99 protein-coding genes and 2 pseudogenes (2 of these 101 only partly in view) are annotated in these 113813 nt (G+C 72.1%); 54 read left to right on the top strand and 47 right to left on the bottom strand.

The genetic code is table 11. The features are described 5' to 3' along the window. Positions 1–14084, bottom strand: partial view of a DUF6923 family protein gene (locus QSK10_RS14075; protein ID WP_285663230.1) — the 5' portion only. 1651 nt of this gene lie to the left of the window's left edge; the window shows 14084 of its 15735 coding nt (coding positions 1–14084); its start codon is at positions 14082–14084; its stop codon lies beyond the left edge, outside the window. A 351-nt stretch (positions 14085–14435) separates the two neighbouring features. Here QSK10_RS14075 and QSK10_RS14070 point away from each other — a divergent pair, with 351 nt between their 5' ends. Then, entirely contained in the window at positions 14436–18809 is a 4374-nt protein-coding gene (locus QSK10_RS14070; RefSeq protein ID WP_285663229.1) for a glycosyl hydrolase family 18 protein, read from the top strand. An 87-nt stretch (positions 18810–18896) separates the two neighbouring features. Here QSK10_RS14070 and QSK10_RS14065 read toward each other — a convergent pair whose 3' ends face one another. Beyond that, positions 18897–19073 carry a DUF397 domain-containing protein gene (locus QSK10_RS14065; protein ID WP_285663227.1) on the bottom strand — a complete coding sequence of 59 codons (177 nt, stop codon included), beginning with the start codon at positions 19071–19073 and terminating at the stop codon, positions 18897–18899. A gap of 1 nt (position 19074) precedes the next feature. Next, the gene (locus QSK10_RS14060; protein WP_285663226.1) at positions 19075–19866 is read right to left on the bottom strand and encodes a helix-turn-helix domain-containing protein; all 792 of its coding nucleotides are present in this window, start codon (positions 19864–19866) and stop codon (positions 19075–19077) included. Positions 19867–20335: 469 nt separating this feature from the next. Here QSK10_RS14060 and QSK10_RS14055 point away from each other — a divergent pair, with 469 nt between their 5' ends. Beyond that, complete coding sequence (locus QSK10_RS14055) at positions 20336–20518, top strand: hypothetical protein (RefSeq protein WP_285663225.1); 183 nt, start codon at positions 20336–20338, stop codon at positions 20516–20518. A 129-nt stretch (positions 20519–20647) separates the two neighbouring features. On the opposite strand, the gene QSK10_RS14050 is transcribed toward QSK10_RS14055, so the two are convergent. From QSK10_RS14050 to QSK10_RS14035, 4 genes are all read right to left on the bottom strand, one after another. After that, positions 20648–21406 carry a leucine-rich repeat domain-containing protein gene (locus QSK10_RS14050; RefSeq protein WP_285663224.1) on the bottom strand — a complete coding sequence of 253 codons (759 nt, stop codon included), beginning with the start codon at positions 21404–21406 and terminating at the stop codon, positions 20648–20650. A gap of 152 nt (positions 21407–21558) precedes the next feature. Continuing rightward, a complete protein-coding gene (locus QSK10_RS14045) occupies positions 21559–21735 on the bottom strand; it encodes a DUF397 domain-containing protein (RefSeq protein WP_285663223.1) in 177 nt (58 codons plus the stop codon). An 82-nt stretch (positions 21736–21817) separates the two neighbouring features. Continuing rightward, the gene (locus tag QSK10_RS14040; protein ID WP_285664454.1) at positions 21818–22507 is read right to left on the bottom strand and encodes a DUF3626 domain-containing protein; all 690 of its coding nucleotides are present in this window, start codon (positions 22505–22507) and stop codon (positions 21818–21820) included. A 196-nt stretch (positions 22508–22703) separates the two neighbouring features. After that, positions 22704–23855 (bottom strand): MFS transporter, encoded by a 1152-nt coding sequence (locus QSK10_RS14035; protein WP_285663222.1) that lies wholly within the window; start codon positions 23853–23855, stop codon positions 22704–22706. A gap of 77 nt (positions 23856–23932) precedes the next feature. On the opposite strand from QSK10_RS14035, the gene QSK10_RS14030 reads away from it, so the two are divergent. The 5 genes from QSK10_RS14030 to QSK10_RS14010 all read left to right on the top strand — a co-directional run bounded on the left by QSK10_RS14030 (position 23933) and on the right by QSK10_RS14010 (position 27273). Beyond that, on the top strand, positions 23933–24343 hold the full coding sequence (locus tag QSK10_RS14030; protein WP_285663221.1) for a MarR family winged helix-turn-helix transcriptional regulator: 411 nt from the start codon (positions 23933–23935) through the stop codon (positions 24341–24343). A 328-nt stretch (positions 24344–24671) separates the two neighbouring features. Continuing rightward, positions 24672–25478, top strand: a complete 807-nt coding sequence (locus QSK10_RS14025; RefSeq protein WP_285663219.1) for a CPBP family intramembrane glutamic endopeptidase — start codon at positions 24672–24674, stop codon at positions 25476–25478. Between the two features lie 67 nt (positions 25479–25545). Beyond that, positions 25546–25845, top strand: coding sequence for a hypothetical protein (locus QSK10_RS14020; protein WP_285663218.1), 300 nt, complete (start codon positions 25546–25548; stop codon positions 25843–25845). Between the two features lie 92 nt (positions 25846–25937). Further along, positions 25938–26486: a VOC family protein gene (locus QSK10_RS14015; protein ID WP_285663217.1), complete on the top strand. Its 549-nt coding sequence runs from the start codon at positions 25938–25940 to the stop codon at positions 26484–26486. Continuing rightward, a complete protein-coding gene (locus tag QSK10_RS14010) occupies positions 26464–27273 on the top strand; it encodes a MerR family transcriptional regulator (RefSeq protein WP_285663216.1) in 810 nt (269 codons plus the stop codon). Before QSK10_RS14015 ends, QSK10_RS14010 begins: the two co-directional genes overlap by 23 nt. Before the next feature lie 6 nt (positions 27274–27279). Here QSK10_RS14010 and QSK10_RS14005 read toward each other — a convergent pair whose 3' ends face one another. After that, the gene (locus QSK10_RS14005) at positions 27280–28941 is read right to left on the bottom strand and encodes a S1 family peptidase (RefSeq protein WP_285663215.1); all 1662 of its coding nucleotides are present in this window, start codon (positions 28939–28941) and stop codon (positions 27280–27282) included. Between the two features lie 113 nt (positions 28942–29054). On the opposite strand from QSK10_RS14005, the gene QSK10_RS14000 reads away from it, so the two are divergent. Then, positions 29055–30044, top strand: coding sequence for an aldo/keto reductase (locus tag QSK10_RS14000; RefSeq protein WP_285663214.1), 990 nt, complete (start codon positions 29055–29057; stop codon positions 30042–30044). A gap of 3 nt (positions 30045–30047) precedes the next feature. On the opposite strand, the gene QSK10_RS13995 is transcribed toward QSK10_RS14000, so the two are convergent. Further along, positions 30048–30740 (bottom strand): GNAT family N-acetyltransferase, encoded by a 693-nt coding sequence (locus tag QSK10_RS13995; protein WP_285663213.1) that lies wholly within the window; start codon positions 30738–30740, stop codon positions 30048–30050. Between the two features lie 295 nt (positions 30741–31035). Here QSK10_RS13995 and QSK10_RS13990 point away from each other — a divergent pair, with 295 nt between their 5' ends. From QSK10_RS13990 to QSK10_RS13970, 5 genes are all read left to right on the top strand, one after another. After that, positions 31036–31803, top strand: coding sequence for a M23 family metallopeptidase (locus tag QSK10_RS13990; protein WP_285663212.1), 768 nt, complete (start codon positions 31036–31038; stop codon positions 31801–31803). Between the two features lie 62 nt (positions 31804–31865). Then, positions 31866–33122 (top strand): MFS transporter, encoded by a 1257-nt coding sequence (locus QSK10_RS13985; protein WP_285663211.1) that lies wholly within the window; start codon positions 31866–31868, stop codon positions 33120–33122. A 19-nt stretch (positions 33123–33141) separates the two neighbouring features. Next, on the top strand, positions 33142–33639 hold the full coding sequence (locus QSK10_RS13980; RefSeq protein ID WP_285663210.1) for a GNAT family N-acetyltransferase: 498 nt from the start codon (positions 33142–33144) through the stop codon (positions 33637–33639). A 60-nt stretch (positions 33640–33699) separates the two neighbouring features. After that, entirely contained in the window at positions 33700–34176 is a 477-nt protein-coding gene (locus tag QSK10_RS13975) for a hypothetical protein (protein WP_285663209.1), read from the top strand. A 33-nt stretch (positions 34177–34209) separates the two neighbouring features. Further along, complete coding sequence (locus QSK10_RS13970; protein WP_285663208.1) at positions 34210–34677, top strand: HIT family protein; 468 nt, start codon at positions 34210–34212, stop codon at positions 34675–34677. Here the strand turns inward: QSK10_RS13970 and QSK10_RS13965 are convergent. Next, positions 34674–35315, bottom strand: a complete 642-nt coding sequence (locus QSK10_RS13965) for a response regulator (RefSeq protein ID WP_285663207.1) — start codon at positions 35313–35315, stop codon at positions 34674–34676. The genes QSK10_RS13970 and QSK10_RS13965 overlap by 4 nt on opposite strands. Then, positions 35312–36478, bottom strand: coding sequence for a sensor histidine kinase (locus QSK10_RS13960; RefSeq protein WP_285663206.1), 1167 nt, complete (start codon positions 36476–36478; stop codon positions 35312–35314). The genes QSK10_RS13965 and QSK10_RS13960 overlap by 4 nt, the downstream gene beginning before the upstream one ends. A 273-nt stretch (positions 36479–36751) precedes the next feature. On the opposite strand from QSK10_RS13960, the gene QSK10_RS13955 reads away from it, so the two are divergent. Next, on the top strand, positions 36752–37513 hold the full coding sequence (locus QSK10_RS13955) for an AAA family ATPase (RefSeq protein ID WP_285663205.1): 762 nt from the start codon (positions 36752–36754) through the stop codon (positions 37511–37513). A gap of 128 nt (positions 37514–37641) precedes the next feature. Next, positions 37642–38085 carry a GNAT family N-acetyltransferase gene (locus tag QSK10_RS13950; protein ID WP_285663204.1) on the top strand — a complete coding sequence of 148 codons (444 nt, stop codon included), beginning with the start codon at positions 37642–37644 and terminating at the stop codon, positions 38083–38085. On the opposite strand, the gene QSK10_RS13945 is transcribed toward QSK10_RS13950, so the two are convergent. Continuing rightward, on the bottom strand, positions 38082–39566 hold the full coding sequence (locus QSK10_RS13945; protein WP_285663203.1) for an FAD-binding oxidoreductase: 1485 nt from the start codon (positions 39564–39566) through the stop codon (positions 38082–38084). The two genes, QSK10_RS13950 and QSK10_RS13945, sit on opposite strands and share 4 nt — an antisense overlap. 171 nt (positions 39567–39737) lie before the next feature. On the opposite strand from QSK10_RS13945, the gene QSK10_RS13940 reads away from it, so the two are divergent. Genes QSK10_RS13940 through vanX form a run of 3 tightly spaced genes read left to right on the top strand, consistent with a single transcriptional unit; the run spans position 39738 to position 42383 of the window. After that, the gene (locus tag QSK10_RS13940) at positions 39738–40742 is read left to right on the top strand and encodes an NAD(P)-dependent oxidoreductase (RefSeq protein WP_285663202.1); all 1005 of its coding nucleotides are present in this window, start codon (positions 39738–39740) and stop codon (positions 40740–40742) included. Beyond that, positions 40735–41760: a D-alanine--D-alanine ligase family protein gene (locus tag QSK10_RS13935; RefSeq protein ID WP_285663201.1), complete on the top strand. Its 1026-nt coding sequence runs from the start codon at positions 40735–40737 to the stop codon at positions 41758–41760. Before QSK10_RS13940 ends, QSK10_RS13935 begins: the two co-directional genes overlap by 8 nt. After that, the gene (gene vanX, locus QSK10_RS13930; protein ID WP_285663200.1) at positions 41757–42383 is read left to right on the top strand and encodes a D-Ala-D-Ala dipeptidase VanX; all 627 of its coding nucleotides are present in this window, start codon (positions 41757–41759) and stop codon (positions 42381–42383) included. The genes QSK10_RS13935 and vanX overlap by 4 nt, the downstream gene beginning before the upstream one ends. On the opposite strand, the gene QSK10_RS13925 is transcribed toward vanX, so the two are convergent. Both QSK10_RS13925 and QSK10_RS13920 read right to left on the bottom strand, forming a co-directional pair. Next, positions 42341–43459, bottom strand: coding sequence for a sensor histidine kinase (locus tag QSK10_RS13925; protein ID WP_285663199.1), 1119 nt, complete (start codon positions 43457–43459; stop codon positions 42341–42343). The two genes, vanX and QSK10_RS13925, sit on opposite strands and share 43 nt — an antisense overlap. After that, complete coding sequence (locus QSK10_RS13920) at positions 43452–44135, bottom strand: response regulator transcription factor (RefSeq protein WP_285663198.1); 684 nt, start codon at positions 44133–44135, stop codon at positions 43452–43454. The genes QSK10_RS13925 and QSK10_RS13920 overlap by 8 nt, the downstream gene beginning before the upstream one ends. 88 nt (positions 44136–44223) lie before the next feature. Between QSK10_RS13920 and QSK10_RS13915 the strand changes: the two genes are divergently transcribed. Next, on the top strand, positions 44224–44805 hold the full coding sequence (locus QSK10_RS13915) for a M15 family metallopeptidase (protein WP_285663197.1): 582 nt from the start codon (positions 44224–44226) through the stop codon (positions 44803–44805). 46 nt (positions 44806–44851) lie between these two features. Here the strand turns inward: QSK10_RS13915 and QSK10_RS13910 are convergent, their stop codons facing one another. After that, a complete protein-coding gene (locus tag QSK10_RS13910; RefSeq protein WP_285663196.1) occupies positions 44852–45949 on the bottom strand; it encodes a PP2C family protein-serine/threonine phosphatase in 1098 nt (365 codons plus the stop codon). Between the two features lie 171 nt (positions 45950–46120). Beyond that, entirely contained in the window at positions 46121–47707 is a 1587-nt protein-coding gene (locus QSK10_RS13905; RefSeq protein WP_285663195.1) for a right-handed parallel beta-helix repeat-containing protein, read from the bottom strand. A 254-nt stretch (positions 47708–47961) separates the two neighbouring features. Here QSK10_RS13905 and QSK10_RS13900 point away from each other — a divergent pair, with 254 nt between their 5' ends. Then, complete coding sequence (locus QSK10_RS13900; RefSeq protein ID WP_285663194.1) at positions 47962–48195, top strand: hypothetical protein; 234 nt, start codon at positions 47962–47964, stop codon at positions 48193–48195. Positions 48196–48283: 88 nt separating this feature from the next. Beyond that, positions 48284–49021, top strand: a complete 738-nt coding sequence (locus tag QSK10_RS13895; RefSeq protein WP_285663193.1) for an aminoglycoside phosphotransferase family protein — start codon at positions 48284–48286, stop codon at positions 49019–49021. A 90-nt stretch (positions 49022–49111) separates the two neighbouring features. Here the strand turns inward: QSK10_RS13895 and QSK10_RS13890 are convergent, their stop codons facing one another. Together QSK10_RS13890 and QSK10_RS13885 are read right to left on the bottom strand one after the other, a co-directional pair. Next, positions 49112–49447, bottom strand: coding sequence for a hypothetical protein (locus QSK10_RS13890; protein WP_285663192.1), 336 nt, complete (start codon positions 49445–49447; stop codon positions 49112–49114). 246 nt (positions 49448–49693) lie between these two features. Next, complete coding sequence (locus tag QSK10_RS13885) at positions 49694–50713, bottom strand: aldo/keto reductase (protein ID WP_285663191.1); 1020 nt, start codon at positions 50711–50713, stop codon at positions 49694–49696. Between the two features lie 87 nt (positions 50714–50800). Between QSK10_RS13885 and QSK10_RS13880 the strand changes: the two genes are divergently transcribed. Then, positions 50801–51361: a TetR/AcrR family transcriptional regulator gene (locus QSK10_RS13880; RefSeq protein WP_285663190.1), complete on the top strand. Its 561-nt coding sequence runs from the start codon at positions 50801–50803 to the stop codon at positions 51359–51361. Positions 51362–51414: 53 nt separating this feature from the next. Here the strand turns inward: QSK10_RS13880 and QSK10_RS13875 are convergent, their stop codons facing one another. Then, positions 51415–52656, bottom strand: a complete 1242-nt coding sequence (locus tag QSK10_RS13875; RefSeq protein WP_285663189.1) for an aminoacyl--tRNA ligase-related protein — start codon at positions 52654–52656, stop codon at positions 51415–51417. Between the two features lie 205 nt (positions 52657–52861). Between QSK10_RS13875 and QSK10_RS13870 the strand changes: the two genes are divergently transcribed. Both QSK10_RS13870 and QSK10_RS13865 read left to right on the top strand, forming a co-directional pair. Next, the gene (locus QSK10_RS13870; RefSeq protein ID WP_285663188.1) at positions 52862–53575 is read left to right on the top strand and encodes a hypothetical protein; all 714 of its coding nucleotides are present in this window, start codon (positions 52862–52864) and stop codon (positions 53573–53575) included. A gap of 88 nt (positions 53576–53663) precedes the next feature. Beyond that, on the top strand, positions 53664–54203 hold the full coding sequence (locus QSK10_RS13865) for an EF-hand domain-containing protein (protein WP_285663187.1): 540 nt from the start codon (positions 53664–53666) through the stop codon (positions 54201–54203). Between the two features lie 43 nt (positions 54204–54246). Here the strand turns inward: QSK10_RS13865 and QSK10_RS13860 are convergent, their stop codons facing one another. The 3 genes from QSK10_RS13860 to QSK10_RS13850 are packed head-to-tail and all read right to left on the bottom strand — an operon-like array spanning position 54247 to position 57232. Beyond that, positions 54247–55875: an AMP-binding protein gene (locus tag QSK10_RS13860; protein WP_285663186.1), complete on the bottom strand. Its 1629-nt coding sequence runs from the start codon at positions 55873–55875 to the stop codon at positions 54247–54249. Beyond that, positions 55857–56924: a cytochrome P450 gene (locus QSK10_RS13855; protein WP_285663185.1), complete on the bottom strand. Its 1068-nt coding sequence runs from the start codon at positions 56922–56924 to the stop codon at positions 55857–55859. Before QSK10_RS13855 ends, QSK10_RS13860 begins: the two co-directional genes overlap by 19 nt. Before the next feature lie 47 nt (positions 56925–56971). After that, the gene (locus QSK10_RS13850; RefSeq protein WP_285663184.1) at positions 56972–57232 is read right to left on the bottom strand and encodes an acyl carrier protein; all 261 of its coding nucleotides are present in this window, start codon (positions 57230–57232) and stop codon (positions 56972–56974) included. Between the two features lie 99 nt (positions 57233–57331). Here QSK10_RS13850 and QSK10_RS13845 point away from each other — a divergent pair, with 99 nt between their 5' ends. Continuing rightward, positions 57332–58060: a glucose 1-dehydrogenase gene (locus QSK10_RS13845; protein WP_285663183.1), complete on the top strand. Its 729-nt coding sequence runs from the start codon at positions 57332–57334 to the stop codon at positions 58058–58060. On the opposite strand, the gene QSK10_RS13840 is transcribed toward QSK10_RS13845, so the two are convergent. From QSK10_RS13840 to QSK10_RS13830, 3 genes are all read right to left on the bottom strand, one after another. Further along, positions 58061–58453: an SHOCT domain-containing protein gene (locus QSK10_RS13840; protein WP_285663182.1), complete on the bottom strand. Its 393-nt coding sequence runs from the start codon at positions 58451–58453 to the stop codon at positions 58061–58063. A gap of 63 nt (positions 58454–58516) precedes the next feature. Beyond that, entirely contained in the window at positions 58517–58705 is a 189-nt protein-coding gene (locus QSK10_RS13835) for a hypothetical protein (protein ID WP_285663181.1), read from the bottom strand. Positions 58706–58893: 188 nt separating this feature from the next. Further along, on the bottom strand, positions 58894–59685 hold the full coding sequence (locus QSK10_RS13830; RefSeq protein WP_285663180.1) for an alpha/beta fold hydrolase: 792 nt from the start codon (positions 59683–59685) through the stop codon (positions 58894–58896). Between the two features lie 92 nt (positions 59686–59777). Between QSK10_RS13830 and QSK10_RS13825 the strand changes: the two genes are divergently transcribed. The 3 genes and pseudogenes from QSK10_RS13825 to QSK10_RS13815 form a co-directional block, all read left to right on the top strand. Then, the gene (locus tag QSK10_RS13825; protein WP_285663179.1) at positions 59778–60629 is read left to right on the top strand and encodes a helix-turn-helix transcriptional regulator; all 852 of its coding nucleotides are present in this window, start codon (positions 59778–59780) and stop codon (positions 60627–60629) included. Between the two features lie 94 nt (positions 60630–60723). Further along, positions 60724–61584, top strand: coding sequence for a haloalkane dehalogenase (locus tag QSK10_RS13820; RefSeq protein WP_285663178.1), 861 nt, complete (start codon positions 60724–60726; stop codon positions 61582–61584). A gap of 129 nt (positions 61585–61713) precedes the next feature. Then, positions 61714–61956 (top strand): annotated as a pseudogene (locus QSK10_RS13815) (helix-turn-helix domain-containing protein); the annotation flags it as partial. Between the two features lie 117 nt (positions 61957–62073). Here the strand turns inward: QSK10_RS13815 and QSK10_RS13810 are convergent. Beyond that, the gene (locus tag QSK10_RS13810; RefSeq protein WP_285663177.1) at positions 62074–62691 is read right to left on the bottom strand and encodes an ATP-dependent Clp protease proteolytic subunit; all 618 of its coding nucleotides are present in this window, start codon (positions 62689–62691) and stop codon (positions 62074–62076) included. 2 nt (positions 62692–62693) lie between these two features. Next, positions 62694–63296, bottom strand: a complete 603-nt coding sequence (locus QSK10_RS13805) for a ClpP family protease (RefSeq protein ID WP_285663176.1) — start codon at positions 63294–63296, stop codon at positions 62694–62696. A gap of 123 nt (positions 63297–63419) precedes the next feature. On the opposite strand from QSK10_RS13805, the gene QSK10_RS13800 reads away from it, so the two are divergent. Together QSK10_RS13800 and QSK10_RS13795 are read left to right on the top strand one after the other, a co-directional pair. Continuing rightward, a complete protein-coding gene (locus QSK10_RS13800; RefSeq protein ID WP_285663175.1) occupies positions 63420–64022 on the top strand; it encodes a hypothetical protein in 603 nt (200 codons plus the stop codon). 109 nt (positions 64023–64131) lie between these two features. Then, a complete protein-coding gene (locus QSK10_RS13795) occupies positions 64132–65277 on the top strand; it encodes a hypothetical protein (protein ID WP_285663174.1) in 1146 nt (381 codons plus the stop codon). On the opposite strand, the gene QSK10_RS13790 is transcribed toward QSK10_RS13795, so the two are convergent. Both QSK10_RS13790 and QSK10_RS13785 read right to left on the bottom strand, forming a co-directional pair. Then, positions 65274–65939 (bottom strand): response regulator, encoded by a 666-nt coding sequence (locus QSK10_RS13790; protein ID WP_285663173.1) that lies wholly within the window; start codon positions 65937–65939, stop codon positions 65274–65276. The genes QSK10_RS13795 and QSK10_RS13790 overlap by 4 nt on opposite strands. Next, entirely contained in the window at positions 65936–67054 is a 1119-nt protein-coding gene (locus QSK10_RS13785; protein WP_285663172.1) for a sensor histidine kinase, read from the bottom strand. Before QSK10_RS13785 ends, QSK10_RS13790 begins: the two co-directional genes overlap by 4 nt. A gap of 168 nt (positions 67055–67222) precedes the next feature. Here QSK10_RS13785 and QSK10_RS13780 point away from each other — a divergent pair, with 168 nt between their 5' ends. Continuing rightward, on the top strand, positions 67223–67453 hold the full coding sequence (locus tag QSK10_RS13780) for a hypothetical protein (protein WP_285663171.1): 231 nt from the start codon (positions 67223–67225) through the stop codon (positions 67451–67453). Beyond that, entirely contained in the window at positions 67450–68442 is a 993-nt protein-coding gene (locus QSK10_RS13775) for a hypothetical protein (protein ID WP_285663170.1), read from the top strand. The genes QSK10_RS13780 and QSK10_RS13775 overlap by 4 nt, the downstream gene beginning before the upstream one ends. Before the next feature lie 25 nt (positions 68443–68467). Here the strand turns inward: QSK10_RS13775 and QSK10_RS13770 are convergent, their stop codons facing one another. Further along, entirely contained in the window at positions 68468–68857 is a 390-nt protein-coding gene (locus QSK10_RS13770) for a MarR family winged helix-turn-helix transcriptional regulator (protein WP_285663169.1), read from the bottom strand. Between the two features lie 86 nt (positions 68858–68943). Between QSK10_RS13770 and QSK10_RS13765 the strand changes: the two genes are divergently transcribed. Beyond that, positions 68944–70383 carry an MFS transporter gene (locus tag QSK10_RS13765; RefSeq protein ID WP_285663168.1) on the top strand — a complete coding sequence of 480 codons (1440 nt, stop codon included), beginning with the start codon at positions 68944–68946 and terminating at the stop codon, positions 70381–70383. Between the two features lie 152 nt (positions 70384–70535). Beyond that, a complete protein-coding gene (locus tag QSK10_RS13760) occupies positions 70536–71426 on the top strand; it encodes a zinc-binding dehydrogenase (RefSeq protein WP_285663167.1) in 891 nt (296 codons plus the stop codon). Positions 71427–71623: 197 nt separating this feature from the next. Here QSK10_RS13760 and QSK10_RS13755 read toward each other — a convergent pair whose 3' ends face one another. Beyond that, positions 71624–72979, bottom strand: coding sequence for an FG-GAP repeat domain-containing protein (locus QSK10_RS13755; protein WP_285663166.1), 1356 nt, complete (start codon positions 72977–72979; stop codon positions 71624–71626). A gap of 233 nt (positions 72980–73212) precedes the next feature. Here QSK10_RS13755 and QSK10_RS13750 point away from each other — a divergent pair, with 233 nt between their 5' ends. The 6 genes and pseudogenes from QSK10_RS13750 (at position 73213) to QSK10_RS13730 (ending at position 81503) form a co-directional block, all read left to right on the top strand. Further along, the gene (locus tag QSK10_RS13750; RefSeq protein WP_285663165.1) at positions 73213–76068 is read left to right on the top strand and encodes an AfsR/SARP family transcriptional regulator; all 2856 of its coding nucleotides are present in this window, start codon (positions 73213–73215) and stop codon (positions 76066–76068) included. 282 nt (positions 76069–76350) lie between these two features. Beyond that, complete coding sequence (locus tag QSK10_RS13745; protein ID WP_285663164.1) at positions 76351–78726, top strand: AfsR/SARP family transcriptional regulator; 2376 nt, start codon at positions 76351–76353, stop codon at positions 78724–78726. Positions 78727–78744: 18 nt separating this feature from the next. Next, positions 78745–79101: pseudogene (locus QSK10_RS34270) on the top strand (tetratricopeptide repeat protein); the annotation flags it as partial. Between the two features lie 91 nt (positions 79102–79192). After that, positions 79193–79324: a hypothetical protein gene (locus QSK10_RS13740; protein ID WP_285663163.1), complete on the top strand. Its 132-nt coding sequence runs from the start codon at positions 79193–79195 to the stop codon at positions 79322–79324. Between the two features lie 59 nt (positions 79325–79383). Next, on the top strand, positions 79384–80832 hold the full coding sequence (locus QSK10_RS13735) for an aKG-HExxH-type peptide beta-hydroxylase (protein ID WP_285663162.1): 1449 nt from the start codon (positions 79384–79386) through the stop codon (positions 80830–80832). Next, positions 80829–81503: a class I SAM-dependent methyltransferase gene (locus QSK10_RS13730; RefSeq protein ID WP_285663161.1), complete on the top strand. Its 675-nt coding sequence runs from the start codon at positions 80829–80831 to the stop codon at positions 81501–81503. The genes QSK10_RS13735 and QSK10_RS13730 overlap by 4 nt, the downstream gene beginning before the upstream one ends. Before the next feature lie 40 nt (positions 81504–81543). Here the strand turns inward: QSK10_RS13730 and QSK10_RS13725 are convergent, their stop codons facing one another. From QSK10_RS13725 to QSK10_RS13710, 4 genes are all read right to left on the bottom strand, one after another. Beyond that, positions 81544–83385 (bottom strand): RICIN domain-containing protein, encoded by a 1842-nt coding sequence (locus QSK10_RS13725; protein ID WP_285663160.1) that lies wholly within the window; start codon positions 83383–83385, stop codon positions 81544–81546. Between the two features lie 343 nt (positions 83386–83728). Then, positions 83729–85231, bottom strand: coding sequence for an MFS transporter (locus QSK10_RS13720; RefSeq protein WP_285663159.1), 1503 nt, complete (start codon positions 85229–85231; stop codon positions 83729–83731). Positions 85232–85371: 140 nt separating this feature from the next. Then, the gene (locus tag QSK10_RS13715) at positions 85372–85773 is read right to left on the bottom strand and encodes a hypothetical protein (protein ID WP_285663158.1); all 402 of its coding nucleotides are present in this window, start codon (positions 85771–85773) and stop codon (positions 85372–85374) included. Further along, positions 85758–86576: an SDR family NAD(P)-dependent oxidoreductase gene (locus tag QSK10_RS13710; RefSeq protein ID WP_285663157.1), complete on the bottom strand. Its 819-nt coding sequence runs from the start codon at positions 86574–86576 to the stop codon at positions 85758–85760. Before QSK10_RS13710 ends, QSK10_RS13715 begins: the two co-directional genes overlap by 16 nt. A gap of 130 nt (positions 86577–86706) precedes the next feature. On the opposite strand from QSK10_RS13710, the gene QSK10_RS13705 reads away from it, so the two are divergent. After that, on the top strand, positions 86707–89373 hold the full coding sequence (locus QSK10_RS13705) for a helix-turn-helix transcriptional regulator (protein ID WP_285663156.1): 2667 nt from the start codon (positions 86707–86709) through the stop codon (positions 89371–89373). Positions 89374–89376: 3 nt separating this feature from the next. On the opposite strand, the gene QSK10_RS13700 is transcribed toward QSK10_RS13705, so the two are convergent. Next, positions 89377–90078 (bottom strand): alpha/beta fold hydrolase, encoded by a 702-nt coding sequence (locus tag QSK10_RS13700; protein WP_285663155.1) that lies wholly within the window; start codon positions 90076–90078, stop codon positions 89377–89379. 52 nt (positions 90079–90130) lie between these two features. Continuing rightward, positions 90131–90982 carry an alpha/beta fold hydrolase gene (locus QSK10_RS13695; RefSeq protein WP_285663154.1) on the bottom strand — a complete coding sequence of 284 codons (852 nt, stop codon included), beginning with the start codon at positions 90980–90982 and terminating at the stop codon, positions 90131–90133. A 166-nt stretch (positions 90983–91148) separates the two neighbouring features. Here QSK10_RS13695 and QSK10_RS13690 point away from each other — a divergent pair, with 166 nt between their 5' ends. Beyond that, complete coding sequence (locus tag QSK10_RS13690) at positions 91149–94322, top strand: AfsR/SARP family transcriptional regulator (protein ID WP_285663153.1); 3174 nt, start codon at positions 91149–91151, stop codon at positions 94320–94322. A gap of 1 nt (position 94323) precedes the next feature. On the opposite strand, the gene QSK10_RS13685 is transcribed toward QSK10_RS13690, so the two are convergent. Then, the gene (locus QSK10_RS13685; protein ID WP_285663152.1) at positions 94324–95043 is read right to left on the bottom strand and encodes a HEAT repeat domain-containing protein; all 720 of its coding nucleotides are present in this window, start codon (positions 95041–95043) and stop codon (positions 94324–94326) included. Positions 95044–95152: 109 nt separating this feature from the next. Between QSK10_RS13685 and QSK10_RS13680 the strand changes: the two genes are divergently transcribed. Further along, entirely contained in the window at positions 95153–96361 is a 1209-nt protein-coding gene (locus tag QSK10_RS13680; RefSeq protein ID WP_285663151.1) for an ROK family protein, read from the top strand. Here the strand turns inward: QSK10_RS13680 and QSK10_RS13675 are convergent. Continuing rightward, complete coding sequence (locus tag QSK10_RS13675; protein WP_285663150.1) at positions 96350–96922, bottom strand: DinB family protein; 573 nt, start codon at positions 96920–96922, stop codon at positions 96350–96352. The genes QSK10_RS13680 and QSK10_RS13675 overlap by 12 nt on opposite strands. A gap of 85 nt (positions 96923–97007) precedes the next feature. Between QSK10_RS13675 and QSK10_RS13670 the strand changes: the two genes are divergently transcribed. Then, on the top strand, positions 97008–97598 hold the full coding sequence (locus QSK10_RS13670) for a hypothetical protein (protein WP_285663149.1): 591 nt from the start codon (positions 97008–97010) through the stop codon (positions 97596–97598). Here the strand turns inward: QSK10_RS13670 and QSK10_RS13665 are convergent. After that, complete coding sequence (locus tag QSK10_RS13665; RefSeq protein WP_285663148.1) at positions 97595–98134, bottom strand: dihydrofolate reductase family protein; 540 nt, start codon at positions 98132–98134, stop codon at positions 97595–97597. The genes QSK10_RS13670 and QSK10_RS13665 overlap by 4 nt on opposite strands. 43 nt (positions 98135–98177) lie before the next feature. Then, positions 98178–98567 carry an SgcJ/EcaC family oxidoreductase gene (locus tag QSK10_RS13660; protein WP_285663147.1) on the bottom strand — a complete coding sequence of 130 codons (390 nt, stop codon included), beginning with the start codon at positions 98565–98567 and terminating at the stop codon, positions 98178–98180. 97 nt (positions 98568–98664) lie between these two features. Between QSK10_RS13660 and QSK10_RS13655 the strand changes: the two genes are divergently transcribed. Beyond that, the gene (locus QSK10_RS13655) at positions 98665–99357 is read left to right on the top strand and encodes a TetR/AcrR family transcriptional regulator (protein WP_285663146.1); all 693 of its coding nucleotides are present in this window, start codon (positions 98665–98667) and stop codon (positions 99355–99357) included. Positions 99358–99405: 48 nt separating this feature from the next. After that, a complete protein-coding gene (locus tag QSK10_RS13650) occupies positions 99406–99924 on the top strand; it encodes a DUF402 domain-containing protein (RefSeq protein ID WP_285663145.1) in 519 nt (172 codons plus the stop codon). 144 nt (positions 99925–100068) lie between these two features. Here QSK10_RS13650 and QSK10_RS13645 read toward each other — a convergent pair whose 3' ends face one another. Then, complete coding sequence (locus QSK10_RS13645; RefSeq protein ID WP_285663144.1) at positions 100069–100932, bottom strand: NAD(P)-dependent oxidoreductase; 864 nt, start codon at positions 100930–100932, stop codon at positions 100069–100071. 99 nt (positions 100933–101031) lie between these two features. Here QSK10_RS13645 and QSK10_RS13640 point away from each other — a divergent pair, with 99 nt between their 5' ends. The 3 genes from QSK10_RS13640 (at position 101032) to QSK10_RS13630 (ending at position 105660) form a co-directional block, all read left to right on the top strand. Then, a complete protein-coding gene (locus QSK10_RS13640; protein WP_285663143.1) occupies positions 101032–101403 on the top strand; it encodes a winged helix-turn-helix transcriptional regulator in 372 nt (123 codons plus the stop codon). 239 nt (positions 101404–101642) lie between these two features. Continuing rightward, positions 101643–102401 carry a barstar family protein gene (locus QSK10_RS13635; protein WP_285663142.1) on the top strand — a complete coding sequence of 253 codons (759 nt, stop codon included), beginning with the start codon at positions 101643–101645 and terminating at the stop codon, positions 102399–102401. 187 nt (positions 102402–102588) lie between these two features. After that, on the top strand, positions 102589–105660 hold the full coding sequence (locus QSK10_RS13630; protein ID WP_285663141.1) for an alpha-N-acetylglucosaminidase: 3072 nt from the start codon (positions 102589–102591) through the stop codon (positions 105658–105660). Positions 105661–105705: 45 nt separating this feature from the next. Here the strand turns inward: QSK10_RS13630 and QSK10_RS13625 are convergent, their stop codons facing one another. After that, on the bottom strand, positions 105706–106248 hold the full coding sequence (locus QSK10_RS13625; RefSeq protein ID WP_285663140.1) for a DUF3592 domain-containing protein: 543 nt from the start codon (positions 106246–106248) through the stop codon (positions 105706–105708). Between the two features lie 134 nt (positions 106249–106382). Beyond that, on the bottom strand, positions 106383–107606 hold the full coding sequence (locus QSK10_RS13620) for an MFS transporter (RefSeq protein WP_285663139.1): 1224 nt from the start codon (positions 107604–107606) through the stop codon (positions 106383–106385). Between the two features lie 73 nt (positions 107607–107679). Between QSK10_RS13620 and QSK10_RS13615 the strand changes: the two genes are divergently transcribed. Then, entirely contained in the window at positions 107680–108552 is an 873-nt protein-coding gene (locus QSK10_RS13615; protein WP_285663138.1) for a LysR family transcriptional regulator, read from the top strand. A 10-nt stretch (positions 108553–108562) separates the two neighbouring features. Here the strand turns inward: QSK10_RS13615 and QSK10_RS13610 are convergent, their stop codons facing one another. Continuing rightward, a complete protein-coding gene (locus QSK10_RS13610) occupies positions 108563–109786 on the bottom strand; it encodes an MFS transporter (protein ID WP_285663137.1) in 1224 nt (407 codons plus the stop codon). A gap of 72 nt (positions 109787–109858) precedes the next feature. Here QSK10_RS13610 and QSK10_RS13605 point away from each other — a divergent pair, with 72 nt between their 5' ends. Then, positions 109859–110296: a MarR family winged helix-turn-helix transcriptional regulator gene (locus QSK10_RS13605; protein WP_285663136.1), complete on the top strand. Its 438-nt coding sequence runs from the start codon at positions 109859–109861 to the stop codon at positions 110294–110296. 37 nt (positions 110297–110333) lie between these two features. On the opposite strand, the gene QSK10_RS13600 is transcribed toward QSK10_RS13605, so the two are convergent. Next, the gene (locus QSK10_RS13600) at positions 110334–111107 is read right to left on the bottom strand and encodes an alpha/beta hydrolase (RefSeq protein ID WP_285663135.1); all 774 of its coding nucleotides are present in this window, start codon (positions 111105–111107) and stop codon (positions 110334–110336) included. A gap of 153 nt (positions 111108–111260) precedes the next feature. Here QSK10_RS13600 and QSK10_RS13595 point away from each other — a divergent pair, with 153 nt between their 5' ends. Together QSK10_RS13595 and QSK10_RS13590 are read left to right on the top strand one after the other, a co-directional pair. Continuing rightward, positions 111261–112028 (top strand): phosphotransferase, encoded by a 768-nt coding sequence (locus QSK10_RS13595; RefSeq protein WP_285663134.1) that lies wholly within the window; start codon positions 111261–111263, stop codon positions 112026–112028. A gap of 21 nt (positions 112029–112049) precedes the next feature. Continuing rightward, the gene (locus tag QSK10_RS13590; protein ID WP_285663133.1) at positions 112050–112514 is read left to right on the top strand and encodes a GNAT family N-acetyltransferase; all 465 of its coding nucleotides are present in this window, start codon (positions 112050–112052) and stop codon (positions 112512–112514) included. A gap of 38 nt (positions 112515–112552) precedes the next feature. On the opposite strand, the gene QSK10_RS13585 is transcribed toward QSK10_RS13590, so the two are convergent. Beyond that, entirely contained in the window at positions 112553–113419 is an 867-nt protein-coding gene (locus tag QSK10_RS13585; RefSeq protein WP_285663132.1) for a GNAT family N-acetyltransferase, read from the bottom strand. Positions 113420–113535: 116 nt separating this feature from the next. Here QSK10_RS13585 and QSK10_RS13580 point away from each other — a divergent pair, with 116 nt between their 5' ends. Further along, positions 113536–113813, top strand: the 5' portion of a protein-coding gene (locus QSK10_RS13580) for a Type 1 glutamine amidotransferase-like domain-containing protein (protein ID WP_285663131.1). Its footprint extends 463 nt past the window's final position; 278 of the gene's 741 nt are visible here — the first part of the coding sequence; the start codon lies at positions 113536–113538; the stop codon falls past the right edge of the window.

Here is a 113813-nt window from a genome sequence, read left to right as displayed (position 1 = left end):
TTGGTGACGGTGACCTCGTACTCGAAGGTCTCCCCCGGCGCGACGCGGGTCTTGCCCACCGGCGCCTTGGTGATCGCCAGGTCGGCCGAGCGCGTGCCGGTCGGGATCGTGAAGGTCGCGGTGTTGTTGGCCGGAACCCCGTCCAGGGGCTCCTTCACCTCGTCCTTGCCGCCGGACAGTGTGGAGTTCTCCGGGGCGTCGGCGGCCACGATCAGCGGGATCACGTACTCCTTCGTCCCGCCCGGGGCCAGACTGGCCGGGACCGTGCACGTCACCGGGCCGGTGCCGGTGCAGCCCGCCGGGAGCGGCGCGCCCACCGAGGTCTTCTCCGGCAGCGTGATCACGTGGACGGCCGTGGCGCCGGTGTTCGACGGGCCGTTGTTGGTGATGGTCACCGTGACGGTCGTCGACGTGCCCGGGGTGACGCCCGTGGTCGGGGCGGTCACCGCGGTGGCCAGGTCGATCTTCTTGGGCGCCGGGCCGCCGTCGGGCAGGGTGCCGGTGTCGGGGTTGGAGGTGTTGTTGGACGTGTCGGGGTCGGTGGTGTCGGACGCGGCCGCCGCGACGTTGCGGATGTCGGAGCCGTCACCGGTGTAGGCGGCGTCCAGGCGGACCCGGACGGTGAACTTCTTCGAGTCCCCGGCGGCGAGGGTCGCCACCGTCGGGCACGTGACGTCCTGACCGGTGGCGGCGCAGCCCGAGACCCAGGCGAGGGCGGCCGGGAGCCGGTCGGTGACCTTAACGTTGACCGCGTCCGAGAGGCCCTTGTTGGTCACGGTGATCTCGTAGTCGAACTCCTCACCGGGCGCGACGCGGGTCTTGCCCACGGGCGTCTTGGTGACCGCCACGTCGGCGCTGGCCCCGGCCACCGGCACCGTGAACGGCGCGGAGTCGTTGCTCGCGTCGGTGTCGCCGGTGATGGCGACATCGGCCTTGCCGCCGGTGATGGTGGTGTTCGGGGTGGCGTCGGCGGCCACGATGATCGGCAGCTCGATGACCTTGGTCGTGCCCGCGACGAACCCGGCCGGGATCGTGCAGGTGACCGGGCCGGTGCCGGCGCACCCGGCGGGCAGGGTGCCCGGGGTGACCTTGGCCGGGAGCGTGATCGTCACCGTGGTCGCGGTGTCGGTGTCGGAGGGTCCATTGTGGGTGACGGTGACCTTGACCGTCCCGTTCCCGCCGGGCGTGACCGGCGTGGCCGGGCCCTCGGCGGCGATGCCGAGGTCCCATTCGCGCTTGGCCGGTCCACCGCCGGGCAGCTTGGCCGTGGCGGTGTTGTTGGACGCCTGCGGGTCGGCCGTGGTGGCCGAGACGGTCGCGGAGTTGGTCACGTCAGTGCCGGTGCCGTCACCGGCGTAGCCCGAGGCGAGCCGGACGCGGATCGTGTAGGTCTTGGTCGCGCCGACGGCCAGCGCGTCCTCCTTGGCGCAGGTGACCGTCTTGCCGCTGGCCGCACAGCCCGACACCCACGTGAGGGCACTGGGGAGGGTGTCGACGAGCTGGGCGCCGCGGGCGACGGAGGGCCCGTCGTTGGTCATGGTGAGCGTGTAGTCGAACTCCTTGCCCGGCACGACCTTGGTGTTGTCCGCGGTGGCCTTGGTGACCTTGAGGTCGGCCTTGGCGGCGGCGGTGTTGCCGCCGGGCAGCCCGGCGGTGGCGGTGTTGTTGGCGGTGACCGGGTCACTCGTGGACGCGGTCACCTTGCCGGTGTTCACGATCTCCGAGCCGTCACCAGTGTAGGCGGAGTCCAGGCGCACGGTCAGCGTGTACGTGACCGTCCCCAGTGGACCGAGAGTGGCCGTCTTCGGGCACGTCACCGTCCGGTCGGACACGGTGCATCCGCCCGGGCTGGAGGACACGAAGGCGAGTTCGGCCGGGAGTTCGTCGGTGACGACGACGTCCTTGGCGACCGAGGGCCCCTTGTTGGTAACGGTCAGGACGTAGTCGAAGGTCTCACCGGGGGCGACCTTGGTGTCGTTCGCGGTGGCCTTGGTGATGGCCAGGTCGGCCTTGGGCGTCGCCGGGCCGCCGTCGGGCAGGGTGCCGGTGTCGGGGCTGGACGTGTTGTTGTCCGGCTTCGGGTCGGGGCTGTCGGCGGCGACCTTGGCGACATTGCGGACGTCGGAGCCGTCACCGGTGTAGGCGGGATCCAGGCGCACGGTCAGCTTGTAGACCTTGACGCCCTTGGCCGCCAGGGTGGCGATCTTCGGGCATGTCACGTCCTGTCCGGCGGCGGTGCAGCCCGCCGGGGTCGAGGACACGAAGGTCAATGCGGCCGGGAGCTTGTCGGTGACCTGCACGCCGACGGCGTCGGAGGGCCCGTTGTTGGTGACGGTGACCTCGTAGTCGAAGGTGTCGCCGGGTGCGACCTTGGTGTTTCCGGCCGGGGCCTTGGTGATGGCCACGTCGGCCGAGCGCGGGCCGACCGGGATGTCGTAGGTGGCGCGGTTGTTGGTGTCGACGCCGTCGTCGGGGTTGGCCACGACGGCCTCCCCGCCGGTGAGCGTGGTGTCCGGCTCGGTGTCGGCCGCGACGGTGACGGGGATGACGAAGGTCTTGTCGGTGCCGACGGTCCAGCCGGCCGGGATGGTGCAGACGACCGGTCCGGTGCCGGTGCAGCCGGCGGGCAGCGTGCCCACGGTCGCCCCGTCCGGGATCGTCACGGTGATGGTCGAGGGCTTCGAGGTGTCGGACGGGCCGTTGTTGCGGCCGGTGACGGTGACCTGCCCGGAGCCGCCGGGCGGGAGCGTGCCGGGCCCGGTGACGGTGACGCTCAGGTCATTGGACGCCTTCGCGGTCGTCGACATCGTGAAGGTCTTCTCGTTGTTGTCGTCGATGCTGTCGTCGGCGCCGGTCACGACCGCCTTGCCACCGGCGAGGGTGGACGACAGGGGCGCGTTCGAGGCGATCTGGACGGGGATCGCGAAGGACTTGTCCTCGTCCACGGCCCAGCCCGCCGGAATCTTGCAGGTCACCGGCCCGGTGCCGGTGCAGCCCGCCGGGAGTGGGCCGGTCGCGGTCACGTACTGCGGCAGCGTGATCGTGATCGTGGACTCCGAGCGCGAGTCGGACGGGCCGACGTTGGTCGCCTCCACGGTCACCGTCGCCGTCGAGCCCGGCGGCAGGGCGCCGGACGGGCTCACCGTCGCGGCGGTGACGGCCAGGTCGGTGGACGCCGCCCCGGTGGTCTTCATCGTGAAGGTCTTCTCGTTGTTGCCCGCGACGGTGTCGTCGGCGCCGGACACAGTGGCCTTGCCACCGGTGAGGGTGGTGGCCAGCGGCGCCTCGGAGGAGATCTGCACGGGGATCGCGAAGGTCTTCTCCGCGCCCGCGACCCATCCGGCCGGGACCTTGCAGGTGACCGGTCCGGTGCCGGTGCAACCGTCGGGCAGGTCGCCCTCGACGGTGACGTCCTGCGGGAGCGTGATGGTCACCGTGGACTCCGAGCGGGTGCCGGAAGGACCGAGGTTCTTGGCGGTGACGTTGACGGTGGCCGTGGCGCCCGGCGGCAGTGCTCCGGCGGGGTTGACGGTGGCGGCGGTGACCGTCAGGTCGGTGGAGGCCTTCGCGGTGGTGGACATCGTGAAGGTCTTCTCGTTGTTGCCCGCGACGGTGTCATCGGCGCCGGACACAGTGGCCTTGCCACCGGTGAGAGTGGTGGCCAGGGGCGCGTCGGAGGCGATCTTCACCGGGATCGCGAAGGTCTTGTCGGTGCCGACGGCCCAGCCGGCCGGGATCTTGCAGGTGACGGGACCGGTGCCGGTGCAGCCGCTCGGGAGCGGGCCGGTGGCGGTCACGCGCTGTGGCAGCGTGATCGTGACGGTCGATTCCGAGCGGGAGTCGGACGGGCCGACGTTGCTCGCGGTCACGTTCACCGTGGCCGTCGCACCGGGCGGCAGCGCACCGGACGGGTCGACGGTCGCGGCCGTGACGGCCAGATCGGTCGAGGCCGCTCCGGTCGTCTCCATGGTGAACGGCTTCTCGTTATTGGTGTCCACGGTGTCATCGGCACCGGACACGACGGCCTTGCCACCGGCGAGGGTGGTGTTCAGCGGCGCGGCCGAGGCGATCTTGACGGGGATCGCGAAGGACTTGTCCTCGCCCGCGACCCATCCGGCCGGGACCTTGCACGTGACAGGGCCGGTGCCGGTGCAGCCGGCGGGCAGCGTGCCCGCCACCGAGACGTGCTCGGGCAGGGTGATCGTGATCGTCGATTCCGAGCGGGAGTCGGACGGGCCGACGTTGTTCGCCGTGACGTTGACCGTGGCGGTCGAGCCGGGCGCCAGGGCGCCGGACGGGTCCACGGTGGCGGCCGTGACGGCCAGGTCGGTGGAAGCCTTCGCGGTGGTGGACATCGTGAAGGTCTTCTCGTTATTGGTGTCCACGGTGTCGTCCGAGCCCGACACGACCGCCTTGCCACCGTTCAGCGTGGTGGCCAGGGGCGCACCTGAGGCGATCTTCACGGGGATCACGAAGGGCTTGAAGGAGCCCACGACCCACCCGGAGGGAACCTTGCAGGTCACCGGGCCTGTGCCCGTGCAGCCCGCCGGGAGCGGACCGGTCGCCGTGACGTGCTCGGGCAGCGTGATGGTCACCGTGGACTCCGACCGCGAGTCGGACGGGCCGACGTTGGTCGCGGTGACCGTCACCGTCGCCGCCGAGCCCGGGGCGAGCGGCCCGGCGGGGTCGACGGCCACGGCGGTGACCGCCAGGTCCGTCGACGCCTTGGCCGTGGTGGACATGGTGAACGGCTTCTCGTTATTGGTGTCCACCGTGTCATCGGCGCCGGACACGACGGCCTTGCCGCCGGTCAGTGTCGTGTCGAGTGGCGCGTCGGAGGCGATCTTGACGGGGATCACGAAGGTCTTCTCTCCGTCGGCGGCCCATCCGGCCGGGACCTTGCAGGTCACCGGTCCGGTGCCGGTGCATCCACTGGGGAGCGGGCCGGTCGCCGTGACGTGCTGCGGCAGGGTGATGGTCACGGTCGATTCCGAGCGCGAGTCGGACGGGCCGACGTTCTTGGCGGTGACGTTGACCGTGGCGGTCGAGCCGGGCGCCTGGGCGGCGGCGGGGTCGACCGTGGCGGCCGTGACCGCCAGGTCCGTGGACGCCTTCGCCGTGGTCGACATCGTGAACGGCTTCTCGTTATTGGTGTCCACGGTGTCATCGGCACCGGACACGACGGCCTTGCCGCCGTTCAGCGTGGTGTCGAGCGGCGCGTCCGAAGCAATACGAACCGGGATCGCGAAGGACTTGTCCTCCCCCGCGCCCCACCCGGCCGGAACCTTGCACGTGACGGGACCGGTGCCGGTGCAGCCTGCCGGGAGCGGGCCGGTCGCCGTGACGTGCTCGGGCAGCGTGATCGTGACCGTGGACTCAGACCGCGAGTCGGACGGGCCGACGTTGCGCGCGGTCACGTTCACCGTGGCCGTCGAGCCGGGCGCCAGCGCGCCGGACGGGCTCACCGTCGCGGCCGTGACCGCCAGGTCCGTCGACGCCTTGGCCGTGGTCGACATCGTGAACGGCTTCTCGTTATTGGTGTCCACCGTGTCATCGGCGCCCGCGACGACGCCCTTGCCGCCGTTCAGCGTGGTGTCCAGCGGCGCACCCGAGGCGATCTTCACCGGGATCACGAAGGGCTTGAAGGAGCCCACGGCCCAGCCCGCCGCCACCGTGCAGGTCACCGGACCGGTGCCGGTGCATCCGGCGGGCAGCGCGCCCGCCACCGAGACGTGCTCGGGGAGCGTGATGGTCACCGTCGCCGCCGAGCGCGAGGTGGACGGGCCGACGTTGTTCGCCGTGACCGTGACCTCGGCGGTCGAGCCGGGCGCGAGCGGACCGGCGGGATTGACGACCGCGGCCGTCACCGCCAGGTCCGTGGACGCCGTGGCCGTCGTCTTCATCGTGAACGGCTTCTCGTTGTTGGTGTCCACGGTGTCGTCCGAGCCCGCCACGACGGCCTTGCCGCCATTCAGGGTGGTGTCCAGTGGCGCGTCGGAGGCGATGACCACCGGGATCGCGAAGGACTTCTGCGCGTCCACGGCCCATCCGGCCGGGACCTTGCACACGACCGGCCCCGTGCCGGAGCAGCCCGAGGGCAGCGGACCGGTCGCCGTCACGTGCTCCGGAAGCGTGATCGTGACGGTGGATTCCGAACGCGAGTCGGACGGGCCGACGTTCTTCGCCGTGACGTTCACCGTCGCGGGCGAACCCGGCGCCAGAGCGCCGGACGGATCCACGGTCGCGGCCGTGACGGCCAGGTCCGTGGACGCCTTCGCGGTCGTCGACATCGTGAACGGCTTCTCGTTGTTGCCCGCGACGGTGTCGTCGGCACCGGCCACGACGGCCTTGCCCCCGTTCAGGGTGGTGTCGAGTGGGGCGTCGGCGGCGATGCGAACCGGGATCGCGAAGGTCTTCTCCGCGTCGGCGACCCACCCGGCCGCGACCGTGCAGGTCACCGGACCGGCGCCGGTGCACCCGGCGGGGAGTGTGCCCGCGACCGAGACGTGCTCGGGAAGCGTGATCGTGATCGTGGACTCAGATCGCGAGTCGGACGGGCCGACGTTCTTCGCCGTGACGTTCACCGTCGCCGTCGAGCCCGGAGCCAGGGCACCGGACGGGTCCACGGTGGCAGAGGTGACGGCCAGGTCGGTGGACGCCCTCGCCGTGGTCGACATGGTGAACGGCTTCTCGTTGTTGGCCGCGACGGTGTCGTCGGCGCCGGAGGCCACGGCCTTGCCACCGGTGAGGGTGGTGTCCAGCGCTGCGCCGGAGGCGATCTTGACCGGGATCGTGAAGGACTTCTCCGCGCCCACGGCCCAGCCCGCAGGAACCTTGCACGTCACCGGACCGGTGCCGGTGCAGCCCGCCGGGAGCGGGCCGGTCGCGGTCACGTCCTGCGGCAGGGTGATGGTCACGGTGGACTCCGAGCGGGAGTCGGACGGGCCGACGTTGCTCGCGGTGACCGTCACCGTCGCGGTCGAACCCGGTGGCAGAGCACCGGCGGGCTCGACCGTGGCGGCGGTGACCGCCAGGTCCGTGGACCCCTTCGCCGTCGTGGACATCGTGAAGTCGCGCGAGTTGTTGCCCGCGACCGTGTCGTCATCGCCCTTCACGACCGCCTTGCCACCGTTCAGGGTGGTGTCGAGCGGCGCGTCCGGGGCGATCTTGACGGGGATCGCGAAGGTCCGGTCGGTCCCGGCGGTCCAGCCGGCGGGAACCTTGCACACGACCGGGCCGGTGCCGGTGCAGCCGACGGGCAGCGCACCGGAGACCGTCACGTGCTGCGGCAGCGTGATCGTCACCGTGGAGGCCGAGCGGGAGTCGGACGGGCCGACGTTGTTGGCGGTGATGGTGACCGTGGCCGTCGAGCCCGGAGCCGAGGGACCGGCCGGGTCGACGGTGGCGGTGGTGACGGCCAGGTCGGTCGAGGCCGCCCCGGTCGTCTTCATCGTGAACGGCTTCTCGTTATTGGTGTCCACGGTGTCGTCGGCACCCGCGACGGCCGCCTTGCCACCGGCGAGGGTGGAGTCGAGCGGCGCATCCGAGGCGATCGTCACCGGGATCGCGAAGGTCTTCTCCGCCCCGGCGACCCACCCGGCCGCGACCGTGCAGACCACCGGGCCCGTGCCGGTACAACCGGCGGGGAGCGGGCCGGTCGCGGTCACGTGCTCCGGGAGCGTGATGGTCACCGTGGACTCCGAGCGGGAATCCGACGGTCCGACGTTCTTGGCCGTGACATCGACGGTCGCCGTCGAGCCGGGAGCCAGCGCACCCGTCGGGCTCACCGCGGCGGCCGTGACCGCCAGGTCCGTGGACGCCTTCGCCGTCGTCGACATGGTGAAGTCACGCGAGTTGTTGTCCGCGACGGTGTCATCCGAGCCCGCCACCACGGCCTTACCGCCGTTCAGCGTGGTGTCCAGCGGCGCGTCGGATGCGATGCGAACCGGGATCACGAAGGGCTTGTACGTGCCCACCGTCCAGCCCGCCGCCACCGTGCAGGTGATCGGGCCCGTGCCGGTGCACCCGGCGGGCAGGTCACCGGCGAGGGAGACCTTCTCCGGGAGCGTGATCGTCACCGTCGCCGCCGAGCGCGAGACCGAGGGGCCGACGTTGGTGGCCGTCACGGTCACCTCGGCCGTCGAGCCCGGGGCGAGCGGCCCGGCGGGGCTGACGGCCGTGGCCGTCACCGCCAGGTCGGTCGACGCCGTCCCGGTGGTCGACATGGTGAAGGTCTTCTCGTTGTTGCCCGCCACGGTGTCATCGGCACCGGAGACGACGGCCTTACCGCCGTTCAGGGTGGTGTTCAGCGGCGCGTCGGGAGCGATGGCGACCGGGATCGCGAAGGTCTTGTCCCCTCCGGCGGTCCAGCCCGCCGGGACCTTGCATACGACCGGGCCGGTACCCGTGCAGCCGCTCGGGAGCGGACCGGTCGCCGTGACGTGCTCGGGCAGCGTGATGGTGATCGTGGATTCCGAGCGCGAGTCGGACGGGCCGACGTTGCTCGCCGTGACGGTCACCGTCGCCGTCGAGCCTGGCGCCTGGGCGCCGGGCGGAGCCACGGTCGCGGCGGTGACCGCGAGGTCGGTGGCGGCTTTGGCCGTGGTGGACATCGTGAAGGTCTTCTCGTTGTTGCCCGCCACCGTGTCATCGGCACCCGCGACGACGGCCTTGCCACCGTTCAGCGTGGTGTCCAGGGGCGCGTCCGAGGCGATCTTGACCGGGATCGCGAAGGACTTGTCCGTGCCGACAGCCCAGCCGGCCGCGACGGTGCAGGTGATGGGTCCGGTGCCGGTGCACCCGGCGGGCAGCGCACCCGCCACCGACACGTGCTCGGGGAGGGTGACGGTCACCGTCGCGTCCGAGCGGGACGTGGACGGGCCGACGTTGCTCGCCGTGACGTTCACCGTCGCGGGCGAGCCGGGCGCCAGGGCACCGGACGGGGTCACGGTCGCCGCGGTGACCGCGAGGTCCGTGGCGGCGGTGCCCGTGGTGGACATCGTGAAGGTCTTCTCGTTATTGCCCGCCACCGTGTCATCGGCACCCGCGACCACGGCCTTGCCACCGTTCAATGTGGTGTTAAGCGGCGCATCCGAGGCGATCTTCACCGGAATGGCGAAGGCCTTCTCGGCGTCGGCGACCCACCCGGCCGGAACCTTGCATGTCACCGGACCGGTACCGGTGCAACCGGCCGGCAGCGCACCCGCCACCGAGACGTGCTCGGGCAGCGTGATGGTCACCGTGGATTCCGAGCGCGAGTCGGAGGGACCGACGTTCTTCGCCGTCACGTTCACCGTCGCCGTCGAGCCTGGCGCCGAGGGCCCGGCCGGGTCCACAGTGGCGGCTGTGACCGCCAGGTCCGTGGACGCCTTGGACGTCGTGGACATCGTGAAGGTCTTCTCGTTGTTCGCCCCGACGGTGTCGTCATCGCCCGCCACCACGGCCTTGCCGCCGGTGAGAGTGGTGTCCAGTGGAGCGCTGGAGGCGATCTTCACCGGGATCGCGAAGGACTTGTCCGTCCCGGCCGCCCACGGCGACGCCACCGTGCAGGTGATCGGACCCGTACCGGTGCATCCGGTGGGCAGCGCACCGCTCACCGACACGTTCGCCGGGAGCGTGATGGTCACCGTGGACGCCGAGTGCGTGTCGGAGGGCCCGAGGTTGCGCGCGGTGACGTTGACCGTGGCCGTCGAGCCGGGCGCGAGCGGACCGGCCGGGTCGGCGGCGGCCGCCGTGACGGCCAGGTCCGTGGACGCCTTGGCCGTGGTCGACATCGTGAACGGCTTCTCGTTGTTGGTGTCCACGGTGTCGTCGGCACCCGAGACCACGGCCTTGCCACCGGTCAGGGTGGTGTCCAGCGGCGCGTCGGCGGCGATCTTGACCGGGATCGCGAAGGTCTTGTCCGCGCCCGGGACCCACCCGGCCGGAACCTTGCAGGCCACCGGACCGGTGCCGGTGCAACCGGCGGGCAACGCGCCCGCCACCGACACGTGCTCGGGCAGGGTGATCGTGATCGTGGACTCCGAGCGCGTGTCGGACGGACCGAGGTTCTTCCCCGTCACGGTCACCGTCGCCGTCGAACCCGGTGCCAGGGCACCCGACGGGCTCACCGTCGCCGCCGTCACCGACAGGTCCGTGGCGGCCTTCGCCGTCGTCGACATCGTGAACGGCTTCTCGTTGTTGGTGTCCACGGTGTCGTCGGCACCCGAGACCACGGCCTTGCCACCGCTCAGGGTGGCGTTCAGCGGCGCGTCGGAATCGACCTTCACCGGGATCACGAACGACTTCTCCGCACCCGAGACCCAGCCGGACGCGACCGTGCAGGTCACCGGACCGGTCCCGGTGCAGCCCGCGGGCAGGGCACCGTTGACCGACACGTGCTCGGGCAGCGTGATCGTCACCGTCGACGCCGAGCGCGAGTCCGACGGGCCGAGGTTCTTCGCCGTCACGGTCACCGAAGCCGGCGAGCCCGGGGTCAGCGGCGTGGCCGGGTCGGCCGTGGCGGCGGTGACCGCCAGGTCCGTGGCCGCCTTCGCCGTGGTCGACATGGTGAAGTCACGGGAGTTATTGCCCGCCACGGTGTCACCGGTCAGCGCGATGACGGCCTTGCCGCCGGTCAGGGTCGCGTTCAGCGGCGCGTTGGAGGCGATGACCACCGGGATCGCGAAGGTCTTGTCGCTCCCCGCGGCCCAGCCCGAGGCCACCGTGCAGGTGACCGTCCCGTCGCCGTTCAGCACACACCCGGCCGGAAGCGCGCCGGACTGGGTGACGTTCTGCGGCAGCGTAATGGTGACGGTCGCGGCCCCGGCGGTGTTCGAGGGGCCGTTGTTGGTCGCCGTCACCGTCACCGTGGTGGCCGAGCCGGGCGCGAGCGGCCCGGGCGCCGAGGCGGACTTGACCGCCACGTCCACGGTGGACGCCCCGGTGTTGACGGTGATCGGCGCGGTGTTGTTGGCCGGGTTGGTGTCGCGCGGACTGGACACCACCGCCGAGCCGCCCGGCAGTGGCGTGCTGTTCGGCGGCGCGTCGGAGTTGACCGTGATCGGGATCGCCAGGTTCTTGGTGGCGCCCTTGGCCAGGTCGGCCGCCGGGATCGTGCAGGTCACCGTCCCGTCGGAGTTCTTCACGCAACCCGATGGGGGCGTGCCGAAGGTGGTGCCGGTCGGCGGGGTGAGCGTGACGGTCGCCGGGATGTCGCTGGCGTCGGGGCCGTCGTTGGTGACGCGCACCGGCAGGACGCCGGACGCGCCGGGCGCCAGCGTCAGCGGGTCGGTGGCGATCTTCAGGTCGATGCGCGGGTGGCTCGTCACCGTCACCGGATAGTCCTCGACCTCACCGAAACCGGCCACACCCGACGGCGACGGGTCGGTCCGGGCGTCATCGAACAGCCGCAGCCGCAGGTAGGTCGTGCCCGACGGGCGCAGCGTGGACACCGTCCAGGTCAGCGTGACGGTCTGCTCGCCGGCCGCCGAGGGCACCGAGAGCAGGACGCGCTCACCGGGCTGGAACTTGCCGTCGAGGTTCGCGTCGAACCACCCAGCCAGGGTCACCGCCTTACCGGTGGTGTTGGTGACCTTCACCGACGCGGTGTAGCTCGTGTCGTCCTTGCCGAGCGCGGCAACGGTGGCGATCGCGTCATCGTAGTTGTCGCCGAGTCCGTTGAGGGGACCGGCGACACCGTCGGTGATCGGCCGCCGGGCGTCGGGTTCGGCGTCGCTCTTCGCACCGAGCCGCAGCCCGGCGCTCAGGTCGTGTGCGGGACCATCGGACGCGATGGAGGTCAGGTAGGAGTCGGGGGCGTCGCCGAAGTCGCCCACGGAGAGGCAGCCTCCTGCGTCCGAGACCGCCTGGGTGGTCGAGATCGCGCTGCTCTGAGCGAACGACACTCCGTCGAGACTGATCAGCTTGTCGGCTTTCGAGGCGGACAGATCGATCTGGAAGACCTTCCCGGGCGAGCTGTTGTCGAGGACGTACAGATCGCCTTCGGTGTCGAAGAAGGCGCCCTGGTACTGGGCCTTCGGCAGCAGCGCCGACCTGGCCTTGGTGACCGTCCCGTCGGCCGGATCGATACGCATCAGGTAGCCCGAGGAGTCCACGGCGTAGAGATATCCGTCCACCGGGTGGAAGGCCCAGTCGTACAGACCGCTGACCTTGACGGTGAACTGATCGAGGCGGGTGCCGATCCGCCCGGCGGCGGGGTCCAGGTTGACGATGAAGCTCGGCACCGAACTGTTGGAGTGGACATAGAGCTTCGTGCCATCCGGGGATATCGCGCCCACGTCGTAGTTGCTCGTGCTGTTACTGGTCAGCGCCGGGCTGATCGGGAACTCCGTCACGCCACCGGCCGGGTTCACCTCCACGATCTTGGTGTACCTGTCCGCGCCCCGGGTCGTGCCGTAGATCCTGCCGTTGATCCCGCTGACGCCGATCGCGTCGTAGCCGTTGGTGTAGGACGTGTCGTCCAGGGCGGTCACGGTGCCCGTCATCGGATCGAACCGGGACAGGCTGGTCGGCCCCGTCCCGACGGCCACATACGGCGTCGGGGTGCAGCGCGCGCCCAGCGGTACCCGGATGCCCACGGGGTAGTCCTCGACCTCACCATTGCCGGAGAGTCCGCCACCGGGCGCCGGATCGGCGACCGCCGTGTCGTACAGGCGAAGCCGGGCGAAACTCGCCCCCGAGACCAGCCCGCTCAGCCCGGTCCAGCTCAGCTTCGCCGTGCTCGCGTTGACCGCCACCGTCGCCGTAGCGCGCTCACCGGTCCCGAAAGTGCCGTCGCCATTGAAGTCCAGCCATCCGGCCAGCGTCACCGACTTCCCGGTGGTGTTGGTGACGGCCACGTCCACCGTGTACGTGGTCGCGTCGGTGTACAACGCCGGCCAGCTGGACACACCGTCGTCGAAGTTGTCGCCGCGGCCGTCGAGCTCACCGGTGACCCCGCCGCTGGTCGACGGGCGGGCATTGGGCTCCTGGTCGATGCCGGCACCGAGCTTCAGTCCCGTCACGCTGTTGTGCTCGGGGCCGGTCGGGGCGGAGGTGCCGTAGGTGTCCGGCGCGTCACCGTAGTCGTCCATCTGCAGGCAACCGCCGCCGTCGGCGACGCTCGTGCCCGGTTTGATCGTGCCGCTCTGGGTGGCCAGCGGCGCCTTGCTGATGTCGATCGGCGAGGCGGCCGTGGACGACGAGAGGTCCAGCTGGTACACCTTCTGCGGGCTCTCGCTGTTCACCGCGAACATGTAGCCGTCGGAGCTGAACACCAGCGCCTGGAAACTTGAGTTCGATGGGGACACGACGGTGCGGCCGGTCGTGGACTTCCCCGTCGCCGGGTCGATCCGATAGAGCACGCCACTGCTGCTGAGGGTGTAGATGAAGCCGTCGTTGGGGTGGTAGGCGAGGTCGTACGTGCCACTACCCTCGACCTTGCGCAGGACCAGCCCGACCGCTCCCCGGGACGGATCCAGGTTGATGACGAAGGCACCGCCACTGGAGGTGCGGGTGATGTAGTACTCGCGGCCGTCCGGTGAGACGTCACCCTGGTCGTAGGAGGAGTCGGAGACGGCGATGGTGCCCGAGTACGGGATCTTCTTCACCGTCCCGGCCTCGGGGTCGATCTCGACGAAGTTCTTGGACTTGTCCCCACCGACCTGCGCGCCGTAGACCCTGCCGGTCGCCCGGCTGTAGCCGATCGCGTCGTAGCCGTCCTTCCAGGTGGTACCCGCGATCTTGGTCATGGTGCCCAGGACCGGGTCGAAGCGGTAGAGGTCGCTCGGCCCGGTGCCGACCGAGGTGTACGCGAAGGGGCCGCAGCCTCCCGCCTCCGGCAGGCGAACCGGCGCAGCGGACGGGGCGGGCTCGGCGGGAGTGGCCACCGCCGACGGCGAGGGGCTCGGCGAAGGCGGCACCGGCGACTCGGAAGGCGTGACCTTCGCCGACGGCGAGGCGCTCCCCGAGGGCTCCGGACGCGGCGAGGCGGAGCCCGACGGGTCCGCGGCGGCGGGGACGGGCGCGCCCGCGACCACCAGACCGACCACGCACACGAACGCCAGCGTGGCGTGGAGACGCCGCGACCCGCCGCGTACCGACATCAGGCCCCCAATGTGCTCGATACAGGGCTGACGTGGGTACGTCAGCGCGACTCGCGGGTGGCGAGGTCACTGAAACGGATCATAGGGGTATTCGCGACTATTGACAGAGTATGCCCGAAATGATAGGAGATCACCTTTCGCGTTACGCCTGAGTCACGCCTGCCCGCGGATCGCCACAAAGGACACCCGACCGCTCCACCACCCCTGGCAAGCGTTTTCCCAGCTCAGCCACCTCACCCGGCCCACGACCGCCGGACGCCCGAATCGCCCCGACCGTCCACATCAGCCCCTCGGCCTGCGCTGTGACCGCGTGTCGATCCGGGCGCGACCGGCGCCGGGCCTGATGGGGAGATGATCAAACGACCACGACAGCGGGAGCGAACGGCGGCGATGCTCGTCATCGCCCTGTTCGCCACCCTCCTGACCACCGGATTCCCGCTGCCGGCCGCCGCCGCGGACGACAAGCTCCCCGCGATCGTGTCCCTCGGCGACAGCTTCATCTCCGGTGAGGGCGGACGCTGGCAGGGCAACGGCTACGGCGGGGCGGCGGGCCGCCTCAGCTCCGCCTACGGCACCGACCGCGCCGCCTACAACTGCAACCCGGAGATCTGGTGCAGCTTCGACCCGGCGGGCCGGGTGTACGGGAACACCTACGTCAACGGGCCGGACGGGCCCGGCAAGGGCTGCCATCGCTCCAACGTGGCCGAGATCCTCGGCACCGAGTGGGCCGGTGTGCCGCCCGATCGGCGGTTCAACCTCGCCTGCTCGGGCGCGGTGACCGCCGATGTGACCTCGCGCGTCTACAGCGGCGAGGCCCCGCAGACGCTGCGACTCCGGGCGCTGGCCGAGACCTACCACCTCAAGGCGATCGTGCTGTCCATCGGCGGCAACGACCTGAACTTCTCCCCGATCATCAGTCAGTGCGCCCAGGCCTTCTTCTTCGGGTACGCGTTTCCCTCGCGGTGCGAGGCGGCCAACCGCGGCACGATGCCCGAGCGGCTGGCGACGGTACGGGAGCGGATCACCGCCACCGTCAACGAGATCCGCAGGGTGATGACCGCGGCCGGGCAGGAGCCCGGCACCTACAAGCTCATCGTCCAGTCCTACCCCGGCCCCATCGCCGACGGCGACAGCAACCCCTACGACGAGACCATGACCCGGTACAACACCGGCGGCTGCCCGTTCTACAACAGCGACTCCACCTGGGCCAGGCGCACACTGGTCCCGCAGATCAGCGACATGATCCAGCGGGCGGTGGCCGACGCGCGCGCTCCCGGTGAGGGCTTCAACCCCATCTTCCTGGACCTCCAGGACGCCTTCAGAGGGCACGAGCTGTGCTCTCGGGACGCCAGGCAGGCCGACTCGGGCAACTCGCTGCAGAATCCGGTCAATCCGGCGTACGCCGAGTGGATACGCTGGGTCAGCAAGACCCAGGGCGACCTGCAGGAGAGCATCCACCCGAACGCCTACGGCCAGCAGGTCCTCTCCCGCTGCCTGACCATCCTCCAGAACGATCCGACGGGCGGGGTGGACTTCGCCTGCTACGGCACACCGGGGCGGTTCATCGACGGGGTCTCCGTGAACGCCGTCCCGGCGGCCACACCGCTGGACGACGGCGAGGCCCTCATCCAGAACGGCACCGACGGCAACCTCCTGGACAACTTCACCGGCGCCGACGGCAACGGCGTCATCACCGACCTGCCCGCCTCGGCCCCCGGCCAGGAGTGGACCCTCAGCCACGGCGTCGACGGGAAGTTCAGCCTGCGCTCGGTGGCCGACGGCCGCTACCTCTACGCGAACTCCTCGACGTGGCTGGCCGAACTGTCCGAACGCAACGTCCTCGATTGGTACGCCGAGCAGCTCCCCAACGGCGTCCTGATCCGCACCGACACCCAGATGGTGCCCGACTCCGGCCCGCTACAGGGCGGGATGTGCCTGACCCACGACCCGGTCTTCGACCACGGCCCCGGCGACATCCTCGGCCGCCCGCGCGTCGGGCTGGAGAAGTGCGATGCCGCCGACCCGCGCATGCGCTGGATCGTCAACCAGGACGACGACTCCGGTCCCGCACCGCAGCCGCCGATGGTGCGCCCGCGCGCCGACATCGAACCCAACCGGCCCGGGCCCTTCACCACCGACCCCGCCTCACAGCCGGGCTGCCGTCCCGACGGGATGACGCCCACCCCGGGCGTGAACACCCCCTACTGCCTCGCCTACGACGGTGACGGACGCGAGCTGCTCGGGTCCACATTCGACCGTCGCGTGGTCGGCTACTTCACCGGCTGGCGCGACGGCTCCGACGGCGGCCACGCCTACCGTCCCGGCGACATCCCCTGGGGCCAGGTCACCCACGTCAACTACGCCTTCGCCACCGTCGGCGGCGACAACCGCATCAGCCTCGGCGATTCCGGCCCCGGCAACCCCCACACCGGCAAGACCTGGCCGGGCGTACCGGGCGCCGAAATGGACCCGTCCCTGCCCTACCAGGGGAACCTGAACCTGCTGACCCGCTACAAGAAGGAGCATCCGCGGGTCAAGACGCTCATCTCGGTGGGTGGCTGGGCCGACTCCGGCGGCTTCTACGGCCTCACCGTCAATCCCGACGGGAGCGTCAACCAGGCCGCCATCGACGGCTTCGCCGACTCCACGGTGGACTTCCTGCGCCAGTACGGATTCGACGGCGCCGACATCGACTACGAGTACCCCACCGCGCTGCCCGACACCGGCAACCCCGCCGACTGGGGCACCGCCAACCCGCGCCGGGCCGGGCTCACCGCCGGGTACAACGCGCTGATGAAGACCCTGCGGGAGAAGCTGGACGCCGCGGCGGCAGCCGACGGCCACTACTACCTCCTCACCGCCGCCGGATCCGGCTCGGGCTACCTGGTGCGGGGCATGGCCGACTTCTCCGCCCTGCAGTACCTGGACTTCGTCAATGACATGTCCTATGACCTGCACGGCTCCTGGAACGGCTTCGTCGGCCCCAACGCGCCCCTCTACGACGACGGACGCGACGCCGAACTGATCTCCGCCGGCGTCTACGACGAGGCCGAGTACGGCAAGACCGGCTACTTCAACGCCGACTGGTCCTACCACTACTACCGCGGCGCGCTCCAGTCCGGGCGCATCAACCTCGGACTCCCCTATTACACGCGCGGCTGGAAGAACGTCACCGGCGGCGTCGGCAACGGCCTGTGGGGCTCGGCCGAGCTGCCCGACCAGGCCGCCTGCCAGCCCGGCACCGGCGACAACGGCGGCCGCGTCCCTTGTGGATCGGGCGCGACGGGCGTGGACAACATCTGGCACGACAAGGCCGCCGACGGCTCCGAGATCGGTGCCGGGTCCAATCCGATGTGGCACGCCAAGAACCTCGAACGCGGCATCACGCCCAGGTACCTCGGTGCCTACGGCCTCAACCCCGATGAGAATCAGGTCTCGGGCTACACCCGCCACTGGGACGACACCCTCAAGGCGTCCTGGCTGTGGAACGAATCCAGCCGGACGTTCCTGTCCACTGAGGACGAACAGGCCATCGCCGCCAAGGCCGACTACGTCCGCGACAAGAGCATCGGCGGCGTGATGATCTGGGAACTCGCCGGTGATTACGAGTGTCCCGATGAAGGCGAGTGCGCGCCCGGCTACACCATGACCAACCTGCTGGACGACAAGTTGCGCCCGGCCGGGGTCTATGACGCCGTGCGCACCGAGCGCGGTCTGCCGAGCGAGGTCCTGGACGTCGGCGTCGAGCTCGTGGACTATCCGACGGCGATGGCCGACATGTGGCCGATGAAGCCGAAGCTGCGGATCACCAACAACACCACCAAGACCCTCGCCAAGGGCACGACGGTGTCGTTTGATGTGCCGACCTCGACTCCGGCGCTGATCAAGGACGGCGGTGGGGCCGAGTTGCCCGGCATCGAGCCGGGTCACACCGGCCCGAACGCCGGTGGTCTGCGCGGTGACTTCCACCGGGTGACGATCACGCTCGGGTACTGCGAGGACATCTGGCCGGGTGCCGTGCGCGACATCGCCTTGCAGTATTACCTGCCGATCACCGGGCCGGCGAACATCGTCTTCGGGATCAACGGGAGCAGCTTCGGCAGCACCTCCGATCACCGGAAGGATGTCACGGTGGTGGACCCGCCGGAGGCGTCAAGTGCCTGTCAGGCGCCGGAGTGGGATTCCTCGCGTGATTACGAGCCCGGCGGGAGCGTCAAGTGGACGCTGTGGGACAAGGGCGATGGGAACTGGCAGGTGGAGTACAAGGGCGGCATCGTCATGGACCACCACCCCGGTGAGCATCGCGCGCACCTCGTCGGAGCCGAGGACGGGAACGGCAACCAGCTCTGGAGGATCAGTGACGTCGGTGACGGCTGGTACGGGATCACCAACAACGGGCTGTGCCTGACCGCCGGGACGCACGGTGGTGATTTGACGCTGGAGCAGTGCGGTTTCGCCGATACGCAGCGCTGGAGGCTGGAGCCGGTCACCGGGGACAACGCCTCGCCGGTCCACGGTGGACGGTATCGCTTCGTGGCCGAGTCCGGGGCCGCCGCCGAGGCCGCGGGTGGTTCGGCCGTGCCGGGGACGCCTGTGCTGGCCGGGGATCCCAGTGGTGAGGCGGGGACGACCGTGTGGTGGAACGGGCGCTTCTGGCGGGCGCTGTGGTGGACGCAGCCGGGCGAGGAGCCCGGTGTGAGTCCGGCGTGGAAGCCGCTGACCTAGCCGAGATGGAGTGAGCGAAGGGCCGCCGGGATCGATCCCGGCGGCCCTTTCCGTACCCCGGCCCGTGACAGTGGCCGGGTATGCGGACTAGCGCTTGGCGATCGCCAGGAAACCGGCCCAGTCGGCGGCTTCCAGCGTGAGTACGGGGCTGTCCGGACCGAGCTTGCTGTCCCGGACCTGGAAGCGACCTTCGGTCGTTCGCGCCTCAACGCACTGATTCTGGCCGCCGGAACGGCTGGACTTCTTCCACGGGGACGTGCCCACCTCAGAACTCCTCTATTCGACGTGCCTTGCCGAACATCCGGTCAAAGACCCGATGGTAGAGCGCGGTCGTCTCATGATCCTCCTCGTAACGACTGCCTTCAAGCCCTTCGGTGTACAGGCAATCGGGCTCGTCCTCACTGCCGGAGAAGGTGAGCAGCGTGAAGGGGCCGCGAAGGAACGGGTACGGGCCGTCGGCGATGGGCAGCACGCGCACCTCGGCTCCGGCCGAGCGCAGCCGGGCGGTCTGCTCCTCGCTGACCCGCCCGCGAAGCGCCCACTCCCCCATGAGCACCTTGATCCCGGGCGCGGGATCCCTTTCCCAGACCGCCGCCCATCGCCGTTCCAGCACGGTCATCCAGTCGCGCAATTGCTCGTCGTCGGCGTCATGCTGCCGACTCAGAGCCTCGGCGTAGTCCCGGGTCTGGAGTAGTCCGATGACCAGATCCGGCGCGTAGATCTTCATCGATTCGGCTTGGGCCTCCATCTCCAGAAACCACGAGAAGCCCTTGATGATGTTGCCGGTGAAGTCGTCACTCCACGGCTTGTCCCGCTGCGCCGCCTTGAACATTTCCTCCAGCTCGACGCACAGCTCAGGCGGTGCGCCATAAAGGCGGGCGAGCGCCCCGATGGTGGGAAACGTCATCCGCGTCCGCTCGCCCTCTTCGAGGCGCAGGAGAGTCGAGGGTCCGGTGACGATGCTGGTGGCCGCGACGTCGCGAAGGCTGAGGTGGGCCGCCTTGCGCAGCCTCCGCAGTCGCCGCCCGAGGGCGTGTCCGGTGCGTGTGATCGGCATCGCCACATTGTTCCAGTTATTGGAGCGTTCGATAGACAACCGGGTAGCTTCGGCGTGTTTGGTATTGAGTCGATCCGGTGTCGCCAATAGCGTCTGATGTGTACCGGCGCTCCCTCGGTGGGAGGGGCAGGAATGGCCTTCGGGCCACGTGACAGTCCTGCTCACGCGGAGTCCCAAGGGTGGGGCTTGGGGCCGGTATAGGGATCCCGGTCTCCGTCGGCTGCCCCGGCCCGGCGGAGGCCGGGCCCTCCAAACGCGAATTGGTGGGGGCCATGCGCGACAGAAGCACCGAACCGGTCATACGACCCGAACGGCGTCACCATCCGGCGCCTCACCCGTATTACCAACAGGCCCGGCGATTGCTGGCACATCGCCCGAGCCCCGGCGCCCACACCTGCCAGAAATGCCACCGCGAGTGGCCCTGCCGGGACTACCGGGAGGCGAATGTCGCCCTGAGAGGAATCGGGAAATGAGCACAGTGGACACCCGGGAGCGAACACCTCACGACGGCACCCACTTCCCCGACGGCAACGGCGGCGTCTGCTGCGCCACCTGCACACGCGCCGCCAACCGCGACAACAGATCCGGCCCCTCGGTCCCCTGGCCATGCGAGCCGGTCAAACGACTCCGCCGGGCGGCGGGCCTGGCCTGACCGCCCTTTCCCCGGACCGCCCGGGTTGCGCGACGCTGGCCGGTCCGCCGTCCTCGGATTGGCGTCCTGAGGACACCCTGCCGGGGCCCGGTGAGAGCCCCGGCAGGGTCTTACGTCTTCCCGTTCGGGTCAGTGGGCGATGGGGCCGCGCGCGGGCTGCGGGACATTGGGTCCACCCGCGTGCGGCACCTGCACATAACCCTTCGCCGGCTGGGGCAGCGACTCCACGCACGCCGTCGAGCACGCGTTGACCAGCAGCGGCAGGACGTCGGCGCCCGAGGTCCGCAGCGAGATCCACACCTGCCGCAACGTCGCCGCCTCAACCGGCCCGTCGCAGACACTGCACGCGCTGATCGACGTCGTACCCCACACGCCCGGGTCGAGATCGCCGAGGTCGGTGTGCTCGTCGGCGACGCCCGTCAGCGGCGGGAAGTGCGGCCGGTACTTGTAGTTGCCGTAGACCGCGCGCGTGCTGACCGTGCTGCCCCGCAGGTTCGGCAGGCGGCTCAGCTCGTAGGGGAACCAGTGGAGCCGGTACGACGTGTACGGGGTGAACTCGACCAGGCTCTTCATCCCGCCGATCTCCGGCGGGATCCGCACCAGGTTGCTGCCGTACAGCACGAGATGCTTCACCGCGGTCAGCTTGCCGATCGTCGCCGGCAGCGTCACGACCTGGCTGCGCTGCTCGGGCGTCAGGTCCGCGAACGGCTTGAAGATGTCCCGCCCGTCGGCGGCGGCCTCCTCGATCAGGTCGAGCAGGCGCAGCCACCCCTGCGCCGAGGTGTCCTGCAGGTCACCGTGAAACCGCGTGGGCCGCCTCGGCCGCGAATGCGACTGCTCAATGCACTCGCAGGACTCGCGGGACCGGCCGTTCTCGCTCGACCTCACCCCGCCAGTCTGGCGATTGGTGTAGACCTGCCGGTACCGTTCTCCATCCATCATCAAATGCTATAGACCCCTCGGATACCGCCTTCGACTCACCGCGACCGATCGCGTCCCGAGGCCCCCGGACGGCGCGACGGACCGGGACGATGAGGGACTTAACGGGTGATGACGGCCAGGAAAACGGCCCAATCGGCGGATGAGACGGTGAGCACAGGACCGTCGAGCTGCTTACTGTCGCGGGCCTGGACACGGCCCCCAGTGATCCGCGCCTCCACGCACTGGCCCTGGTTTTGACTGCGGCTGGACTTCTTCCACGGGGATGTCGAAACCATCTCAGGACTCCTCAATTGGGACGCGACACACCGAGCATCCCAGTTCCGCGTGCACCAGGCAACGCCCCCGGTCAGCACCGGTCTAGCCGGGTGCCCCGAAGCGCGCGACGTAGTGCCAGACCTTCTTGAGCGCCTGCGGGTCATGACGGCCACTCCGGGCGGCCTCGCCCAGCACGCGCGGGTCGAGCAGGCTGTCGACGGCGAGCCGCGCACCGAGCTCCACATGCTCGGGCCCGCGATAGTCCGGGTGGCGGCGCAGCTCCTCCACCGTCAGCCGGAAGCCCGCGTGCCACTCCACCGGGCAGGGCAGCAGCCGGGCCGCCTCCTCCACCTCCGTGCCCCGATGGCTCGGGTCGAGGACGACGGCCTCAACGTGCCCGGCGAGCAGCACGGGCCCGTGGACCTGGGCCTCGACGTAGTCGTCGAGCACGTCCTGATCATCGGCGGCGGCCAGTTTGATCAGCGACATGCGCTCGGCGGTGCCGAAGGCGGAGGGCTCGAAGAAGCTGTCGGGGTAGCAGAAGGTGGTCCGGGCGAGGACCGTGGCGGCCAGGCGCAGGTGGGCCGAGCCGAAGCGGGGTGCCGCACCGGTGGTCCGGTGGCGGAAGTTCAGGGCGCCGTAGACGGGCCGCTCATGCGGCGGCGCCTCGTCGTAGGCGCCGCCGAAGATCCGGCTCTCCCAGCGCCAGCGGTCGCCGCCGGGGAACGCGGTCAGGCCGCCGTTGCCCGTGCCGGTGACGAACTGGGAGAGGTACACGCCGTCCCCGGCCATCGCCGCGAGGACGATCCGCCCGGCGAGCAGACGGTCGGGGTGGAAGTTCAGGGTCACCCGCAGCGAGGGGTCCAGCGGCGTGCCCTCCGAGAGGGAGGCGACGTGCCGCAGGGCCCGCTCGCGGGGTGAGGCGTGGTCGTCCGGGTTCATGCGGGCAGTGTGGCCCACTCCGGGCCGCTCGGCCCAGGGGTTTGACTCAGGCGTCGACGGTGGCCCGCTCGCGGCGGCGGGAGATCAGCGCGACGGCCAGTCCGGTGGCGGTGAGGGCGGCGGCGACGGGGTAGATCGCGCGCACGCCCGGACCGTCGATGACCACGCCGCCGAGCCACGCGGCCGCGGCCGCCGCCAGCTGAAAGCCGGAGGCGTTGACCGCGAGCGCGAGCGCCGGCGCCCGCCCGGCGGCGGTCATCACGCGCGTCTGCATGCCCGGGACGATCGCGAAGGCGAGGACACCGGTGGCGAAGGTCAAAACCAGCGCGGCGATCTGGTGTCCGGCGAGCGCCCAGAACAGCGTCAGCGTCGCCATCAGCGCGGTGAGCAGCCAGGTCAGGGACGGCAGGAGCGCGCGGTCGGCGAGGCGTCCGCCCAGGTGGTTGCCGACGACGGCGCCGGCGCCGTAGACGAGCAGCAGGACCGGGACGGTCCCGGCGGCGAAGCCGCTGACCTCGGTGAGCAGCGGGGTGATGAAGGTGAAGACGGTGACCACGCCGATGTTGCCGAGCACGGTCAGCGCGATGGCCAGACGCACGTCGCGGCGGGTAAGCACGCGCAGCTCGCCGAGGACGGGGCCGGTGGCGATGGGCGGTCCGGCGGGCACCGACCAGGCGACGAGCGCCCAGGCGGCGGAGGTGAGGACGGCGACGGCGGCGAAGGTGGCGCGCCAGCCGAGGTGCTGGCCGATGAGGGTCCCGGCGGGGGTGCCCAGGATGATGCCGAGGTTGAGGCCGAGGGCGATTTTGGCGACGGTGGACGCCTGGCGTCCGGGCGGCGCGGTCGACACCGCCGTCGCGATGGCCACCGCGAAGAACGTGGCGACGACGAACCCGGCGGCGAAGCGCGTGGCGAGCAGGACGCCGTAGCCGGGCGCGACGGCCGAGGCGGCGTTGGCGGCGACGGAGACGGCGATGAGCCCGGAGATGAGCGGGCGGCGCGGGATCCGCGCGGTGGCGACGGTGACCAGCGGCCCACCGAGGATCATGCCGACGGCGTAGGCGGTGACCAGCAGCCCGGCCGCTGGGATCGAGACGGTGAGGTCGGCGGCGACCTCGGGGAGGATCCCGGCGATGACGAATTCGCCGGTGGTGAGGCCGAAGACGACGAGCATGAGGGACAGCACGGGGAGGGGCATGAGACTCCGATAGTTCGAACTCAAATGATGTGAACTAGAACTATCATGGTTCGAAGCATTCGCGCTAGAGTGGGGTCATGGCGAGCGAGGACGAGATGGAGCGCGACGTGTGCAAGCTCGTGCACCGCTTCGCCCAGCGGCTCGACGTCCACGTCCGCCGCGTCGCCGAGAAACTCGGCGTCACCGCCTCCCAGGTGGTCGCCCTGCGCGAGCTCTCCGAGCCCATCACCGCCCGCGAGCTGGCCGTGCGCATGTCCTGCGAGCCCTCCAACGCGACCTTCGTCCTGGACCGCCTCGAACAGCAGGACCTCATCGAGCGCAAGCCCCACCCCAGCGACCGCCGCGCCAAACTGATCGTGCTCACCCCCGCCGGCGAGGCCTTCCGCACCACCGTCATCGAGCACCTCGACGAGCGCTCACCCCTGAGCGCACTGGACGGCGAGGAGCAGGAGCGACTGCGGGAGCTGCTGCGCGCGCTGGTCGACTAGCCGCGCCGGCGGTATAGCCGGGCAGGGTCCGTCCGGCCACGATCAGCGGGTGGGCGCCGACCGCCACATCGCCGGTTTCGGCGGGTGGTGCAGCCTGCACTACCCACATTGGGTAGTGCGCGGCAATGCCCGTCCCTTGTGGAATCTATGGCTTCGGTCTCTCTGATCAACTGATGGGGAGTCCATCTCGCACAACAAGATCCGCCGGGGTGAACTCGGCCTATGGCCGGCGTTGCCCTTCGGCGGCGCCTGCCTGACCGCGGTACCACTGTGGACGGGTGATGTGGCCGTAGGCGGGCCCGCGTTCCTGTTCGTCAGCCTGTCGACCATGTTCGTACCGGCCCTCGCCACCGCGATCACCCTCAAGGTGTTCCCGCCCGCCGAAGGGGTCGTATCCGCCACCAGCCTGCGGCTGCCGCGGCGGGGCCGCCGCCTGGCCTTCGGCCTGGCCGGATTCTCCTACCCGGTACTGGCGGCACTGATCGCGCTGCCACTGGGCATGACGCTCGGCGTGGCCGATCTGGACATACCGGGCCTGTCCGGGGTGCGGCATTTCCTGTCCGGCCAGCTCGGCATGCCCGGCGCCGCCGAGTCGTCCACCGCGACGGTGTCGCTGAGCGGGCTGGCCGCCATGACGGTGTTCTTCATCGCCGGGCTGCTGCCGTGCTTCGGCGAGGAATGGGGATGGCGGGGCTACCTGATGCCCAAACTGCTCCCCTGGGGATTGTGGCCGGCACTGCTGTTCAACGGGCTGCTGTGGGCCCTGTGGCACGTACCGCTACTGCTGAGGGGATTCAACTTCGACGACGCCGGCGTGCTGGGCATCGTGGAGATGTCGGTCTCGTGCATGCTGTCGGCCATCATCCTGGGCTGGCTGGATCTGAAGTCGGGCTCGGTGTGGCCGGCCGTCATCGCCCACAGCGCCAACAACAGCTTCGCCATGTTCATCACCACCGGCATCGCCGCCGACACCTCCGCCACGGTCGACCCGCTGCTCACCGACATCCCGGTATGGATCACCACCGCCGGACTCGCAGCGGCCCTGGCCGCCACCGGCCGCTCAACCACACCCGCCCCCGGCAGGCCGCACCCGCCTGAGGTTGCCACCGCCCACACCGTGCGGCAAGAAGGATGAGGCTGCGCACGAACCGCTCTACCGGCCAGGGGTGACAAGGCCGCCGGCGCCGAGGAAGATGACCGGCATGACCGAAGCCTTCGGACCGGCCGGTGAACCACCTGCGCCCCGCAATCCGGCGGCCGACGCGGTCTTCCAGAACCCCTATGACGCCCCACCGGGATGCCGGGGTGCAGGCCGTGACGCCCCGGCCTGCACGGCACCGGTCGCCGCCGTCGTCCAGCCACGCCGCTATCCGGAGTTCCAGACCCGCATGTGCGCCGTCCACGCCGCGCAGGCGCTTGAGGATCCCGACATCCTCATCGTCGTCTACGGCGAGGAGAGCTTCGCCGACGCCAAGAAGAAGCTACGAAACTGGATGAACTAGGACACGCCCGAATCGGGCTCAATGCCGTGAAGAGACCCAATCGCGCGATCGGGCTTGACCCTCACGCCGCGTGAGGGCCGATGGTGGTCGGCATGAGCGATTTCTTCAACGCGTTCGAGATGGGCCCGACCGCCGAGCGGGGCGTCAAGGCCGTCGCGCCGGAGATCTTCCGCGGCATCTACGCGATGCCGGCGTTCGTGACGGTCCCCACGCGCGACCTGGCGGCCTCGGCCGAGTTCTGGACGCGCGGCTTCGGCTTCGTCGAGCTCTTCGGCGTCCCGGGACAGGTGATCCACCTGCGCCGATGGGCCTTCCAGGACGTCCTGCTCGTCCCGGCCGCCACCGACGCCGAGCCCGTCGTGGCGGCGATGAGCGTGAGCTTCATGTGCGTGCTGAGCCAGGTCGAGGCCATCGCCGAGACGTGCGCGGCCCTCGCGCCGGACGCCGTGAGCGGACCGCGCGACACACCCTGGCGCACCCGCGACGTCACGGTGATCACGCCTGAGGGCGCCCGGGTCGTGTTCACCGCCGCACTCGACTTCGACCCGCACAGCCGGGAAGCGCGCGACCTCGCCGCCGTCGGCATCCACGCCCCGGCGCAGGTGGAGGAGGGTGACAATGACGTACGTGACCGAACGTGAGCGCGACGCCGTCACGGTGGGCGAGGCCGCCGAGCTGGCCGGGGTCACCGTCCGCGCGCTGCACCACTGGGACGAGATCGGCCTGGCCTCCCCGTCGCTGCGCACCGCCGCCGGATACCGCCGCTACACCGAGGCCGATGTGCAGCGGCTGGACCGCGTCGTCGCCTACCGCGAGGCCGGACTCGGGCTCGACGCCATCCGCGCCGTCCTGGACGACGCGGCCGCCGAGATCGGCGCCACCCTGCGCGAGCAGCGCGCCAAACTGGCCGAGCGCATCGGCGAGCTCCAGCGCCTCGACGAGCGCCTGGCGCGGCTGACCGAGGCCCACGAGCGCGGCGTCCTCCTCGGTGATGAGGAGCAGACCGAGATCTTCGGGACCGGCTGGGACCCCGCCGCCTCGCTCCAGGCGCGCGCGGCATGGGGCGACTCGCCGCAGTGGGCGCAGTTCGCCGAGCGCTCGGCGTCGCGCACGCCGGGCGAGTGGCGGTCGCTGTCGGCAGCGATGTCGGCGCTGCAGGACGACCTCGGCCACGCCGTCGCACGCGACGTCACACCCGGCAGCCCGGAGGCGAACGCGCTGGTCGAACGCCACCGCGAGGTCTTCTCCAACTTCTTCCCGCTCACCCGGCGGATGCAGGTGTGCCTGGGGCGGATGTTCGAGGCCGACCCGGGCTTCGCCGCCCACTACGACGGCATCCGGGCCGGGCTGGCCGCGTGGTTCCGGCGCAGCATCGACGACTCGGCCCGCGCCCACGGCATCGACCCGGAGACGGCGACGTGGGAGTGAGACGCCCTATCCCTCGCGGAGGCTGCGGGCGATCTGCGTGAGCAGCGGCGTCCGGTGCGTCGGCGGCAGGAGGTCGACGAGACGCTCGGCGCGATCGGGGTCGACGGCGGCGATCGCGCGGGCGGTCTCGGCCGTGACGATCGTGTGCCGCGCGTCGGCGAAGACCGTCTCGGCCATCGCCTCGATCTCCCCGGCCAGCGCCAGGCAGTACGCGGGATCGCCCGCGGCCGTCGCCCGCGCCACGATGGTCAGCGCCGCCGTCTTGTGGAATCCGTCGGGGCGGCGGCGGACGATGCGCTCGGCGCACGCGGGGTCCACTGAGGACACCGCCCGGATCATGCCGAAGAGGTATCCGTTGGTGAAGGGGCCGTGACGGCTCGTCCGGCCCATCAGGCGCTCGGCGCGGAGCACCAGCTCCTCGGCTCCCGGGCCGTCCACCTCGGCGAGGACGGCGGCCAGCTCGGCGAGTTGCGTCGCGCGCCAGTCCTCCTGGTCGTAGTCCTCCCGCTGGAGGAGCGTCTGCGCCCGGTGGCCGAGGCTGCGGGCGCGATCGGGATCCATGGGCGCCAGCGCTCGGGCGATGTGGGCGAGCACCATCGGGGGCGTGTCGTGAGAGCCGAAGGACCGGTCGCTCAGGCGGGCTTCTGCCTGGGCGACAAGGCGTCCGGCGTACGCGGAATCGCCCGGTGCCAGCGCGACCGCCATCATGGCGAGGGTCTCAGGCGATGGCTGTTGCGTGCCGCCGTGCCGCAAGCGTCCGGCCTCGGCCACCAGCGCCCTGGCCCGCTCGGGGTGCCGTGCGGCCAGCACCCGCGCCATCCGAAGGAGGGAGTCGGAGTTGACGCGGTCGTAGGTCATCGTCATGGCACGGGCGAAGGCGGGAACGCGCGCGGGCTCGGCGTGGGCGACGTTCTCGGCGGCGTCGACGAGGGCCTGATGGTGGTAGGGCACGACGTCGACGTCGGAGGCCGCGTACGCCTGGTACTCGGGCAGCAGCCGGGTCGCCTCGTCCAGAAGCCGCGCGACACGGGTGTCGACGCCGGAGTGCGTCCGCCGCTCGGCCATGCCGGTCACATCGATCGAGGAGAAGTCGACGCACTCGGCACCCATGTGCTCATCGGAGGCCGCGCGCAGGACACCGAGGACCACGCCGGTGTTGCGGTCCCAGACCGGTCCGCCGCTGAAGCCGGGTTCGGCGCGGTAGGGCTCGCCGTTCTCCTGGTTGATCTGCCAGCGATGGGCGGCGACGCTGCCGACGAGGTGCCCGCGGACGTGCCGCATCCCCGACGTGGCCGCCGATCCGACGAGCTGCACGGGGATGTCGGCGTGGCGCACGTAGGGGGCGAGCATCAGCTCGGGCACGTCGCCGGGTATCGGCTCATCGAGCGCCAGGACCGCCAGATCCCGGCCCGCATCCCATTCCGGCCCCTCCGGCCAGTGGAGGACGCGGGCGCTGCGGGGCGCGTCGTCGGCCGACAGCGGGAACAGCAGGGCCACCCGCAGGTCGGGCTCGTCCGGTGCGCGGCGGGGCCGTCCCAGCGCAGTGTTGACCACGTGCGCGCAGGTCATCACCCGTCCACCGGCCGCCGCGAAGGCCAGGCCGACCGGCCGTGCGCCGGGACCGAGGACGTGCGCCACGGCGTGCTCCGGGCCGATTCCGTCCCGCATGGCTCCCCCTCCGTCGTGACACTCCAGAATGGACCACCGGAGCAAGCGGACCAGAATCGGCGGTCCGAAGTGGACCAGGGCAACCGCCGGGAACCCGCCTACGGTTTCACCTCATGGAATACACCAACCTGGGCCGCACCGGCCTGCGCGTGAGCCGCCTGTGCCTGGGCACCATGAACTTCGGCCGGGTGGCCACCGAGGCCGACAGTCACGCCATGATGGACACCGCGCTGGACGCCGGGATCAACTTCTTCGACACCTCCAACTCCTACGGCGCCGTCCTCGGCGACGGGCTCTCGGAGTCCTTCATCGGACGCTGGTTCGCTCACGGCGAGGGCCGCCGTGACAAGGTCGTGTTGGCCACGAAGGTGTACACGCCGATGGACTCCTGGCCCAATAACGGCGGCCTGTCGGCGCGCAACATCATCGCCGGATGCGAGGCCTCGCTGCGGCGTTTGGGCACCGACTGGATCGACCTGTTCCAGATGCATCACGTGGACCGATCGGTGCCCTGGGAGGAGATCTGGCAGGCGATGGAGACGCTGGTGACGGCGGGCAAGGTCCGCTACGTCGGCTCCTCCAACTTCGCCGGATGGCACCTGGTGGCCGCCCAAGCAGCCGCCGACCGGCGCAACTTCCTGGGCCTGGTCTCCGAGCAGTGCCTGTACAACCTGGCCACCCGGCACGTCGAGCTGGAGCTGCTGCCCGCCGCGCGCGAGCACGGCATCGGCGTGCTGCCGTGGTCGCCGCTGCACGGCGGGATGCTCAGTGGCGTCCTGCGCAAACTCCGCGACGGGACCGCCACGCGCAGCGCCGACAACCGCTCCTCGCACGACCTGGAGCGGTGGCGCTCCAGTGTGGAGGGTTACGAGAACCTCGCCGTCGAGCTCGCCACCGACCCCGCCGACCTCGGCCTGGCGTGGCTGCTCGCCCAGCCCGCCGTCACCGCCCCGATCATCGGGCCCCGCACGGTCGAACAGGTCAGCGGAGCCCTCGGCGCGCTGAAGCTGGACCTCACCCCTGAGATCCTCGACCGCCTCGACGAGCTGTTCCCGCCACTCGGGCGCGACGGCCTGCCCGGCCCCGAGGGCTGGGCCTGGTAGAAGTCAGCCGCCGACGGCGTGCTCGGTGAAGCGGCCGCAGGGGCGAAAGCCCAGGCGGCGGTAGACCGGCTCGCCGTCCGCCGAGGCCTGCAGGACCGCGACACCCTGGTCGCGGGCCGCATCCAGTGCCGCGAGCGTCATCGCGCCGCCGTGGCCGCGGCGACGGTGGGCGGCCAGGGTCGCGATGTTGTAAACCCCGGCGACACCGGCGTGGGCGAAGACCTCGGCCGTGCAGACCGGGCGGCCCTCGACGTAGCCGACCAGGTACCGGGCCGCACATCCCGCGTCCAGCGCCCGCGGGGCGGCCCGGGCGAAGAAGCGTCGGACGGTCGCGGCGGGCGGGTCCCAGTTCGCGGCCAGGACCATCGCGTAATCGGCGAGCTGCGCGGGTGTGGTCACACGCTGGACGTCCAGCCCCCCGGCGACCGGCAGCGGGACGTCGCCGAGGTCGGCCCACATCGCCGTCTCGCTCTCCGAGGCGGGCAGCCCGGCGTCCGCCAGGCGCGCGGAGAGGTCCGGCGGGGTCGAGGCGGGCCCCACCCACCAGGAGAAACGGCGGCCGGTGCACGCCAGCTTCGCCACGGTCTCGGCGATGCGCGCTGCGGCGTCGGCGGCGCTGAAGCGGGCGGCGGCGACGATGTTGAAGGGTGTCGTCGTCGAGGCCGCTGTCGGCGACCAGGACGTCCCCGGTCTCACTGACGCTCGCCCCGGGCATGCCCCGGTGCAGGTGGCAGGCGTGCTCGGCGAGGTTGCTTTCCATCCGGTCGAGCAGGTCACGGTTCATGGTGATCGATCCCAGCATGACCAGATGACACGGTTTACGCCGGGTGTGTGACGCGTGCCGCGCGCGGCCATCGGCCACTCGTGCCGGGCGGGTCGTCCGTCCGGGCGGACTGGGACCGGCGCGCGGCCCGTTCCAGTGACGGATGCGACCCGATCGTCCGGTTTCGCGCCGAATATCACGGGTGTTCTCGCTAGGTTTCCTCACGTTATGCCTGGATACCCCAAGCGCACGGCCGCTCATCTGAGCCGCCTGACGCCTCTCCTCCGCAAGCACCTCGCCGGCCTCCGCGACCTCACCGGGCGGGCCCTCCGCGAGACGGTCCCGGCCGCCTCGCGCCGCCTCCCCTCCTTCCGCGGCGCCCTCGACGTGGCCATGCCCCGCGTCGGCCTCGCCGCCGTCCTGGTCGCCGGGATCCTCGCCATGGTCTTCCTGGCCAACTTCGCCGGCACCATCACCGGCGCCACCCCCTCCAACGCCGCCGCCGCGATCGGCCAGCGCGAGACCCAGGACCAGGCCACCCGGGGCCAGGAGCGCCAGGCGCCCGTGGAGAAGAAGCGCCCCGAGAAGCCCGTCCCCGCCAAGAGCGGCTGGGCCGCGCCCTCCACCGCCGACATCAGCGACACCTACGGCCCCCGCGGCTGGCGCGACGGCGAGATGCACTGGGGCATGGACTTCGCCGCCAACATGGGCGACAAGATCTACGCCGCCCACGACGGCACCGTCGTCATGGCCCAGCGCTACGGCGGCTACGGCAACTGCGTGGTCATCAAGCACGCCGACGGCGTCCAGACCCTCTACGGGCACTTCTCCGCCCTCGACGTCGAAGCCGGCGACGAGGTCAAGGTCGGCGACCTGATCGGCCGCGCCGGATCGACCGGCGACAGCACCGGCCCGCACCTGCACTTCGAGGTGACCATCGACGGCGGCTACCTCGACCCGCAGAAGTTCCTGGAGGACGAGGGCGTCGAGTTCTGAGCCTTGATCACCTCCGCTGAATCGGGGAGACTCGTCCCCTGATCCGGACGGGGGTGCTCACGGTGAACCGACCACGCAGGCCATCCGCGCTACGGGGCTCGCCCGCCTTCAGGCGGCTGTGGGGCGCCCACCTCATCTCATCCCTCGGCTCGGGCATCACCGGCCTGGCCATCCCACTCCTGGCCGCCGTCACCCTGCACGCCTCCCCCGCCGCGATCGGTGCCCTGACCGCCGTCAGCGCGCTGCCGCACGTCCTACTCAGCCTGCCCGCCGGGGTCCTCGTCGACCGGGCGCCGCAGCGGGCCGTGCTGATCCTGACCGACTTCGGCCGGGCGCTCTGCCTGGGCCTCGTGCCCATCCTCGGGCTGCTCGGCCTGCTGTCGATGCCGGTCCTGTACGGCGTGGTCTTCCTCGTGCAGGCGCAGACGGTGGTCTACGACCTCGCCTCGGCCTCGACCGTCCCGAAGGTCCTGCCGCCGCGCCTGCTCGCCGCGGGCAACAGCGCGATCGCGGTCAACGGCTCGGCCGCCGCCATCGCCGGAAGCGGCCTGGGCGGCGGACTCGTCCAGCTCATCGGAGCGGCCTTCGCGGTCGCCGTCGATGCCGTCTCCTATCTCCTCTCCGGCCTCCTGCTGCTCTTCCTGCGCTCCCCGGAACTCGCCGCCGCGAGAATCACCGGACGGCGGGGAGTCCTCGGCGACATCAGAAGCGGCCTCGCCCACGTCCTCAAGGACCGCGTGCTCGTCGCCCTGTGCCTGTCCTCGGGCCTCGGGGCCTTCGCGGTGGCGATGCGCGACGCGTCGCTGGTGCTCGCGCTCGTCCGCGAGCTGCACTTCACCGCCGCGACGGTCGGGCTCCTGGCCGTGACCGCCGGTGTCGGCGGGATCCTCGGTGGCCTGCTCGCCGACCGGGTGGCGCGGCGCTTCGGGTTCGGACGCTCGGTGATCACCGCCGTCCTCACCGGCGCGGCGGCGATCGGGCTGCTGGCCGCGCCATTCGGGACGGCACCGGCCGTGGTGGTCGGGGTGGGGCAGTTCGTCGGTGGACTCTCCGGCGCGGTCTATACCATCGGCCAGCTGACCATGCGTCAGCTGGCGACGCCTCCCGGCCTGCTCGGCCGCGTCAACGCCGCGCGGCGGTTCCTCGTCTACGCGTCGCTGCCACTGGGGGCCATGGCCGGTGGGCTCGGTGGTGCCGCGCTGGGCAGTCGGTCCATGTTGCTGATCGCCGCCGTCGTCATGCTCATCGCGGTGATCCCGTTGCTGGCGGCCGGGATCGGCCGCGACGTCGTCGAGCCGGGAGCGGTAGCTTTCACCTAGCCGATGGGGAGGAGGCGTGATGGGCCCGATCACGGTGCGCGCGGCGGATCCAGACGACGGCATGGCCATCGCGGCGGTGCAGAAGACCACCTGGCAGGCCACCTACGGGGAGTGGATCCCCGACGTCGTGGCGGGCCTGGACCTGGCGCGCACGGCGCTCAACTGGTCGCGCGCGGCCGCCGACGCCCGGCAGCGGGTCGCCGTCGCCGAGGGCGAGACCGGGGTCCTGGGCTTCGCGTGGAGCGGACCGCCCGAGGAGAACGAGCCGGAGGGCACCGGTGTGCTGCTGGCCCTCTACGTGCACCCCGAGGCACAGGGACGCGGTGCCGGGCGCCTCCTGCTCGACGACGCCGTGACATGGCTGCGCGCGCAGGGCTACACCGGCTGCGTGGTCTGGGCGCTGGAGCGGTACGCACCGGCGCGGCGCTTCTACGAGCGCTCCGGCTTCGCCGTCGAGGACGCGACCCGGCCCTGGCGCGGGCTGGCCGAGGTCCGGCACCGGCGCGACCTGCGGTGACGGCTCGGGCCGGGTGAGACTCCCTCGCCGCCCCCGCCGCGGCCGCCCTATGCTCTGCGGATGCCCGACAGGAGAGCCGAGGCGGCAGCCACGGGACTCCGTCCTGTTCGCGCCGACTCGCAGGTGTTCATAGTCGACGGTGCGGCCCGCAGTGGATCCGTCATCGCCTACTTCGTCTCTTGGCGTGAGGGCGTGATGCCCGATGTACAGCAGAGCCTCTTCAACCCGCCGGACACGCTCTGGCCGGATTGGCCGGCGACTCCGCTCCGGTACGCCAGTAGCGGCCTGGAGCTGGCCTCCGGCGCCGACGTCATCGCGGCCCTGCGCTCGCCCGACCCACGCCCTTCCGGTCCGACCAGATACGGCCGGTCGGTGTTCGTGCTGATGACCAACGCCTACCAGAATCCGGCCCGTAAACGACTGGAGGTCCGCGCGGCCGGGGTCTTCATCAACCGGTCCGACGCCGAGGACGCCCGTGCCCTGATGGCCGAACACGTCGAGGAGTGCTGGATCGAGGCCGTGCCGATCGGCATATGACAAGTCGATCATGGCCGGGTAGCGTTCGTGCGCATGAGCGACGACTGGCGAGCCGACCGGATCGGCAGCACCCTACGCGGGGAAAACCCCACCGTGCTCCGGCGCCTGGACGCGGGCTTCGCGGTGATCGGCGACGTCCAGTTCCTGCCCGGCTACTGCGTCCTGCTCACCGACGACGCCCACGCGCAGCGCCTCACCGACCTGCCCCGGCCTGAGCGGATGGCGTTCCTGTCCGACATGGACCGGCTCGGCGAGGCCGTCGAGCGCGCCTGCAAACGGCTCGACCCCGCCTTCCGGCGGGTGAACCTGGAGATCCTGGGCAACACCGACCCGTTCCTGCACGCCCACATCTGGCCGCGCTACGACTGGGAACCGCCCGAGCTGGTCGGCAAGCCCGTCTGGCTGTACCCGCCCGAGCGGTGGCGCGATGAGGAGTTCGCGCTCGCCGCGCGCCACGACGTCCTGCGCGAGGCCATCGGCGCCGAACTCGACCGGCTCTAGGACGGTCCCCGGGCCCGCAGCAGCCCACGCTCGTAGGCCTCGGCGACGGCCGCCGCCCGGTCGTTGACGCCGAGCTTGGCGTACACATTGAGCAGATGCGACTTCACCGTCGCCTCGGTCAGGAACAGCCGCGACGCCGCCTCGCGGTTGCTCGCCCCGTCGGCGACCAGCCTCAGCACCTCCAGCTCGCGCGCGCTCAGCGGCCCGGGCGCGGGCTTGCGGACGCGGTCCATCAGCAGCGCCGCCACCGAGGGCGCCAGCACCGCCTCGCCCCGGGCGGCGGCGCGGACGCCGCGCAGCAGCTCCTCGCGCGGGGCGTCCTTGAGCAGGTAGCCGACCGCCCCGGCCTCGATCGCGGGCAGCACGTGCGCGTCGGTGTCGTACGTGGACAGCACCAGCACACGGGCGGTGCCGCCGCGCGCGGCCAGCTCGCGGATGGCGCCCGCGCCGTCCAGGCCGGGCATGCGCAGGTCCATCAGCACCACATCGGGACGCAGGTCGAGGGCGAGGCGGACGGCCTCGGCGCCGTCGGCGGCCTCCCCGAGCACCGCGAAGGCGGGGTCGCGGGCGAACATCGCCGACAGCCCGTCGCGGACGACCGGGTGGTCATCGGCGATCACCAGCGTGATGGCCTTCATGCGCAAGCCTCCAGGGGAACGCGGGCGGAGATCCCGGTGCCGTGCCCAAGCTCGGACTCCACGTCGAGGCTCCCCGAGAGGGCCTCGGCGCGCTGCCGCATCGCGATCAGCCCGAAACCACCGTGCGAGGCGGCCGGATCGAAGCCCTCGCCGTCGTCGCGGACGTCCACGGCCACCTCCCGCTCCAAATAGGACAGCGTCACGCCCACCATCCTCGCCCGCGCGTGCCGGGCGACGTTGGCCAGCGCCTCCTGCGCGATCCGCAGCAACGCCGCCTCGGCCTCGGGCCCGATCGGGCGCACCGTGCCGGTGGTGGCGGCGCGCACCGGGACGCCGTGACGGGCCGACCAGCGCTCGGCGAGCGCGGCGAGGGCCTCTCCCAGCCGCGCCGTGTCCAGCGGTTCGGGGCGCAGCGCGTGCACCGAGCGGCGCGCCTCGGTCAGGCTCTCGCGGGCGAGCGCGGTGGCGGTGGCGACGTGGGCGCGCCAGGCGTCCCCGGCGGTCTCGGCGGCGCGGAGCTGGCTGACGATGCCGGTGAGTCCCTGGGCGAGGGTGTCGTGGATTTCGCGGGCCATGCGCTGCCGCTCCTCGCGGACGGCCACGTCACGCGCCTGCGCCAGCAGCCGCTCGTGCAGGGCGGCGTTCTCCCGGTTGGCCTGGCGGGCCTGCTCCAGCGCGCGGTCGCGTTCCTCGCCGCGCAGCTCGCCGCGATGGGCGACGACGGCGAAGGCGCACATGGGGGCGACGTTGGCGGCGATGACGATCGCGAGGGTGACGGGGTCGAGGTCGTGGCCCTGGGCGATCCCGGCCGAGACGGCCACCAGGGCGACGCCGTAGACCCGCCAGGGCCAGTCCGGGACACGGAAGGCGTAGACGTAGGCGGCGGGGGTGAGGAACCCGAACCAGGGGTGGCGCAGCACGAGCACGCCGGTGACGGTGACGAGGACGGCCATCAGCGCGATCGCCGTCGCCTGCCGCGTGCGCCAGGCCGGGCGCAGCGCCAGCGCGGCGAAGCAGGCCGCGGCCAGGGCGCAGAGGCCGAGGTCGACGGCCAGCGCGGCGCCGGCCGGTCCGGCGGCGGCGGTGAACCCGGCGAGCAGGAGGAGGAGCAGGTGCGGGCCGACGGTGACCGGCAGCGGCCAGCGTCCCTCGTCCCGGCGCATCCGCTCCTCCGACCGTTGCCGACGTCAGCGGACATTGTCGCAGCGACGGGTTAGAGCTCGACGAGAGCCGGGATGTGCTTCCGGATCTTCTTCAGGGCTGCCCCTGTGCGGGCGGAGTCGATGCCGCGAGCCGGTGGTAGCGCTCGCCGACATCCTGGGCGGTACCCGCCGCGCGCAGGTGCGACACGACCTCGATCGGGCATTCCGGGCCCGCGACCGGCGGCTACGGTGTGTAGCGACGATGTGCGACCCGAAGAAGGGTGGGAGAAGTAGGTGTTCGTCGCCCGCGCGTACGTGCCGGATTTCCGCCGACCTGACCAGCGAGCCCGCGGCGAATGGCCGTACACGATCCCGGCCGTCGCCCGGCTTCTCGACGAAGGCCTGGAGTTCACCCGCCCGGTGACGATCCTCGTCGGCGACAACGGCTCGGGCAAGTCCACCATCGTGGAGGCCATCGCCGAAGGCTTCCGCCTCGACTCCCACGGTGGCCGCGCCTCGGCCCTGCGCGGGCGACCCGACCGCACCAAGACCCCGCTGGGCGAGGTCATGCTCCTGGACACCACCGCGGCCGGCGCGAGGATGCTGGCCGGGCCACGCCTGAAGAAGCGCGGCTTCTTCCTGCGCGCCGAGACCGCCTTCTCCATGACCGAGAACCTCGGCGGCACCCTCGGCTACTGGGACGCCGACACCGCCGCCATGAGCCACGGCGAGGGCTACCTCGAAGTCTTCAACCACATCTTCGCCGCCCCCGGCTTCTACGTCCTGGACGAACCCGAGGCCCCATTGTCGTTCACCGCATCCCTGCGACTGGTCGCACTCATGCACGAGCTGGCCCAGACGGGCGCGCAGGTCGTGTGCGCCACGCACTCTCCCATCCTGGCCTCCCTGCCCGGCGCCGACGTCATCCAGCTCGACGAGGACGGTTTCCACCGCACCACCTGGGACGAGCTCACCCTCGTCGACCACTGGCGCCGCTGCCTCAACAACCCCGACACCTACCTGCGCCACCTCACCGCCGAAGACGACCCGGCATGAGCGGCCCCGACGTGGGTCGCCGTCGATGAGCACCACCCCAAACCCCGTGCCCTGGACACCACCTAGTGGACAGAGCACGACTCGGGTATGAAGATCAGCATCCGCCGATGGGGCGCTAGCCTGCGGCCATGACCCTCTTCCGCGAGGCCGGCCCCGGCGACTTCGAGCACGTCCTGCGCCTCTACCGGCAGCTGCACCCCCACGACCCCGTCCTGCCCGACGAGTCCTACGCAGAGGTGTTCGCGCAGATCCTGGCCTCCCCCGGTCTGCGCCTGTTCGTCCTCGAAGCCGACGGGGCCGTGGTCGCCACGACCTACCTCAACGTGATCCCGAACCTCACGCGATCGGCCTCGCCGTACGCCGTCATCGAGAACGTCGTGGTGGAGAAAACCCTGCGCGGCACCGGCCTGGGCAGGCGGATCATGGCCGCCACGCTCCAGGCCGCGTGGGACGCCGGCTGCTACAAGGCGATGCTGCAGACGGGCTCGCGCACGCCCGCCACACACGCCTTCTACCGCGCGTGCGGCTTCTCACCCGACGCCAAGACCGCCTACCTGGCGCGCCCGTCCTAAACCGCCTCGATCGATAGCGCGTGCCGGAAGAGGCCGCGCGGGTCCCACCTGGCCTTGATCCGCCGCAGGCGCGGGTAGTTGTCGCCGTAGTACAGCTCCTGCGCCGAGACGCCCGAGGTGTTCCACGCGGGGTCGGCCAGGTCGGCGTCGGCGTAATTGATGTAGGAACCGTCCTCCACGGGCACGCCACCGGTCTCGGCGTAGACGTCGCGGTACAACCGCCGCACCCAGTCGAGGTTGACGGCGTCCTCGCGCTCATCGGCCCACACCGACTGGTAGACGGCCTTCATCACCGCCTGGCGCTGGGCGATCGCGGTGGCCTCGGGGGCGACGTCGCCGACGCGGCCTCCGTAGCCGATGAGCAGGACGCCGCCGCCCGAGCGGCCCGACTCGTCGCAGAGGTACCGGTGGACGGTGGCGAGCTGGGCGTCGGTGAGGGAGCGGCGCAGGTAGGCCGCCTTGAGCTTGTAGCGGCGGGTCAGGACGTCGCCGGGCTCGCCGCTGCCGGGCCAGGTCATGCGGTGCAGCCACGGCATCGTGGCGGGGATGTCGGCCACGGGCGCGGGCATCCCGGCGGTGACCTCGGTCAGGAAGTCCTCGACCATGTCGTGGGCGCCGGGGACGTCGGCGTCGATCTGGGCGACGAGCATGATCGTGCCGCCCGAGCGGTATGAGGCCTCCAGGATCCCGTAGAGGGCGGTCGCGGGGTCGTCCGGTGCGCTGTGGCGCTCGTGCCAGGTCCCGAAGGCGCGCATGAGCCCGGTGAGCGCGGCCTCGGTCATGGCCTCCCAGGTCCAGATCAGCACGCGCTGCGACATCCGCGCCGGGGACGCCGGGAGCAGCGTGGACGGGTCGGCCCCGGTCGCGCCGGGTGAGCGCAGCCAGTAGCGGGTGACCACGCCGAAGTTGCCGCCACCGCCGCCGGTGTGGGCCCACCACAGGTCGCGGTTGGGGTCGCCGGGCTCGCGGGTGGCGACCACTGTCCGGGCGCGGCCGTCGCGTCCGGCGACGACGACCTCGACGCCGTAGAGGTGGTCGACGACCGAGCCGTGGCGGCGGGAGAGCGCGCCATAGCCGCCGCCGGCGAAGTGGCCGCCCGCGCCGACCTCCGGGCAGCCCCCGGCGGGGATCGTCACGCCCCAGCCGGTGAACAGCGCGCGGTACACCTCGCCGAGGGTGGCGCCGGGTTCGACGAAGAACGCCCGCCGGTCGCGGTCGTAGCCCACGGCGTCCATCGGGGACACATCCAGCAGGATGCGCACGTCGGGGTTCGCGGTGAGGTTCTCGAAGCAGTGGCCGCCGCTGCGGACGGCGATGCGCCGCCCGCTCCGCGCCGCCTCGCCCACCGCCGCCGCGACCTGCGCGGTGGTGGCCGCGACGCGGATCTCATCGGGCCGCCCGGCGAAGCGGAAGTTGTTGCCGCGCACGAGCCCGTCGTAGCGCATGTCATCGGGCCGCACGATCACCGCATCAGTCGTCATGGTGGCCAGTCTCGCCACGCGCCCATCCCTCCCGCATCGACCGGAGTGCGCAAAGCGGGGCTGAAGAATCCGTTCCACCGATCGGTGGAGCGCCCTCCACCGTGGACATATCGCCGGTATATCGAAATGCCCATACGCGGCGGCAACACCCGGGCATCTTGACTGGGCCCCATGACCTTGAGCCGCACACGATCACACCCGCCACCCGCGGCCGCCACGACCGTGGGCGTCACCGTCTACGGCTGCGGGCACGACGAGGCCGCCCTGTTCCGGGAGCTGGCCCCGGACTTCGGGGTGACGCCGAGGATCACCGACGCGGCCATATCGGCAGCCACGATCGCGCTGGCGCATGGGAACCGCTGCGTCAGCGTCGGCCACAAGACCCCCGTCGGCCACGACACGCTGCTCGCGCTGGCGAACTCCGGCGTGGAGTACCTCTCGACGCGCAGCACCGGCTGCGACCACATCGACGTGAAGTACGCCGCGAGTGTCGGGATCACCGTGGAGACCATCGCCTACTCCCCCGACAGCGTCGCCGACTACACGCTGATGCTGATGCTCATGGCCGTGCGCGGCACCAAGTCGGTGCTGCGCCGCGCCGACGCCGGCGACTACCGCCTCAACGCCGTGCGCGGACGCGAGCTGCGCGACCTGACCGTCGGCGTGGTCGGCACCGGACGCATCGGCATCGCCGTCATGGACCGGCTGCGCGGATTCCGCTGCCGGATCCTCGCCTACGGCAACCGGCCCACCGAGGACCCCCGCCAGCTCGACGAACTGCTGGAGACCAGCGACATCGTCACCCTGCACACGCCCCTCACCGACGCCACCCGCCACCTGCTCGACCAGCGGCGCATCGCGCGGATGAAGCACGGCGCCTACGTCATCAACACCGGACGCGGCGCGCTACTGGACACCGCCGCGCTCATCCTCGCCCTGGAAACCGGGCGGCTGGGCGGCGCCGCGCTCGACGTCGTCGAGGGCGAGGAGGGGATCTTCTACGCCGACCACCGCGACACGCCCCTCACCGAGGGGCACCTGCCGCGACTCCAGCGCATGCCGAACGTGGTCATCAGCCCGCACACCGCCTACTACACCGACCACGCGCTGCGCGACACCGTCCACAACAGCCTCCTCAACTGCGCGGCATTCGCCGGAAGGACACAGCATGGATAAGTTGAAGCTCGGCATCATCTTCGGCGGCCCCGGCGAGGAGCACCCGGTCTCGGTCAAGTCCGCCCGCCGCGTCGCCGACAACCTCGACCTCGCCCGCTACGAGCCCCACTGGATCGGCGTCACCGAGAACGGGTCGTGGCGGCTGTGCGAGGGACCGGGCGATGGCTGGGACCGCGAGGGACGCCCGGTCGTCCTCGCGCCCGACCGGGGCGTCCACGGGCTCCTCGACGGCGACCGGGCGATCAGGCTCGACGTCGTCCTGCCCGTCATGCACGGCCGCTTCGGCGAGGACGGCGCCCTCCAGGGCCTGCTGGAGCTGTCCGGCATCCCCTACGTCGGCTGCGACGTGCAGGCCTCGGCGGTGTGCATGGACAAGTCCCTCACCTACATCGTCGCCCGCGCCGCCGGGATCACCACACCCGACTTCCGGATCCTGGCCGCCGATGAGAAACCCGAGCCCGGCGAGCTCACCTACCCCGTCTTCGTCAAGCCCGCCCGCTCCGGCTCCTCCTTCGGCGTCACCAAGGTCACCGGACCCGACGACCTGGCCGCGGCGATCGAGACCGCCCGCGAGTACGACACCAAGGTCCTCATCGAGCAGGGGATCACCGGCAGCGAGGTCGGCTGCGCCGTCCTCGGCGACGGGCCGCACCTGTTCGCCAGCGAGCCCGACCGCATCGCGCTGTCCCACGGCATCTTCCGCATCCACCAGGAGACCGACCCCGAGAGCGGCTCGGAGAACTCCACCCCGATCGTCCCCGCCGACATCACCCCCGAGGCCCGCGCCCTGGTCCAGGAGACCGCCAAGGCCGTCTATCGCGCCCTGGGCTGCCGGGGACTGTCCCGGGTGGACCTGTTCCTGACCGCCGGCGGCGACGTCGTCCTCAACGAGGTCAACACGCTGCCCGGCCTGACCCCCTACAGCCGCTACCCGCGCATGATGGAGGCCTCCGGCGTGCCGCTGTCCGGCGTCATCGACCGGCTGGTGTCGCTGGCCATGACGGGAGGAACGCGGTGAGGGACGGATTCGCCTACATCGACGAGGCCGTCCCCGGGATCCGCTGGGACGCCAAGTACGCCACCTGGGACAACTTCACCGCCCGGCCAGTCGACGGCTACCACGCCAACCGCGTGGTGGGCACCATCGCCCTCTGCGAGGCCCTGGCCCGGGCGCGGGAGAAGGCCGCGCCCCTCGGCTTCGGGCTGCTCATCTGGGACGCCTACCGCCCGCAGCGCGCCGTCGACCACTTCATGCGCTGGTCGGCAGAACCCGAGGACGGGCGCACCAAGCAGCGCCACTACCCCAACATCGAGCGGAGCGAGATGTTCGCCCGCGGCTACGTCGCCGCCCGCTCCGGGCACAGCCGCGGCAGCACCGTCGACCTGACCCTCTGCCACCTCGACGGCAGCGGCCTGGCCGCCATGGGCGGCGACCACGACCTCATGGACCCCGTCTCACACCACGACGCCGAGGGCGTCACCCCCATGGCGGCGGCCAACCGGCGGCACCTGCGCTCGGTCATGGAGGCCTGCGGCTTCCGCCACTACGACAACGAGTGGTGGCACTACACGCTGACCGACGAGCCGCACCCCGACACCTACTTCGACTTCCCCATCACCAGCGGCGGCACTAACGACTGAGCCTTGCGCAGGCGCACCGTCACCCGAAGGCCCCCGCCCTCGCGGGGAGCCAGGGTGACGGTGCCGTCATGGGCGCGGGTGATGCTCTCCACGATCGCCAGACCCAGGCCGACACCGGCGTGGCTGTTGCGGATGCGCTCACTGCCGCGCTGAAACGGCTCGGTGAGCGTGGAGACCAGCCCGGGGGTGAGCTTGGCGCCGGTGTTCTCCACGGTCAGCACCACGAAGCCGGAGACCACGGCGGTATGGGCGCTCACCTCACCACCGTCGGGGAGATTGTGCACGATCGCGTTGTGGATCAAATTCGTCGTCAGCTGCAACAGCAGCGTCGGCGAGCCCGTGGCGGTGGCGATGTCCCCGGAGGCCTCGATGCTCACCCCGCGCTCCTCGGCCAGCGGCAGCAGCGTCTCGGCGGCCTCCTCCACCAGCAGCGACATGTCCACGTGCTCCAGGCTGAACGAGCGCTGATCGGCGCGGCTGAGCACCAGCAGCGCCTCGGTCAGCTCGATCGCGCGGGTATTGACGAAGTAGAGCCGCTCGACCAGCTCCGGCGAGCCCGGCTCCGGATCGTTGCGGGCGACGTCGAGGAGCGTGCGCGTGATCGCCAGCGGCGTCCGCAGCTCATGGGAGGCGTTGGCGGCGAACCGGCGCTGCTCGGCCACCCGCGCCTCCAGCCGCGCCAGCATCGTGTCGAAGGCGTCGGCGAGCTCCCGGAACTCATCCCGCTTGCCCTCCAGGTGGACGCGATGGGAGAGCGAGCCGTCCCCGGCCAGGCGCGTGGCGTGGGTGATGCGCCGCAGCGGCGAGAGCATCGCCCCGGCCAGGAACCAGCCGCCGATGAGCCCGAAGACCAGCAGGAACAGCATCACCACCGCCGCCCTGGGGATGAAGGCGACCTCCAGGTCGTAGCGGCTGGGCCCGACGGGGAAGGTGCCCGGAGGCTGCGGCCCGTTGGGGATGTAGCGCAGCAGGAACATCCACACCACGACCAGCAGCAGGACACCGGCGAGCATGATGGCGGCCGCGTAGCTGATGGTGAGCTTGAGGCGGACGCTGGGGCCCGGTTCCCTAGTCACGCCCGGTTCCCTCCGCGCCGGTGTCGATGCGGTACCCGACACCGGGCACGGTGGCGATGAGCCAGGGCTCGCCGAGCCGTTTGCGCAGCGCCGAGACGGTGATGCGCACCGCGTTGGTGAACGGGTCGGCGTTCTCATCCCACGCCCGCTCCAGCAGCTCCTCGGCGCTGATCACCCCGCCCTCGGCGGCCACCAGGACCTCCAGGACCGCGAACTGCTTGCGCGTGAGCGCCACGTAGCGCCCGTCGCGGTAGACCTCCCGGCGAAACGGGTCGAGCCGCAGCCCGGCGATCTCGCGGACCGGCGGCCGGCTGTGGGCGCGCCTGCGGTCCAGCGCCCGCAACCGCAGCACCAGCTCGCGCAGCTCGAACGGTTTGGTGAGGTAGTCGTCGGCGCCGATCCCGAAACCCGAGGCCTTGTCATCGAGCCGGTCGGCCGCGGTCAGCATCAGAATCGGCATGCCGCTGCCCGAGGCGACGATGCTGGCGGCGACCTCGTCCCCCGACGGCCCCGGAATGTCGCGGTCGAGAACGGCGATGTCGTAGCCGTTGACGCCGAGCAGCTCCAGCGCGGTGTCACCGTCCCCGGCGATGTCGGCGGCGATCGCCTCCAGGCGCAGACCGTCCCGGATCGCCTCGGCCAGGAAGGGCTCGTCCTCGACTAGCAGCACACGCATGATCCCGATGCTACGAGCCCGGACATATCGTGGGCGTACCGAGAACCGAATACGCCCCGGTAACAACGCACCGGCTCCACTGGACGGCATGATCGGAACGACTGCCGCCCGGACGGTGACCCGCAGGATTCGCCGCACCGCGCAGACGGCCCTCCTCGACGTCCTGTCCACCGTCGCCAAGCCCCTCGGCCACCGGCTGATCCGCGACCGCGAGGGACTCGGCCTCGCCGACGGCGCCATCCCCCACCGCACCACCGTCTTCGACGACGTCCCCGGCGTCACCGGCCTCGACCCCGGCCTCCTGGCCGCCCTGCGCCACGCGGCCCGCGCCGCCGCCCGCGACGGCATCCGCTTCCGCGTCAACAGCGGCCGCCGCTCCCGCGCCTACCAGGAGCGCCTCATCGCCGAGACCGTCGAGCGCCTGGGCTCGGCGGAGCAAGCCGCCCGCTGGGTCACCGCGCCCGAGCGCTCCGCCCACGTGTCGGGCCACGCCATCGACCTCGGCCCCGCCGAGGCCACCGCGTGGCTGTCGAGGCACGGCGCCGCCTTCGGGCTGTGCCAGATCTACGCCAACGAGCCCTGGCACTACGAGCTGCGACCCGAGGCGATCACGAAAGGCTGCCCGGCGATGTACCCCGACCCCTCGCACGACCCGCGGAACAAGGGGTGACGGGCTACAGGGCCACGTCGGCCGGCCGCAGCCGAAGGCCCGAATGCTAGACCCGGGGCACGGGCTCGCGCACGACCAGCACGGCGGCCATGTCATCGCAGCGGCCACCGCCGGTGTGGGCCCGCAGCTCCCGCCGCAGGCCCGGCAGCAGGTCACCGGCGGGCTCGGCGTGCAGGGCGCGCAGGCGCTCTTCGAGGGGATAGAACGTCCCGGCGCGGTCGCGGGCCTCGGTGAGGCCGTCGGTGAAGAGCAGCAGCCGGTCCCCGGGACCGAAGGCGGCCTCCTCGACCCGTGGCTCACACGTGCAGAGACCGGCGAGATTCAGCGGCGGCGAGTGCCGGGCGAAGGCCACCGGGACGGTGTCCGGCCCGCGCTGGATCAGCGGCGGCGGATGCCCCAGGCTCACCAGCCTGACCACCGGCTCGCGATCGGGGATCTCGGCGAGCAGGACGGTGGCGAAGCGGTCGGCTGCCTCGGCGTCGGCCGCGCGGGCGACGTAGCGGTCGACGCTGACCTCCAGGCGCTCGGCGAGCTCGCGCAGGCAGGCGGCGGTGTAGGCGTGCTCTCGGAAGGCGCCGACGAGGATCCCGGCCATCTCGACGCTGGGCAGGCCGTGGCCCTGGACGTCGCCGATCATGACGCGGACGCCGCCGCCGACGCGGAGGGCCTCGTAGAAGTCGCCGCCGACGTGGGCGTGGGCGGTGGCCGCGTCGCAGAGCAGGTGCAGGTCGACCGCGCCGAGGTGGCCGGGAAGGGGCTGGAGGACGATGTGCTGGACGGTCTCGGCGACCGCGCGGACCTGGCGCAGGTCCTGCTCGCGGGTCTCGCGCAGGCGCGCGGCCCAGGTGGCGACGGCGGTGACGGTGGCCAGGGCGATCTCGTTGACGAGGGTGACGCTGAGGAAGTCCTCCTCGCGGCGGGCGGCCAGGACCGCCGAGGCGGCCATCGCGGCCACACCGAAGAGGGTCGTGGCCGTGGCGCGCCAGGTGACGGCGGCCAGGGCGGGGACGGCGAAGAGGAACCGGTCGTAGCGGTCCATGGAGACCAGGTAGGCCGCGATCGACCCGGCGAACAGCAGCGCGGGCAGCGCGCGGGCGCCCGCGAGCCGGATGCCCGGCCGATCGAGGATGTGGACTGCCACCACGCCGGGGATCCCCTTTCCGACCGCACGTCGTTGCCGGACGAGCGCGATGATGGCCGGGGCGGGGTCCGTGAAGTGTACCCGAAAACCTCCCATTCGCCACTTATGCGACATTCCATATGTGTCGACGCGCCCGCCGCCCCCTGCCGAGGGGACGACGGGCGCGCGCGGGGATCAGTTGTAGGTGCTGCCCTGGTCCTGGCCGAAGGTCGTCGGGCGGTTGTCGTGGGTGAAGACCGGCGGGATGGGCGGCGCGGGCGCCGTCCAGTCGGCCCAGCTCACCCGCTGCCCGTCGGCGCGGATCTGCTGGAAGCCGGCGAACCACCAGTCACCGGTGTAGTGGTTGGTGCGGAACACGATGCCCTGCTGGAAGGTGATCCGCCACGGGATCGTGTAGCCGGGGAACTCATCGAAGTTGCCCCAGTTGGAGAACACACCGTTGAGACCGCAGTAGCGCGCGCCGACGCATCCGGCGCCAACGGCGGCCTTGTCGATGGTGAAGGTGTTGTTCTCGACCACGATGTTCTCCGTCGACCAGCGGCAGCGGTACTTGTCGATGGTGTCGGGGATGTCGTTCTCCACGGCCGTCTCACACTGCGCGTCGTCGTAGAGATTGGTCTTGATCGTGCAGAACGGCGGGTGGGTGTGGGCCTCCGAGGAGCAGTAGCGGTCGGGGTTCTCCCAGAGGATCACCCCGCCCCAGTTGTCGACCATGACGTTGTCGCTGATGACCATCGGCGAGCTGGGCAGCCCGTAGCCGGACGGGGCGCCGCTCTCCGAGACGTAGATCGCGCCGATGGGGAAGGTGTCGCCCCGGTCGGCCTTCTTCTTGCCGCCGACGATGGCGTTGCGGCGGATGGTGTTGAAGCGGACGCGCGCGTCGTAGCCGGCCTCGATGAACAGGGCCTGGTCGTCGTTGTCCTCGATGAGGTTCTGCTCGATGACGAAGCCGCGGTTGTTGTTGTCGAGCCAGAGCCCGACACCGCGGTTGCCGTGCACCCAGTTGTTGGTGACGGTGACGTTGCGGTTGATCCAGAACTTCACGCCGCCGCTGCAGCCGCAGCCGGGGTTCGTGGTCTCCCAGTCGTCGGTGTTGTTGCCGACGATCTCGTTGCGGTCGAGCACGAGCCCGGCGATGTCATCGGCCTCGGAGTGCCCGCCGCAGCAGACGTTGATGCCGTACTGCCCGTTGTCCTTGACGCAGTTGTCGCGGTAGACGTTGTCGCGCCCGGCCATCAGGCCCGCGCCGGAGTTCTGGGTGATGGTGTTGTTGCGGATCGTCCAGCCGCGCGCGGCGTCCTTGTTGACCACACCCTGATCCTGCGGGGCGACGAACCCGGTGATCGTCAGGTGCGCGATGGTGACATTGGGCGCGAGCTGCGTGAACGCCGCCCGGTTGATGCCCTGGCCATCGAAGATCGCACCCGGCGCGCCGATGAAGGTCGTCCCGGCGCCGGGCTCGATCTGCCCGTAGGGGTCGGCGGCCATGGTGTGGACGCCGGGCGCGAACCAGAAGGTCCGGTTCGGCATGCGGAAGTCGAAGAACAGCTTGTTGTTGTTCTCCGCCGCGACCACCGTCGCGCCCTCGGGAGGCGTGGCGGGCCCGTCCAAAATGGACGCATTGCCGCAGATGGGCGCCGGGGACACCGTCGGCGCGGCGGGTGCGGCGGCCGGGCCGGACGGCCGCGCGGCGGCGGGCACCACCGCGAAACCACCGGCCGCCAGCACGACACCGAGGACCAGGACGAGGGCACGCGACATGACGGAAGTCCACGCGCGGAAGCTGCCGGTTCGCGAGATTTTCAGGGACTGCGTCCCCAATGGACCGTAGATCATGAGGCACCTTAACCACCCGGTATTGCCCCGATGAAGACCCTTTCGGAGGTGTCCGATCCGGCCCGATCACGGTAGTGGGTCCCCTTCGGACACACACTCCGGCGGCGCAAGATTGGCTCAAGGTATCCCCGCCGCACAGGTGCGATCATCACCGTTCACCCCGATACATGGAGGACGACATGCGCCTGCTCAACCGCGCCGCCGACGCCCTGCTGGCCCGCCTCATCCCCTCCGACGCGGCCAAGGCCGCCGCCTGCGTCGGCTGCACCGGCGTCGGCGGATGCAACGTCACCGTCCAGTACAGGACCGACGCGGCCACCTGCAAGACCTACGCCCGCTGCCGCTACTCCGGCGGCACCTGCCCCGACGGCGGCTGGACCACCCCGTGGAAGTTCTGCGGCAACTACTGCTGACCCGCACCGCCCCGCCGGGGTCTCTTGTAGACCCCGGCGGTACGAAATCCACGCGACACCACCACCGTCGCCTGCGAGGATCACCGGCGTGGATGAGATCGAGGTCGTCGTGGCCCACAAGGAGCGCACGACACTGCGGGTCGGCGACGTGTTCCTCAAGATCGACGCGGTCCCCGGCCGCCTCGACGCCGAAGTCGAGGCCATGGCCCTCGCCCCGGTCCCCACCGCCCCGGTCCTCTGGCACAAGCCACAAGTCCTGGCCATCGGCGCCCTCCCCGGCAAGGCTCTCGGACGCCTCGGCGAGCCCTCACCAGCCTCCAAGGCCGCATGGGCCGCCACCGGCGCCGCCGTCCGCCGCCTCCACGAGGCACCACTGCCGCCACGCCCCGGCCGCGACGTCAGCGACCTCCCCCGCCAGATCGACGAGGAATGCGCCTGGCTCGCCTCCAGCGGCCTCGTATCCCCCGACGTCGTCGCCCGCAACCGCGAGATCGCCCAGGCCGTCCTGCGCCCCTGGAAGCCCGTCTTCGTCCACGGCGACCTCCAGATCACCCACGTCTTCACCGACAACGACGAGGTCACCGGCATCCTCGACTGGTCCGAGGGCGCACAGGGCGACGCCCACCACGACCTGGCCATCCTCACCCTCGGCCACCCCGAGCGCCTCGACGACCTCCTCGCCGGCTACGGCACCGACGTCGACCGCGAGGTCATCCACGCCTGGTGGTCCACGCGCAGCCTGCTGGCCACCCGCTGGCTCGCCGAGCACGGCTTCGACCCGGCCGCGCCCGGCTGCGAGATCGACGTCCTCAAGGCCGCGATGTAGCCCGCGCCGACATCGACAGGCTGCTCACACCCAGCCCGGCCAGGACGACGGCCGGGCCCGGGCCGCGCTACTGCGCACGGCCGCCCTCGCCTAGGGCGTCGTCGCCGCGGGACCGCGTTCGGACGCGCGCAGCCCCGTGGACAGGTCGAGGTTCCACGTGACGGGCGCGGCGGTGTACTCCGGCTCGGTCCACCCGAAGAGCTTCGCCGTTCCCTTGAGGTGACGGTTGAAGGAGTTCGCCACCCACAGCGAGAGTTCCCGGTCGGCGCCCAGCACGCGGACGCCGTCCGGCCGGCCGAGCACGATCACGTGGCCGGTCCCGCCCTGCTCCGACCAGTCGACGCGCCACACCGACGCGTAGGCGGTGGGGGCTCCATCGTCGTAGAGGGTGACGCACGGGTTGGCGCCGAGGAGACGAAGGGTCATGGCGCGATCCTAGGCGGGCCCGCGAGCACCGCCCGAAACGTTCTCAGGCACCACGGCACATCCGGTTGAGAGACCGGACGCGGTTCATGTCGCAGCGATGCGTCGCGTCAGTTCGCCGGCGTGCGGGCATATCCGTGGTCCGCGCATTCCGTCATCGGCAGCCACGCCGTCTACGTGTCCCAGCCCGAGGCCGTCGCCGAGGTCATCCGCCAGGCCGCCAACGGGTAGACCCGAGCGGGACCCGGCCTACCTCCGCCGCAGCGCCGCCTCCAGCAGCGACGGCGGAGCGTCGTGCTTCTCCCCGGGCGCCAAATCGGTGCCCGGGGCGACGATCGCGTCGACGGCGTCCAGGACGTCGCCGCTCAGCACCGTTTCGGCCGCCGCCAGCTGGGACGCCAGGTGCTCGGCCGTGCGGGGGCCGATGATGGCGCCGGTGACGGCCGGGTGGGCGGTGGCGAAGCCGAGGGCTAGCTGGATGAGGCTGAGCCCGGCGTCCTCGGCCAGGCGCGCGAGCTTCTCCACGGCGTCCATGCGGGCGCGGTTGGCCGGGATCGCAGTGTCGAAGCGGCCGGGCATGAAGGTCGAGCGGTGCGTGGCGACTGCCCGTCCTTCACGGATCGCACCCGACAGCCAGCCCGAGGCAAGGGGACTCCAGACGAGGACGCCCATGCCGTACTCCTGCGTCACCGGCAGCACGTGGGTCTCGGCGCCGCGCTGGAGGATCGAGTAGCTCGGCTGCTCGGTGACGAAGCGGCCGAGGCCGCGCTCGCGGGCGGTCCACTGGGCCTGGACGATGCGGTGGGCGGGGTAGGTGGAGGTGCCGAAGTGGCCGATCTTGCCCGCGCGCTGGAGGTCGGTGAGGGCCGAGAGGGTCTCCTCGTCGCCGGTTTCGGGGTCCCAGCGGTGGACCTGGTAGAGGTCGACGTGGTCGACGCCGAGGCGGCGGAGGCTGGCGTCGAGGGCGGTGGTCAGCCAGCGGCGGGAGGCGCCGCGGTGGTTCGGGTCGTCGCTCATCGGCATCCCGGCCTTGGTGGCCAGGACGACCTCGTCGCGGCGGCCGGCGATGGCCTTGCCGACGAGGGTCTCCGACTCGCCTTTGGCGTAGACGTCGGCGGTGTCGATGAGGTTGATGCCGGCGTCGAGTGCGGTGTGGACGATGGCGGCGGTCTGCTCGGGGGTGGTGCGGCCGATGGCGCCGAAGTTCATCGCGCCGAGCGCAAGGGCGCTGACGCGCAGGCCGGTGCGGCCCAGGGTGCGGTACTGCACGGGGTCCTCCGTAGGATGAAAGTGGGACGGTGTCCCGATTAAACATACGGGACGCTGTCCCGTTTAGCGAACGGCGAGGTGGGGGACATGACCGAGCGACCGAAACGGGCCGACGCCCGGCGCAACGCGGAGAACCTCCTGGCCGCCGCCGCGCGGGTCTTCGTCCGCTCCGGCGTCGACGCCCCCATCCGCGACATCGCGGGAGAGGCCGTCGTCGGCACGGCCACCATCTACCGCCACTACCCCACCCGCGCCGACCTCGTCATCGCCGTCTACCGGCACCAGGTCGAGGCCTGCGCCGAGGCCGGACCGGCGCTGCTGGCCGCGGAGTCCTCACCGCACACCGCGCTGGCGCGCTGGATGGAGCTGTTCGCCGACTTCCTGGTCACCAAGCACGGCCTGGCCGCAGCCCTCGGCTCCGAGGACCCGCAGTTCGCCGCCCTGCACGCCTACTTCGTCGAACGGCTGGTGCCGGTGTGCGCCGACCTGCTGGCGGCCGCGGTCGCGGCGGGCGAGATCGGCTCCGGCGTGGGCGCCTATGAGCTGATGCGCGGCGCGGGGAACCTGTGCATCGGCGCCGGGGACGACCCGCGCTACGACGCCAGGCGCCTCGTCGGCATCCTCGTCGCGGGCTTGCGGACCGCCTGAACGCCGTCCGGCCCCGCTCCTCATCGAAGCGGGGCCGGACGACATGACCGGTGTCAGGCGGCGGTGGCCGCCGCCAGCTCGGCGACCGGCACCTTCACCGTCCGCCCGCTCACCCGGTTCGTGTACTCCACCAGGCCCTCGGCGGCGGTGCGGGCACCGATCACGACCCGGTGCGGCAGGCCGATGAGGTCGGCGTCGGCCAGCTTCGCCCCGGCCCGCACCGCACGGTCGTCCAGCAGCACGCTGTGCCCGGCCGCCGCCAGCGCCTGAGCGGCCGACTCGGCGAGTTCGAGCCGTCCGGCGTCCATCGGGACCACGTGGCAGTGGTAGGGCGCGACGTTCTCCGGCCAGACCATGGCGTCGTCGGTGGACAGGATCTCGGCGATCGCGCCGACCAGGCGGGTGGTGCCGATGCCGTAGCAGCCCATGTGGATGCTCTGCGGGACACCGGAGGCGTCGGGCAGGCGGAAGCCGAAGGCGTCGGCGAAGCGGGTGCCGAGCTTGAAGATGTTGCCGACCTCGATCGCGGTCACCTGCTCCATCGCGGCGATCTCATCGGCCGGGTAGCGGTCGATGATCTCCTTGTTCAGCGCGATGCCCTTGCCGTGGTCGAGGTAGATGGTGTCCTCGCCGTAGGGGGTGACGGCCTGGAACTCGTGGGAGAACTCGCTGAAGGCACCGCCCGAGGCGTACGTGTAGTGCGTGACCGCGCCCAGGCCGCAGCGCTCGAAGACGCACCGGTAGGCTTCGGCGACGCGCTCGTAGTACTCCTCCAGGTCGGCCTCGGACAGGTGGAAGGAGTACATGTCCTTCATCCCGAACTCCCGGCCGCGCAGGAGCCCCGACTTCGGCCGGGCCTCGTTGCGGAACTTGTTCTGGATCTGGAACACCGAGGCGGGCAGGTCCTTGTAGGAGGCGACCTGCGTGGCCAGCAGCGGCGTCACGACCTCCTCATGCGTGGGGCCGAGGACGGCGTCGGCCGAGCCGGACTTGGTGCGGAACAGGATGTCCATGTCCTGCCGCCCGGTGGTCTCCCAGTTCGCCAGCGGGTGCAGCGCGGGCATGAGGACCTCCTGCCCGCCGACGGAGTTCATCTCCTCGCGGATGATCCCCTCGACGTTGCGCAGGACCCGCAGGCCCAGCGGCAGGTAGGAGTAGACGCCGGCCATCAGCTTGCCGACGTATCCGGCGCGTTCCAGCAGCCGCGCGTTGCGGCTCGGCTCACCCGCCGGCGGCTCCCGGCGCGTGCGATGAGCGAGCGTGCTTTGCCGGGTGACGTCGGGCAGATGCGCCATCAGAGGAGTCCTCTTCGCGTGGTGAGGGCGGACGGTATCGACCACCGTGATCATCGAGTCTGTCAGGATCCCCGGGCCGCCCGCGACGGGTTTCCCCACGAGCGGCCGACTGTCGCACAGCCCACACCCAGCGATCATGGCGGCGAGTGACGAGACGGGCACCGCATAATCGTGCTGCCCAGACCCCGCCCGAAGGTGCCCGCACATGAAGCGCTTCCGCACGCCCCTGCTCGTCCTCGCCCTGCTCACCGCGCTGACCGCGTGCGAGACGGGCGCCGCTCCCGGACCCGCGACGTCGTCGTCGGCACCGGCCGTCGCCGACGCGCCCGCGGCCGGGCGGCTGCTGGCGGCCACCACCGGGCGGATGACGGCCGTCTACCGCGACGCCGAGGGCGAGCTGCTGCGGGTCAGCGGCGCCTTCGACACCGGCGCGAAGGTGTGGCGGGCGACGGCGGGGCCGGTGAACGCCAAGCGGATCACGATTCTGACCATCGGCGAGAAGCAGTGGAGTCAGGGCATGACGGACATGTGGATGGCGTCGTCCGTGCCGTTCCTGCCGCGCATGGCACCGTGGTCGGTGGCCGAGGACCTGACCGCCGCCACCGCGACGATCGACGTCTCGCTGGAGGAGTCCGCCCGGCTGTTCGAGACGACGGTCTCCGAGCCCTTCTTCGGCGTCGACGCCGACTTCGCCGCCGTTCCCTACACACTGACCCTGGACGGCCAGGGACGCCCGGCGACCCTGGAGTACGCCGTCGCCGGGATCGCCGTGACGATCACCTTCGCCGACTACGGGCTGGCCGTGGCCGAGAAGGCACCCGAGAACGCGCTGCCGCCCTTCGAGCCGGGCGACGGAACGACCTTCACGCACAAGTGCGTACTCAAGGCCGAAGGACTCGACTGCGACCTGCCGAAGTGACCACCACCAACTGAGCACCCATCCCCTGTAAGGTCACTTTCGGCCATTACATCCGTATTGGCCGAATCTCACGGGGGAAGGAAGCCTTGTGACCAGCACCCTGCTGAACCGCAAGCTCGGACGGCACTTCGACCTCATCGACACCAACGGCGACGGCAAGATCGACCAGGCCGACTTCGACCTGATCGTCACCCGCCTGTCCCAGGAGTTCGGGCAGGCGCCGGGCACGCCGAAGCACCGCGCGCTCACCGACGCCTACGCGGCGCTGTGGTCGGGCATGCAGCAGAGCATGGACCTCGACTCCGACGGGGCGGTGAGCCGCGAGGAGTACGTGCGCGGCCTGGAGTCGAACGCGGCCGCCGCCTACCAGGAGTACCTGGCGCCGGTGGCGCGGGCGATCCTGGACTTCTGCGACGTCGACGGCGACGGGCGGATCAGCGGCGCGGAGCTGGCCGGCGTCCACCGTGGACTCGGCATGGCCCAGCACGCCCACGACGCGGCGATGCGGACCCTCGACCTCGACGGTTCCGGTTACGTCGACGAGGCCGAGCTGACGCAGGCCATCAAGGAGTTCTTCTCCAGCAACGACCCGCAGTCCCGCGGCAACGACCTCTTCGGCGAGCTCTGAGCCACGCGCGTAGGGCGGTCACCCCTCGGGGTGGCCGCCTTCGTCATTCCCCCAGAAGCGTGCGGGCCAGGTCGCGCTGCCATTTCCCGCTGGTGGTCGTGGGCAGGCGGCCGGGCTTGACGGCGTGGACGCGGACGGCGGCCAGCCCGAGCCGGTCGGCGACGCGCGCCCGCAGCTCGCTGGTGACGGCGGCGTGGTCGGCGGCGGCGGGCAGTTCGGCGACGACCACGATGTGCTCGGTGGCGGGGTCGGCGAAGGCGACGCAGCGGCCGCGGTGGACGCCGGGCGCCTCGCGCACGAGGTCCTCGACGTCCTGCGGGAAGTGGTTCTGGCCGCGGACGATGATCATCTCCTTGCGGCGCCCGGCGATGAACAGGTCGCCGTCGAGTTCGACGCCGAGGTCGCCGGTGCGCAGCCAGGGCCCGTCGAAGGCGGCGGCGGTCGCGGCCGGGTCGTGCAGGTAGCCGGAGGTCACGGCGGGCCCGGCGATCTGGATCTCACCGAGACGCCCGGGCGCGCACTCTTCACCGTTCTCGTCGAGGATGCGCAGGTTCATGCCGGTCACCGGGCGCCCGACGGCGACGAGCGCCTTGGCGTCGGCGTGTCCTTCCGCGACGGCGACGGCCAGGTGATCGTCGGCGAGGCGGGCGCGGTCGACGTGGACGACGCGCGGCTCGGTGCCCGGCGCGGGGAACGTGACGGCCAGGGTCGCCTCGGCCATCCCGTACACCGGGTACATCACCGAGGAGGCGACTCCGGCCGGGGCGAGGCCCTTCTGGAAGCCGTCGACGGTGTCGGCGCGGACCGGTTCGGCGCCGTTGAAGGCCAGCCGCCAGCGCGACAGGTCCAGTCCATCCAGTGTGGACGGCGTGAGCGCGGCGGCGATCTTGCGGTAGGCGAAGTCGGGCCCGGTCATGATGGTCCCGCCGGTCTCGGCGAGCAGCCGCAGCGTCCCTGCCGGCCTGCGCATGAACGCCAGGGGCGAGAGCATGTGGACGCCACCTCCGGCGAGCAGCACCGACAGCACGCCGAAGAGGCCGAGGTCGTGGAAGTGCGGCGCCCAGTTGACCATCACGTCCCGCTCGCTGAACGCGGCGGTGGTGGCAATGGCGCGCAGGCCGGCCAGGATCGCCGCGTGGGAGAGCATCACGCCTTTGGGGTGCCCGGTGCTGCCGGAGGTGAACTGGACGACGGCGAGGTCGCCAGCGTCGACAGTGGGCAGCGCACCCGCTCCGGGTGTCTCCAGTCCGGGTTCCAGCACGGTCAGCGACGGGCAGTGGGCGAGCAGCGCGTGCGCGACGGCGGCGAAGTCGGGGTGGGCGATGAGATGGCGCATCCGCGCCCGGCGCACCGCCGGTGCCAGGCGCTCGGCGGCCACGCCCGGGTCGGCCGAGTGCGGGGCGAGCATCGCGGCGGCGGCCCCGGCCCGGACCACCCCGAAGAGCCCGAGCAGCACGTCGGGGCCGGTGGGCAGCAGCAGGCCGACGACCTCGCCGGGCCGCACGCCCGCCGCCAGCAGGGCGTGCGCGCGACGGGCCGAGGCGGCGTCCAGCTCTTTCGGGGTGAGCAGGTCGCCGGTGCCGGGGTAGGCGAGCGTCGCGTGTGGACCGAGCGCGGCCGGGACCTCGGCCAGCGTCGGGCGGTCGAGCGCCGTCACGGCAGCGGGTGGCATCGGGCCAGCAGCGGGGCTGCCGGGGTGACGGTGGAGCCGTTCGCCGATACGTCGCCGATGTGGGCGCCGGGCGGGGCGGTCAGCCGGAAGCGGCGCAGGATCCCCGTCGTGATCGTCTCGGCCTCCATGGTGCCGACGTGGATTCCGGCGCAGACCCGCCGTCCGGCGCTGAAGGGGACCTGCGCGAACTTCCCCTGCGGTGGGGCGGCGTGGCGTTCGGGACGGAACTCGTCCGGCGCCTCGAAGACCTCCGGGTCGCGGTGGGTGGCGGCGATGTCGAAGTACACGCCGCTCCCGGCGGGGATCGCGGTGTCCGCAATGGACAGATCGGTCGCGGCGGTGCGCGGCAGCCAGGCCAGCGGCGGGTGCAGGCGGGTGGTCTCGGCGAAGACCGCGGCGAAGGCCGAGCCGTCGGCGCGCAGCGCGTCCTGGTGGCCGGGATGGCGGGCGAGCAGCCAGAGCATCCGGGCGGTGACGTAGCTGGTGGTCTCGAAGCCCGCCAGGATCAGGATCGCCAGGTTCTGCGCGATCTCCTCGTCACCCGGCGGATCGGGCAGTTCCCGCAGCCGCCGCACCGGTCCGTCCACATCGGTCATAGCGGCGACCGCCTCGCCCAGGGCGGCGCGCAGCCGCCGCCGGGCGCCGACGACCTGGCGCGCGACGCGGCGTCCGTCGGCGGTGCCGAGGGCGTCACCCGGGTCCTGCAGGGCGGTGTAGGCGCCGAGGAGTTCCATGGCCGCCTCGCCGGTGATTCCGGCGAACAGGGTCGCCGAGACCTCGAAGACGATCGGTTTGACCAGGGCGTGCAGGTCGACGGGCGCGTCGGCGGCGACGCCGGTCAACGCGCGGTCGAGGACCTCGCGGGCCACGGGCTCGTATCCGGACGCCGCGCGCCTGGTCAGCAGCGGCAGCAGCGCCTTGCGGTAGTCGCGGTGGCGGGGACCGTCCAGATTGAGCACACCGCGCCCGAAACGGTCGCCGAAGACCAGGTCCCAGCCCCCGGCGTGGGACAGGCGCTCGTCACCGGCGCGGAAGAAGTGGGCGGCCATGGTTCGTCCACTCAGGACGATCGCGCCGGGCGGATGGACCGTCGGGATCACCGCAGCGCCGCCTCGGCGGCCATGATCTGCTCGGTGAGGTCGTTGACGCTGGCCGGGGTCATGAAGACGCGGGGATCGACCTCGTCCTCGATGCCGAAGGCCTCCTCGACGGCGATGAGCAGCTCCATGCGATCCACCGAGTCGAGTCCCCAGTCGGCGGTGATGTGCTCGGCGCCGCTGATGCCGCCGTATCCCAGTTCGGGCTTGATCCTGATCGCCGCGGCGATCAGGACGGCGCGGACGCGCTCACCGCTCATGCCGACATCGCCCACCCGCAACACAGCCCCTCCCCGCGATCCGCCGATCAGGCTCCACAATACTGACAGCAATCGACCCATCACCGAACGCAGGGATGCATGAAACCACTGACGGGGAAGACGGCGCTGGTCACGGGCGGCTCGCGCGGCATCGGCCGCGCGATCACCGAGCGGCTCACCGCCGACGGCGCACGGGTCGTCTTCGGCTACCACCAGAGCAAGGACGAGGCCCAGGCCGTCGCCGAAGCGACCGGCGCACTGCCCGTCCGCGCCGACCTGGCCGTCCACGGCGACGTCGTGGACCTGGTCACGCAGGCCGGCGAGGCCCTCGGCGGACTCGACGCGCTGGTCAACAACGCCGGGATCTGGCTGCCACACGGGCGATTCGACGACGCCGACGAGGCCTCCTACGACCGGGTCATGGCCGTCAACGCCAAGGCCACCTACTTCGCCATCCACCACGCCGCGCCCCGCCTGCGCGACGGCGGACGCGTGGTCAACCTGTCCTCGATCGCCACCGGCCGCCCCACCCCCGGCAACGCCGTCTACGCCGCCAGCAAGGCCGCCGTGGAGCAGTTCACCGCCATCGCCGCCCAGGAACTCGGCCCGCGCCGCATCACCGTCAACTGCGTGGCCCCCGGCGCCGTGGACACCGAGCTGCTGCGGGGATCACTGCCCCCGCAGCTGCTGGCCCGCACCGCGCGCAACACGCCCTTCGCCCGCCTGGGCACCGGCGACGACATCGCCGGGATCGTCGCGTTCCTGCTCGGCCCCGACGCCGCCTGGATCACCGGGCAGACCATCACCGCCGCGGGAGGACTCCTGTAGTCAGCCGGTCTTTCCGAGAACCCGCGTCTTCTCGCTCGCGAACTCCTCATCGGTGAGCTTGCCCCGGTCGTGCAGATCGGCCAGCACCCGCAACTGCTCGGCACTGTTGTCCGGGGCATAGCGCGCGACGAACTCGCGGCTGCCGGCGTCGATCGCCTGCCGCTCGGCCGGCGTCGCGCCCGCCGGGCGCATGATCAGGTAGATCAGCGTCCCGAAGAACGGCAGCAGGATGATCACGACCACCCACAGGGCCTTCATCCAGCCCTTGAGGTCATCGCGGCGGAAGATGTCGATGAGCGCGAAACCCCACAGCAGCAGCATCGGCAGCCAGATGAGCAGCAGCCAGAAGTAGTCCCAGAACGACATCGCGACCTCCGGCGGCTCGTCCGACATATTGCGTTCTGTCCATATATAACACTTGTTCGGATCGCCGGTACGAGAACGCGTCGAGCCGGATCAGGACGGGCGCAGCAACACGTAGGCCCCGTAGGCCGCCAGACCGAGCACGGTGAGCGGGAGCAGCAGGATCAGGACGCAACCGATCCGCCCGAGCACCCGGCCCAGGACGCCACCGGCGGCCGGCTCCTCCGGCGCCCACTCCACCGGGCCCTCGTCGGCCACGGCGAGCGCGCAGATCGAGATCATCCGGGTACGTCTGGGTCAGCGCGGTCAACCACTGCCCCGCCGCGAAGGTATGCCCCCTCCCCAGATCCTCGGCCACCCCGGCCAGCACATACTCCCGCTACATCACGCCCATTGCGCCAGGGCGGCGACCCCCGCACACCTCGATTCCCAGAACGGCGCGGCGAACCGCTCCGGGCACTCTGTTCGGATCATCGGCCCAGGAACTCCTCGATCAGCGCGACCAGCTCCGCCGGGCGCTCCACCCGCACCACATGCCCGGAGTCCAGCTCGGCGTAGTCACCACCCGGGATCGCGGCGTGGATGCGGCGGGAGTTGGCCACGGGGATCAGCGCGTCCTCGGCGCAGCCGATCACCAGCGTCGGCGCGGTGACGCGCGCGAGCATGCCGTCCATCGACAGCCGCCGCACCAGCTCCAGCTGCCGCACCCGGCCCGGGGACGGCGTGAAGCCGCGGGCCAGCTCATCGGCCGCCGCCGGTCCGATCGCGGCGATGTGACGGCGGCTGAAGCCGGTGAGCATCGCGTGCCGCGCGAAGGCCTCCGGCCGGTCGGCCAGCGCCAGGTACTGCTCGATGACGTGGGCGACATAGGCGTCCTCGCCACCGGTCCAGCCCGCCACCGGGATCAGCCGCCGGACCAGGTCCGGGCGCGTCGCGGCCAGCGCCAGCGCCACCGACGCGCCCAGCGAGTGGCCCACGACGTCGGCCGGGCCCGTCCCGGCGTCCTCGATGACCGCCGCGACTTGCGCGGCCAGGCCCTCGATGGTCAGCGGTGAGCCGTCGTCGACGGCCCGGTCGCTGCCGGAGAGGTCGGGCAGGACGACGGTGTGACGGCCGGTGAGCCGCTCCAGCAGGGCGTCCCAGGTGACCGAGCCGCGCCCGGTGCCGTGCACCAGGACCAGCGCCGGTCCGCTCCCGCACAGGCGATAGGGGACGGTGGCGGCGGCGACGGATACCGAACGGGTGATCATGTGTGCGCTCATGCCGATCACCCTGCGCCCTCCCGGCCGCGATGAAAATCGGAGCGCGCTGGCTAGGATCGACCGTCCTACCGCACCAAGGGGGGCACCCGACCGTGGACCGCCGCGAACTCGCCGACTTCCTGCGCCGCGCGCGCGAACGGCTCACCCCAGCCGAGGCCGGATTCGACGGCGGCCCCCGCCGCCGCACGCCCGGCCTGCGCCGCCAGGAGGTCGCGGTGCTCGCCGGCATGTCCGCCGACTACCTGATGCGCCTGGAACAGGCCCGCAGCCCACAGCCCTCCGCGCAGATCCTGGACGCCCTCGCGCGCGCCCTGCGCCTGAGCGCCGACGAGCGCGGCCACCTCTACGTGCTCGCCGGGCACCGTCCGCCCGCCGCCGAGCCCGCCGGGCAGCACGTCGGGCCGGTACTGCGGCACGTGCTCGACGAACTCACCGGGATCCCCGCGCAGGTCCTGACCGACCTGGGCGACGTGCTGGCCCAGAACGCGCTCGCCGAGGCCGTCCTGGGCTGCGTGTGCAGCACCGGTGAGGGACTCGACCGCAACGTGGTCTGGCGCTGGTTCACCGACCCGTTCGTCCGCGCGGCCTGCCCGCCCGCCGAGCACGAGGCGCAGGGCCGCGAGCTGGTCGCCGACCTGCGCGCGGCGATCGCCCGGCGCGGGAGCGATCCGGCGGCGGCGGACCTGCTGGCGCGGCTGCGCGCGGCCAGCGCGGAGTTCACCGCGCTCTGGGAGCGCCACGAGGTCGCCGTGCGGCGGCGCGGCCGCCTCCGGCTGATCCACCCCGAGGCCGGGGCGATGGACTTCGACGTCGAGGCGCTGTTGACGCCCACCGAGGACCAGCGGATGCGCGTCTTCACCCCGCGCCCGGACTCAGGGACGGCCGAGGCCCTGGCGCTGCTCAAGGAGATCGGGCCCGACACCGCCCACCGCCGCCACCGGTGACCTGGCCCACACCCGATTGACCGCGATCCCGTCCTCGGACTAACGTTCCCCTCGAACTAAGTCAGTCAACTAACTCAGCCCCGAGGGACACGACATGCCCACCACCCCCGTCCTCGACTCCTTCATCCACCACCGCGAAACCGGCACCGGCGCACCGCTCGTCCTCCTCCACGGCAACCCCACCTCCTCCCACCTGTGGCGCGACGTCATCCCCGCCCTCGACTGGCCCGGACGCATCCTCGCCCCCGACCTCATCGGCATGGGCGACTCCGGCAAGCCCGGCATCGACTACACCTTCGACGACCAGTCCCGCTACCTCGACGCCTGGTTCGACGCCCTCGGCCTCGACGAGGTCGTCCTGGTAGGACACGACTGGGGCGGCGCGCTCGCCTTCGACTGGGCCGCGCGGCATCCGGGGCGGGTCAAGGGGATCGCGTTCACCGAAACCATCGTCAAGCCGATGGCCTGGGAGGAGTTCCCGCCCGCCGGGGCCGAGCTGTTCGCCGCGATCAAGACGCCCGGCGTCGGGGAGTCGATGCTGCTGGAGCAGAACCTGTTCCTGGACCTGTCCGGCACCGTCTCCGAGCCGCTCTCGGACGCCGACGCCGAGATCTACCGCGCGCCGTTCCCGACCCCCGACAGCCGCCGCCCGGTCCTGCAGTGGGCGCGCTCGATGCCCCTGGGCGGTGAGCCGGCGGACGTCGTCGCCCGCGTCGAGGCCTACGGCAAGTGGCTGGCCACCACACCGGAGGTCCCCAAGCTGCTCATCACCTTCGAGCCCAGCTACAGCACCATGATGAGCCCGGCCATGTACGAGTGGTGCGCGCAGAACATGGCCGCCCTCCAGATCGACCACCACGACCTCGTCGCCGGACACCACACCCCCGAGGACCGCCCCGCCGAGATCGCCGCGTCCATCTCCAACTGGGCCGCCGAGCACCGACTGCGCGGCTGAGCACACCACGAAGGGGCGGGCGCACGAGCGCCCGTCCCCTTACGCCATCGGCGAACACGTTTCCGAACCCGCCGTGGACGCCGGTATAGCTGGACGAGAGCAGCCGCGCCACACCCGAGGAGCGATGACATGGCGGATCCGGTCGAGCCCACCGACGTGCGACGGTCGCGGCTGCTGCGCACCCTCATCGGCGGCGTCCTGCGCCGCTACCGCCTCCAGCAGGGACGCACCCTCGCCGACGTGGCCCGCATGGCCCGGGTGTCCATGCAGTACCTCTCGGAGCTGGAGCGCGGACGCAAGGAGGCCTCCTCGGAGGTCCTGGCCGCCATCTGCGAGGCCCTGCGCATCGACCTGGCCGAGGTGCTCACCGAGGTCGCCGCCACGCTCATCGCCGACCGCGCCCGCCGCGTCCCGGTCGTCCACCTGGACGCCGTCCCGGCCCGCGCGCGGACGCACGGGGCCGGGAACGCCTACTGCCTCGCGGCCTGATCAGCGCGCCGTTGCCGGTGCCTTGGCCGCCTTGCGGCTGCTGATCACCCTGTCGGCCAGCCCGTAGGCGACGGCCTCGGCGGCGGTGAAGGTCTTGTTGCGGTCGGTGTCCTCACGGATCTTGTCGACCGGGTGCCCGGTGTGCAGCGAGAGGATCTCGTCCATCTCGGCCCGCACCCGCGCGACCTCCTTGGCCTGCACCGCCAGGTCCGGGAGCGTGCCCCGGGCCTGACTCGACGGCTGATGCAGCATCACCTTCGCGCGCGGCAGCACCAGGCGCCGCCCGGGCGCACCGGCCGCCAGCAGCACCGCCGCCGCCGAGCTGGCCTGCCCCATGCAGTAGGTGGCGATGCTGGGCCGGATGAACTGCATCGTGTCGTAGATGGCGTTCAGCGCGCTGAAGGAACCACCGGGTGAGTTGATGTAGAGCCCGATCTCCATGTCGGGGTTCTCCGACTCCAGGTGCAGCAGCTGCGCCATCACGACATTGGCCACACCGTCGTCGATCTCGGTGCCCAGGAAGATGATCCGCTCCTTGAGCAGCCGCGAGTAGATGTCGAAGGCCCGCTCACCGTTCGGGGTCTTCTCGATGACCGTCGGAATCGTGTACTGCGACATGATCACACCCCCACCCGGCGCTGCGCGACGGTCGGGCGCACATCCGAGACGCGCTCGACGATGTGGTCGATCATCCCGTAGTCACGGGCCTCCTCGGCGCTGAACCAGCGGTCCCGCAACCCGTCCTTCTCGATCGTCTCCGCCGTCTGACCGGTGTGCTCGGCCGTCAGCCGGTTCATCAGGTTCCCGATCCGCTCCAGCTGACCGGCGTAGATCTCCACATCGGCGGCCGTGCCACCGAAACCGGCCGAGCCCTGGTGCATCAGCACCTGCGAGTGCGGGAGGCTGTAGCGCTTGCCGGGCGTCCCCGCGCACAGCAGGAACTGGCCCATGCTCGCCGCCAGGCCCATCACCAGCGTGCTGACGTCATTGGGGATCAGGCGCATCGTGTCGTAGATGGCCAGCCCGGCGCTGACCGAGCCGCCGGGTGAGTTGATGTACAGGCTGATGTCGCCCTTGGGGTCCTCCGCCGACAACAGCAGCAACTGCGCGCACAAACGGTTGGCGACCTGGTCGTCGACCTCGGTGCCGAGCACGATGATCCGCTGCTGGAGCAGTCGCGCGGCCAGCTGGTCGTCCAGCGAGCCGCTGATGGTGGTCTGCATCGGCCTCTCCTTCAATCGACATTGCTTGCCAGACCAACGATGTGCCGCCCGCACCGCCGCTGACAAGGCGATCTGCTGTCAGCAGAGAATCCGGCGTTCACCCACGGCGGCTACCGTGTCGGCATGCATCCGGTCCCGGCCGCCGAGGCGGTGTGGTCACGGCACGGCGGACGCCGCCACGCGCTGCGCCTGCTGCTCGGCGTCGCGCTCTTCGCCGTCCTCACCCTGCTGCTGGTCAACGCCTTCCGCACCGGCGACTTCGAGCAGACCGCCGAGAAGGTCATCGGCGGCGTCATGACCTGCGGGTGCGCGCTGCTGTGCCTGGGCTGCGCCTACGCCGCGGCGACCCTGCCCCGCCGCGCCCACCTGCTGCCCGGCGTGGCCGTCGACGCCACCGGCGTGTGGTGGCTGCGCGAGGGACGCCTCCAGGTCACCCTCTGGGACGAGATCGGCGGCGTCGGCGTGGGCTACCTGCGCGCGCCCCGCCTCAGCGACTCCCTGCGCATCAAGGAGAACTACGCGCTGGAGGTGTACCTGCGCCACGAGCGTCCCGACCTCGCCGCATGGCACGTCGACGAGCCGCCGCAGGGCCCGCGCCTGCGCTACGTCCTGCTCGCCGGCGGCGACCGGCGCGCACTGGAGACCGCCGTCGGCCGCTTCGCGCCCGGACGCTGGATCGGCGAGTACGAGCGCCGCTGGACGCGCCTGGGCCCGCTCGGGAAGTGAGCCCTGCTCCCCCAGGCAGGCCATATATGCCCTTCGTCCCTGGATGATCGCGGCGAATCCCCCATAACGTCGAAGCCACCCGTACCCGAAAGGCGGTGGCCTCATGGCCATGGGCTTCGAGCTCGAAATGCACCGCAGGATCACCGACTCCAACGCCGACAACCTCCCCGGCGACACCCGCCTGGTGGAGCACCCCTGGTTCCGGCTGGTCAGCGACAAGGTCACCATCGGCGGGCAGCAGATCTCCAACCTGGAGTTCGTCACCGAGCACTTCGACCAGTACACGGTGTCGGCCGTGGCCGCCCAGAACGCCCTCGACGACCGGATCCGCGCCCTGCGCTCCACCCGCGACCTGCTCTACGGCGCCACCGGCCGACTCGACGCCCTGCTGGCCAACCACGCGCCGGAGAACATGGCGATCCAGTTCGTCAAGAACGGAGGCACCGCCATCGCCGGGCCCTGCCCCGGCGTCGACGACAACAGGCTCCTCGTCCACTACTCCGTCGGCTTCCCGCCCTCGCAGTGGCGGCAGATGCTCGGCGGCATCCACACCGTGATCCGCGACGACTCCGCCCGCAACCGCGCCAAGACCCACCTGACGAACGCCCTCGCCGCCGCCGACACCCTCGTCCACGCCAACGCGGCCACCATCAACAACGCCGCAGCGGGCACCGAGCTGCGCGGGCACATCGCCCTGCTGTACATGCACGCCGCCGTCTGGGTCGACCGCACCCTCAACCTGGCGCTGCGGGACGTGCGCAAGGAGCGCCCCATCAACCAGAACAAGATCGACAACGTCGACAACCAGCAGCCCTACGGCACCAAGGTCCCCAAGAACAAGATCGCCGCGTTGCCCAGGGCGATGCTCTGCGAGCTGCACGAGCTGCTCTCCGACCCCGCCAAGCAGTTCCTGGCCGATGAGAAGGAGGCCGTCCTCAACGCCATCGCCACCAAGCTGGAGCAGCAGCACGGCCTCGACCTGCCCGAGGGCTACGTCCTCGAAAGCGACGAGCACGGCGAGGCCAGCCTCGGCGACTTCCTCGGCGCCGGATTCGGCAGCAACAACGAGTACTCCCAGCAGATCCTGTTCGGCGGCATGAAGGAGGTCGGCATCGACCGCGCCCAGATGGCCCGCCCGGTGATCCCCTTCGAGATCCGCCAGATCTACGCCAGCCGCGTCACCTGGGACGAGTTCTCCCAGCAGGCCGCGCGGGTGCTCGCGTGGTCGCGCAACCCGGGCGCCAACGCGCTCTAGCCGTCCAGCAGGCCCGCGTCGTGGACGAGGAGGGCGATCTGCACCCGGTTGTTCATGCCCAGTTTGGCCAGGACCGCCGACACGTGCGTCTTGACCGTGGGCACGCTCAGGTGCAGCGCCCGCCCGATCTCGGCGTTGGAGCGGCCGTGCCCGACTTGCGCGGCCACGTCCCGCTCCCGCTCGTTCAGGCCCGCCAGCCGCCGGATCGCCGCCGCCCGCCGCTCGTCGCCGCCCTCTTCGGCGACGCGGGCCATCAGGCGGCGCGTCACCGACGGCGACAGCACCGGCCGCCCACCGGCCACCTGCCGCACGGCCTCGACGATCTCGGCCGGCGGGGTGTCCTTGAGCAGGAACCCCGCCGCCCCGGCGCGCAGCGCCCGCAGCACGTGCTCGTCGGCGTCGAAGGTGGTCAGCACGATCACCTCCGGCGCCCCGGGCCGCGCCCGCAGCGCCTCGGTGGCGGCCAGACCGTCCACACCGGGCATCCGCACGTCCATCAGCACCACCCGCGGCGACAGCGACGCCACCAGCGCCGGGACCTCACCGCCGTCCCCGGCCTCACCGACCACCCGCAGGTCACCGGCCCCGCCGAGCATCATCGACAGGCCCGCCCGCACCAGCGGGTCGTCGTCGACGATGAGGACGTCGATCACGGTGGTCATGACGGCCAGGGTAGCCGGGCCGCGACCCGCCACCGCCCGCCTTCGGCACCGTGTGTGAGCTCGCCCCCGGCGAGCGCGACGCGCTCGGCCAGCCCGATCAGGCCCGCCCCGCCGCCCTCGCCGCCGGGACCGCCGGTGAGCGGATTGGACACCTCCACGCCCAGCCCCTCCCCCACCGCGCCATCGACCACGACCTCGACGGGCGCTCCGGGGGCGTGCTTGCGGGCATTGGTCAGCGCCTCCTGGACCACGCGGTAGACCGTGCGCCCGGTGGTGTCGGGGAGACCCTCGGCGGCCACGCGCAGGTCGACGGGCGTCCCGGCGTCGACGGTCTCGGCCGCCAGCCGCGCCAGGTCACCGATGCCGGGGGTGGGCAGCTCACCGACGGGCGCGCGCAGCACGCCGATGACCTCGCGCAGGTCCTGGAGGGCGAGGTGGGCGTTCTCCCGGATCACCCCGGCCGCGCGCGAGACGTCGGCGGCGGGCGCGTCCGGGCGGAACTCCAGGGCACCGGCGTGCAGGCTCAGCAGCGACAGCCGGTGCCCGAGGACGTCGTGGATCTCGCGGGCGATGGCGTCGCGGGTGTCGCGGCGGGCGCGCTCGGCGCGCATCCCCGCCTCCTCCTCGGCGCGGCGGGCGCGCTCGCGCAGGGATTCCAGGAGCCGCCGCCGGTGGTGCACGAACAGCCCCCACCCGACCGCGGCGAGGGCGAGGGAGGCGCCGAGCATGATCCCGGTCGCCGCCTGCGGCTCCGGGCGCAGGAACGCGTAGACGCCACCGGCGGCCACACCGGCGGCGAAGGCCGCGATGGTGGTGCGCAGCCGCTCGTGGACGGCCACGGTGAACAGCGCGACCAGCAGCGCGCCGGAGACCAGCTCCGAGAACGCCGAGAGCACGATCAGGCCGAACGCGAGCCCGACGGGCCATCGCCGCCGCAGCCACAGGGCCGCGCAGCCGAGGACCCCGGCGATCTGGTCGAGGGTGAACAGCCACGACGGGTCGGGCAGCGCGCCCTCGTCGACGCGCGTCCCGGCCAAAAACAGCCCGAAGAGCGCGGCCAGCACGAAGGCGGTCAGGTCCACCGCCCAGTCGCGTGCGTTCCGCCGTCGCCTCATGCGCCCGAACCTACCGGCCCGGATGATCATCACCGGCCGTGCGATACCTAAGTCGCCGGAGTCCATACTCTCGTCGCGCGCGGGCGCCCGAACGCGATGCCTCGGTCGCCCCGGCGCGAGGCTCTCGCCCGATCCGCGCGGCCGGGTGGCGTCCCTAGCGTCGGCGGCATGAAGAAGATCGTCGAGACGGCCGGGTTCCTGCTGGCCGTGATGGGCGTCAGCGGCGCCATCGATCACCTGTGGACGCAGCCGATCATGGGCGGGTTCCTCAACGCCTTCAACCGCTACGTGATCCCGCACGTGGGGTTCGTGACCGGCCATGAGCTCTACGCCAATCTCAGCGTGGCGGTCCTCGGGGTGGCCGTGATGCTGCTCGGCGCGAAGGTGGCGGAGGGATGAGGGCCCGCTGGGGTCTGGCCGCGATGCTGCTGGTGCTCGCGCCGGTGTGCGCCGAGTACCTGTCCGGCTATGACGACAGCACCGGGAGTCCGGCGACGCTGCTGGGCAACCTGGTCATCTTCGTGCCGCTCTACGGGGCTCCGGCGCTGCTGATCCGTGAGCTCGCGCGCCGCTACGGGGTCGGCTGGCCGGGGATCATCGCGCTGGCGGCGGCCGCCGGTGTCGTGCAGGCAGGAGTGATCGACCAGTCGATGTTCAGCCAGAGCTACCGGGGCATCGACTACTGGACGGCGCTGACCGAGGGCACCTTCATCGCCCCACTCGGCTTGAGCGCCACCACCGCGATCGCCTTCACCACCGGGCACGCGCTGTGGAGCTTCGGCGCGCCCATCGCGCTGACCGAGGCCGCCGGACGCTCCCGCGAGCCGTGGCTGAAGCTGCCGGGACTGCTGCTGGCCGCCGTCCTGTACCTGGGCGCGGCCTTCGTCGTCCTGCGCTTCCACCTGGAGACCGAGACCGACCACGCCACACCCGCACAGATCACCGGAGCGGCCGCTGTCGCGCTCGCCCTGGTCGTCTTCGCCTTCACGAGGGGGACGCGGCGAGCGCCCGCGCGTGAGCGGCGCGTCCCGGCGCCGGTCCCGGCCGGGCTGATCGCCTTCGTGCTGGCCGGTGCCTTCCAGTTCATGCCCGAGACGTGGCTCGGCGCGACCGGAGCCGTGCTGCTGCTCGCGCTGGCCGCCGTGCTGATCTCGTGGATGGCGCGCTCGTCGCGCTGGACCATGGCCCATCAGGCGGCCATGGCGGCGGGCGGGCTGGCCACGAGCGCGGCGGCCGGGTTCTTCAGCGACCCGATCGGCGACGTCGATCCCGTGGCGCGGTACATCCACAACACGGCGGCGGTGCTGCTGGTGCTCGCCCTGGGCGCGGTCGGGATGCGGCGGCGCGCCGAGCGGACTCCCGCGAGCCCGGCACCGGCGCACCGGTGACGGTCATCGCGTCGCCGGCCCGCGCTCAGACCGCGGCGACCTGCTCCCGCAGCACCCTCATGTGGGTCGGCAGGGCGTCCTCGTAACGCTTGCGCCCGGACTCGCTCAGTTCCACGAAGAGGGCCCGCCGGTCGAGCTCGCAGGCGGCCCTGGTCAGGAGCCCCGCGTCGTGGAGGCGGGCGACGGTCCGGGAGAGCGCACTCTGGCTCAAATACATCTTGGCCTCCAGGTCCTTCAGCCTCATCTTCGCCCGTCCCGGCTCGACGCCGGCGAGGACGAGGAGGACCTGGAACTCACTGAGGCCCAGGCCGTGCTCGGCCTCCAGGGCGTGCTCCAGCGCGGCAGAGGTGACGTGGACCGCTCGAAGTGTCGCGCACCACTGGTCGCACACCTCTACGTCGGTGGGTTCTCCCATGACCGGAAGATTAACATGCGACTGCATTACATGTCACCGCGTTTAATGCATTGACATCCAATGCAAGGGCATGTAGTTTTCCGGACGTGACCCTGACTGACACGCGACACCAGCCCACGACCGACCCCTCTACCCCTGCCGCCTCCCACAAGTGGGGCACCAAACTGTGGGCCATCCTGTTCGTCGCCGGACTGGCGATGTTCCTGGACGCGCTCGACGTGTCGATGGTCGGCGTGGCCCTGCCGTCCATCGGAACCGAACTCGGCATGCAGACCGAGAGCCTCCAGTGGATCGTGAACGGCTACATCCTCGGCTACGGCGGCCTGCTGCTGCTCGGCGGCCGCGCCTCCGACCTGCTCGGCAGGCGCAAGGTCTTCCTGGTGGCCCTAGCGGTGTTCGGCATCGCCTCACTGGTCGGCGGACTGGTCGACTCCGGCGGCCTGCTGATCGCCAGCCGCATCGTCAAGGGACTGGCCGCGGCCTTCACCGCACCCGCCGCGCTGTCGATCATCACCACGACCTTCAAGGAAGGCCACGACCGCAACCGGGCCCTGTCGCTGTTCACCATCTTCGGCGCCACCGGTTACGCCTCCGGCCTCATCGTCTCCGGCTTCCTGACCGGCATCGACTGGCGCCTGACCTTCTTCGCCCCGGTCGCCGCCGTCGCCGTCGTCCTCATCGCCGCGTTCATCGTCGTCCCCAAGACCGAGAACACCGAGCGCGGACGCATCGACTTCGCCGGAGCCGCCACCCTCACCGGCGGCATGCTCGCCGCGGTCTACACCATCGTCACCGTCCCCGAGACCGGCTTCACGCCCCTCGTGACCGCCACGACCGTGGCCGCCGTGGCACTGCTGGCCGCGTTCTTCCTCATCCAGAAGAAGGTCCGCGAGCCCCTGGTCCGCCTGGGAATCTTCAAGGCCGCCTCGATCGTGCGCGCCAACCTGGCCGCCCTGGCGATCTTCGGCTCCTACATCAGCTTCCAGACCATCGTGTCCCTCTACCTGCAGAACACCCTCAAGTGGGAGCCGCTGAACATGGCCCTCGCGCTCGCCCCGGCCGGAATCATCGTGGCCTTCCTGTCACCGCTGGCGGGCAAGCTCATCGACCGCTTCGGCACCCGGCCGATGATCATCGCCTCGATGGCCTCCTTCGTCCTGGGCTACGCCTGGTTCATCGTCCGCGGCGGCGACGCCGAACCGGCCTACTTCATCGACTACCTCCCCTCCTTCCTGCTCCTCGGCATCGGATTCGCCCTCGGCTTCTCCGCGGTCATGGTCCAGGCCACCGAGGGCATCGACGACAGCGAGCAGGGACTGGCCTCCGGCCTCGTCCAGACCTCCGGCCAGATCGGCGGAGCCGTCGTCCTCGCGGTCGTCACCGGCCTCATCAGCGGAGGCGTCGCGACGAGCCTCGCGCAGTACCGGCCGGGCCTCTACTTCGTGATCGCCGTGGCCGTCGTCGGCCTGCTCGCCGCCGCGAGCGCGCTGCTCGGCTCCCGCAAGTCGGCCGCCCAGGCGGCCTGAGGCCGACCGAGCGGTCACATCCCGCGCACAGCACGATGGCCACGGCGACCACGCCGTGGCCATCGGCCTGCCGGGCGGGCCGACAGGTTTCCGTCAGCCCTCTCCCGCATCGTTCCCTCCACAAGGAACCGCGAGAGATTCGGAAGAGAACCATGCGCGCACTTCTCAACGGCCCCCAGGGCCTGCGCCTCGGCGAGACCGCCGAGCCCACCCCGCGCCCCAACCAGGCGCTGATCGCCGTCAAGGCCGTCTCCCTCAACTTCGGCGAGGTCGCCTACCGCTCCCCCCGCCCTGACTTCGTGTCCGGCTGGGACGCCGCCGGGATCGTCCTGCGCGCCGCCGCAGACGGCAGCGGACCCGCCGAGGGCGCCCGCGTGGTCACCTTCGGCTGGTCGGGCGCCTGGGCGCAGCGCCGCGCGGTCGACACCGGCGAGCTGGCCATCGTCCCCGACGACGTCGACCTCGGCGTCGCCGCCGCCCTCCCCGTCGCCGGGGTGACCGCGCTACAGGCCGTGCGACGACTGGGATCCATCCTCGGCCGCCGCGTCCTGGTCACCGGCGCCTCCGGCGGCGTCGGCCGCTACGCCGTCCGCCTGGCCGCACTCGCCGGCGCCCACGTCATCGCCTCGGTCGGTGATCCCGCCAAGGCCGCCAGGCTCGGCGCCGACGAGATCGTGCCCGGCCCGGAAGCCCTCGACCGGCCGGTTTACGGCGTCCTGGACACCGTCGGCGGCGCACAGCTCGCCGAGGCGTTCTACCGCCTGGAGCCCGACGGGGTGGTGCAGGCCGTCGGCCGCGCCGCCCGCCAGACCACCACCATCGACTTCGAGGAGGCCGGGACCCGCTCGGCGCGCGGCCGGATCGAGAACTTCAACATCACCGCGCCCCTCGGCGACGACCTGGCCTACCTGCTCGACCTCGTCCGCACCGGCCGCCTGACGCCCGAGATCGGCTGGCGCGGCCCCTGGGAGCGCGCCGAGGAGGCCGCCGCGGCCCTCCTGGACCGGCGTGTCAAGGGCAAGGCGGTACTGGACCTGGCGTGACTTGTCGTCCACGACACCGTCGTTGTGTGTGAACACCTGCCTCGCGGCCCAGAACCGCAAGAGCCTCTGCCCCGTTCGTACCCGCTGGGACCGACGCTGCTCACCGCCTATCGGCTCGGCCCGTCTCACCAACGGTGCGCGGCACTCGACGAGCCCGGACCACGCGCACGGTCCGGGCTCGTCGAGTGCTGGTGGCGCTAGTCGATGTCGGTCATGTTGGCCCAGCCGCGGCCGATCTGGGCGCCGCGGGTGTAGGGGGTTCCGGTTCCGGTGTGGGAGTAGAGGATCAGCGCGCCGCCGTCGCGGGTGACGATGTCGGGTCTGCCGTCGCCGTTGAAGTCTCCGAAGAGGACGGCGGTCATGCCCGACCAGCTGGTGCCGATGAGGCGGCCGTTACCGGTGTAGGGGTTGGCGTTGTTCCCGTTGTGGGAGTAGAGGTACGCGTCGCCGGTCTGGGTCATGCCGATCAGGTCGGCACGGCCGTCCCGGTCGACGTCGGCGACGTTGATCTCCTTCATCGCACCCCAGTAGGTGCCGATGGTGTAGGCGTCCCCGAAGTGGTTGGCGTTGTTTCCAGGGTAGGCCCGCAGGTTCCCGTTGGTGTCGCGGCCGATGAGGTCGAGTTTCCCGTCGAGGTTGACGTCCCCGACGTTGACCGCGGTCATCGTGTCCCAGTCGGAGCCGACCACGATGCTGGAGCCGTACGGGCTTCCGGGATTGCCGCTGTGGTTGTAGATCCGTAGATCGCCGCCGTCGGCGGCAGTGGTGATGAGGTCGGGTTTCCCGTCGCCGTTGGTGTCGCCGACGCTGATGCTGCTCGCGCCGTTGAAGCCGTGGCCGACCTTGTAGGAGGCGGCGAATCCGTTCGATCCGTTGCCGGGGTAGAGCCACAGCTCACCGTTGGCGAAGCGGGTCAGGATGTCGTTCTTCCCGTCGAGGTTGACGTCGGCGATGGTCCCGGTCGGGATCGAGCTCATCGTCACGTGCCGCTTGAGCTGGAACTGGAGGTTGATCATCCGGTTGGCGCCGTCGACCTCCACGCACGGGTCGGTGATGCCGAAGCCGAAGGCGACGATGTCGGAGCTCGCCCAGGGGAAGAACCGGTTGATCCCGTTCTCATTGGGCTTGTGCGGCGACCATTCCTCCCACTCGTTGTCGGTGTCGAAGGAGCGGTAGCTCTCCTCCACCCACGGATCGCCGCTCCCCCAGATGCGGTAGCGGCCGACGCCGAGGGTCGGGGTGCCCTTGTACTCGTTCCACATCTTGATCGTGACCTTGCGGACGTAGACGCCGTCGAGACGGATGTCGGCGTCCCACTCGATCCGGAAGGTCTCGCGGTAGGTGTAACCCTTGCAGTCCTGCAGGACGTCACCGCTGTAGGTGAACCACTGGGTGTTCCAGCTCGACCCGACTTCGACGTCGGTCTGAACGGCGGTCTCGGTGATGATGTCGGCCTGGGCGGGCGCGGGATCGGCGAGCACCGCCGCGGGTCCGGCGAAAATCGCGAGCGCCAGGGCGGCGCCCGCGAGGATCCTATGTCTGATCGATTGCATGATCGCTCCGTCTTTCGGCGCCGGGGGGCAAACCCGGCACATGGGCATGTCCGGTCCGGCCGTGCGGTCCCCCGTCGTGCGACCGCATGGACGGTCGGCGGACGTGGGCCACGTCCGTCTTCCAGCACATCGAATGCTCGGGGGACGCGGTCAATCGCGAGGCAATCACGATGGGTGGCCAGATCTTGACAGCCGGGGCCACCATGATCACGATCGGTCCGGAGAGGGAGGGCATGGAGTTTCGGCTTTTCGGGGAGCTGCGCGTCAGCGACGGCGGCGCACCGGTCTACATCGGCGCCGCCCACAAGCAGCGCTTGACGCTGGCGTTGCTGCTGCACCTGCCGGGCCGCACCGTGGACGTCGACCGGCTCGCCGAGGCGCTGTGGCCCGACGGCCTGCCCAGCGCGCCGCGCCGCAACGTCAAGGAGTACGCGCACCGCCTGCGCCGGGTCCTGGGCGCCGGGCGCATCGCCCACGGCCCCGGCGGCTACCGCTTCACGCTCCAGCCCGGCGACACCGTGGACGTGGAGAGCTTCCGCGGCCTGGCCGCGACCGGCGACGCCGGGAACATCGAGGACGCCCTCGCGCTATGGGACGGCGCACCCTACCGCGAGTTCGCCGGTTGCGAGCCACTGGACGCCGACGCGCGGCACCTGACCGAACTGCGCCTGGACGCCCACGCGCGGTGGGCGCGAGCGCGGCTGGAGCAGGCCCGGCCCGACGAGGTCGCCAAGGTCCTGGGACCGGTGGCCGCCGAGGAGCCCTACCGCGAGGACCTGCACGCGCTGCTGATGCTGGCCCTGCACGCCTCGGGCCGCCGCGCCGAGGCCCTGGACGCCTACCGCACCGTCCACGCCGCCCTCACCGGCGATCTCGGCGTCGAGCCGGGACGGCGGCTTCAGCAGGCGCACCGCGACGTCCTGCGCGGCGAGGCGGACGCGCCGTCGGCGTTGTGGCACCTGCCCGCACCCCTGGCCGACTTCACCGGCCGCACGCGCGAGCTCGCCGAGGCCGAGAATCACCTGCTCGACGCCCTGGGCACCGGCCGGGCGGCGATCGTCGCCCTCAGCGGGCTGCCCGGCGTCGGCAAGAGCGCCACCGCACTCGTCCTGGCCCACCGGGTCGCCGCGCGGGCACCGGCGGGCCAGCTGCACATCGACCTGCACGGCCACGCCGACCCGCGTGATCCGCTGCACGCGCTGCGGTACTTCCTGCGCCGCCTGGCCATGGAGGGCGCCGGGATACCGCACGATCTGGACGAGGCCGCCGCGCTGTACCGGGAACTGCTGTCGGCGGCTCCCCGCACGATCGTCCTGGACAACGCCGCCGGCGCCGGGCAGCTCGCGCCGCTCCTGCCGCCGCCGGGCTGTCCGGTGATCGTGACCTCACGGCGGCTGCTGGCCGACCTGGACGGCGCGCTGCGCCTGGCCCTGGATCCCCTGCCATCCGAGGACGCCGTGGCGCTGCTGCGTGCCGTCCTCGGCCCCGCCCGCATCGAAGCGGAAGCGGCTGCCGCCGCCGAGATCATCGGGTTCTGCGACCGGCTCCCGCTGGCGCTGCGGATCGCCGCCGGGCACGGCCTGCACCGGCGTCCCCTCCACGAGATCGCCGCCGCCCTGCGCGAGGCCGAGGACCGGCTGGGCCACCTCGTCGGCGACGAACGCAGCGTCGGCGCGGCCCTGGCCTCCGGCTACGCCACGCTCGGACGCTCCGAGCGCGCGCTGCTCGCCGGGCTCGCCGCCACCACGTGGGGCGAGTTCCCGGCGTGGCCGGCGGGCGTCGTCCTCGGTGTCTCCCCGCGTGCGGGCGCGCGGGTCCTGGGCTCACTGGTGGCCAGTTCCTTCGTGGAACCGGCGGGCGCCGACGAGCTGGGGCAGCCGCGTTTCCGGCTGCACGACCTGGTGCGCGCCTTCGCGCGTCCCCTGGCCGGGCCGGGCGTCCTGGACCGGGTGGGCGAGGCGTGGCTGGCGCTGTGCACGGAGGCCGACGCGGCCATCGAGTCCAATGCGTACACCGCCCGGCGGGCCTCGGGCGTCACCGTCCCGGCCGGGCTGAGCGTCCACCGGGAGAGCCCGCAGCGCTGGTTCGCCGTGGAGTCCCAGGAGATCCTCGGGCTGCTGCGCGAGGCCGCCGCCAGTGGCCGCGACGAGCGCTGCTGGCGGCTGGCCTGGACCTTCGAGACCTTCCTGCGCTTCAACGCCGACCTCACCGAGCTGAGCGAGGTCGCCGCGCTCGGCCACGCGGCGGCCGAGCGTTCCGGCGTCCCCGAGGGCATCGCCCAGCTCGGCCTGATCCGCCTGTTCGAGAGCTCCATGCGCGACAACACCATCGCCGGGCTCGAAGACCTCGGCGAGCGCGCCCTGTCCGCCGCCCGCGCCCACGGCGACCCGTGGCTGCTGGCCGAGCTGCTGTCCGTGCTCGCCGAGGCCCACCGCGACCGGGGCGAACGCGCCGAGGCCGAGGACCACCTGCGGGAGGCGCACGCGCTGTTCGTGGCCGCCGGGGACGCCACGTCGGCGGGCAGCAAACTGACCATGCTCGGCGAGCTGGCCGCCGCGCGTGGCGCCGACGATGAGGCGGACGTGTACTTCGAGCGCGGTGTGGCGCACCTGCGCGAGGGCGGTGCTCCGCGCAGGCTGGCGATGGGGTTGCGCCGCTTCGGCGTCCGGCTGCGCGACAACGGCCACCGTGAGCGCGCCCGTGCCGCGCTCACCGAGTGCCTGGACCTGGTGGGCGGCATCGACGAGCCGGTCGGGGAGCTGGCCGTGCGCGTGGACCTGGCCGTCACGCTCGTCCAGCTCGGCCGGGCCGGAGAAGCCGCCGAGGTCATCGCGCCCGCGCATGAGCTGGCCGAGCGGGTGACGATTCCGCACTTCCGGCACTGGCTGACCTTCGGCGATGCCCTCGTGGCCGGGGACGCCGACCGGGCCGCGGCCGCCGTCGCGGGCCTGCGCTCGGTGCCGCCACTGGCCGCGGTGGCGCTCACCGAGATCGCCCTGCTGCGCGGTGGGGAGCCCGGCGCGGTCGCCGCCGCACGGGAGGCGATCGAGCGGGCCGCACTGCCGGGACTCGCCGCCCGGCTGGGCTGAACCTCAGCCGGGGCCGGACCCGCCGGCGTCCTGCGGGCAGCGGCGGGCCGTCGGAGGTCCCCGGGGCGATGATCATGGTTCCGTCATCGAACGAGATCACGTATGCCGTCATCGAGTGGCTTCTTCGAGCCGCTTGAGACGTGTACCACCCCAGCCCCACAGGCCGGGTACGACATCGCCCCGGCCCGCGCACATCCCAGCGCACATACGCCCGCATCCCCATGATCATCTCCCGTGACCGTCCACAGTGCACGACGGTAGCGTGGTGCCGAGGGAGGCGCGATGAGCTGGGACGCGGGGACCGGGCCGACGGTGGCGCTACTGGGGCCCTTCGCACTGCACGTCGGGGGACGCGAGACGCCGCTGACCACCGGGCGGCTGCGCACCGTCCTGGCCGTGCTGGCCGCCACGGCCGGGCGGCCGGTTCCGGTGTGGCGGCTGGCCGAGGCCGTCTGGGACGACCACCCGCCCGCCAGCCCCAAGGGCAGCCTCCAGACCTACATCGGGCGCCTGCGCCGCGTCCTCGGCCACGACCGCATCGCCACCACACCCGAGGGCTTCACCCTCACACTGCCGCCCGACGCCGTCGACGCCCTGCGCTTCACCCGCCTCCTCGACCGCGCGGCCCAGGCCGCGGACCCCGGCACCGAGCGGGCACTGCTGACCGAGGCCCTGGGACTGTGGCGCGGCGAGCCCTTCGAGGGCGTACGGGTGCCCGAGGCCCTCGGCGCCGAGCTCACCGAGCGGCGGCTGGCCGCCGTCGAGCGCCGCGTGGACCTCGACCTGCCGATCGGGCGCGCCGGCGACCACGTGGCCGAGCTGCGCGAGCTGACCTCGCGCCACCCGTTACGGGAGACACTGTGGACACGCCTGCTGCTGGCGCTGCGGCACCTCGGACGGCAGGCCGAGGCCCTGGAGGAGTACGAGGGCATCCGCTCGCGCCTGGCCGAGGAACTCGGCAGCGAGCCCGGCGCCGAACTTCGCGCCGTCTACGCCGGGCTCCTCACCGGAGAGGCCCCCACCACGGCGGTGACGGACGTACCCCGCCAGCTGCCACCGGACGTCGACGGCTTCGCCGGGCGCGAGCAGGCCCTGCGACTGCTGGACACCCTGGCCGCCGACCGCCTCGCCGGGCACGGACCGTCCACCGTGGCCATCAGCGGCATGGCCGGGGTCGGCAAGACCTCCCTCGCCCTGCACTGGGCACACCACACCGCCCGCCACTTCCCCGACGGGCAGCTCTACGTCAACCTGCGCGGCTTCGCCCCCGGCGACAGAACCGTCACCCCGAAAGAGGCGCTCTCGGGTTTCCTGGACGCACTCGGCGTGCCACGCGAGCGCATCCCGTCCGATGTGGACACCATGGCCGGGCTCTACCGCAGCCTGCTGGCCGCCCGCCGCGTCCTGGTCGTCCTCGACAACGCCCGCGACGCCGCCCAGGCCAGGCCGCTGCTGCCCGGCGGAGGCGGCTGCCTGACCGTGGTCACCAGCCGCGACAACCTCGCCGGACTCGTCGCCGCCTCGGCCGTACCCGTCCCACTGGGACTGCTCACCGACACCGAGGCTCGCGCCCTGCTGCGCCCGCGACTGCGCCGCACACCGTCCACACAGGACGAACCCGCGCCGGCCGCGCTCATCGCACGCGGCGCCGGACTCCCGCTCGCCCTGGCCATCCTGGCCGCCCGCGCCGCCCTCAGCCCCGGCATACCACTGGCCGCCATCGTCTCCGGCGGCCTCGACGCCCTCGACCACGGCGACGAGGAGACCAGCCTCCGCGCCGTCTTCCACTGGTCCTACCGCGCCCTCACCGCACCGGCCGCACGCATGTACCGGCTCCTGGGCCTGCACCCCGGCGCCGAGATCACCGTCCCGGCCGCCGCCAGCCTCACCGGCACACCACCCCGCGACGCCGAGCGCGCCCTGACCGAACTCACCGCCGCCCACCTGGTCACCGAGACCACCCCCGGGCGCTACACCCGCCACGACCTCATCCGCGCCCACGCCCACGAGCTCACCACCGCCCACGACCCCGAACCCGAGCGGCTACAGGCCATCGAGCGGCTCCTCGACCACTACGTCCACACCGCCTACGCCGCCATGCGCCTCCTCCAGCCGCAACGCCGGGGCATCGAGCCCTCCCCCGCCGCCGAAGGCGTCCGCCTCGCCGAACTCGGCGACCTCATCACCGCCCTCACCTGGTTCACCACCGAGCACTCCAGCCTGCTGGCCATGGTCCGCCTCGGCTTCGAGCACGGCCTGGACGCCCACACCGTCCGCCTCGCCTGGGCCCTGCGCAACTACCTCGACTGGCAGGGCCACTGGGACGACTGGGCCGAGGTCCTGACCATCGCCCTCAAGGCCGCCGAATGCTCCGGGCTCACCCTCGCCCAGATCAGCGCCCACCGCGGCCTGGCCCGCGTACTGTCCATGCGCGCCGAGCACACCGCCGCACGCGACCACCTGGAGGCCGCCACACGCCTGGCCGCCGGCCTCGACGACCCCACCGAACTCGCCCACACCCACCAGAGCCTCGCCGTCCACTTCGACGGACGCGGCATGTACGCCCAGGAGATCGAGCACGGCCGCTGCGCCCTGGAACTCTTCCGCGCCACCGGACACCGCCGCGGCGAGGCCGTCGCCCTCAACGCCATCGGCTGAGCACAGGCCCACCTCGGCGAGTACCGCCCCGCCATCGACCACTGTGGACGCGCCCTCGCCCTGCACACCGAACTGGGCTCCCGGCACGGCCAGGCCGGAGCCCACGACAGCCTCGGCTTCGCCCACCTCGGCCTCGGCGAGCCCGCCAAGGCGGCCGAACACCTCCGGACCGCCATCGAGCTGTTCACCGAGGTCGGCGACCGCAACGGCGAATCGATCGCCCTGCGCCACCTCGCGCAGGCCCACCTCGCCCTCGGCGACACCACCTCGGCCCGCCGCCGCTACGCCGCCGCCCTGTCCATCGTGGACGAACTCGGCCTCACCGGCGCCGGGGAGATCCGCGCCGCCCTGCGCGACCTCGGCCACCTGCCATGACCCTCGAATGACGGCGAAGTGACAGCGGCTCCTAACGTCGGCCCCGGCTCGCCCCCACGCGAGCCGTCACACGATCGCAGGAGGTATTGCCATGCCGACCACGAAGATCGCCGTCCCCCGCGAACTGCTCGCCAAGGAGACGCGCCTGGCGTCCCCGGCCGTCGCCGGCGAGTCCCCCGCCGAGCGCGGCTGGGCCCCCTCCAACAGCGGGCCGCGCGCCTGACACCCCCGGGTACGCCGTTGACGGCGGCGTACCCGCCCCACCCGACCGGAGGTGAATCCGTGGCATCCGACATCGTGGCCCACGCCGGGCGCCTGCTCGGCGAGCACACCGAGTTCGGCGACTCCGCCGCCATCGAGGAACGCGCCCTCGCCCGGCTGCGCGTCGGCCTGGCCGCCCTGGCCCGCCGCCATCCCGCCCTCGCCGAGCGGGCCGGACGCTGGAGCCTCGCCGACACCGCGTCCCTGCGCGCGCTCCTGCGCGATCCGGCCCTGCGCAACGCCTTCGAGGTCGACGTGACCGTCATGCGCGACGGCGCGCCCGCCGCGTCCATGCTGGACGGTCTGCTGCCCGCCACCCCCGGCGGCGGCCTGTCCTCGGCACTGGCCGAGCCCGCCCGCCTCGCCTGGCCCTCGGTCGGCTCGGCCTGGGTGTGGACCCGCCTCGACGAGCGGCCCGAGGAGCCGCTGTCACTGCGCATGTGGGAGGGCCTGCGCTCGGTGTTCCCCAACCCGTCGGCCGAGGCACCGGTGGCGCCCACACCCGAGACACTGGAGGGAATCGAGCGCGGGGCCCGGCTGCTCGCGACTCTGCTCCCCGAGGTCGGGCCGGGCGTCCTGCGCCACGTCGGCATGATCGGGCTGGCCCGCGACGGCGACGAGGACGGCACGATCCTGTCCCTGTCCGGCGGCGACGGCCTGCCCGGCACCATCTTCGTCGCCCCCGAGCTGGTCGCCAATCCCTGGGACGCGGCGGGCATGATCCTGCACGAGGCCCTGCACCTCCAGCTCTTCGAGATCCTGCGCTGCGGCGAGCTCACCGCGATCGGCCCGGCCGCCACGACTCCGGCGATCCCGATCCCGTGGCGGCGCATGGAGTGGTCGGTGATGCGGGTGCTGTTCGCCCTGCACGTCTACGTCCACATGACACTGTTCGAGCGGGCCGCCGCCCAGGCGCCACCGGAGGTCCTGGCCGAGTTCGGGCCACCGCTCAAGGGCGCGGCGATGACCCCGCCGACACCGGGCAGCGCCCGCACCCACGCCACCCCGCTGGAGCGGGCGTCCTACCTCGGCGAGCAGTTGGAGCGGGTGGTACCGGAGAAGCTGAGCGCGTACGGGCTGCGGTTCGCCAGCTGGCTGGTGGACGTGCTGGAGGAGCTGGCGCCGGGGATCCGGGCGGGCTGGACCGCACCGATCCCGGCCGCGCAGGTGTCCACTGTGGAGGCCGCCGGGCCCGGTCCGGTAAGGCTGCGCGCCAGCGAGCCCGCCGACGCCGTCCCGGTGCCCGGCCAGGGCCGCCTCGTGGTCGCCCCGGCGGCCACCGGCCGCCTGCACTGGCTGAACCTGGCGTCCTGGACGGTCTACGCGCTCTGCGACGGCCGCGATCCGGCCGCCATCGAAGCCGATTACGCCGAGGCCGTGGGCGGTCCCCGCGAGCCGGCGATCCGGGACTGCCGCAGCGGTATCGCCGGGCTCTTGCGCGAGGGCCTCATCGAGGCGGTTCCGGCGTGAGCGCCCCGCTGCGGCGCCGGGGCAGCGGTCCGGGGCCCATCACCCCGGACGGCTGCGCCGTGGCCGTCTACACCGCCCTGCCCTCGACGGGGGAGCCCGAGATCGTGCACGCGGCCGTCCCGGCGGGCGCGTCCATATTGGAGCTCGGTTCGGGGGCGGGGCGGCTGACCCGCGACCTGGTCGCCCTGGGGCATCCGGTGACCGCCGTGGACGAGTCACCCGAGATGCTGGCGCACGTCCGCGACGCCGAGACGCACCTGGGCGACATCGCCGTCCTGCGCCTGGGCCGCACCTTCGACGTGGTGCTGCTGGCGTCGTTCCTGGTCAACACCTACCGCGAGGACCTGCGCGCGGCGATGCTGGCCACCTGCCGCGCGCACGTCGCCCCGGGCGGGTGCGTGCTGATCCAGCGGCACCTGCCGAGCTACTTCGCGGTGTCCACATCGGAGCGTTACGGCGTGCGCATCTCCACCCTGGCCGTCGACCATCCCGAGCCGGGCGTGGTCGCGGCGACCCTGGAGTACCGCATCGGCGAGAAGGTGTGGACGCACTCCTTCCAGGAGCGGCTGCTGTCGGAGGTGGAGCTGGAGGAGTGCCTGGCCGAGGCGGGCCTGGCGGTGGACGCCTACCTCGACCGCGACCGGACCTGGTTGCGGGCGCGGGCGGTATGAGGGAGGGCCGGGAGTGATCCCGGCCCTCTCCGTCATCCCGTCAGAACCAGTTCTGGTCGGGTGTGTCGGCGCAGTCGCGCTGGACCACGCGCGCACCGATCCCCACGGCTCCATCGGAGGTGCCCAGGCACTTGCCGGTGGAGGTGTTGCGGACCTCGAACTGGCTATAGGAGTACCGGCTCATGTGGTTGAAGGTGGTGGCCCACAGCTGGTCGGCGGTTCCGGCGCAGGCCGCCAGGCCCATCGCCGACCCGTCGGCCCCGGCGGTCAGGCACAGCCCTTCGGCCCGGTTCTTGATCTCGTAGACGCCGGAGGTCACCCGCCGGACGTCCCACTGCTGGGTCGCCTGCCCGGCGCAGCCCCACAGGTTCATCCCGATGCCCGGGCTGACGGGGCCGTCCAGAGGTGAGAGGCACATCGAGTATCCGGTGCCGGGCTGCTCGGCGCGCAGCTCACCGCTCTGCAGTGCAGCGGAGGGAAGCCGGAACGGGAAGCCGCCACTGTCCACAAAGTAGGGATCATTGTCGAGGACCCGCTGCCTGCCGTGGAAGGTCTTCAGGTCATTGCCCACGCCGCCGTTCTGATTGCCGGGCATGCTGGCCCGGCCGCATGGCGCGTACTTCCCGGTCGGACGCGGCTGCGGGTAGCCCATGCGCCAGTCGAGACCGAAACTCCACTTGCCGGGGAACCGGATCGCGGCGTAGGCGTAGAACTGGTCGCAGCCGTCTCCGTCGGGTGTCTTGTTGCCGAAGATGTCGGTGCCGCTCTCCTTGCTCGCCGCGAAGGGGAACTCGTCGCACTCGGCCTGGTCGCCGGGATCGGCGGCGAGCGTGGCGGCGATGGTGTCCTCGTTCTTCACCCATCCCGAGGGGCAGATCTTGCGCCGGTTCGCCTCGGCGGCGGTCTTATCGGCCTCCCGGTGCATCGGATGCTCCTTGCCGTCGGCACCACGCGGCCTGCCCATGCCGCCCATCTTGTCCTGCGTCCAGCCGATGAAGTAGTAGGCGGCCGGGTGGGCGGCCTTGTCCACGGTGAACGTCGGCCGCTGCTTGTAGAGCACGCAGCCCTCGGTGTTGGCGTACTGCCGGTCGCAGCGCACGGTCGTCTCCGAGTCGGCGTAGTTGGCCGCGGTGGACACACCGAGCCCGCGCGGGGAGGTGGAGCTGATGGACTGCGTCAGGTCCAGGGTGTCCTGGGCTCCGTCCTGGCCCGTGCGGCTCCAGTACCACCCGTTGGAGACCTCGGCGACGTGGAGATCACCCGCCGTCCACGACATCGAGCCCCATTGCAGGGGCCGCTCCTTTGTGCAGGCGCCCACGCAGTTCGCGGTGTAGTTGAGGGTGACCCGCTCGATCGAGGCGTCGACGCGGACGGGCACGAACCGCGCCGTGACGACGATGCCGGAATCGAGCTGGTGGGTGCGGATCCGCTGCTCGAAGGCGAACTCGGCGGTGCCCACCAGCTGCATGGACGGCAGCGCGAACACCTCCACGAGCAGCATCTGGTACTTCAGGCAGGCCTCGTAACGGTTGTAGCCGGTGGTGATCCGCGTGTCGCACCACGGCATCTTCGTGTGCACCGGGACGGTGGACGGGTACGGCTCAGGGTCGGCGCTGGTGAACGCCCGCGCCGCGGCCGGGGCGTCGCCGCCGGTGCTCAGGCACATCGCGATTCGCTTGGATCCGTCGGCGGGCTTGCAGGTCTTGTCGGTGGTGACCACCGGTGGCGCGTCGCCGGGCCGTGCCGTGATCGGCTGCTCGAACGATTGCGGTGCTTCCACCGGTGCCACCGGATCGGCGGCCTGCGCGGGTGCGCGCTGGGCCGCCAGGATGCCCACCGCCGCCAGGGCGGCGAGGGATGTGGCGAGAAGCCTTCTTCTCATGGCCATGTGAGAGGTCCGTCCATTCCATAACGATCGATTTGCCAATGCGGAAGGCTAGGACGGCGCAAGGCGGGAAACAATGATCAACTGAGCTGGCAAAACACTCGTTATGTAATGCTTGAGCTGCGGAAACGACCTGGCCGATGAGGACGTGATCAGTGGCCGCAAGTGGGCATGGACACTCGCGTGAACGATCCGCCGACGCCAACGCGTCGGCCGCCGGGATCACCCTTCACACCGACGGCACGACGACGATGATCGCGACGTCCACAAGAGACGGTGTGCGCTTGACGCGGAGGAGCGCCGACCCCCGAGAGTCGGCGCTCCGTGTAGCGGCAGTGCGTCAGTGCTGCGCGACGGCCAGCTCCGGCGCGGCCTCGGCGGCCGCGCCCTCACCGGCGGCCGGGGTGTCCTTCTTCGCCTGGCGGGGCAGGACGATCAGGGACAGGATCGCGGCGGCCACCACACCGGCGGCGGCGATGATGAACGTCGTCGACATCGAGCCGGTGAAGGCCTCCCGGGCGGTGGCGGCCAGGCCGCTGTCGCCCAGGGCGAGGGCGTCGGCGATGGAGCGGCGCGCCGCCTCCGGGGCCGAGGCCATCTCGTCGGTGTAGCCGCTGGCCAGGATGGAGCCCAGGACGGCGACGCCGAGGGCGGCTCCGGCCTGCTGGATGGTGTCGTTCAGCGCCGAGCCGACACCGGCCTGCTCCTGCGGGATGGCGCCCATCAGCGAGCCGATCGCGGCGGGCATCGCCAGGCCGGAACCGGCGCCGATGAGGGCCAGCGCGCCACCGGTGAGCAGGAAGCCGTCACTGGGGTCCAGCGTCGACATCAGCACGAACGCCCCGGCGCACAGCAGCAGACCGGCGACGATCATCGCGCGGTTGCCGAGCTTGGCGCCCAGACCGGCGCCGATGCCGTTGAAGATCAGCGAGGCGATGGCCAGCGGGATGAAGACCAGTCCGGCCTCGGTGGGGGTGTAGCCGAGCACGAACTGCAGGTACTGGGTCAGCACCAGCATCAGGCCGCCGCTGCCGATCTGGACGAGGGTCAGCGAGACGCTGCCGCCGCTGAAGGCACGGTTGCCGAACAGCTTGAGCGGCACCATCGGGTGCTCGGTGCGCAGCTCCCAGACGATGAAGGCGGCGATACCGACGACGGTGACGGCCAGCGAGGCCCAGTTGATCCCGTGCGGGAGCTCGATGATCGTCCACACCAGGGCCGTCATGCCGATCACCGACAGGACCGCGCCCAGCGGGTCGGGCTTGCGCTGCGGGCCCTTGGACTCCGGCATCAGGATCAGCGCGGCGACGATGGCGATCGCGGCGACGGGCACGTTGATCAGGAAGACGGTGCCCCACTCGAAGGCGGCGATGAGCGTGCCGCCCAGGATCGGGCCGCCGACCAGGCCGAGCATGGCCACCGCGCCCCAGGCCGACATCGCCTTGCGGCGCTCGTCCTCGTCGAAGACGGTGATCAGGATGGAGAGAGTGGACGGCATGATCAGCGCGCCACCGATGCCCATCAGGGCGCGGGCCGCGATCAGCTGGACCGGGCTGGCCGAGTAGGCGGCGAACAGCGAGGCCGCGCCGAAGAGCACGAGCCCGATGATCATCACCTTCCGCCTGCCGTAACGGTCGGACAGGCTTCCGGCGGTCAGCAGCAGACCGGCGAAGACGAGGATGTAGGAGTCGATGATCCACTGGATGTCCTGGGCGCTGGCGCCCAGGTCGGCCGTCAGCGGCGGGATCGCCACCGTCAGCGCCATGTTGTCGATGACCAGGACGAGGGTCGCCAGGCACAGCACGATCAGGATGAGCCAGCGGCGTGGATTGCGGTCTTGCATGGGATGCGACCTCTTTGACGGTTTGCGGGCACGGCGAAGGCACCCGTGAGGGGGTATGGGGTGAGGGGGCTTGAAGCGGGAGGGTGTGCGGCGGCCGAGCGGGGCCGGGGGACCTGGGGACGTCCCCCGGCCTCAGCGCGTCAGGCGGCCAGCGCCTCGGTGATCTTGCGGTTCATCTCACGGACGGCCGGGCCCGGCTCGTCCTTGCCGATCGCCGCCTCCAGCGCCAGCAGCACGGTGTCGCGGAAGTTGGCCGCCTCGGCGGTGTCCTGCCCACCCAGCAGCGCCATCGACTCGGCCAGGGCGGGCAGCACCTGGTCGGCGAGGGCCGCCACCGACTTCGTCGACAGCTTCACCGAACCCGACTTCTCGGCGAGCACGTGCCCGACCGGGCCGGTCGCCGCGTACAGCGCCAGCGAGCCGTCGGTGGCGATGCGGTGGGGAGAGCCGCCTGCGGCCGCCGCGGCCGACAGCAGCGAGACGGCGCCATAGGCGGCGACGCGCAGGGTGGTCTTGTCCTGGTCGCTCAGGTTGAGGGACATGTCGTGTACTCCTTCATTGGTGGGGGTGGAGAGAAAAGGCTTAAGATCCGCGGCCCGAGGAAGTGCCCGCCGGTGGCCTCCAGCAGCTCGCCGGTGACCCAGCGGGCGTCATCGGAGGCCAGGAACGCGACCGCCGCGGCGATGTCGTCGGGTGTGCCGACCCTGGCCAGCGCGTTGGCCGCGCCGAGACGGGCCTCCACGGACGGCGTGGACGTCATCCAGCCGCTCGACTCGGTCACCGTCGGTCCCGGCGCCACGGCGTTGACCGTGATCCCCCGGGCGCCGACCTCGTGGGCGAGGCTGCGGCTGAGCGCGGCGATCGCGCCCTTGGACATCACGAAGGCCAGCTCGGGCCCGGCGACCCGGGTGGCCGCCGAGGCGATGTTGATGACGCGCCCGCCGTCGGCCATCATCGGCAGCGCCCGCTGGATGATGAAGAACGGCGCCTTGAGGTTGACCGCGACGAGCCGGTCGAAGGCCTCGACGGTGGTCTCGGCGAGCGATCCGGCCGACCCGACGGCGGCGTTGTTGACGAGGACGTCGAGCGGCCGTCCGTCCAGACCGGACCGCAGCCCGGTAAAGAGGGCGTCGATGTCACCGGGGACGCCGAACTCGGCGCGGACGGTGAAGGCCCGGCCTCCCGCCGCCTCGATGCCGGCGACCGTCTTGCCCGCCGCCGCCTCGCCGACCGCGTAGTGCACCGCGACGAGCGCGCCCTCGGCGGCCAGTCGCAGCGCGATCGCCCGGCCGATGCCCCGCGAGGCACCGGTGACCAGGGCGGTCTTGCCGTTCAGTGCGGTCATGTTCGTAACTCCTGTGCCGAGATCAACTGAGGAGAACGCTAAAGCCGATCAAGGCGTGAGTAATGAGTAAGGTGACTCATGTTTTTGACCTAGGTAAGCGAGATGACCGTCCGTAACGAGAGGGACACACATGTTGCAGGGGCGCGAAGAGGAGGTCCGGGCCGTCGAGGCGCTCCTGGCCGACGCGGCCACCGGCGCCGGCGGCGTCCTGGTCATCAGGGGCGAGCCCGGCATGGGCAAGTCCGCCCTCCTCGACCACGCCGAGACGGCCGCGGCCGGTGCCACCGTCCTGCGCGGCGCCGGCGTCGAAACCGAGGTCGAGCTGCCCTTCGCCGCCCTGCACCTGCTGCTCCACCCCGCCCTCGACCGCCTCGACGCGCTCCCCGAGCCGCAGGCCGCGGCCCTGCGCGGCGCCTTCGGCCTGGCCCCCATGGGCCGCATCGACCGCTTCCTGGTCGGCCTGGCCACCCTCAGCCTCCTGTCGGAACTGGCCGAACAGGGACCCCTGCTGGCCATCATCGACGACGCCCAGTGGCTCGACGAGGCCTCGGCCGCCGCCGTCCTGTTCGCCGCCCGCCGACTGCGCTCCGAGGGCGTCGCCGTCCTCATCGCCGCCCGCGACGAGCCCGACGCCTTCCCCACCACCGGCCTGCCCGAACTGCGCCTGGACGGCCTCGCCGGAGCCGACGCCGTCCGCCTCCTCGGCGACGGACTCCCCCCGCACCTGCGCGACCAGGTCCTCACCGAGTCCGCCGGAAACCCCCTCGCCCTCATCGAGCTGTCCAAGGCCGCCCGCGCCGGACGCCTCGAACTCAGCGGCCCCCTCCCCCTCACCCAGCGGCTCCTGGACGCCTTCGCCGGGCAGATCAACCGCCTTGAGGAGCCCACCCGCAAAATGCTCGCGGTCATCGCCGCAGAAGACACCGGCTCCGTCGGCGTCGCCCTCGCCGCCGCCGGAGCCCTCGGCGTCCACCCCGACGCCCTGGAGCCCGCCGAGCTCGCCGGACTCGTCGACGTCACCGGCGGCGACGTCCGCTTCCGCCACCCCCTCCTGCGCTCGGCCGCCTACCAGGGCGTCACCTCCTCCCAGCGCCGCGCCATCCACAAGGCACTCGCCGGAGCCGTCAGCGGCGACCGCCGCGCCTGGCACCTCGGCCTGGCCGCCACCGGCCCCGACGAGGAGATCGCCGGAGCCCTGGAGGAATCGGCCGAACGCGCCGGGGCCCGCCTCGGCTTCGCCTCCATGGCCACCGCCTACGAGCGCTCGGCGCAGCTGAGCGCCGACCAGGGCGACATGGCCCGCCGCTTCGCCGCCGGCGCCATGGCCGCCAAGGAGGCCGGACAGCCCGCCCGCGCGGCCTCGATGAGCGAGCGGGCGTCCCAGCTGGCCACCGACCCGATGACCCTGGCCCGCCTCGACGAGTTCCGCGCCTCGGTCGCCTTCGAGGAGGGCTCACCCCGCCGCGCCGCGCGCCTCCTCGTCGACGGCGCCACCGCCATCGCCGAGGCCGACCCCCGCTCGGCCGCCCGCATGCTCATGGCCGCCGCCCACAGCATCTGGACCTCCGGCGACCCCGGCCTGGCCGCCGAGGCCTCCACCCTCCTCGACGGCCTCGACCTGCCCGCCGACGACGGCATGGTCCGCCTCACCCGCGGCCTCGGCCTGGTCTACCGCGGCGAACTGGAGAGCGGATACCCGCTGGTCAGCGACTTCCTCGCCGGCCTGTCCCCCAATGACGGCCCCGGCGAGTCCATGGCCGTCCACCTCTCCTTCGTCACCGGACGCCTCGGCCGCGCCGTGGACCTCTCGGCCTCCCTCGCCGCCCGCTGCCGCGCCGAGGGCCGCATCCGGCAACTCCCCTTCGCCCTCAACACCCTCGCCTACACCCAGGCCGTCACCGGACGCCACCGCGACGCCCGCGCCAACGCCACCGAGGGCCTCCAGATCGCCGTCGACACCGGCCAGCACCACCCCGCCGCCGCCCTGCGCAGCCAGCTCGCCTGGCTCACCGCCGTCGACGGCGACGAGCAGAACGGCCGCGCCCTCGCCGAAGAGGTCATCGAGTTCTCCGCCCGCCACAACGTCCCCGCCATCGGCGTCCTGGCCACCTGGGGACTGGCCATGCTCGACCTCACCCACGGCCGCGACCAGGCCGCCCTCGACCGCCTCCAGGCCCGCCCCGACGGCTCCTCCCACTTCCGCACCCGCGTCGTGGCCGACGAGGTCGAGGCCGCCGTCCGCCTCGGCGCCCCCGAGCTCGTCGAGGACTCCCTCGCCCTCGCCGAACGCTGGACCACCCTGTCCGGCGAGACCTGGGCGCAGGCCCTCATCGCCCGCTGCCGCGGCCTCGTCGACGACACCGAGGACCACTTCACCCGCGCCCTCGACCTCCACAAGCTCTCCCCCCAGCCCTACGAGCTGGCCCGCACCCGCCTCTCCTACGGCGAATGGCTGCGACGCCGCCGCCGCAAGGCCGAGGCCCGCCCCCACCTGCGCCAGGCCCACGAGGGCTTCGAGAGCCTCGGCGCCCGCGCCTGGGCCGAACGCGCCGCCGCCGAGCTGCGCGCCTCCGGCGAGGCCACCGTCGCCAGCCGCAACACCGCCCCCGGCATCGCCCTCACCGCACAGGAACTCCAGGTGGTGCGGCTGGCCGCGACCGGCGCGACCAACCGCGACATCGCCGCCCACCTGCTGCTGAGCCCGCGGACCATCGGCCAGCACCTGTACAAGGCGTTCCCGAAGCTGGGGATCTCCTCGCGGACGGAGCTGGCGAGGCTGGATCTGGACAACCTGTAGGCGTCAGCCCGCCGCCGCGACGATGACGTCGGCGATCGTCTCCGGGTCACCCAGCATCGCCGCGTGCCCGGTGTGGACCTCGGTCACCGTCGCCCCGGCGCGCTCGGCCATCACGCGCTGCCCGGCGGCGGGGATCATCCGGTCCCCGGTCGCCAGCACGTAGTGCGACGCCCGGGTGCGCCAGGCCGGCGGGCCCGAGGGCTCCAGCAGCGCCCGCAGCGCGATCGGCCGCTGCGCCGCCGCGAGCGCCGCGGCGATCTCGGCGTCCACATCGGGGGCGAACATCTCGCCGAAGACCGCCGGATCGACGGTGAGCTCGATGTTGGGCGGGCCGTCGGACTCCGGGCCGGGCAGCGGGCGCCCGACGGTGATGCGGGTGGCGGGGCCCTCGAAGCGGGCGTCGAGGTCACCGGCCGTCTCGCCCTCGTCGGGCGCGAAGGCCGCGACGTAGACCAGCGCGGTGACGGCGTCGGTGGCGGCGTTGGTGATCACCGCGCCGCCGTAGGAGTGGCCGGCGAGGACCACGGGACCGGGCACGGCGGCCAGCACCGCGCGGACGTGGCCGGCGTCGTGGGTGAGGCCGCGCAGCGGGTTGGCGGCGGCGATGACGGAGAAACCGCGCCGCTGGAGGATCCGGGTCACCGGGTCCCAGCTGGAGGCGTCGGCGAAGGCGCCGTGCACGAGGACGATCGTCGGACGGGTCATGTCTGTTCCCTTCTGGGCGCGAGGGGGCCGAAGCCCCCTCGCGCCAGTGTGACTAGTGGCGGATGTGGCGGGCGGCGTCCTCGATGACCGCGGCGACGACGCCGGGCCGCGAGACGCTGATCGCGTGGCTGCCGGAGCGCTCGACGACGGTGGCGTTCATGCGCCGCGCCATCTCACGCTGCCCCGGGGCGGGGATCATCCGGTCGTCGGCGGCGACGAGGTACCAGCCGGGCACCTCACGCCAGGCGGGCGTGCCACTGGGCTCACCGAAGGCCGCCACCGAGATCGGCCGCTGCCCGGCCGCCATGATCGCCGCCTCGGACGCGTCGACGTCCTGGGCGAAGTTGCGGCGGAACTCCTCGCTCTTGATGGTCAGCTCCACGCCGTAGTCGGTGCCGGGAGCGGTACCGGCGGGCAGCGGGTACTGGTGCGGGATCGTGATCTTGGTGGCCGGACCGCCGTACTTCTTGTCCAGGCCACCGACCGTCTCATCCTTGTCGGGCGCGAAGGCCGCGACGTAGACGAGGGCGGCGACATTGGGCTCACCGGCGGCGGCGTTGGTGATGACCGCGCCACCGTAGGAGTGGCCGACGACGATCGTCTTCGCGGGCATCTCCTTGATCACGCCCTTGATGTAGGCGGTGTCGTAGGCCAGGCCCCGCAAGGGGACGGCGGCGATGGTCACCGGGTACCCGTCGCGCCTGAGGCGCTCGGCCACGCCCGTCCAGCTGGAGGCGTCGGCGAAGGCGCCGTGCACCAGCAGGACGGCGGGCTTGTCGCGGTTCCCGCCCGCGCTCGCGGTAGTGCCCACCATCGCCACGACCGCCAGCAGCGCGGCGGTCAGCAGCGCCAGGATCGTCCGGCGCGGGCCCCGGCGGCGGCCGGTATCGGCCTTCTCGTACATCTGCGGTTCTCGTTTCTCTGGTTCCTGCGGTGGTCGCGTGACCACGAGCCCGAAGCCTGATCGCCCGCTGCAACGCCCGCGCAAAGCGCAGTAAACTCGCAGGTCGGCCGGGCTCCGGCGGGCCGGAACACGACGGGCGCCGCCCGCGACGAACAGGGGGATCCGGGTGACCGTGCGCTTGACGCTGCTGGACGGCGTCACCGCCACGCGCGGCGGCCGGCCTGTCGACCTGGGCCCACCCCAGCGCCGGGCCGTGCTGTGCGCGCTGGCCCTGCGCCGCCGCCGCTGGGTACCGGTGGCCGCCCTCATCGACGCCCTCTACGACGGCGACGGGCCCGCCCGCGCCGCCAAGGTCGTCCAAACCCACGTCTCGGCGCTGCGGAGCGTCCTCGAACCACCGCGCGCACCCGGCACGCCACCCGAGGTCCTCCTGTTCGGACACGGCGGCTACCAGCTGCGCCTCGCCGACGACGACCTCGACCTGGGCCGCTTCGAGCGCCTGGTCGCCGAGGCCGAACGCGCCCGCGCCCGCCGCCGCTGGAGCGAGGCCGACGCCGCCTACACCGAGGCCCTCGCGCTGTTCCCCGGCGAGCCCCTCGCCGGCGTCCCCGGTCCCTACGCCGAGCGGCAGCGCACCGAGCTGACCGGCCGCCGCCAGGCCGTCACCGAGGACGGGCTGGAGGCCATGGTCAACGCCGGACGCGCCCTCCAGGCCGTCGACGCCCTGCGCGAGCTGACCGCCGCCGACCCGCTGCGGGAACGCCCGCCCGCACTGCTCATGCGCGCCCTCTACGCCGGTGGCCGCCGCTGGGAGGCCCTGGAGATCTACACCCGCACCCGCCGGACCCTCGTCGACCGCCTCGCCGTCGAGCCCGGCCCCGAGCTGCGCGCCCTCCACACACTCGTCCTCGCCGGAGACCCCCTGCCCGGCACCACTCCCCCGGCCCCGCCACGCCCGGCCGCACCGACGACCGGCATCGCCGGACGCGCCGCCGAGCTGCGCCGCGTCACCGCCATCATCGAGCGCGCCTCCACCGGCGGCGGGATCATCGTCGTCTCCGGCGGCCCCGGCAGCGGCAAATCCCACCTGCTGCGCGAGATCGCCGCCCGCAACCCCGGCGCCCGGCGCCTGCGGCTCGCCGACGGACTCGCCACCACCCTCGGCCTGCCCGGCGATCCCTCCACCATGGACGGCCCCGGCCTGGCCGCCCGCGCCCTCGACGCGCTCACCCGGCCCGCCGTGCTGATCGCCGACGACGCCGCCGAGGCCGACCGGGCCTCCCGCGACGCCCTGCTCATCCTCGCCCGCCGCCTGCGCGAGCGGCCCGTCGTCCTCATCCTCGCCGCCTCCGACCCCGCACCCGACGACGCCACCGCCGAGTGGTGCGGCGCCCTGGAGGCCGAGGCGCTCGCCGTGCTGCCGCTCGGCGCGCTGACCCCGTCCGCGATCGCCGACCTCGTCACCGACCGCCTCGACACCCCCGCCCCGATGGAGCTGGCCGCCTCCGTCCACGACGTCACCGGCGGACTGCCCGTGCTGGTCACCGCGCTCATCGCCGATCTGGCCACCGCGCCGGGCGCGCGGGCGGTCCCACCACAGCTCGTCCCCGACCACCTCACCCGCGCCCTGGCGCGCCTGCTCGGCGCCGAGCTCGGCCCCTTCGCGCGCGCCCTGGCCGTCCTGGACCCCCACGACCCGGCGATCGCGACGATGGCCGCCGTCACCGCCCGCCCGGCCAGCGAGGCACGGCGCCTGGCCGTCCACCTGCTCGGCCTGGGGCTGCTCGCCTCGGCCGACCCGCCGCGCCTGCGCCACCCCGTCCTGGTCACCGCCCTGCGCGACGCCTGCACCCCCGCCGAGACCACCCGCGTCCTGGTCGCCGCCGCCACCGACGCCCGCGACCGGCAGCGCACCGCCCGCCAGATCGCCGACCACCTCCTCGACCTGTCCGGGCCACAGTGGACGCAATGGACGCCCGTCCTCCTCGACGCCGCCACCGAGGCCGTCGCCGCCTCCGACGGACCGGCCACCGTGGCCTACCTGACCACCGCCGCCCGCATCGACCGCACCGCCCGCGTCCTGCTGCGCCTCGGGCAGGCCGAGCTCCAGGTCAACCCCCGCGCCGGACGCGCCCACCTGCGCGAGGCCCTCGACGTGCAACTCGCGCGCGGCGAGACGCCGTCCGCCGTGGTCCCCCTCGCCTGGGCGATGGCCGTCCAGGGCGAGCCGGCCGCCGCGATGGACCTCATGGACCGCGTCGCCCGCAAGGCCGGGCCACGCGCCGGGCGCGGCATCCGCGCCTCCGGGTGGCTCATCGCGTCCATCACCCCCGGCACCTGGGAGGACCTGGTGCGCGAGCTGCGCACCGACTCCACCGACGAGGACCCCGCTCTTGAGGACCCCGCCGCCGAGGCCGTGCTCATCTGGGACGACGTCGCCCGCGTGCGCTACTCCGCCGCCGAGGCCACCGCCCGCCTCTCCGAGCGCGCCCCGACCGCCCTGCGCGCCGGAATCGCCCTGTGGGCCGACGACCTGCCCCTCCTGCGCCGCCTCACCGCACAGCCCGGCGAGGACGACGCCGCCCTCGACCTGCTGCGCGTCATGCTCCGCGCCGAGGCCGCCCTCCGCCTCGGCGAACCCGAAACCGCCCTCGCCGAAGCCGGACTCGTCGCCGGAGTCCCGCCCGCTCACAGCGCCCGCCGCCCCGCCGGGCTCGTCGCGATCTACGCCCGCGCCCTCATCGCCCTCGGCCGCCTCGACGAGGCCGCCGCCTGGCTGGACGGCGTCACCGGCCACGCCAGCCCCGACGCCTGGGACTGGACCTCCGTCCTCTACGCCCGCGCCATGCTCCTGTCACACCAAGGCGACCCGGGCGAGGCCGCCGAGACCTTCCTCGACTCCGGCCACCGCCTGGCCCGCTGGGGATTCGACAACCCCGGCGCCCAGGCCTGGCGCGGCGCCGCCGCCCTGGAACTGGTCAAGGCCGGGGAACACGAGCGCGCACGCCCCCTCGCCCTCGCCGAGCTCGACCTCGCCCACCGCTGGGGCGTCCCCCGCTTCACCGGCCTCGCCTGGCGCGCCCTCGCCGCCGCGTCCCCTCTGGATGAACGCGCCGCCGCACTGGAGCGGGCCGCCGGCCTGCTCACCGGGCCCGACCTCGCCGCCGCCTTGAGCGACCTCGCCGACGCCGAGCCGGGCCGCGCGCGCGTCCTGCTGGAACGGGCCCGCTCGCTGGCCGGGACCGGGCCGCTCGGCGAGCACGTGGCGGGACGGCTGCGGGTGCTGGACGGCGGCGAGCCGGGTCCGGGGGTGGACGTGGTGGCGCCGAGGGCATGGTGAATCAGTCCCCGAGGCGTTTGAGCGCCTTACGCGCCGCCGCGCGCAGGTTCACGTCCGGACTGTCCACCAGTGCCTCGATCACCGGCTTCGCCGCCTCATGCCGCAACCGGGCGAGCGCCCGAACGGCGTAGGCGCCGACCGCCGGATCGTCCAGCAGCCCGAGGAGCACGTCCGGCACCCGCGGATCCTTCGTCTTCGGCAGGCTCGCGACGATCTCGGTCCGCGCCACCCCGTACTCACGCTCCAAGGCCAGCGCGATCAGCTCGTCGGCGATCGCCGGGGTGGCGTGGCCGCCGAGGGCGAGTCCGATCACCCACCGCAGGTGCTCACGCGGCGCGCTCGGCGAGTCCGGCGGCCGCGTCGGGTCCGAGACCGGCGGCGGATCGCGGAACCACGCCAGCAGCGGCGGCGTCGCCGGGATCCGCGCGAAGCGCACCATGAGGGCACGGACGATGTCCTCGGCCAGCGGCAGGTAGCCCGCCCTGGGCAGCCAGGCGATCAGGATCGGCACCGCCGGGGCGTAGGCCATCCGCTCCCGGTACAGCTCCCCGGCGCTGCCGACGGGGAATCCGGCCTCGGCGAGCTCGGCGAGCATCCCCGCGGCCGCCTCGGCGTAGAGCGCCTCGGCCCGGGCGGTGCGCGGGTCGGCCCGTGCCTGCGGATCGTGGTAGAGCACGTCGTGGATCTCGCGCCGACTGAGCCGCCGGAACTCACCGTTCATGGCCTCGACCCTCCCACGATGATCGTCCCCGGGCCCGCGGTTCGGCCAACCGCCCGAACGGTGGCGGTATCTTCGACTCCGCGCCACGCGGCGCGCCGAAGGGAGCGGCATGACCGGGTTCGCGGCGACCGGCCCGCACGTGCTGCGGCGGATGAACGCCGCCGCCGTGCTCGGCGCGCTGCGAGAGGCACCCGGCGGCACCGGCCGCGTCGCCGACCTGATGGGCGCCACCGGACTGTCGCGACCGGCGGTGACGCGGGCCCTGAACCTGCTCGCCGAGGCCGCGATCGTCGACTTCACCGAGGACACCGCCGCGCGCGTCGGGCGACCGGCGGTGCGGGCGCGGTTCCGCGCCGAGCGCGGCCACGTCGCCGGCATCGACGTCGGCCCGCACAAGGTCCTCGTCATGCTCGCCGACCTGGCCGGGACGGTCCGCGCGCAACGCCGGGTGAGCGTCCCCCGCGGCCTCGACGGCGGCTCGCTGGCGGACCTGCTGCGGACCGCGCTGATCGAGGCCGCCGGCGCCGCCGGTGTGGTCCCGGAGGAGCTGTGGGCGGTCGGCGTGGGCACCCCCGGCGTCGTGGACCGCGAGCGCGGCGAGGTCGTCCTCGCCCCGAGCATCCCCGGCTGGGCGGGCACGTCGCTGCTGGCCGAGCTGCGCGCCTGGCTGGGCTGTCCCGTCCACATCGACAATGACGTGAATCTGGCGGTGGTCGCCGAGCGCTGGCGCGGCGAGACGAGCGAGAACCTGCTGTTCGTGCAGTGGGGCGAGCGCATCGGCTCCGGCATCGTCATCGACGGCAAGCCCTACCGCGGCGCGCATTCGGCCTCCGGCGAGCTGGGGTTCCTGGACCTGGTGACGCCCATCGACGCCGAGGCCCCGCACGTCGCCGACGGGCTGGGGTCCTTCGAGCGCCTGGTCGGCGCGGGGGCGATCCTGCGGCTGGCGGTGGAGCGCTGCGGCGAGGAGCTGCGCCGGGCGCTGACCGCGGGCGGGGACCTCGCGCCGCTGTTCGCCGCCGCCGAGGCCGGGGACGCCGCCGCGTCCGGCGTGGTCGAGACGATCGCGGCGCGCTTCGCGCGGGGGCTGGCGGCGCAACTGCTCGTCCTGGACCCCGGCCTGGTCGTGGTCGGCGGCGGCGTCTCCCGCGCTGGCGAGCCGCTGTTCGAGGCGGTGCGCGGGCACCTGCGGCGGATGCTGCTGGTGCCCGTCGAGCTGCGCGTGTCGGCGCTGCGCGAGGAGGGCGTCGCGCTCGGCGCGGTCCGGATGGCCCTGGACGGCGCCGAGCGGCGGCTGTCGGCGTCCCTACTGTCCTGAGTGGAGCCTGGCCGCCCGCTCGATCCTCGCCCAATGCGCCTCACGGGCCGCAGCGTCGGCCTGCTCCTCGTATCCGGCCGCCACACCGGTCCGGCCGTCGAGCTGCTCGCGCAGGATGTCGGCGTGCCCGGCGTGGCGGGTGGTGTCATTGAGGACGTGGACGATGACGCCGAACAGCTTCACGTCCGGTCGCGGCCACCACGGCACATGCCCGGGGGCGTCGAGGGGCAGCGCCTCGATGGTGGCGTCGGCGTGCTCCCACGCGCGCCGGTAGAAGCCGAGGATCTGCTCGCGGCTCTCGTCCTCGGTCACCCACAGGTCGCTGCCATCGGCGTCCTGCCAGCGCGGCAGCGCCTCGGGGAATGGACGGCCGAAGATCTCGCCGAGGTACCGGGCCTCCGAGGTCGCCCTGTGCTTGACCAGGCCGAGGAGGTTGGTCCCGGTCGCGGTGAGGGGCCGCCGGACGTCGTACTCACCGAGCCCGTCGAGCTTCCAGACCAGCGCGCGGCGGGTGAAGCGGAGTTGGTCGTGCAGGTATTCCTTGGCGAAGTCGTCGATCATGGGGCGAGTCTGCCAGGGCGAGTGCGGAGTTCAAGGGTGCGCGGGTTCGCTACCGTGCTCCTCAGGGAACGCAGGGGGTGAGGCGGTGGAGCGACGCAAGAAGGCCTACTTCGGCCTGCTGACCCTGCTCGCCGTGTCGGTGCTGCTGGTCACCGCCACCGGCGTGTACCTGCTGATGACGGACGCCTCCGACGAGTCCCACCCGCCCGCCGACGCCCCGTCCGACCTGTGCGCGATCGTCGGCGACGACCTCGCGGCGAGCCTGGTCCCACGAGCGAGCCGCAGCACCGGGTCCGTGTACTCACAGGGCCCCGACGCCGCTTGCCAGTGGGACTCCGCCGAGCCCGGGTCCGGCGACTACGGCTCCCTGTGGGTGCGGATCCTGCGGTACGGGCAGGTCTCGGGTGAGGACGGCTCGTCCTATGCCGACGGTGTCTTCGGCGACGACTGCGACGCCATCGTCTCCAACTACCAGGCGACCACGACCGGCGGACTCGGCGACGAGGCGTGCGTGGCCACCGAGACGTCCGGCACCGGCGGCACGGCCTTCGCCGACCTCGTCGTCCGCCACGGCGCCGACATCGTGTGGGTGCGCTACTACGTCAACCCCGGCGCGGGAGTCGACGTCCGGCAGCGCGTCGTCGACGTGGCCGCGAGGGTCCTGGCGGGCGTCTAGGGCTTGCGGACCCGGAACCGCAGCGTCGTCACACCGCCCGAAAACCCGCTGCCGACCGGTTCCAGATCGATCCGCCCCAGGCCGGACGGCGCGAAGCGGACACCGTCGCCCAGCAGCACCGCCAGCACGTACACCAGGATCTCGTCGACCAGCCCGGCCCGCAGGCACTGACCGGCCAGGTCGGCGCCGAGGATCTCCAGATCGCCCTCCCCGGCGGCGCGACGGGCCGTCTCGACCGCCTCCTCCAGTCCACAGGTGAGGAACGTGACGGCCGGATCGGGCTCGGCCGGCGGCCGGTGGGTGAGGACGAACTTGGCCCCGCCGTCATAGTCGGGGTTGTCGTCGCCGGCCATGCGCTTGCCGACCTCGTAGGTGCCGCGGCCGATGAGCATGGCCCCGGTGGCCGCCATGACCTCATTGACGGTGTCGGTCTCGGCGGTGAGGTGCTCGAAGATCCAGTCCATCGCGTGGTCCGGCCCGGCGATGAAACCGTCGAGCGACATCGAGCGGTTCACGACGACCTTGTTAGCACTCATGTCCGAATCCTAGTCGCATACCGGGCGGCGGGACGGCCGGTGTTCAGCGCCGCGGGGTGGTCTGCGCCAGGTTCACCCGCCACTCGCCGTCCTCTTTGACCAGCAGCAGCGTGAGCGATCCGGTGCTGGTGGGCAGCGCCTCGTTCTCCCCGTCCCGCTCGTCGTGGACGTTCTTGATCGCGCTCACGAGCGCGACATCGGGGCGCGGGAAGCGAATGTCCTCGATGTCGAGGGTGGTGCGCACCTGGGCGAGCGGGCTGGCCAGCGCCGCCGTCATCGCCTCGGCCAGGCTGTCCTTGCCCAGCACCCGGCGGCCGAAGAAGTTGACCACGATCGTCGCGTCGGCGTGCATGGCCAGGAAGCGCTCGGGGTCGTTCTGGTGAAGCTGGTACTCGGCGACGGTGCGCTCGATGGCCTCGATCTCGGTGTTCATGGCGGATCCCATCCTCTTGAAGTCTGCGGAGCATTTCGCTCCGTTAGAAATCTACAGCGGAGCGAAACGCTCCGCAAGCTCGGCTACTATGACCCGCATGACAGCCGACGGCCGCAAAACCGCCCGCAGGGCCGAAGCCGAGCGCAACGACCACGCCCTGCTCGCGGCGGCCCGCGCCGTCCTGGCGACCGACGGCGCCCACGCCTCGGTCGCCGCCATCGCCAAACACGCCGGAGTCGGCATCGGCAGCCTCTACCGGCGCTACCCCACCAAGGAGGCCCTCTTCCAGCGGCTGCTGGACATCGTCCTCGACGACTACCTCACCGCCGCCGAAACCGCCCTGGCCGACCCCGACCCCTGGAACGGCCTGTCTGGCTACGTCACCACGGTCATCGCCTTCGCCGGCTCCCTCGGCCCCATCGCCGGAACCCTCCCCCTGACCCCCGCCATCCTGGACAAGAATCGCCGCGCCGACGAAGCCGTCGCCGCCGTCATCGACCGCGCCCACGCCGCCGGAGTCCTGCGCGCCGACGCGTCCGTCATCGACGTCGAGCTCCTCATCGAGCAGCTCGGCAAGTCCCCGCTGATCGAACAACTCGCCAAACAAGGCCGCACCGACCTCAGCGAGGCCGCCCAGAACGCACACACCCGCATCACCGCCATCGCCCTCGACGGCCTGCGCGCCACCGGACACCCACCCCTCCCCGGCGAGCCACCCGGCCCCGAGCTGTTCACCGAGCGCTGGGAAGTACCGGGATCGAGCGAAGGCACCGCCCCCGCCGGGCACTGACCTGATCGGACACCGGCGGCAGGTCGATCGCCCCTATGATCCGATCCCGTGGCCGACGAACGAGCACCCGAGCGGATCACCGTCGTGCGCGGCGACCTGCCGTCCCCGGGCATCCGGATCGGCCGAGTCGCCGCCTACGAGTTCGACATCCCCGAAGGAAAGTACATCCGGCCCGGCGCGGGACGCCGACAGCGCGTCTTCCTACTGCTCGACGAGTCGGCCCAGCTCCATCAGCCGGTGGTGTTCAGGCCCGAACGGGCCGGCTGGTGGTACGTCGACCTGGTGGACATCCGCGAAGAGGGTGACACCGTCCACGTCGCCGACCGCTACGTCGACTTCATCGTCGGTCCACCCGGTGTCCCCTACCGGATCCTGGACCTGCATGAACTCGGGGAAGCACTGGCCACCGGCAGGCTGACACCCCTTCAGGCCGGGCAGGTCCTGGCGGCCACCCAATCGTTCGCCGACCGGCATTTGCAGGGCAGAGACCATCACGGACCCGCATGGCCGGACTTCCCCCCGGCGGCGCTCGAACCTCTGCGGAACATCTCGATACCCGGCCCTTGACCACAAGCCCCCGCCGATGGTCGCGAGCGGCCACCACACCACTGGGAGGTCGCCGACCTCGGTGGTGTGTCGAGCCGCAGCCCGCCAAGCAGGTCCGGACGGTCCGCCAACTCGGCGGTTTCCTGCTGGATGACCGCCCGCCCGTCAGGCACGCAGCAGATCCACGACCCCGGTCGTCGATTCCCGCCCGCCGCCCTCGGCGACCCGCCGCTCCATGAGCGCCATGAACGGCGCGAGCAGCTCGATGCTGACGCCCTGCTCGGCGGCGGTCCGGCGCAGCGTGTCGTTGGTCGTGGACATCATCGTCAGGTTCGACTCGACTCCCTCGGCGTAGTCGCCGGACGCGAGCTGCGAGGCCGTGCCGTACGCGTATCCGGCCATCGCCCGCTGGTAGCCGACGATCAGCGGCGCGAACTCCACCGGCGAGATGTCCTCACGGCCGATGAGCGCGAAGGCGTGCGCGGCCCCGGCGAACATGCCCCACATCGCGCTCAGCAGCGCCATGTCGTACAGGGCCGCGTACCCCGGATCCTCCCCGACGTAGGTCACCTCCGCGGGCGCTGCGAGCACTTCGGCATGCGCGTCATGGGCCGCCCGCGAACCGCTGTAGAACACGTACGCGCCCGACTCCGGCGTCCCGATCATCGACGGCACGGCCATGATCCCGCCGTCGAGGAAGCGGCCGCCGCGCTCGCCGATCCACCCGGCCAGCGCGCGGGCCTCCGCCGGTGTGCTTGAGGTGAGGTTGACGACGTCATGGCCGGTCAGGTCGATGTCGGCGAGGGTCTCGCGCACCGAGGCGTCGTCGAGGAGGCAGATGACGACCAGGGTGTTCGCCGCGACGGCCTGCGCGGCCGTCGCGGCCGGTTCGGCACCGTCCGGGACGGGCCGGGGACGGCGGTTCCAGACGGTGACGGGATGCCCGGCGGCCAGCCATGAGCGGGTTAGCGCCGAGCCCATGTCGCCGAGGCCGAGAACGGTGAGAGCTTGCTTCTGGGGTGCGGACATGGTGGTTAGTCTTGGCGCGGCCTCGGGGGCGGGCAAGTACGCACAAACAGGTGCGCACGCACACCCGGGTAAGCGAACAGGTGGACGAGGGGACGTGTCATGCCGATCACACGCAGGCCGGGACGCTACAGCTGCGGGCTCGACGCGACCATGTCGGTGCTCACCGGAAAATGGAAGATGCTGATCCTGTGGCCACTGAGCGAGCGGCCCCACCGCTTCGGCGAACTGCGACGCGCCGTCGAGGGCGTCAGCGAGAAGGTCCTGGCGGCTCAGCTTCGGGAGCTGGAAGCCGACGGGATCGTGCACCGGGAGGACCACGACGAGGTGCCGCCACGGGTCGAGTACTCGCTGACGGAGCTGGGGATGGAGCTCAATGAGGCGCTGCTGCCGCTTGAGGACTTCGGGCGGCGGAGGTTGATGGACATCGACTCCAAGCCCTCCGAGCCGACGATGAGCCAGTCCGCAAGGTAGACGCGGACTCTCGTCGGCGATGTGGGCGCGGATTCCGCGAGCTCCACGCGGAACGGACGACACCTGTCAGGTCCGGCTGAAGTTGTCGGATCGCCTGGGCTCTGACCTGGGCTCCGACATGTAGGCGTGGACGATGTCGTGGTGAAGTGTCCCGGAACTATTTGTCGGCTATCCGGTGGAGTAGCCGAACCGGCCGTGCGCAGTGCTCGTGGCCTGGCCGGGCGGTAGATTGTGGCCTCGTGATCGCATGCCGTCTCACCGGTGACGACGAAGACGAGGACTGGGGCATCGCCCGCGAGATCCATGGACTGTTCGCCGAAGCTCCTGACGGGCTCCGCCGGGTCGAGTTCGAGGGGTGCGACCCCCGAGGCGGGCTACAGCGCGCCGTGGACCGGATCGGCACACGCCGCGCCATGGCGGGCAACGCCTACATCGGGCTGCTCGACGCCACGGGCACGGAAATGGGTCGCTATTTCGCCAATGCACTGACGGTCGCATCGGTCCGCCCCGCCGCCGGAGGTCTGGTCGACCTCACCGTGGACCTGACGTGCGACGCCCTACCGGAGGCTGAGCCGGTGTGGCGGCTTGCCGCGTCGGGAGCGCTCGACCGTACTGGCATGTGGCACAAGCTCGGCCCGGACGGGCGCCGAGCCTGGCTGTCGGTCGCCCTGGCGCGGCACGGTTTCCCGTCACTGCCAACCCGGCCGGCCGGAACCGCCTACGAGCTCGACGGGCGCTTCGTCACCGACATCGAGGGCTTCTACTGCGCCATCGGCGAGGCGGTCAACGGACCCGGTGGGTACTTCGGCTGGAACCTCGACGCCCTCGACGACTGCCTGTCCGGTCGCTGGGGGGCCGAGACGCCGTTCTCGCTGGTCTGGCGCTTCTCGTCGGTAGCGCGGGAGGCCCTCGAACCAGGATTGTTCGAGGTCGTCCTGGACATCTTCCATGAGCGGGGCATCGACGTCGCCCACTCTCCGGACTTGAACTCCACATAGGACGCTTCACCACACGAGAGGCACCACGTACAGGGGACAAAACTCTGTGCCTGCCGAGCCAATGGCCCTGCGCCCCAGACGAGACGCGCCTAGCCGCGCGGAACCGACAACCCCACCCGTTGACGCGATGATCGCCGATCTCTAACTTAGTAACGATTGGTTCGTAACAATGATGTGAGGTGGACCCGTGCGCTTCTCCTTACGCGCCAGCGTTTCCGTAGTCGCCGCGATCGTCACCGCGGCGACCGCCCTGGCCGCGCCCGCCGCGGCCGACCCGCCCCGGCACGACGCCTGGGACACCCGGGCCGTCCACAAGGTCCTCGAACGGCTCCTCGGCGATCACCGCGCCGACCGCATCGACCTGCGCGCCCTGGCCCCCGACGGCACCGAGCGGTTCGTCGTCGGCGCTGCGCGTGGGCGGGTGCAGGTCTCGGCGACCACGTCCAGCGCGCTGCTGGCGGGGGTGAACGCCTATCTGGACCGCGTCGCGCGTGTCGACGTCTCCTGGAACGGCGACTCCCTCGACCGGCTGCCGCGGCGGCTTCCGTTGCCGGACAACGAGATCCGGCAGGACGCCAGTGTCGCCGCGCGCTTCGCGCTCAATGACACCGACGACGGGTACACCGGCGCCTACCGCGACTGGAAGGCCTGGGAGCACGAGATCGACGTGCTCGCACTGCACGGCGTCAACCAGGTCTTCGTGCCCGTCGGCGCCGAGGCCGTCTACCTCGACGCGTTCCGGCAGTTCGGTTACAGCGACGAGGAGCTGCTGCGCTGGATCCCGCAGCCCACGCATCAGCCGTGGTGGCTGCTGCAGAACATGTCCGGCTTCCCCTCGGCCGTCTCCGCCGACCTCGTGGCCGAGCGGGCCGAGCTGGGCGCACGCATCGTCAAGCGGCTGCGCGAGCTGGGCATCACGCCGGTCCTGCCCGGCTACTTCGGGACCGTGCCACCGGGTTTCGCCGTCAAGGTCCCCGACGCGCGGACGGTGCCGCAAGGCCGCTGGGTCGGCTTCGACCGTCCCGACTGGCTGGACCCCACGAGTCCGGCCTTCGCGCGGGTCGCCGCGGCCTTCTACGACAGCTCGCAGCGGCGTTTCGGCGCGAGCACGCACTACAAGATGGACCTGCTGCACGAGGGCGGGACGCCCGGCCCGGTACCGGTCGGCCCGGCCAGCAAGGCCGTCCAGGACGCCCTTGAGGCCGCGCACCCGGGCGCGATCTGGGTGTTCCTCGGCTGGCAGAACAACCCGCGCCCGGACACCCTCGCGGCCATCGACCGCTCGCGGGTGTTCATCGTCGACGGCCTCTCCGACCGCTACGCCGGGACCGACCGCAACCGCGACTGGCCCGACACGTCCTGGGCCTTCGGGTCGATCTGGAACTACGGCGGCCACACCTCCATGGGCGCCAACACCGGCGTGTGGGAGGACCGCTTCTGGCGCTGGCGCGCCCAGCCCGGCGCGACCCTCGACGGCATCGCCGTCCTGCCCGAGGCCAGCGACCAGAACCCGGCCGCCTTCGACTACCTGACCGGCCTGGCCTGGCGGGACGGACCCGTCCAGCCCGGCGACTGGTACGCCGACTGGGCCGCCCGCCGCTACGGCGGCGACGATGACGCGGCCGTCACCGCGTGGCGCGCGATGGGCGCCACCGCCTACGCGATGGCCCCCGACGGGTTCACCCAGCCGCAGAGCGGCCTGTTCACCGCCCAGCCCTCGCTGACCACCGACACCCCGTCGATCTGGTCGCCGCGCAAGATGCGCTACGACGCCACCGCCTTCGCCGCGGCACTGCCGGCGATGCTGGACGTGGACCGGCGGCTGCGCGGCACCTCCGCCTACCGCTACGACCTCGCCGACGTCGCCCGCCAGGTCCTGTCCAACCGGAGCCGCACACTCCTCCCCCAGCTCAAGGCCGCCTACGACGCCAAGGACGCCACCGAGTTCGACCGGCTGTCCGGCCTGTGGCTGGACTACATGGGACTCCTCGACGAGCTGGCCGCCACCAACCGCCAGACCATGCTCGGCCCCTGGCTCGCCGACGCCCGCGAGTGGCCGGGCGACGCCGAGGCCCTGGAGACCAGCGCGCGACTGCTGCTGACGGTGTGGGGCACCCGCGACGGGTTCAACGCCGGGCTCGCCGACTACGCCAACCGCGAGTGGGCGGGACTCATCAGCGGGTACTACCTGCCACGCTGGCGAAGCTACCTCGGCGAGCTCTCGGCGTCCCTGACCGAGAACCGCCCTCCGGCCACAGTGGACTGGTACACGGTGGGCACCGACTGGGCGGCCTCACGCGAGCGGCTGCCGATGCGCCCGCGCGGGGACGTCCACGCCATCGCCTCCCGGATCCTCGACGCCCTGCGCGCCGATCCCGAGCCGGTCACCTCGACGGCGACGGTGACGCCGAAGCAGCTGCCCGACGGCGGGACGGCCACCGTCACCGCGACGCTGCGCAACAGCGACCCGTACGCCGCCGCCACCGGCGTCACGGCGACCCTGACGGTGCCCGACGACTCGGGCCTGACGATCCGGCAGCCGACGGTCACCGCGCCCGACCTGCCCTCCGGTAAGAGCACGACGGTCACCTTCACCGTGGACGCCACCGGCGGCGCGGCCACGCTGCTGGCCCGCCTGACCGTCACCGCGAGCGCCTCGACGGGGACGTCGGTGAGCTCCGTCCGGCTGCTGCGCGGCGGTCCCGTCCAGGGCCCGAACGTCACCCGGACGACGAACTCCTCGGTCTTCGGGCAGTCTGGCGACCGCTTCTTCATCGAGGGCGGCGGCAACGACCTGTGGGGCACCACCAAGCAGTTCGGCGCGATCTACCGCGACGGCGTGCTGACCGACGGCGTCACGCTCACCACGCGGGTCGTCAGCCAGGACCGCACCGGGCCGTGGGCACGCGCCGGGCTGATCATCGGCACCGACCTGTCGGGCTCCAACAGTCGCGGCTTCGCCAACATCGGGCTCACCCCCGACAACGGGTGCGTGTTCAGCCACGACTCCAACAACGACGGGACCACCGACCGCAACCTGAAGGTCCCGGGATTGAGCGCCCCGCTGTGGGTGCGGCTGAGCCGGACGGGCGACACCGTCACCGGCTCGTGCAGCGCCGACGGTCTCACGTGGACGGTCGCGGGCTCGTTCACGGTGCCCGCCGGGGTGCCGCTGGACGCCGGGTTGTTCATGACCGCGGCCAACGGCGGGAACGGGGCACGGGGAGTGGTGGAGTTCGCCGGATTCGCGGTGAGCTGAGCACGTGATGTGAGCGCGCCGGACGCGGGTCCGGCGCGCTCGTGCTCACCACCGCCGTGGCGCGCGGTATCGCCCTCCACTCCCGACGCCGGTGTGCAGGAAGACGGCCAGGCTGATCAGCCCCACCACCCCGATTCCCGCCATCACCATGCCGAAGACCATGGTCATACGGCCGTCGTTACGGCCGGGATCGGTCACGGCGAGGCGGCCGCGCTCATCGACGAAGCGGTAGGGATCGTCCGGGTCCACCCAGATCCGCACGGTGTCATCGACGGCGGGGCAGGGATCCGGTTCGCAGTTCACCCACGCGCCGCGACCGCCGCTCTGCTCGTATCGCAGCTTGAATCTCTTCGTACCGCCGGAGCGACCGGAGGAGATCTCCACTTTGGTGACGGTCGCCGTCACCGGTGTGCCGGAGTTGCGCAGCTCGCGGACCGTGTCGGCGTGCTCGGAATGGAACCGGGCGCCGATGACCACGGAGAGCGCTCCCACCATCAGGAGCACGCCGAAGAGGAGGTAACCGAGCCTCCAGCGGGACCCGGTGACCGGGGGTGTCGGGATCGGGGGTGCCGGGATCGGGGCCGTCACGGCCGGCTCCGGTGAGGCATGGGCGAAGTTGCGCGTGCGGGCGACACGGCGGTCCTTTCAGGGCAAGGGCTTCCTCCACGGTAGGCCGTTCCCACCCACTCGTCTCGCCCGTTCGCGCACAGCTCGCACCCGCCTCAGGCGGCCATCGCGAGCCCGGCTTCGCGCGCGGCCCGCACCCGCCATGCCCACGCGGCCCCGCCGATCGCGGCCAGCACCTGCAGGACGCCGGTGGCGACCATGACCGGCCCCGGCCCCGCCCAGCCGATCAGCGCACCCCCGACGAGCAGCCCGAGGGACGCTCCGCCGGAGTGCAGGACCGTCTCGACCGTGAACGCGGTCCGGCGGGCCGCTCCGGTCGTCTGCTCACTGATCAGGGCGTTCAGCGCCGCGATCCCCCAAGGCGCCATCGCACCACCCAGCGCCGCGACGGCGGCGACGCCGAGCGGGTTCGGCGCGACCACCGGCAGCAGCACGAAGGCGACACCGAGGCCGATCCAGCACGCGACCTGCATCGCCATGCGCGGCAGGCGATCGATGACCAGCGGCACCAGCAGCGAGGCGATCACCGACGCGGTGCCGTAGCCGCTCATCCCGGCGGCGATAAGCGCGCCGGGCCGGTCGTGCTCCACGCCGAGGACCGCGAGGCCGAGGGTGAACCCGAACCAGCAGACACCACCGATCCCGCCCATCACGACCCCGGCGGCGACCTGCGGGCGGGAACGCAGCACGGTCCGGACCGGGACCCTCTCGGCCCTGCCGGGCACCGGCCCGGACCGCCGCGCGGCGGCGGGCACGGCGAGCATCACCACGGCGGCGACGGCGATGGCGGCGGTCTCGCACCACAGGAGCGGGCCCGTGCCGACCGCGACGACGAGCCACGCGCCCAGCGGCGGGGCGAAGATCATCGAGACGCGATGGGCGAGGTCCTGCCAGGCCAGCCACCTCGCCGGACCCGACCGGCCGCCACCGGCGGCGTACCCGTCGGCGAAGTCGGCGACCAGCGCCCGCTGCGCCGGGCCCAGCAGCGCGCCCGCCGAGCCGGTGACCAGGCCGGACAGGCACAGCGCGACCGCGTCGACGCGCCCGGCCAGCGCCGCGACCGGGACGACGGCCAGGCCGACGGCGTTCACCGCCGTCACGACCGCCAGAGCCCGGCCGGACGTCAGCCGGTCGCGCAGCCCGCGGCCCCACCAGGCGACGGTCAGCAGCGGCAGCCCGGCGAAACCGCCCACCAGGCCGGTCGTCCACGCCTCACCGGTCTCCGCCAGCGCGACCAGCGGCAGGGCGACCGCGGTCATGCGCGAGCCGATCCAGGTGACGAAGGTGATCACGGTCAACAGCATCAGAGATCTCTTCACGCCGTCGATCATGCGGACGCGGCGGCACCGCCGGTAGAGAGCGATCTACCGGCCCGGCTCATACACTGGAGGCATGAGCTCCCGTCTCAGCGTGGAGGACCTGGCACTCGCCGAGGCCATCGCCAGGCACGGCTCGATCGGCGCCGCCGCCAAGGAACTGCTGACCACGCAGCCCTCGGCGTCCCGCCGCCTCGCGGCCCTCGAACGCCGCCTCGGCGCCCGCCTCTTCGAACGCGACACCACCGGCGCGCGGCCGACCGCGGCGGGCCGGGAGTTCACCCGCCACGCCGTCCGCCTGCTGTCGGAGATCGACGAGCTGCCCGACCGCATCCTCACCGCCGACGAGGCTCCGGCGCTCACCATCGGCACGATCCAGGCCCTGTCCTCGATCGTCTTCACGGCCCTCGACGCCGCACTCCCCGACGTCACCGTGCATCCCGAGATCGAGCACGGCCCGGCGCTCATCCAGCGCGTCCACAATGGGCTCCTCGACGCGGCCGTGGTCACCATCGCCGAGCAGACGACCGTGCCCCGCGAGCTCCGCCACATCCGGCTCGGCGTCTCGCCCCTGGTCCTGGTGCTCCCCGAGGGAACCGAGCCCGTCGGGCGGGGAAGGCGGCCCCTGGCGGGGCGCACGGTGATCTACTCCACGATCGACCGGACCGGCGAGACCCTCCACAATCGACTGTCCGCCCTGGGCGCCGCTCCCCGGCGCGGCACCACGATCGAGGCGACCCTGCGGATCGCCCGCCACCGCAAGGTTCCGGCCCTCCTGTCGCTCCTGGCGGCGCGCTGGTGGGCCGCGCCGGGCGACCGGATCACGCCGTCGCCGATCCCCGGCAGGCTCACGATCTCGCTGGTCGCCCGGCCCCCGCTCCCGGAGTTTCTCGACCGGGCCCTGCCGGGCATCACCGGCTGGATCTTCGGGAGCGAGGCCGAGCGCTGAAGCGGGGTTCTCACTCCCCTCCGCGCATCTCGCGCACCTCCGGCACGGCCAGGACCACCGCCGTCGCGGCGGCGATCGCCCCGGCCGACAGCCACAGCGTGCGGCCGAGGCCCAGGCGGTCGGACGCCGGTCCGGCCAGCGCGGCACCCAGCGGGGTGAGCCCGAAGGACCCGAGCGCCTCGTAGGCGACCACGCGGGAGAACTTCTCGTGCGGGATCTCCCGCCGCAGCACCGTCATCCAGTTGACCGCGAAGACCTCGACCCCGATCCCGGCGAGGAGGGCGGCCGCGCAGACCACCGCGAGCGGCGTCCCGGCGGCCAGCGCGGCGGGCGGGGCGGCGAGGAGGGCCCCGGCGGCGACGGCCGTCGCGAGTGGACGCGGGGTGCGCAGGCGGGTCATGAGCAGGCCGCCGAGGATCATCCCGGCCGCGTCGCAGGACAGCACGAGACCCCAGTCGCGTGCTCCGCCGAGGGTGTGGTCGGCGGCGAGGGCGCCGAGGACGGCGAAGGCGCCCACGCCGAGGGCGTTGACCACGGCGAACTGGGCCACGACGGTCCACAGCCAGCGGCGGCGGGCGAATTCCGTCCAGCCCTCGCGCAGCTCGGTGAGCAGCCCGGTACGGCGGCGCAGGCGTCCCTCGGCGGGCATGCGGGTGGCGAGGACGGCGGCGTAGACGAAGGTGGCCGCGTCGAGGGCGAGCACCCAGCCCGGTCCCAGGCCCGCGGCCAGGAGGCCGCCGCAGGCGGCGCCGGCGACCTGGGCGGCGTTGAGGCCGGTGCGGAAGATCGCGAAGGCGCGGGCGGCGTGCTCGCGGTCGACCGAGCGCATGAGCAGGCCCTCGGTGGCCGGCATCCGGAAGGCGATGGCGAGCCCGTTGCCGGCGGCGAAGGCGACGAGCCAGCCGATGTGGACGGTGTGGGTGAGCACGGTCAGCGCGAAGAGGGCCTGGGCGAGGGCGCTGACGAGGTTGGCGGCGACGATGACGTGGTGGCGCTGGAGGCGGTCGGCGATGACGCCGCCGAGCAGGAAGAAGAGCACGGCGGGAACGGTTCCGGCGGCCGAGACCAGGCCGATCGCGGTGCCCGAGCCGTCGGCGTCGAGGATCGCGAAGGCCGAGGCGACGGGCGCGGCGGCGGTGCCGAAGACGGAGATGACGGCGCCGGACAGCTGCAGCCGGTAGGTACGGCTGCGCCAGGGACTCGCGCCGATGGTGGGCGCGGTCGGGTCGTTCATACACGCTCCTGTGACAGTCACACTTGAGATAGTGTCAATTACGCCTATCACCTTTGCCGCTACCCTGGTCCTGTGTCAAGGGAGAAGCCCCCGTCGGGAGCGGAGCTGGCCGAGGCGTTCATGCGCACCACGCACGCGCTGCGGCGCTTCGCCGGGCAGCCCTACACCCGGCGCGGCTGGTCGCCCTCGCGGGTGCTGCTGATGCTGGCCGTACAGGAGGCCGGCACCCCGCGCATGGGCGAGCTCAAGGCCAAACTGGGCGTCACCGGCCGCTCCATCACGTCCCTCGTGGACGGCCTGGAGGACGAGGGCCTGCTGCGCCGCCGCGACGACGCCGAGGACCGCCGCTCGATCCGGCTGGAGATCACCCCCAAGGGCGAGGAGCACCTCGGCGAGATCAAGGCCCTCCACGACGCGCACGCCGAGGCCACCTTCGACGTCCTGAGCGACGCGGAGAAGACCGCGCTGCTGGACGTCCTGGACCGCCTGCGCGACCGCGTCGGCGAGTGAGCGCGAAGGGACGAGACGTCCCTCCGCGCCCGTGCGATCAGTCCTTCAGCACGCCCTCAGCGCGCAGCCACGTCTCACACGCGGCCGTCCACGTCGCGGTGTGCTCCTCGCGGGCGATGAACACGTGCCCCTGCCCGCCGTACTCCACGCCGTCGGCGAGGCCGATGCCGTGCGTGCCGCGCGGGTAGACGTGCAGCTCGACGGGGACGCCCGCCGCCGCCAGCGCCCGCGTCCACTCCAGCGAGTTGGGCAGGCCCGGCGGGTCCTGGGCCGCCGCCCACACGAACGCCGGGCACACCGAGGCGTCGACGTGCTTGGCGGGCGAGAGTTCGTCCTTGAGGTGGATCAGGTCCCCCAGCAGACCCTCGACCGCCGCCGGTGGCAGCAGGTCGAAGTCGGCCAGGGCGTAGGCCAGCACCGCGAAGTCCGGGCGCGGCGGATCGGCCACACCGTCCTCGATGGACAAGACCGTGCCGGTCATGAGCAGACCCGCCAAGTGCCCGCCCGCGCTGGAGCCGATGACGCCGACGGGACCGACGTCGAGCCCGTGCGAGCCGTACCGGATGTGGCCGAGGGCGGCCCGGGCGTCCTCAAGGGGCGCCGGGAACGTCTCGGGCAGCAGCCGGTAGTCCAGCACGAAGGCGTGCAGCCCGATGCCCGACAGCCAGCGGGCGTAGCCTTCGCCCTCGTGCGGGGGGAGTTCCCGGTAACGGCCACCGGGCAGGACCAGGATCGACGGCCGGGGACCGGTGAAACGGTCGTGGGCCGGGTAAACGGTGATGTGCTCTGAGATGGATGCCTGAGTTGGCAAGATGGCGATGCCACCTTTCAGTACCGCGCCTCCATGCCTGACGATCCGTCCGCCACCGGCACGCGACGCTCCGGGAATGCTAACCGCCGCCGCCACACCGGTCGAGTGGTATATCCGAATGCGCATCCGCCGCGACCGGGGTAGAACGGCGATATGGACGAAGAGGCCCTCGCGGGCGGCAGAATCTCCGGCGTGGTGCGCATCGGCGACGCCGTCCACCGGCCCGCGCGGCCCTGGACGCCGACGGTGCACGCGCTGCTGACCCACCTGCGCGACACCGGCTTCGAGGGCGTACCCGAGCCGCTCGGCTACGACGAGCACGGCCGCGAGATGCTCGCCTACCTGCCCGGCGAGACCGCCGGGGAACCGCCGTGGCCGGACTGGGTCTTCGCCGATGACACCCTCGTCCAGATGGGACGCTGGCTGCGCGGCCTGCACGACGCCACCGCCGCCTACCGCCCGGCCGGGGACGCGGTGTGGTTCGCCGGGCAGAGCTGGCGTCCGGGCCTCATCATCGGCCACCACGACGCCGGTCCCCACAACGCCGTCTGGCGCGAGGGCCGGCTGGCCGGATTCGTCGACTGGGACACCGCCGGTCCCTCCAGCCGCGAACTCGACCTGGCCTTCACCGCCCTGACCTGGGTGCCGCTGCACGCCCGGGACCTGGCCACCCTGACCGGGTTCACCGCCTTCGACGAGCGCGCCGGGCGGCTGCGGACCCTCCTGGACGCCTACGGCTACGACGGCGACCGCGCCGGTTTCGGCACCGCCGTGGCCGCCCGCGCCCGGATCAACGCCGCCGGGATCCGCCGGCTGGCCGCCTCCGGCGACCCCGCGTACGCGAACCTGCTGCCGCTCGCCGAGGACTACGAGCGCTCAGCGCGGGAGATCGAGGAGCTGCCGGGGTCGTTCTGGGCGTGAGGCACGTGCGAGGATCGCGCCGTGACGACGAACGATCTTGGCCCGCTGCGGGCGGCGACCACTCGTGACCGCGACGCGGTCCTGCACCTCTGGTCCCTGCTGTTCGACGAGGACGAGGCGGGCGGGCCGTGGCGGACGCACGCGGCCGAGTGGTTCACCCGCTCCGTCGGCGATCCGGGCAACGTGCGCCTGCCGCTCATCGAGGCCGGCGGCGAGATCGTGGCCACCGCGATCGGCACCCTCGAACTCGGCGTGCCCAACCCGCAGAGCCCCAGGGGACGCGCGGTGCGGCTGGCCAACGTCATCACCCTGCCCGAGCACCGCGGCAAAGGACACGGGCGCGCACTCGTCCTCGACGTGATCGAGTGGGCGCGGTCCATCGACGCCGACCGCCTCGACCTGAGCGCCACACCCGAAGGGCAGCGCCTCTACGACCGGCTCGGCTTCACCCTGACCTCGGCCCCGCGGATGAAGCTCGTCCTGTGAGCCGGTGTCCGCGCGCGGACACCGGCCCGGCGTGCGGCCTAGAGGGCGTCGCGGCGCATGTCGCGGATCTCCGGGCGCGCCTCGAAACCACCCGACTGATACGCGGCCACCGCACCCACGTTGGAGCTCTGGGCGCCCACGAGCGCGCTGGACGCGCCCATCTCCCGCAGCGCGGCGGCCGCGGCGCGGGTGATCGCGCGGGCGTGACCGCGTCCACGGTGGTCGGCGTGGACGCCCATCGGCTCCAGCAGGCCGGGCTTGCCCGGACCCGCCGACCACACCGTCACCATCGCCACCGCGTCATCGCCGTCGTAGGCGATAAGGCAGCGCGCGTCGGCGTAGGCCTTCGAGGCGGCCATGGTGTGCCACAGCTCGGCGGTCATCATCGTGCTGCCGAAGGCCGAGCGCTGCACGGCCGCGCGCACCTCCGCCAGCTCGGGGCCGACGACCTCGATGCGCAGGCCGGGGTCCTCGACCGGGTCGGTGAGGTCGCGGCGCAGCGGCGTCCACTTCTCGTCCTCGTGCCAGCCGGCCTCGGCGAGCCGGGTCTGGAGCAGCGCGTCGATCGGGGCCTCCACCCAGACCTCTTCGGCGGGCAGGACCCCCCGCTCGGGGTCGCCGAAGTCGGCGACGAGCCGCGCGGCGAGCTCTTCGTCCTGACGGACGTCGGGGGCCATCGTCATGCGCAGGAGGACGGGCATGTCGAGCAGGGCGAGGGCGATGATGCGGCCGTCGCGGCTCCAGGTCCTCACCGCCGCGGCCGTCACCTCCGCACCGGTCTTCCCGAACCAGCCGAGGTCACCGGGGTGCAGCTGCATCGGCGCCCCCTCGTACTGCCACTCGCGCAAGGCCGCGACGGCGGCGTCGAGCTCGGTGACGGTGGGGGTGCTCAGAACAATCGACATGGGCGCGATCTCACACCATCCCGCGATCATCCGCATCCGGTTTATGCGCGATCGACGGTTCGTGTCGTACCCGCGTTCTACGGTGTCGGGAGGTCTCGTCACGGGAGGTTGGGCCGATGAGAGCACTGCTGACGTCGTCGGGGATCACCGGCGACGCCATCGAGGGCGCGCTGGTGGAGCTGCTGGGCAAACCGATCGGGGAATCGAGCGCGCTCATCGTCCCCACCGCCCTCCTGCCCTTCACCGGTGGGCCCGGCATGGCCTGGCGGGCGATAGCCGGCCGCGACCGCTCACGCCTGGGCGCGCTCGGCTGGCGGTCCCTGGGCGTCCTGGACCTGACCGCGCTGCCGAGCATCGATGAGGCGACGTGGACGGCGGCGGTCCGCGAGGCCGA

The organism is Actinorhabdospora filicis, assembly GCF_030269765.1.
GTDB classification, from domain to species: Bacteria; Actinomycetota; Actinomycetes; order Mycobacteriales; family Micromonosporaceae; genus Actinorhabdospora; species Actinorhabdospora filicis.
Note: the sequence above shows the minus strand (reverse complement) of the source record. Positions and strands in the feature narration are given on the sequence as shown.

Excerpts from the sequence above, each read along its gene's own strand:
- QSK10_RS13710 (WP_285663157.1), bottom strand. The coding sequence starts at position 86,576 with ATGACCGCACTGAACGGCAAGACCGCCCTGGTCACCGGTGCCTCGCGG.
- QSK10_RS13975 (WP_285663209.1), top strand. The coding sequence starts at position 33,700 with ATGCCCGACAGGAGAGCCGAGGCGGCAGCCACGGGACTCCGTCCTGTT.
- QSK10_RS13715 (WP_285663158.1), bottom strand. The coding sequence starts at position 85,773 with ATGTCCCTCAACCTGAGCGACCAGGACAAGACCACCCTGCGCGTCGCC.
- QSK10_RS13890 (WP_285663192.1), bottom strand. The coding sequence starts at position 49,447 with ATGACCCTTCGTCTCCTCGGCGCCAACCCGTGCGTCACCCTCTACGAC.
- QSK10_RS13840 (WP_285663182.1), bottom strand. The coding sequence starts at position 58,453 with ATGTCGGACGAGCCGCCGGAGGTCGCGATGTCGTTCTGGGACTACTTC.
- QSK10_RS13915 (WP_285663197.1), top strand. The coding sequence starts at position 44,224 with ATGATCGGAACGACTGCCGCCCGGACGGTGACCCGCAGGATTCGCCGC.
- QSK10_RS13790 (WP_285663173.1), bottom strand. The coding sequence starts at position 65,939 with ATGACCACCGTGATCGACGTCCTCATCGTCGACGACGACCCGCTGGTG.
- QSK10_RS13615 (WP_285663138.1), top strand. The coding sequence starts at position 107,680 with ATGAGCTCCCGTCTCAGCGTGGAGGACCTGGCACTCGCCGAGGCCATC.
- QSK10_RS13585 (WP_285663132.1), bottom strand. The coding sequence starts at position 113,419 with ATGTCGATTGTTCTGAGCACCCCCACCGTCACCGAGCTCGACGCCGCC.
- QSK10_RS14055 (WP_285663225.1), top strand. The coding sequence starts at position 20,336 with ATGAGCACAGTGGACACCCGGGAGCGAACACCTCACGACGGCACCCAC.
- QSK10_RS13645 (WP_285663144.1), bottom strand. The coding sequence starts at position 100,932 with ATGTCCGCACCCCAGAAGCAAGCTCTCACCGTTCTCGGCCTCGGCGAC.
- QSK10_RS13980 (WP_285663210.1), top strand. The coding sequence starts at position 33,142 with ATGGGCCCGATCACGGTGCGCGCGGCGGATCCAGACGACGGCATGGCC.
- QSK10_RS13870 (WP_285663188.1), top strand. The coding sequence starts at position 52,862 with ATGAAGCGCTTCCGCACGCCCCTGCTCGTCCTCGCCCTGCTCACCGCG.
- QSK10_RS13775 (WP_285663170.1), top strand. The coding sequence starts at position 67,450 with ATGAGGGCCCGCTGGGGTCTGGCCGCGATGCTGCTGGTGCTCGCGCCG.
- QSK10_RS13875 (WP_285663189.1), bottom strand. The coding sequence starts at position 52,656 with ATGGCGCATCTGCCCGACGTCACCCGGCAAAGCACGCTCGCTCATCGC.
- QSK10_RS13680 (WP_285663151.1), top strand. The coding sequence starts at position 95,153 with ATGACCGGGTTCGCGGCGACCGGCCCGCACGTGCTGCGGCGGATGAAC.
- QSK10_RS13695 (WP_285663154.1), bottom strand. The coding sequence starts at position 90,982 with ATGTACGAGAAGGCCGATACCGGCCGCCGCCGGGGCCCGCGCCGGACG.
- QSK10_RS13945 (WP_285663203.1), bottom strand. The coding sequence starts at position 39,566 with ATGACGACTGATGCGGTGATCGTGCGGCCCGATGACATGCGCTACGAC.
- QSK10_RS14040 (WP_285664454.1), bottom strand. The coding sequence starts at position 22,507 with ATGGCCGGGGACGGCGTGTACCTCTCCCAGTTCGTCACCGGCACGGGC.
- QSK10_RS13780 (WP_285663171.1), top strand. The coding sequence starts at position 67,223 with ATGAAGAAGATCGTCGAGACGGCCGGGTTCCTGCTGGCCGTGATGGGC.
- QSK10_RS14060 (WP_285663226.1), bottom strand. The coding sequence starts at position 19,866 with ATGCCGATCACACGCACCGGACACGCCCTCGGGCGGCGACTGCGGAGG.
- QSK10_RS13750 (WP_285663165.1), top strand. The coding sequence starts at position 73,213 with ATGGAGTTTCGGCTTTTCGGGGAGCTGCGCGTCAGCGACGGCGGCGCA.
- QSK10_RS13720 (WP_285663159.1), bottom strand. The coding sequence starts at position 85,231 with ATGCAAGACCGCAATCCACGCCGCTGGCTCATCCTGATCGTGCTGTGC.
- QSK10_RS13990 (WP_285663212.1), top strand. The coding sequence starts at position 31,036 with ATGCCTGGATACCCCAAGCGCACGGCCGCTCATCTGAGCCGCCTGACG.
- QSK10_RS13900 (WP_285663194.1), top strand. The coding sequence starts at position 47,962 with ATGCGCCTGCTCAACCGCGCCGCCGACGCCCTGCTGGCCCGCCTCATC.
- QSK10_RS14005 (WP_285663215.1), bottom strand. The coding sequence starts at position 28,941 with ATGCGGGACGGAATCGGCCCGGAGCACGCCGTGGCGCACGTCCTCGGT.
- QSK10_RS13965 (WP_285663207.1), bottom strand. The coding sequence starts at position 35,315 with ATGAAGGCCATCACGCTGGTGATCGCCGATGACCACCCGGTCGTCCGC.
- QSK10_RS13660 (WP_285663147.1), bottom strand. The coding sequence starts at position 98,567 with ATGAACACCGAGATCGAGGCCATCGAGCGCACCGTCGCCGAGTACCAG.
- QSK10_RS14010 (WP_285663216.1), top strand. The coding sequence starts at position 26,464 with ATGACGTACGTGACCGAACGTGAGCGCGACGCCGTCACGGTGGGCGAG.
- QSK10_RS13940 (WP_285663202.1), top strand. The coding sequence starts at position 39,738 with ATGACCTTGAGCCGCACACGATCACACCCGCCACCCGCGGCCGCCACG.
- QSK10_RS13770 (WP_285663169.1), bottom strand. The coding sequence starts at position 68,857 with ATGGGAGAACCCACCGACGTAGAGGTGTGCGACCAGTGGTGCGCGACA.
- QSK10_RS13920 (WP_285663198.1), bottom strand. The coding sequence starts at position 44,135 with ATGCGTGTGCTGCTAGTCGAGGACGAGCCCTTCCTGGCCGAGGCGATC.
- QSK10_RS14035 (WP_285663222.1), bottom strand. The coding sequence starts at position 23,855 with ATGCCCCTCCCCGTGCTGTCCCTCATGCTCGTCGTCTTCGGCCTCACC.
- QSK10_RS14000 (WP_285663214.1), top strand. The coding sequence starts at position 29,055 with ATGGAATACACCAACCTGGGCCGCACCGGCCTGCGCGTGAGCCGCCTG.
- QSK10_RS13760 (WP_285663167.1), top strand. The coding sequence starts at position 70,536 with ATGCGCGCACTTCTCAACGGCCCCCAGGGCCTGCGCCTCGGCGAGACC.
- QSK10_RS13610 (WP_285663137.1), bottom strand. The coding sequence starts at position 109,786 with ATGAACGACCCGACCGCGCCCACCATCGGCGCGAGTCCCTGGCGCAGC.
- QSK10_RS13850 (WP_285663184.1), bottom strand. The coding sequence starts at position 57,232 with ATGAGCGGTGAGCGCGTCCGCGCCGTCCTGATCGCCGCGGCGATCAGG.
- QSK10_RS13970 (WP_285663208.1), top strand. The coding sequence starts at position 34,210 with ATGAGCGACGACTGGCGAGCCGACCGGATCGGCAGCACCCTACGCGGG.
- QSK10_RS13740 (WP_285663163.1), top strand. The coding sequence starts at position 79,193 with ATGCCGACCACGAAGATCGCCGTCCCCCGCGAACTGCTCGCCAAGGAG.
- QSK10_RS13960 (WP_285663206.1), bottom strand. The coding sequence starts at position 36,478 with ATGCGCCGGGACGAGGGACGCTGGCCGCTGCCGGTCACCGTCGGCCCG.
- QSK10_RS13810 (WP_285663177.1), bottom strand. The coding sequence starts at position 62,691 with ATGTCGCAGTACACGATTCCGACGGTCATCGAGAAGACCCCGAACGGT.
- QSK10_RS13800 (WP_285663175.1), top strand. The coding sequence starts at position 63,420 with ATGCATCCGGTCCCGGCCGCCGAGGCGGTGTGGTCACGGCACGGCGGA.
- QSK10_RS13640 (WP_285663143.1), top strand. The coding sequence starts at position 101,032 with ATGCCGATCACACGCAGGCCGGGACGCTACAGCTGCGGGCTCGACGCG.
- QSK10_RS13725 (WP_285663160.1), bottom strand. The coding sequence starts at position 83,385 with ATGAGAAGAAGGCTTCTCGCCACATCCCTCGCCGCCCTGGCGGCGGTG.
- QSK10_RS14020 (WP_285663218.1), top strand. The coding sequence starts at position 25,546 with ATGACCGAAGCCTTCGGACCGGCCGGTGAACCACCTGCGCCCCGCAAT.
- QSK10_RS13675 (WP_285663150.1), bottom strand. The coding sequence starts at position 96,922 with ATGATCGACGACTTCGCCAAGGAATACCTGCACGACCAACTCCGCTTC.
- QSK10_RS13785 (WP_285663172.1), bottom strand. The coding sequence starts at position 67,054 with ATGAGGCGACGGCGGAACGCACGCGACTGGGCGGTGGACCTGACCGCC.
- QSK10_RS14045 (WP_285663223.1), bottom strand. The coding sequence starts at position 21,735 with ATGGTTTCGACATCCCCGTGGAAGAAGTCCAGCCGCAGTCAAAACCAG.
- QSK10_RS13685 (WP_285663152.1), bottom strand. The coding sequence starts at position 95,043 with ATGAACGGTGAGTTCCGGCGGCTCAGTCGGCGCGAGATCCACGACGTG.
- QSK10_RS13845 (WP_285663183.1), top strand. The coding sequence starts at position 57,332 with ATGAAACCACTGACGGGGAAGACGGCGCTGGTCACGGGCGGCTCGCGC.
- QSK10_RS13880 (WP_285663190.1), top strand. The coding sequence starts at position 50,801 with ATGACCGAGCGACCGAAACGGGCCGACGCCCGGCGCAACGCGGAGAAC.
- QSK10_RS13595 (WP_285663134.1), top strand. The coding sequence starts at position 111,261 with ATGGACGAAGAGGCCCTCGCGGGCGGCAGAATCTCCGGCGTGGTGCGC.
- QSK10_RS13950 (WP_285663204.1), top strand. The coding sequence starts at position 37,642 with ATGACCCTCTTCCGCGAGGCCGGCCCCGGCGACTTCGAGCACGTCCTG.
- QSK10_RS13705 (WP_285663156.1), top strand. The coding sequence starts at position 86,707 with ATGTTGCAGGGGCGCGAAGAGGAGGTCCGGGCCGTCGAGGCGCTCCTG.
- QSK10_RS13700 (WP_285663155.1), bottom strand. The coding sequence starts at position 90,078 with ATGACCCGTCCGACGATCGTCCTCGTGCACGGCGCCTTCGCCGACGCC.
- QSK10_RS13820 (WP_285663178.1), top strand. The coding sequence starts at position 60,724 with ATGCCCACCACCCCCGTCCTCGACTCCTTCATCCACCACCGCGAAACC.
- QSK10_RS13860 (WP_285663186.1), bottom strand. The coding sequence starts at position 55,875 with ATGCCACCCGCTGCCGTGACGGCGCTCGACCGCCCGACGCTGGCCGAG.
- QSK10_RS13835 (WP_285663181.1), bottom strand. The coding sequence starts at position 58,705 with ATGATCTCGATCTGCGCGCTCGCCGTGGCCGACGAGGGCCCGGTGGAG.
- QSK10_RS14015 (WP_285663217.1), top strand. The coding sequence starts at position 25,938 with ATGAGCGATTTCTTCAACGCGTTCGAGATGGGCCCGACCGCCGAGCGG.
- QSK10_RS13795 (WP_285663174.1), top strand. The coding sequence starts at position 64,132 with ATGGGCTTCGAGCTCGAAATGCACCGCAGGATCACCGACTCCAACGCC.
- QSK10_RS13655 (WP_285663146.1), top strand. The coding sequence starts at position 98,665 with ATGACAGCCGACGGCCGCAAAACCGCCCGCAGGGCCGAAGCCGAGCGC.
- QSK10_RS13905 (WP_285663195.1), bottom strand. The coding sequence starts at position 47,707 with ATGTCGCGTGCCCTCGTCCTGGTCCTCGGTGTCGTGCTGGCGGCCGGT.
- QSK10_RS14030 (WP_285663221.1), top strand. The coding sequence starts at position 23,933 with ATGGCGAGCGAGGACGAGATGGAGCGCGACGTGTGCAAGCTCGTGCAC.
- QSK10_RS13805 (WP_285663176.1), bottom strand. The coding sequence starts at position 63,296 with ATGCAGACCACCATCAGCGGCTCGCTGGACGACCAGCTGGCCGCGCGA.
- QSK10_RS14025 (WP_285663219.1), top strand. The coding sequence starts at position 24,672 with ATGTTCGTACCGGCCCTCGCCACCGCGATCACCCTCAAGGTGTTCCCG.
- QSK10_RS13755 (WP_285663166.1), bottom strand. The coding sequence starts at position 72,979 with ATGCAATCGATCAGACATAGGATCCTCGCGGGCGCCGCCCTGGCGCTC.
- QSK10_RS13855 (WP_285663185.1), bottom strand. The coding sequence starts at position 56,924 with ATGGCCGCCCACTTCTTCCGCGCCGGTGACGAGCGCCTGTCCCACGCC.
- QSK10_RS13745 (WP_285663164.1), top strand. The coding sequence starts at position 76,351 with ATGAGCTGGGACGCGGGGACCGGGCCGACGGTGGCGCTACTGGGGCCC.
- QSK10_RS13665 (WP_285663148.1), bottom strand. The coding sequence starts at position 98,134 with ATGAGTGCTAACAAGGTCGTCGTGAACCGCTCGATGTCGCTCGACGGT.
- QSK10_RS13935 (WP_285663201.1), top strand. The coding sequence starts at position 40,735 with ATGGATAAGTTGAAGCTCGGCATCATCTTCGGCGGCCCCGGCGAGGAG.
- QSK10_RS14070 (WP_285663229.1), top strand. The coding sequence starts at position 14,436 with ATGATCAAACGACCACGACAGCGGGAGCGAACGGCGGCGATGCTCGTC.
- QSK10_RS13830 (WP_285663180.1), bottom strand. The coding sequence starts at position 59,685 with ATGAGCGCACACATGATCACCCGTTCGGTATCCGTCGCCGCCGCCACC.